Below are 113,801 nucleotides of genomic sequence, written 5' to 3' on the forward strand. Positions count from 1 at the left end.
TTCAAAGGCTTTTCGAGGTTATCGACGAGGTTGTTTGCGTTGCCGCTTGCCCTGTCGATGGAGGCGCATTATAGGGAACAGATTCTTTCTGGCAAGGCTAAATTGCATGTTTTTTTGATAAAACCGCACAACCGTTCAAACAACAAACAAAAAGAAGAAAGTTCGAGCTAAATCACACATTCTGGAGGCAGATGACAGGCAAGCCCCCTTCAACTCATATAAGCCATTTCGGATTGTTGACGTGCTAGCCAAAGCTCCTCCATCTCCAACAAGGTCTGATAGATTTTCTCCGCCTGCTCCGGTCGGCTGAACAGATAGCCCTGTCCATACAAGTGGATATCGGTCAGGGATCGCAGCACATCCAACTGAGCCTGTGTCTCAATCCCTTCACACACCAGACTCTTGCCCAGCATCGACCCCATCCGACAAATATTGGCGACCAGTTCGGATGCCTCCATTGAGGTGTCAATACCCTGTATAAATGAACGATCGATCTTCACTTTGCTGACCGGTAACTTTTGCAGATAACTCAAAGATGAATAACCGGTACCAAAATCATCTAATGCCAGCAGTACCCCCTGTTGATTGAGATCCTGCATCAGTTGCAGCGAGTTCTTCACTTCCCGCATGGTGGTATCTTCCGTGACCTCCAAGACCAGGCTACGGGCAGGCAGGTGGTGCTCCATCAATGCCTTGGCCACCAGTTTGAGCAAATTACGCTGGTACATGCCTGGAGATATATTCACACACATTTGCAGATCAACCATACCAAGCTGGTGCCACTGATAGAGCTGCTCGCAAGCGGTGTTCAGCACCCAGCTGCCAACCCGTTCGGCAAGCTGGAACTCCTCAGCCACCATGATCACTTCGTTTGGCGGAATGAAACCGAGCTCAGGATGCCGCCAACGCAGCAGAGCCTCGACAGCTTCACAGCGGCCACTCTCGAGATTGACGATGGGCTGGTAATAGAGTTCCAACGCATTGTGTTCCAGCGCCATGATCATGTCCGACGCCAGATGTTTGCGCCGCGCCGTCTCGTTGAGCAGGGAGTTATCGTAAATCACATAGGGGACATGGGTCTTGCGACTATGGAACAGTGCCTGTTCCGCCCGACTCAACAACTCCTGAGTCTTGTCGCTGTCCATCGGATAGAAGGCAATTCCGATCCCGACTTCGAGCCGGAAGGGATAGTTGTCATAGACGATATCTTGCTTCAGAGCATGCAGCAATCGCGCTACCAGCTCCCTGACCTGACGCAGATCGCTGCTGCCACGCTGAATAATGGCAAATTGATCCCCCCCAAGACGTCCGCTCCACTCGCCCTCTTCACAGAGCACTCGGATCCGGGTGGCAAACTCACAAAGCAAATAATCACCGGTGTCATAGCCAAACTTACTGTTGATATCTCTGAAGTCGTTGATGTCGACCAGCACCAGCCCAAACGGCACTTCCTGTGTGGCGTACAGCTCCATCCGCTCCAGTAGGGCAACCCGATTGGACAACCCGGTCAGGGGATCCCGTCTGGCCACTCTGAAATGACGACGCCCTTCATATATAAGCAGCATGCTGAGTAGCAGCACTGACATGACCAGACCGGAGACCATCAGCAACAAGGCATTGCGCAATTGGCCAAAATGGCGATCGTTCTCGGAATAGACGTTAATGTTCTTCTGCATCACAGAAGCGAGGGAGTAGGAGAGCGGCTCTTGCAGCGGGGCAAGGCGTATCATGATCTGCTGATAGTCAGATGCCCCGCTTTGCAACTTGGTGATGTCGGGCTCTATTTGGCGAATATTGGTTTCAATCAGCTGCACCAGACGCAAGGTTTTCTGCTTGTCCTGCATGCTCTTGCGCAGCTGGCCGCTCAACAGGATGGGCGTTCTGCTCCAGAGAATGTCATAACGCAACATCAAGGTGTCATGATCAATCCCGCCATAGTGATAGACCTCTACCGCATTGAGGAAACGCCCGAGCTCCAGCTGCAACTGCATCAGCGCCCAGGAGACATCATAGGTGTATTTCTCCATCGCTCTGGTCGCATTCTGGATCTGCATCAGGCAATAGAGGGTGCTCCCGGTAAACAACAGGATGGATACATACAGAATGACGAGCAGTGGCCACGCCCTGGTCTTTCCTTTCACCCCATGCTCCCGTGCTGTTTTTATCAGTGCTGAATGTCTATCAAATCCAGCTGCCAGATCATCATGTCGGTATATTCGGATCGCTTCAATTCCGGATATTGATCAAGAGGCAGCATAAACCAGACCGGCCCCTTGTCACGCACCCGCATGACAGCACCATTGTCTTCCCATGCGAGAATGGGCTCGTATTTGGCAACCTTGTCCCATTCAATGCGGATCTGGAAACTGTTCAGTGCAGTCAACGTAATGGTCTTGCCATCCGCACCGACTGCAGCCAATACATCGGCCAGTTTTGGGCCTCTGTAGGTGTGCGGCTTATCCACCCACGGGTTGCCGGTCACTATCTCATGTTGCGGCAGAGCCTGTAGTTTTGCCAGATCAAACAACACCTTGCCATCAACTTCGTCTGCCGACCTGATGTTACCACCGACTTTCAGGATCACCGGCCCAGTCAGCGCCTCAGCAGCCATCACCGGCATGATGACCAATGAACACAGTAGTGCCAGCCAACCAAACATTTTCATATCGCCCCCAGATTTGCTGTCTCAACAGACTCAGTTTAGCCAGATATAAAAAAACGGCTCGCCTTGAGCGAGCCGTTTGTCAAACAGAGCAAGGGGGGATGATTACATCATGCCCATGCCACCCATGCCGCCCATGTCAGGCATGGCAGGGGTATCTTTCTTCGGCAGTTCGGTGACCATGCACTCGGTGGTGATCATCAGACCGGCGATGGAAGAGGCAAACTGCAGGGCGGAACGGGTTACCTTGGTCGGATCCAGGATGCCCATGGCCAGCATGTCGCCATACTGTTCGCTGTAAGCGTTGTAACCGAAGTTGCCTTCGCCGTTCTTCACTGCGTTGGCAATGACGGAGGCTTCTTCACCGGCGTTGATGACGATTTGACGCAGCGGGGCTTCCATGGCGCGCAGGGCAACCTTGATACCGACGTTCTGATCTTCGTTGTCACCGCGCAGACCAGCAAGTTTGGCTGCAACGCGAACCAGCGCAACACCACCACCTGCAACCACGCCTTCTTCAACAGCGGCGCGGGTAGCGTGCAGGGCATCTTCAACGCGGGCTTTCTTCTCTTTCATCTCGACTTCGGTGGCTGCGCCAACCTTGATCACGGCAACACCGCCAGCCAGCTTGGCTACGCGCTCTTGCAGCTTCTCACGATCGTAGTCGGAAGAGGTCTCTTCGATCTGCTGACGGATCTGGGCAACACGGCCTTCGATCACACCGGCATCACCCACGCCATCGATGATGGTGGTGTTCTCTTTGGTGATGACGATGCGCTTGGCACGACCCAGATCTTCCAGAGTCGCTTTTTCCAGCTCCATGCCAACTTCTTCGGAGATGACAGTACCGCCAGTCAGTACAGCGATATCCTGCAGCATGGCCTTGCGACGGTCACCGAAGCCAGGCGCCTTGACGGCAGCCACTTTCACGATACCGCGCATGGTGTTAACCACCAGAGTCGCCAGGGCTTCGCCTTCTACGTCTTCAGCAACAATCAGCAGCGGCTTGCCAGCTTTGGCAACGCCTTCCAGCACCGGCAGCATTTCGCGGATGTTGGAGACTTTCTTGTCAACCAGCAGGATGAACGGGTCGTCCAGTTCAACGGAACCGGTCTCTTGTTTGTTGATGAAGTAGGGGGACAGGTAGCCGCGGTCGAACTGCATGCCTTCAACAACTGCCAGCTCATCTTCCAGACCCTGACCATCTTCAACAGTGATGACGCCATCGCGACCCACTTTGTCCATTGCTTCAGCAATCAGCTTGCCCACTTTCTCGTCGGAGTTGGCGGAGATGGTGCCCACCTGAGCAATGGCATTGCTGTCAGCGCACGGCTGGGACAGCGCCTGCAGCTCGGCAACAGCAGCCACAACGGCCTTGTCGATACCGCGCTTCAGATCCATCGGGTTCATACCGGCGGCAACGGCTTTCAGACCTTCGTTGACGATGGCCTGAGCCAGAACGGTTGCAGTAGTGGTACCGTCACCGGCGGCATCGTTCGCCTTGGAAGCCACTTCCTTGACCATCTGGGCGCCCATGTTCTGGAACTTGTCTTCCAGCTCGATTTCGCGCGCAACAGACACACCATCTTTAGTAATGGTCGGGGCGCCGAAGGACTTGTCCAGCACCACGTTGCGGCCTTTCGGGCCCAGAGTCACCTTGACGGCATCAGCCAGGATGTTTACGCCTTCCAGCATCTTGATGCGGGCTTCGTTACCAAACTTAACGTCTTTAGCTGCCATTTTTCTTCAATCCTTAAATCAATTCGGGGAAAAGGAGGATGGATTACTCTTCGACAATCGCCAGGATGTCGGTTTCGGAGAGGATCAGGACGTCCTGACCATCCAGCTTCTCGGTCTTCACACCGTAGCCTTCGTTGAAGATAACCTTGTCACCAACCTTCACGGCCAGCGCTTTGACTTCGCCATTATCCAGGATGCGACCAGTCCCCACGGCAAGCACTTCACCACGGGTGGACTTCTGGGCCGCAGTACCAGTCAAGACGATACCGCCGGCAGATTTGGCTTCAGCTTCGATGCGCTTGATGATGACGCGGTCGTGCAGTGGACGAATTTTCATCGATAACTCTCCCAAAATGAGTCTCATTGTTGCTTTGAGGAATGGCCGTTCCAGGCCAAATTAGATATGTCCCTGATGTGGGGCAGAGTTGCTAACCCTTCAAGGGCAAATACAAAAAAAATTTTTTCACGTACTATAAACATCTTCGATGGTTCAGCCATGTCTGCACCTTGGTGCAAGGTCGGTTCCAGCCGCCTGTTTTCGATGCCAGAACCTTCAAAGCCAGCTGTAGAGACGAGCCCTTGACCCGCACCAACCCCATGCTGACAGCCCCTATTCCGGTCGTACTGCGCCAGATGACGGGCCCCATGATCTTCGGCATCATCGCCATTCTGGCCTTCAATCTGGTCGATACCTTTTTTATCGGTATGCTGGGCACCGAAGCTCTGGCCGCCATCAGTTTTACCTTTCCTGTCACTTTTGTGGTTACCTCGCTGGCGATGGGATTGGGCGCCGGATTGTCAGCGGTGATCGGTCATACCCTGGGGCAGGGCAAACACGATGAGGCGGCCCATCTCGCCACCGACAGCCTGTTTCTGGCGGTGATCATGGTAGCCCTGCTCTCCGCGGGGGGGGCTCTCACCATCAAACCCCTGTTTACTCTGCTGGGGGCCAGTGCCGAGCTTATCTCCCTCATCCATGACTACATGCTGATCTGGTATCTCACCGTCCCCATGCTGGTGCTGCCCATGGTGGGCAATGCCGCCATCCGGGCGACCGGCGATACCAAAACCCCCAGTCTGGTGATGGCAGTAGCCGGGCTGGTCAACGGGGTACTGGATCCTCTGTTGATCTTCGGCATCGGCCCCTTTCCCGAGTGGGGGATCCGCGGGGCCGCCATCGCGACTTCTATCTCCTGGTTGATGGCGATGCTGGTCAGCCTCTATATCCTGCGTCATCGGGAGGGCTTGCTGCTGTGGCGCCTCTCGCCGCGGGCTCGGTTGCTGACCCACTGGCGGGCCTTGCTCCATGTCGCCGTCCCCGCCTCTTTTACCAATATGCTCAACCCCTTGGCCAATGCGGTGCTGATGACGATCTTTGCGGGTCTGGGTACCGAGGTGGTAGCCGCTTACGGCGCCGCGTCGCGGGTCGAGGCGCTGTTGCTAATTGTGATGATGGCCCTCGCCTCCGTACTGGCCCCTTTCATCTCGCAAAACTGCGGCGCCGGCAATCCGGCCCGCGCCAAAGCTGCACTGCAGAGCTGCATGAGTTTTGCGTTGCTTTTCCAGCTCGCCATCTATGGCCTGACCTGGCTACTGGCGCCACTCATCGCCAACCTGTTCAGCGATCATCCACAGGTCATCCGCCTGATTATTCTCTATCTGCATCTAGTGCCGATCGGTTACGGATTTCAGGGCATGGTGATGCTGCTGGCCTCGGCACTCAATGGCGTGAGGGCATCCAGTATTTCGTTCTTGTTCAATGGATTGCGACTGTTTGGTTTTCTGTTGCCAGGAGCCTGGCTGGGGGCAAAGCTGGGAGGAGAACAGGGGATATATCTGGGGATACTGCTGGCAAATCTGGCGGCGGGCACCCTCGCGTGGTGGTATGCCCGACACCGCTTCGAGGCCTTGTGCCATCAGGGCAAACCCTGATTCAGTCACTCGCCTCGGGTTTTCGTCTCGTCGATTACTCTTTGCGCTCAAATTCGCCTTCGATGGTGGTGCCGCCCTGCTTGGCGTTCCCCAGATGATCATCGGACGGTGCGTTGCCAAACGGCGATTGAGTACGCTGGAAGCCACCCATCGGCATCCGGAACTGGCTGCTGCCGATCAGCTTGTCAGCTAGTTTGTTGCGCAGCCAGGGTTGCAGCAACAGCACACCGAAAATGTCGGTCACGAAACCCGGGATAATCAGCAGCAAACCGGCCAACGCCAGCATCATGCCCCCCATCACCTCGCGGCCCGGCATCTCGCCCATCTGCATCTTTTGCTGGGCGCTGAACAGGGTTTTGATCCCTTCACTGCGCACCAGCGAGGAGCCCAATACCGCAGTCAGGATGAGCAAGCCGACAGTCGGCAGCGCCCCGATTACCGAGCCGACCTCGATCATCACGGTGAGTTCCAGTACAACCAGACCCACCAACAACAAAAACAACTTGCCCATATCCACTCCAGCACCGGTAAATTGAGAAAAAGTGGCGCCCATCCAACGATGGTCAGAGGCGATTTTGCCGCCCCGTCATCACCACTTTCTGCCCTGAATAAATGGGGGCAGCCCCCCTCTTTTCAAGTTGGTCAACTGACTCCTACGTCATCAGCAATCTAAAAAACCAGCAAAAAGTCACAAAAATTTATAAAAATCATCATGATAAAAACTTCATAACATATGTGTACTTTCCTCAAAGTAATTTGAAAATGTCGCAAATTTAGTGATCCACCTCTAATAACCGATACCTCAATTGGAGTAGTATATTGATTAGTTTTTCGGGAGGTCATTCTCCCAACCGCCCCACTCGATGTGTGGTGCTTCAGGATGAGCTGTGCGCAAGGAACTCGCGACCACTCGGTGAGGATTTTTCCATTTATCTGATTTCTGAGGCATTACAATGAGCGACATCAAGAACGTCCGCATTGAAGAAGACCTGCTGGGCACCAAAGAAGTTTCCAATGATCTCTACTACGGTGTGCACACCCTGCGCGCTGTCGAGAACTTCAAGATCAGCTCTCAGAAGATTTCTGACGTTCCGGAATTCGTCCGCGGTATGGTGCTGACCAAGAAGGCCGCTGCGCTGGCAAACGGTGAACTGGGTACCATCCGTCCTGAAATTGCTGACAAGATCGTAGAAGCCTGCGACCTGATGCTGAACACCGGCAAATGCTTCGACCAGTTCCCGGTCGACGTTTACCAGGGTGGTGCCGGCACCTCCGTCAACATGAACACCAACGAAGTACTGGCCAACATCGCCCTGGAAATCATGGGTCTGGAGAAAGGCCGTTACGACGTCATCAACCCGAACGACCACGTCAACAAGTGCCAGTCCACCAACGATGCCTACCCGACCGGTTTCCGCGTTGCTGTGGTCAACAGCACTGACGTGACTCTGCACGCGCTGGAGCACCTGATCGCGGCATTCGATGCCAAAGCGAAAGAGTTCAAAAACATCCTGAAGATGGGTCGTACCCAGCTGCAAGATGCGGTTCCGATGACCCTGGGTCAGGAGTTCCACGCATTCGCCGTGACCCTGCGTGAAGAGATCAAGTCCATCAAGCGTTGCCAGGAGCTGCTGCTGGAAGTGAACCTGGGCGCGACCGCCATCGGTACCGGTCTGAACACTCCGCCCGAGTACTCTGCACTGGCCATCAAGCGTCTGGCCGAGATCACCGGTCGTGCCTATGTGCCGGCAGAAGATCTGATCGAAGCGACCTCCGACTGTGGCGCCTACGTCATGCTGCACGGCGCCATCAAGCGTCTGGCCATGAAGCTGTCCAAGATCTGTAACGACCTGCGTCTGCTCTCCTCCGGCCCGCGCACTGCACTGAAAGAGATCAACCTGCCGGAAATGCAGGCGGGTTCCTCCATCATGCCGGCCAAGGTCAACCCGGTTATCCCGGAAGTGGTCAACCAATCCTGCTTCAAGGTATTCGGTAACGACATCACCATCACCTTCGCCGCCGAAGCCGGTCAGCTGCAGCTGAACGTCATGGAGCCGGTGATTGGTCAGGCGATGTTCGAATCCCTGAGCCTGATGGAAAAAGCCTGTATTTCCCTGCGCGAGAAGTGCGTGGAAGGTATCACCGCCAACCCGGAAATCTGCATGAATCACGTGCTGAACTCCATCGGTATCGTGACCTACCTGAACCCCTTCATCGGCCACCACGAAGGGGATATCGTCGGCAAGATCTGTGCCCAGACCGGCAAGAACGTCCGCGAAGTCGTTCTTGAGCGCGGCCTGCTGAGCGCCGAGCAGCTGGACGAAATTCTCTCCATCGAGAACCTGATGAACCCGCAATACAAAGCCAAGCGTTTCACCCGCGAAGCTGCCGTATAAGCGAGTGTGGGCCGGGATCTTCCCGGCCCATAAAGTCAGTTCCCGATTGGTCTTTATCCCCAGCCCGATCGGGAATTGGCTTTTTGCCAAATAAAAACCAAAAACTAAAAAATGGAGTTATCGCTATGATTGGAATCGAGTTACTTGTCGTGCTCGCCGCTATCTATCTGGGGGCCCGGATAGGCAGCATCGGCATCGGCTTTGCCGGTGGTCTGGGGGTACTGGTATTGACGTGGGGTCTGGGCATGCCCATCCCGAGCGATCAACTGGTCAGCTACATCCCTTGGGATGTGATCATGATCATCGCGTCCGTCATCTGCGCCATCGCCTGTATGCAACTGGCTGGCGGGATGGACTATCTGGTCTTCCTGGCAGAAAAAGCGCTGCGCAAGAACCCCAAATACATCACCTTCGCCGCCCCGGTGGTCACCTACCTGATGACCATGCTGGCCGGTACCGGTCATACCGCCTTCTCCACCCTGCCGGTGATCGCTGAAGTGGCCAAAGAGCAAGGGATCCGCCCATCCCGTCCGCTCTCCATCGCGGTGGTCGCCTCCCAGATCGCCATCACAGCGTCCCCGATCTCTGCCGCTGTGGTTGCCTTCTCCGGCATGCTCGAGCCATTTGGTGTTGACTACCTGACCCTGCTGGCCATCTGTATCCCCTCTACCTTCCTGGCCTGTATCCTGGGCGCCTTCATTGCCAACATGATGGGCAAACCGCTGGATCAGGACGAAGTCTATCTGGAGCGCAAAGCCAAGGGCCTGATCAAACTGCGTGGTACTACCAAGCTCGAGATCAAACCGTACGCCAAGCTGTCCGTCTGGATCTTCATCGCTGCCATCGTGGCCGTCATGGCCTATGCCACTGCCATCTCCGGTAAAGTGGGTCTGATCACCAACCCGCCGATCCCCCGTGACGGCGCCATCATGGGCATCATGCTGGCCGCAGCCACCATCATGACCCTGGTGTGCAAACTGGACGCCACCCAGGTGACCAACATGCCGACCTTCAAGTCCGGTATGTCCGCCTGTATCTGCGTACTGGGTGTGGCCTGGCTGGGTAACGTCTTCGTGAAAGGCAACATGGACACCATCCAGCTGATCGCTGGCGACCTGCTGAACCAGTACTCCTGGCTGCTGGCCGTGGTGCTGTTCTTCGCTGCCATGCTGCTCTATTCACAAGGCGCCACCACCAAAGCGTTGATGCCTGCCGCACTGGCACTGGGTGTCAGCCCGCTGACTGCGATTGCCTCCTTCGCAGCCGTGAGCGCCCTGTTCGTACTGCCAACCTACCCGACCCTGCTGGCCGCGGTAGAGATGGACGACACCGGCTCCACCCGTATCGGTAAGGCGGTCTTCAACCACCCCTTCTTCGTACCGGGCACCGCCACCATCGCCATCGCCGTGGCGCTGGGCTTCTTCTTCGGCGGCATCCTGCTGTAATCCTGTCGTCTGCCGATTACCAAACAAAAATCCCCGCCAGTTGGCGGGGATTTTTTTATCTCTTTACTCTGTACTTGGCTTGGCTGTCTGGCAGCGAGAGACCTGACGTATTATCCGGATGGCTCAACCACGGCGACAGCAGACACCACAACAGCGTGCCAGCGGCGCTATAACCACCGCTGCCGGATTGCCGGAGTAGTAGGCCACCATGGTACTCAGCACCACGCCAGAAGGCGGGATCCGTCGGATCAGACCGGATCCAGGGTATCCAGCGGCCAACGCGGCACGGCTTTGACCGCCAGCGGTTCGAACACGCCCGCTTTCAGGCGCTGCATACCGGCGTAAGCGATCATGGCGCCGTTATCGGTGCAATATTCAGTGCGCGGATAGAACACCTCGCCCTTGAGGCTCTCCATCAGCTCGGCCAGCTGGGTACGCAGATGACGGTTGGCACTAACGCCACCGGCGACCACCAGACGCGTGAGACCTGTCTCTTTCAAGGCACGACGGCACTTGATGGCCAAGGTATCGACCACCGCATCTTCAAACGCCCGAGCGATATCGGCACGGGTCTGCTCATCATCACCATTGGCAGCGATGGTGTTGGCGGTGAAGGTCTTCAGGCCGGAGAAGCTCATGTCGAGCCCGGGACGATCTGTCATCGGACGAGGGAAGTGGAAGCGCCCGGTAGTGCCCTTCTCGGCCAGACGGGAGAGCAGCGGACCACCTGGATAGTCCAGCCCCATCAGCTTGGCGGTCTTGTCGAACGCTTCGCCAGCAGCATCATCGATGGATTCGCCCAACAGCTGATAGCTGCCGATGCCGTCAACCCGCACCAGCATGGAGTGACCACCGGAGACCAGCAGCGCCACGAAGGGGAACTCGGGGGCCTTTTCTTCCAGCATGGGAGCCAGCAGGTGGCCTTCCATATGGTGGACGGCGATAGCAGGCTTGTTCCATGCCATCGCCAGCGAGCGGCCAATGGTCGCCCCCACCAGAATGGCGCCAACCAGACCCGGACCCGCGGTATACGCGATGCCGTCGATGTCATCTTTGCCCAGTCCCGCCTCTTGCAATGCGGCCTGGATCAACGGGATCGTCTTGCGAACATGATCCCGGCTGGCGAGTTCGGGGACGACGCCACCGTAGTCCGCATGCAGCTTGACCTGGCTGTATAACTGATGGGAAAGGATCCCTTTTTGATCGTCGAAGATCGCGATCCCGGTTTCGTCACAGGATGTCTCTATGCCCAATACACGCATTGCTAAAAAATTTCACTGCTAAAATGAGACGGCTATGGTAACCTTCGCGGGTTTTTTAAACCAGAGCGATCTCTGCGGGTTTACTTTCATTCCCTGTCCAGAGTATAATTTCGCACCATTTTAAGACATGCTGATCGATTGAAGGTCAGCTAACAATTTATCACTGAGGTGAAAGGCACATGCCAGTAATCAAAGTCCGTGAAAATGAGCCGTTTGACGTTGCTCTGCGTCGTTTCAAGCGTTCTTGCGAAAAAGCCGGTATCCTGTCCGAAGTTCGTAGCCGTGAGTTCTACGAGAAGCCGACTACCATTCGTAAGCGCGCCAAAGCGTCTGCCGTTAAGCGTCACGCCAAGAAGCTGTCTCGCGAAAACGCACGTCGTATCCGCCTGTACTAATCGGGAGATATTGCCGTGTCTCTGAAGGATCAACTCAAGGATCAGCAAAAGCTCGCCATGCTTGCCAAAAATAAGGCACGTCTGGGAGCGATCCGCTTGTTGATGGCAGAAATCAAGCAACGTGAAGTCGATACCCGTATCGAGCTGAATGATGAGGATATCCTCGCTGTCGTGACCAAAATGGTCAAACAGCGCCGCGATTCCATCAGCCAATTTGAAGCTGCCGGTCGCCAGGATCTCGCCGACAAAGAGTCCGCCGAGATCGTTGTGTTGCAGGAATTCCTGCCGCAACAGCTGACCGCAGATGAAATTGCCGCCCTGATCGAGCAAGCCATCACTGAAAGTGGTGCTGCCGTCATGGCTGATATGGGCAAGGTCATGGCTGTCTTGAAGCCGAAAATTCAGGGGCGTGCCGATGTCGGCGCCGTCAGTGCTCAGGTGAAAACCCGCTTGGCGTAACAGGCAACTCTCTTGTTTGGTCGAAGAAGCCGTGCTTCCCTTGGAATGCGCGGCTTTTTTTATTTTCTCCGCAATGAAACAGGACGGTTATGGCAGGCAGGATCCCCCAATCCTTTATCGACGATCTGCTCGTACGCACAGACATAGTCGAGCTGATCGACTCGCGAGTGCGGCTGAAAAAAGCCGGTAAGAACTACCAGGCTTGCTGCCCTTTTCATAACGAAAAAAGCCCCTCTTTTACCGTCAGCCAGGAGAAGCAGTTCTACCACTGTTTCGGTTGTGGCGCCCACGGTAACGCCATCGGCTTTGTCATGGAGTACGACGGTCTCGAATTTCCCGATGCCATCGAAGAGCTAGCCAGCATGCAAGGCATGCAGGTGCCTCGCGAGCAGAGCGTCGGCGGCTCGGCCAATAGCCAGCCCGCCGTCAGCAAGGATCTGTTCGAGCTGATGAACCAGATTGCCCGCTTCTACGAGAGCAATCTCAAGAGCGCTCCCCATGCGGTGGAGTACCTCAAAGGCCGCGGCCTGACCGGTGAAGTGGTCAAACGATTCAACATTGGCTATGCACCCAGCGATTGGGATCAGGTGCGCCGCCGCTTTGGTACCAGCCGGGATCACGAGCAGTTGCTTATCTCGGGCGGCATGCTGATCACCCGTGACAATGGCCCGGGGAGTTATGATCGTTTCCGCGATCGCATCATGTTCCCGATCCGTGACAAGCGTGGCCGGGTCATCGGTTTCGGTGGCCGGGTGCTGGGTGATGGCACCCCCAAATACCTGAACTCGCCGGAGACCCCCATCTTCCATAAAGGGCGGGAGCTGTTCGGTCTCTACGAGGTGAAGCAGGCACACAAGGATCCACGCCGGATCCTGGTGGTGGAAGGCTACATGGATGTGGTGGCACTCGGTCAGTACAACATCGACTATGCGGTGGCGGCGCTGGGTACTGCAACGACCAGCGACCATATCCACACCCTGTTTCGCACCACCGCCGAGGTAGTCTGCTGCTACGACGGTGACAACGCCGGTCGTGAAGCGGCCTGGCGCGCGCTGGATAATGCCCTCCCTCATCTGCAGGATGGCCGCGAGCTGAAGTTCGTGTTCCTGCCCGATGGCGAGGATCCCGACTCGTTGGTACGTCAGATCGGCAAGGAGGGCTTCGAAGCCCTGCTCGATGAAGCCCAGCCATTCGCCGACTTCATGTTCGAGCGTCTCGGGCGGGATGCAGCCCTCTCCGGTGAGGCAGGAAAGTTCGAAGTGGCCAACAAGGCCGCCGAGCTTATTCGTCGCGTTCCGGAAGGGTTTACCCGCGAAGGGCTGATCACTCGTCTCTCCAGCATGATGCGTTGGGGCGAGAACAAACAACGCATCGTCGAGCTCTTTGCCCGCAACAGTCAACCCAAGGCCGAGGTAAACAAACCCAAGGCAGCCAAGCTGACGCCACTGCGGCGTGCTCTGGCACTGATGGTGCAATATCCGGCAGTAACGGCTGAGCTTCCCCCCATGCCGGAATTGGCCGGACTACGCGTACAGGGCATCAAGTTCCTGCTGCAACTGCACCAGCAGATCCTGGCACAGCCCGGTATCACAACCGGTATCCTGCTGGAACACTGGCGTGGTACCAAGGAGGGAGAGATCCTTGCTCAACTGGCCATGCACGACCTGTTCGAGGAGATCAAACTCGATCAAGAGCCGGATATTCTGGGAGAATTGCAGGACACCTTCGTCGGCTTCATCAACCAGTTTCTGAAACAGCGGATCGAAGAATTGCAGGCCAAAGTGGCTCAGGAAGGACTAAGCTCCGAAGAAACCCAAGAGCTGATGATGCTGATAAGAGAGGTGCAAATTGAGAAAAGAAATGAGAGTGGGGCTTGATATTTGAGTGATTAGTCCCAATATGGATAGCGTTGCCCGAATCGACGGGATGAAAAGCAAAATTTTTATAACCGCCTGGCCCCGACAATACTGCGGGCAGGGGTTTCTCATGACCGACGCCGCAACCAGACATAGCATGTCTGGCGGTTTTCTATTAGAATTGGCTATTTGCGCAGCAGCGCACTGTACGCGCAACCTAGCAACACCAACCGGATGAGTTCTATGGAGCAAACCCCGCAGTCTCAGCTTAAACTCCTCGTTGCCAAAGGTAAAGAACAGGGCTACCTGACCTATGCCGAGGTGAACGATCACCTCCCGCAAGACATTGTCGATTCAGACCAGATCGAAGACATCATTCAGATGATCAACGATATGGGCATTCAAGTGGTTGAAAACGCTCCGGATGCCGATGACCTTATCATGGCTGAAGGTGGTACCGCCGATGAGGACGCTGCCGAAGCAGCGGCCCAGGCTCTGGCATCTGTTGAATCTGAGATTGGTCGCACGACCGATCCCGTCCGCATGTACATGCGGGAAATGGGTACCGTCGAACTGCTGACCCGCGAAGGCGAAATCGACATCGCCAAGCGGATCGAAGACGGTATCAACCAAGTACAAAGCTCCGTAGCCGAGTACCCTGAAGCAATTACTTACCTGCTCGAACAGTACGACAAGTACGAAGCCGAGCAGCTGCGTCTCTCTGACATCATCTCTGGCTTTATTGACCCGAACGAAACTGAAGACATGGCGCCTACCGCCACGCATATCGGTTCCGAGCTCGGCGAAGACGATCTGGCCGACGAAGATGAAGAAGACGAAGAAGACGAAGACGAAGATGGCGACAGCTCTGACGACGACGGTGACGGTGGTCCGGATCCGGAAGTCGCTCGTGAAAAGTTCGGCGAACTGCGTGCCCAGTATGAAGTGACTCGCCTCTCCATTCAGAAGAATGGTCGCGCGCACGAAGATACCCAGGCCGCCATCGCACAGCTGGCCGATGTATTCCGTCAATTCCGCCTGATGCCCAAGCAGTTCGATCGCCTGGTCAACAACATGCGTGAAATGATGGAGCGCGTCCGCGTGCAGGAACGCATCATCATGAAGCTCTGCGTTGAGCAGGCCAAGATGCCGAAGAAAACCTTCGTCGCGGCTTTCACCAACAATGAGTGTGAAACTGCCTGGTTCGAATACCAGAAGCAGGCTGGCAAAGCCTGGTCTCCCCGTCTGGTTGAAATGGACGAGGATATTCAGCGCGCCATCGGCAAGCTGCAGCAGATTGAAGAAGAGACCGGTCTGTCGATTGCCCAGATCAAGGATATCAACCGTCGTATGAGCATCGGTGAGGCCAAAGCCCGCCGTGCGAAGAAAGAGATGGTTGAGGCCAACTTGCGTCTGGTTATCTCTATCGCCAAGAAGTACACCAACCGCGGTCTGCAGTTCCTGGATCTGATCCAGGAGGGCAACATCGGTCTGATGAAGGCAGTAGACAAGTTTGAATACCGTCGTGGCTACAAGTTCTCGACCTATGCAACTTGGTGGATCCGTCAGGCCATTACCCGCTCCATCGCGGATCAGGCCCGTACCATCCGTATCCCGGTACACATGATCGAGACCATCAACAAGCTCAACCGAATCTCCCGTCAGATGCTGCAGGAGATGGGTCGTGAACCGAACCCGGAAGAGCTGGCCATGCGCATGGGCATGCCGGAAGACAAGATCCGCAAGGTACTGAAAATCGCCAAAGAGCCTATCTCCATGGAGACGCCCATCGGTGATGATGAAGATTCCCACTTGGGCGACTTTATCGAAGATACCACCCTGGCTCTGCCAGCGGATGCGGCGACCAGCGAAAGCCTGCGCAACGCCACCCGCGAAGTGCTGGCTGGCCTGACCGCCCGTGAAGCCAAGGTACTGCGGATGCGTTTCGGTATCGACATGAACACTGACCACACCCTAGAGGAAGTGGGCAAACAGTTCGACGTCACCCGTGAGCGTATTCGTCAAATTGAAGCCAAGGCACTGCGTAAACTGCGCCACCCGAGCCGCTCGGAAGTGCTGCGCAGCTTCCTGGACGAATAGTCCTGACCCTGTGTCAAACTGCTCTGCCAAAGCCCCGCCATGCGGGGCTTTGTTTTGTCTGGCATTTACCCTTGCGACCCGCTTTGCACCCTCTATCGACCTGGACAATTAGTCGCCAAGTGGTTGATATGCCTATAGACTGCCCTTTGCTCTTCCCCTATAATCCACGCCGCTAAACGCACAATTTGGCCCCTTAGCTCAGTTGGTCAGAGCAGTCGACTCATAATCGATTGGTCGTGGGTTCAAGTCCCCCAGGGGCCACCATATACAACAAGGCGTAGCAGGTTAGTAGCTGCTACGCCTTTTGCTTACCTGGCGTTTTTGGGTGCTTTAATGGGTGCTTTTAAGGAAAGGCCAGGCCGTTTCTAGTTAACCTGCCATGGGGATACAATGGGATCCACTGATGGCGGCAAAGTGACTGCTGACGAAGTTGGCGCGCACCGCCATGTCTTCACCTCGATAGCAAAAACGTTCGGCAATTTGTGCTTCAATGCCTTCTTGTCTTTTTATATGACTCCTTTGTCAATAGATGTATTGCTCCTTTATCGACCTTTGTAATCAGCATCCACAAAACGAAGCATTTGGCCTTAGCTTAGGGGTCTCCTGCCACTTCCTCCAACTGCTTAAACAGGTCAAACTAGCGCTCCGCCTTTTACTGTGCCTTGTGCTCATTGTAGTGGTCAACTAAATCCGGACACTTGGTTAGGCCGTTCTTCGGCTTTTGCAGGCGGTATCCCGTCATTGTGTTGATGTGGACGCCGCCAGTTGTAGTAATCCATCAGGTAATAACTGATATCCCGCTTTGTCTCCCGCACGCTCATGTATCCCGTTGCCGAAATGCCCGGCTGCCATATTGGCTGACCTGGTCAGAGTGAAACAGCACGCCTGACGGACAACCCCGCTGCTGATACGCCATCTCCAGTTCTTTGATGGCCAGCTCGGCATCTGGTTTATCTGACATCGCCCAGCCCACGACCCGCCGGGTGTGCAGGTCAAGCACCGCTGCCAGGTAATGCCAGCGTCCACCTGCCCAGACGTAGGTGATATCGCCACACCACACCTGATTGGGTTGCTGGACATCAAATTCGCGAGCCAGCAGATTGGGGATATCCGGTCGCTCAGACTGGGCGACCTGATAACGATGAGCGCCCGGCGGTTTGGATACCAGCCCGGCTTCCTTCATCAGGTTGCGTACTTTGAATCGGCCAATCTGATACCCCAACTCCCGCATCATCGACATCAAGGCGCGGCTGCCTGCCGAGCTCCGGCTTTCTTTGAACAACCTGCGCAACTCGGAGCGCTGTTGCATGCGCTCACGGTTAATCGCCCGCCTGCGGGCCAGATAATCGTAAAAACAGGAAGTGAGCACATCGAAAGCGCAACAGACCAAGGTGATGGGGGCTTGCTCCCTTAATCGGTCTATTAGCGCGTACGTGTGAACTCGTCCGCCATCAAGAGAGCGGTAGCCTAATGGGATGGCCTGCTCCATCCACCCCGCTATGCTGGAGCCAGCATCAAGGAGGCTCATCATGACTCAAGCGCAGATTTACATTTACGGGATCGATTTAGGCAAAAATAGGTTTCACCTGGTGGCGATCGCATGGAGTATGTATTGACCAAGCAAAAGCTCACGCGTTCACAACTGAAACAGTTCATCAGTACGACTCCACCCTGTCGGGTTGCCTTCGAGGCATGTCCTGGTTCGCAATACTGGGAACACCTGTTTCAACAGGCGGGGTTCGAGCCCAAGATTATTCCCGCTCAATTTGTTAAGCCCTACCTCAAATCGAACAAGAATGACTTCAACGATGCCACCGCCATTGCCGAGGCTGGTAGCAGAGGCACTATGCGCTGTGTCCCGTTGAAATCTCATGAACAGTTGGCATTGCAGGCGACTCATCGCGTCCGTCAGCGTTTCATCGTCGAACGAACAGCCACTGTCAATCAGATGCGAGCGTTGCTGCTGGAATATGGGCTCACCGTGCCAGTCGCCAGAAAAGTCTTCGAGCGCTCTCTGCCGACGATCCTTGAAGATGCCGAGAATGGCTTGCCTGACTTTATCCGCGCCCTGGTATTACGCCTGAGAGAACGGTGGCAACAGCTGGATATTCAGATTGATGATATGAGCCTCATGCTCGGACAAGCCTCAAGCGCATCAGGTTTGTGCCAAAAAATCAGTACCGTCCCCGGCATTGGACCGATTGTCTCAACCGCGTTGATTGCCGCGATTGGCAATGGCTCACAATTCAAGAAAGCCCGCGACCTGCCAGCCTGGTTGGTGCTTGTCCCCAGGCAATATTCAACGGGCGGCAAATCTTCGCTCGGCGGGATCAGTAAGCGTGGCAATAGCTATTTAAGGCAAATGGTTATTCAGGGCGCCAAAGCGCTGAAAATTCACATGAAGCGTGACAAATCATCGTTAGGCGAATGGGTCGCCAGGCTAGAGGTCGGCCATCACCACCATGTGGTCCTTATCGCCCTGGCCAACAAGATAATGCGAATTTGCTGGAAAGTGCTGACATCCGGCAGGGATTACCAACCGTATCCCAACACAAGTTCAGCCGTTTAACTGATAGAACTCATACCCGGTTTTGCGAGCCAAAAACAGATGACAGAAGCGTTCACCCCACGACGTTGCAGCCTGGCTAAAAAAGCAGTCTCTCATGACTGGTAGCTTTATTAGGACGATGACGTGCGGATCCCATCAAGGCGCCAGAGCCGGAAAACAGCTCACAGACAGGCCGGATACATTGACGCAAACGACTTCAGGAAATCAGTTCAAGCTTGCAGATAAGGAGCAGACCATACATTTTTAGAATGTCCTTTTCACGTTCGAGCTGGTTGATACGGGCTTCCAGCTCCTGAATTTTTTGCTGCTCCGGAGTCAGTGCTTTGCCGATTGGGGTTGTGCCAGTTCGTTCGGATTGCAGTTGCTGAACCCAGCGACGAAGCACGGTTTCACCGACATCCAGTGAACGGCTTGCTTCGGGGACTGAATATCCCTGGTCGAGCACCAGGGATGCGGCTTCGAGTTTGAATTCGGCAGTAAATGAGCGACGTAATCTTGTCATTGAACACCTCAGGTCATGGTGGCGACTGTACCACCTAAAATGGTGTCCGGGATAATTAGACCACTACACCACGTCCCGTTGCACGACTACACCACTCACACCATTGCGGCCTAAACACCGCCAGCCAATCCTGCAACCGCCACATTTACCAACCTATTAACCAAACACCTCGCCTCCCTTGTCGCGCCTAACGCGCCGGTGATGGGTGATGGGTGATGGGTGATGGGTGATGGGTGATGGGTGATGGCATATGTAGCACCATCATGCAGCATTACAAGCTTATTGGCGGGGTGCTCCCCGGCACCAATCTGATCACGGATTTGGTTAACGAAGAGGATCTGTTGAGCATCGCCAACCAAATTGCCTATCAGAAACGAGCAAAGGAAAATTTACGTTTAGGACCGATGCCAAGCCCCGCCTTATTGAATACCACGCATGAAATCGAAATCAAAAAACCAAAACCGTAAAAACACCATGAAAACTTAGAATTACGTTCCATATTAACACCGAAACAACACTGACCCCCTCCCCCAAAAAAAATACAAAAAAAACACAAGAAAATCAAAAGCAAAAAGATTAAAGGCAAAGGAGGCAAGTAATCATCAACGTCCAGCCAAAAATGAATAGAAGTTGTTTTGTGATATACCACACAAACTTTGATAATTACGGTGGATAAGCATTGCTTTGGAAATCGATTTCAAGAAAATGGGCGCAGTGTGATTTGCCTTGGCATCGATTGCATGATGGCAGTTTGAGTCTCGACAATTCATCGTGATGGACATTTTCCCATTGATTGGAGTGGTCAGTATGAATGCAACAAAAAAAGGACTTTTAGCAACATTGATCGCCGCAGCCTTGCTCGGTGGATGTGGCGGTGAAGAGAACATTTCTTCTAGCAACGGCAGTGAAACCCATCCGGGTGAAACGCTTCCTGGTGAAACACCTCCAGGCGGTGAAGATGGCGTATTGTTGCTGTTTGGTGTTGGAGCGAACGCAAAAGTCACCCCCAATATTCAGTCGGAGAAGGATAACTGGAACCTGCAGCCAGTCACGTCTACTCCTGTCGCCATGACCAGCATCAGTGCTGTGCTCATCAACAATGCTGGTACCGATGACACAGCCGATGTGCAGGTAGCCGGTGACGGAGATGGCACCTTTATGCTCAAATCCGCCACCCCTCTGAACCTGAACAAATACGCTTCCGGTTTCATCGAGTTCCAGCTGCGAACCAAGAGCAAGGTGCCGGAAGTGCTCAATGCCTCCATCGACAACGAGTATCCCAACCGCAGCAGCCTGCCCATTGCAAGCGCCCTGACCGGTTCCGGCAACTGGGAAACGCTCACTCTGCCCATCAACTGCATGAAGCCCTTCCCCGGTGCCAAGGCCGTCAACCTCGCCACTGTGGGCACACCGTTCCACCTGGCCACCAAGGAAGCCTTCAACTACGAAATCACCAACATCAAGTACCTGCTCACCACCTCAGCCAAGCCCGTTGTCGACCCGGTCACCTGTGAAGCGCCTGGCGGCGCTACCGACCCTGGAACCGATCCTGACACCAATCCAGACACAGGCTCCGGCGTCAACAATGCCCCCGCGCTGGTGGCCACCGATGCCGCACTCTACTACTCCGGTGACAAGAGCCTGGCCCAAGACCGCAGCGCTGATTACCCGGCAGCCAGCTTCGGCGGCACCCTGACCGATGAAAACCAGGTCATCACCATGGACCTGCCAGGCAATGGCGCCGCCTTCCTCGGGACCGACAGCGCCAATGGGGATCTCTCCGCCTATCAGGACGGCGTCATGCTGCTCGACCTGAAAGTCTCCAGTTACGGTGACTCCCCCAACATCCAGATCCGCATGGACGGTACCGCAGGCCCAGACTTTGGCACCTTCTTTACCATGGACAGCAACATCGTGCCCGATGACGACACCTGGTACCGCTGCATCCTGCCGGTTGCATCTCTCATTCCGGCGGCCAACACAGGCTCAGTACAAAAGGCGCTCTACCTGAGCGGGGCCTGGGACTCCATGGCCGGTCTGCGCTTCGCCTTCACCAACGTAGCCCTGAAAACAGCCATCCCGGCAGACTTTGACAGCAATCAGCCCTGCCAGCAGATCAAGTGATAAGGCATTGAATCTTCGAGAAATCGATTGAAAATAATTTTCTACGGATTGGAGCAATAAGATGAAATTGAAGTCACTCGCCTTGTTTGTCGGGGCATGTTACGGGCTAGCAGTGCCCGCCGTATCGAATGCCGCCGAGAGTTTTGGCTTCCACGGTTATATTCGTGCTGGTTCAATGTTTGACGCCAAGGACAACTTCGCCAAGGCGGGGTACGAATATGAGATGGACAAGACTATGGGGCGCCTGGGCTCCGAGCTGGACAACAGCTGGGAAGCGGGTCTGAACAAGTTGTGGGATCTGGGCAACAACAAGTCGGTCAACATTCACTTCAAGGTGGAGTCCGATGCCGATGGCCTGCAAACCCGTGCAGCACCTCGCGAAAGCGGTGTGTCAGAAACCTATGTGGAGCTGGGTGGCATCACCCCGACCGGGACCATGTGGGGTGGTCTGCGCTATTACGACCGCGAGAACTACATCTGGACAACCGACTATTTCTACACGGACTACTCGGGGACCGGCGTCGGCATCAAAGCCATGGAGATGGCGGGTGGCAAGTGGGACTTTGCCTATATCAACAGCAACGACACCAGCCACTCCGACCGCGCCAATGGCACTGAAGCCACCATGCACACCCTCCACACCAGCGCCCTCTACGGCGCCTGGGACATGGAGATCGCACTCAAGCAGATGCCCAGCAACGAATTCACCGGCGACAACAAGCAATATGCGACCAAGGGGGCAGAAGGAACCGTCATTTATTCCCGCGACGACTTCTTCTTCATGCCGGGCGGCTTCTCCAAGTTCATCGCCCAGGCAGGACGTGGACTGGGTTCAGGCGACTTGCTGGGGGCCAACCTGACCAATACCGCCATGTATCGCAAGGGCTCCCTGTATCAGAAGACACTGCAGGACAAGGCGGATGGCTATAAACCCTACCAGTCCAAGGTGATGGAAGGCGATCAATCCTATCGCGTCTTCCTCTGGGGTGGCTGGTATGGCGCCAATATTCATCTGCTGCCGACCCTCTCCTACCAGTACAACGACTACGAGCTGGGTGGCCATGACTCCTGGTATGCCGCATCTCTGCGCCCGGTATTCCCGATCAATGAGTTCTTCTCCATCCAGACGGAAGTCGGATATGTGAAAAACAACCTGCTCATCGATAACGTCGAACGGGGTGGCACCTCTCACAAGGTCAGCATAGTGCCGACCTTCACTGTCAATACCGGCATGGGGCCCTCACCGGAGATCCGCATTCTGACGACCTATGTCGATCACAACAACGAGACCCCCTGGCAGGAAGACCGGGAAGATTTCCTAGTCGGTGTGCAGGCGGACATGTGGTGGTAGGTTAGGTCGCGATACTTATTTGCACTATAATCTCGGGTCCCTTGGGGGACCCGCATTGCATACGAGGAAACACGATGAAGGGAACGAAACAGTGTCTGCCTTTCCTGGTCAGTCTGTTGATGGCCGGGTGCGTCAGTAAAGGCCCGGAGCATCCGCCAAGATCGGCAGCCTCCGACTTGCAGCAGCAGCTTCAACATGACCGAGAACAATTGTCGGGCAAAATGGCGATCGAGGCATTCAAGGATCTTCGCTTCCAGCCCTTCGGGCAAGAAAGCCGTTGGGTAAATGTGGGCACTGACAGCCCGGTTTACGCATTCGATTCGGGCAAAAGCTATGTGATGGCCTTCTCATTGCCCGCTTTCCCCCAAGCTGCCCGCGTCAAAGTAACCATCCCGATCGACTATACCATTTTTCTGCCCAGCATCCTGTTACTGGACGAGAATCACAACGCCATTCAAACCATTCCCAGCTCCACTTTCAGTTATAACGGCCGTTCATTAATTTCAGGACAGAACATCCAGGGAGAATTTACAATTCCGGCCCCCATCGGCAGCGTCCGAGCTGCCTATATGGTGATCTATTCTACTACGCTGGATATGCAAGGCAGCACCAGGCTCAATCCCGACGATCTCCAGCGCGCAATGCAATATGATCGCTCCACGGATGTCGCCCGTCTCATCAATGTGGAAGTGCCCCATTCGACCACCGGACGATTATATTTGGCACTGGACGCAGAGGCTGCTGTAAATGCGACACCGAACGCAAAAACCATATCGCCCGTGATGATCACCGCAGATAAAGCGCTAGGTGAACTGGATTATTATCAACATATTCGCACTGCGGTTGTGAGCAAAAACTACGAGCAGGCTCTCGCCTGGGTCAAGGCCGCCGAACAGGCCGGTTTTACCAAAGCAAGAGAGGTTTTTTTTGCCGCCCAGCAGTAGTGGACCACTCAATCTGAGGCAAAGCATCATTGCTTGTCACCACCAAGGGAAAGGGTTATCCTAAGCCTCTGATTTATTGAGAATATATTCTTGTAACATTGGTTATAGCCAAGGGTTTTCACAGTCGAGTACGGAGGGCGGATGTCGAAGTCAGCTCAGGAGAAAAAAGCCACTGTCTATGATATCGCCAGACGAGCCGGTGTCTCGGCAAGCACTGTATCCCGGATATTAAACGGCTCGGCCAAAGTGGCCGCAGATAAACGCCAAGCGGTTGAAGATGCAATTCAGGAATTGAATTTTCGTCCCAACCTTATGGCACAATATCTGAAAACGGGTCAATCCATGACCCTTGGGGTATTGACTCAACATGTAGAGAGTCCATTTTCCAACGAAATGTTGCGTGGTGTTGAACATACCCTTCAGGGCATGGAGTATGTGCCGCTGATTGTCAGCGGTCACTGGAATGCGGAAGAAGAAGTCGAACGGTTGCGCCTGCTGGTAGCTCGTCGGGTCGATGGTCTTATTATTTTGACCGGCCACGTAAATCAACAAACGCTGCTCGAGTTTTCACAACAAATACCCATTGTTGCCACTGGCCACAATATCATGACCGAGCGGGTACATTCCTTCAGCATCAATAATCGGCTGGGTGGCTACATGGCAACTCGCTATTTATTGGATCTGGGTCATCATGACATAGCCCACATTGTCGGCTTACCGGATCAAAACGATGCCATCGAACGTCATCATGGTTATCGTCAGGCCTTAGTCAGCGCGGGAATCGAATATGATCCATCCTTGGTCATCCAAGGGGATTTCGCCGAGGCTGGTGGCCTGAATGCAGTGAAGAAACTGGTGCAGAGTGGCCGGAAATTCTCAGCCATATTCTGCGCCAACGATCAGACCTGCTACGGGGCTATTTTGGGGCTCAAGCAGTGCGGCTTAAGGGTACCAGAGGATGTTTCACTCATTGGTTTTGATGACCTGCCATTCTCTACCTATTCCAACCCGCCATTGACCACGGTACGCCAGCCCATCTACGAGATGGGGGTCAAAATGGTCAAGACTCTGTTGGGTTTGATCGAGGGCACGGAGCCAAACTCGGACGAACTGCCCGAATTGAGCATTGTGGTGCGTGATACTACTCTGCCGTACAAAGGATGAATGTCGACTGGGGGTTGTTCCCTGCGCAGCATCCGCTCAAAGCGGCCTTCGGGCCGTTTTTCTTTTGTCAGCCGCCTGTCCAGCGAGCGACTTGTCCTTGTCGCATCTTCCACCTTGTCTCTCTGACGTAGCACAGACTCCACACACAACCCGGCGCACCTCTTCTACCGGCCCCTCAATCCGGCTGGCTCCATAAAACCAGCCAGAGCCTGGCAATGACAACCCGATGACATCTGCCTACAAACCGGCCCTGATGGAAAAAGGCGCCTGAAGGCGCCTGAAGGCGCCTTGAAGAGTCTGCTGATCGCTGCGGGGGATTGCCCTGTGGGCGTGTCCACCGTCAAGGCGCAGCGAAGGGAGACTCCGTCCCGATAGCTGTGCTGGTTGCCAGCGTGGGAAGATGCTCGTCCGCCTCACAGAGACGGGCTCTTTTTGCCGTCTTCTGGGGGAGATACCAGCTTGCCAACCCCTGCTGGATGCGCGCGGCGGCCGCTTCCGGCGTCATGGTGCCAAGCACCACGGATTGCGATACCTCTGCGAGTTCGGTGGTGAACGATGGCTCCCCCCTAGTGAGAAACTGAGCCCCCAGACGCAGGGTAGAGTCACAGGTATCACGCCAGCCCATCATGGTGCTAGCCACCGGATCCTTGAGCTCGAAGAAGTGATTGGAAAGGGAAAAGAAACCCGGTACCGAGTTGGAGAAGCTCTCGGCAAAGTCCGCACTCGCCATCCACTCCACCAGTTTCAGGGCAGCCTCCTTGTTGGGGCTGGCTGCATTGATGCCGATCCCCATGTCAGTGTGATCGGTGAAGTAGCAGGTGTCACCTTCCTGCGCGACGGGGGGCGGGAAGGCACCAAAATTGACCTTGCCGGTAAACTGGGCCAAGGACCAGGAACCCGCCACTATCATGGCGGCCTTACCGGAGGCAAAGGCATCCACCGCCTGAGCCTCGGTTGTATCGGCCGGATGGTCCCCTATGTAAGGCCGCCAGCTCGCCAGCTCACGAAACGTCGCCATATAAGGGGCATCGGTCACTCGCGCCTGGCCGTTGATCAACGCTAGGCGTCCATCTTCCCCATGCCAGTAGTTGGGGCCGATATTCTGGTAGCCAAGCTCGGAGACCACCCAACTGTCGTGGGCCGCCAGCGCAAGCGGCAGATAGCGGCCATCCTGCTTAACCTTCTCCAGCACGGCGAAGAAGTCAGCACGGGTTCGGGGTGTCCTCAGCCCCAGGGTTTTAAAGATGTCGACATTGAAGTAGAACCCCTGGATCACGGAGGCGATGGGCAGGCAGAAGGTCTGGGCCCCGGAGTCGGTCTGCCAAGCGGCCTTGGCAAAGCTCGGAAAGTTCTCCATCCCGGGCAAGTCCGTCAGATCCAGCAAATACCCCTGCTGGAACAGTCGCAGGGACTGATCGTAGGGACGGCAAGTGATGAGATCCCCCGCCTTTCCCGCCACCAGCCGCTCGGCAAGTACCTGATCGTAATCGGCCGAACGCTGCGGTTGCAGCTTAAGGGTGATCTCGGGATGGAGCGCCTGAAAACGGGGCAGAAAATGCTCCTTCCAGAGCACCTCGTCATCCACGCGCCAGGTTTCCAGCACCAGCTCCTGGGATACCGCCGCCGTACTCAACCCCCAGACCAGCAGGGCACTCACAGATTTCCACATCGCCTCTCTCCTACACCTTGAAACGGGCCACCAGACTCTGCTGCTGGCTGGCCAGCCCCGACAACACCTCACCACTGCTCGCCGACACCCGGGACGCCTGCTCGGTCTCGTGAGCCACGTCTGCGATGGCCGCCACGTGCTGGGCCACTCCCTGACTCACCGAAATCTGCTCCGCTGCGGCATAAGCCATGTGATCCGCAATCTCCTTGATGGCCTCCATGCGCGAGGCGATCCCCGCCAGGGCACTCTCGACATCCCGGGTCTGCTGCACACTCTGCTGGGTCTGCTCATGGCTCTGGGCCATCACGCTCGCCACATCGCGGGCGCATCCCTGCAGGTTGTCGATCATCACCTGGATCTCCTGGGTCGCCCCTTGTGAACGGGTAGCCAGCGCCCGCACCTCCTCGGCCACCACGGCAAAGCCCCGCCCGGCCTCCCCGGCACGGGCCGCTTCGATGGCCGCATTGAGGGCCAGCAGGTTGGTCTGTTCAGCCATGCCACGGATCACCTCGAGAATGTTGCCAATGTTGCTGCTGTAGCCTTCGAGCTTGCGGGTGATCGCCATGGCCCCGGCGATGTCGGTCGCCAGTTGCTCGACGCCATCCCGATTGGCCTGCATCAGATGACGTCCGCGCCGGCTCTCGTCATTGGCCTCCCCCACCTCCCGACGAACATGATCGCTCGAGCGCGCCACTTCGGTCGCACTGGTCTCCAGCTCGAAGATGGCGGCCGCCACCTGATCGGTCTGGGCCTTCTGCGCCTGTACCTGCGACATCACCTGCTCGCCGATCTCCGCGGTCTTGCGCGTCTCGCTCACTAGGTACTCAGAGCCGGTCTGGACCTCCATCATAAGCGTCTTGGTGCGGTGGGCCAGCTGGTCGATGGAGTTCGCGACCTCACCAAGCTCGTTCCTGGCGGGGTAGCGAACCCGCAGCGTCATGTCCCCTTGTGCCATCAGACCGAGAACCCGATTGATCCGCACCAGCGGCACCTGGATGCTGCGGGCCGTACTCCAGGCAACTATGAGGGCGATGAGCACGGAACACAGGGCCACCATCACGATCCAGGTGCGGGCGCTGTCAACCGCGACGTCGGCACTCAGCCTGTCCTCCTGCATGCTCTGGTTGCTGATGGCGATAAGCCTGTCCAGGACCTCCCCCAGTTGCTGGCTCTGCGCCTCCTGCTGTTCACGCAAGCCATGGAGTTGCTGGCTGATTTGCTGACGGCGCACCAGGGTGGCAATCAGCCCCTTGTCGCCAAATACCAGCTGGGGAATGCGCGCCACATGGCGGGTGAACCTGGCCTTGACGTCATCGGGGACAACAATCCGCTCCAGACGCTGGTTCGCAATGTCGATGTCTTTGGCCAGCACCCCCTGTAGCGCCACCAGATCCGTGTTGCCGTCGGCACGCAGGATCAGCTTGAGATCCCGTGCAATACCGCTGGTGATGAGCTCCGCCTTGTTCTGCAAAGAGCGCCGCCCCGCCGTGTAACGCACCAGCAAGTCCGCCGCCGAACGGTAGTTGTCGTCCAGGTGCAGCAGCTCGCTCCGCATTCGTGCGAGCACCCGCTCCAGCTCGACCGACTCTTCGTGCAGGCTCATCAACTGCTCAGAGATGGTAAACAGCCGGGGGGCCTGGTCGGTGACCCGGGCGAGTTGCCGCTCACTCTCGGTATCGAGTGTCAGGGCCGCGAATGCCTTGATGTGCTGCTCATAGCGGACCTTGTCATGGGCAACACGCTGACGGGACTCGGGGAACGCCGACGTCTCCCGGATGGCGAGATGCGCCAGGCTGTCCCTGTCAGCCATCAGCAATGCGGCGCGCAGCCGGCTGGCGGTCAGGGCCTGAGGCGTCGCCTCCTCGGTTACCTGCTGGAAACGACCGTGAATGGAGGTCGTCTTCAGGTAACTGATGGCCCCGAGCAATAGCAACAGGACCAGCAGCAGCGTAAAGCCCAATCTGATCCGCTGTACGATCGACATCCTTCTCTCCCACCTCTCCCTCCGCATCGGGGCGGAGCCGGTTATCAAGGCACCAGGAGCCCGACAGGCATCCTGGTGCATCTGGCTGACGGCTTATCGACTCAACCTGCCCTGGCAATCGAGCCTGACCACTTCCCCTGAGGCCCCCAGCAGAGAAGCCGGTACCCAGCGTACGGTCGCCATGTCGATGCGTGCCTGTCCACTGGTGCCCAGGATGAAGGGGGTATTGACCTTCGCGAAGTCCATGCCCTCTTCGAGGCAGCGCAGGGGCAGACTCAGGGTCACCCACTTCTGCGGGGGCAACTGGCGCAAGGCCGGAGCAATCTCGATGGACTTGCCGCAGGGCCAGCCACACTGCAGTCCCAGCGTCATGTCCCCCGCTGGCGCCTGCTGCACCCGCAGCGTCACCTGCAGCTCGCTCTCGCCCTTCAGGTAGGTGCGACGATCCGCCCCCTTGACCTGGGTGGTCTGCAACTGGATCGTGGCCCCGGAGTCGATACCCGGCTTGTCCGCCCCGAGGAAGGTGACCGCTCGCGCATCCTGCTGGCGCAGGTAGTCGATGGGCTGAACCTTGATGAAGGTCATCTCGGTCACGCTGTTGCCGGAGACTTCAGTCCCCGTCCAGTTGCTGGCGTCCCCCATGCGCAGACGGTGTTCTTCACCCGCCTTTGGCCCGAACAGCTCGAGCACCTTGTCAGCGGCGCTCAGTTTGGCGGGGTCGCTCTCGTTGCAGCCGAAGGTACGTTTATCCAGGGTCAGGGTATTGAGGTTGCTGACCCGGGCCGCCACAGGGGAAGGCTTGCCGTAGCTGAGCCCGTAGCCATAGGGGAAGAGCGGTGCGTACTCACCCGCAGGATCCTGCTCGAAGGCTGGGCGCTGCCAGCCCGGGATATGGGTGGGCGTGCGATTGATGGTGGTGGCGCACTTGCTAAAGGGCCACGAGAAGGAGAGGCGTCCCTGGAAGTCATGGGCCACCTTGCCCTTGGCATCCCTGAACAGCAGATCGGTGATCCCCTCCCCCTCGGTGCCCGGCAGCCAGGCGGCGACAAAGGCGGAAGAGAGATTGAGCTCCTCATTGACGTAGAGCGGACGTCCGGAGAAAAGCACGGTCACCACGGGGATGCCGGCCGCCTTCAGCCGCTTGAGGGTCAACAGATCCTCGTGATAGCTGCTCTTGAGATCCCCATAGGCAAGGGTCTTGTTGTCAGGAATGTCGCCGAACCACTCGGCATAGGGATCCTCCCCCATGACCAGGATGGCGACATCGGGCTTGGCTCCCGTAAGCTCACCGGATCCCGTGCTCACCTGCACATGATCCGCACCGACGGTGGCGGTCACCGCATCCAGCACGCTCTGGGCACCGGGGAAATCACCGCGCCCGTTCTCGCTGCCTTGCCAGGTCAGGCTCCAGCCCCCCACCTGCTTGCCCAGATCGTTGGCGGCGCTCCCAGCCACCAGCACCCGGCTCTGCCGGCTCAGGGGCAGGATCCTGCCCTCGTTCTTGAGCAGCACCAGCGACTTGCGTACCGCCTCCCGGGCCAGCGCCTTGTGCGTCACGGCACCAAGTTCACCCTGCTTGCCCGCCAGCTCACGGGCCGACGGCATGGGTTTCTCCCACAGCCCGGCCCGCATCTTGACCCGCAGGATACGCGTCACGGCATCGTCGATCCGGCTTATCGGGATCTGCCGGCTCGCCACGCCATCGAGCAGGCTCTGGCGAAACTCCATCCAGTCCTTGCGCGCCGTGACCATGAAGATGTCGACCCCGGCCAGCACCGCAGGCAGGCAGCTCCCCATGGTACAACCGGCGATCTCGCTGTGACCGTTCCAATCAGAGACGACAAGGCCATCAAAGCCCATCTTGCCCTTGAGCACGTCGGTCAGCAGATAGCGGCTGCCGTGCAGCTTGCCATTGTACTCAACCCCGTCTTCTGGCAGCACGTCGCGGTTGAGCTCGTTGTGCCAGCTGTTGAACGAAGCCATGACCACCTGGGCACCGGCATCCAGCCCCGAGAAGTAGCCCACCGCGTGCAGGTTGCGCAGATCCTCTTCCGAATAGAAGTTCTGACCCCGGTCGACCCCGTTCAGGGTACCACCGTCCCCCACGAAGTGTTTCACGTTCGAGATGACATGGCGCTGGCCGCGTAGATCCGTCGCGGAACCTTGCAGGCCACGCACCATCTCGCCAGCATAGTGATAAACGATGGCGGGATCTTCGGAATAGCCCTCATAGGTCCGGCCCCAGCGATCATCTCTGGGCACCGCCACCGTCGGGGCGAAGGTCCAGTCCAGCCCGGTGGCGGCCACTTCCCGCGCCGTCACCTGGCCGATACGGTAGATGAGCCCCGGATCCCGCGCAGCACCAAGGCCGATGTTGTGCGGGAACAGGGTCGCCGCAAAGACGTTGTTGTGGCCGTGCACCGCATCGGTCGCCCACATGAATGGAATGCGATAGCCCCTGCCCTCAAAGCCCGCTTCCGCCGCTTGCCAGTAAGTGTCGGCCTGGCGTGCCCAGTCCGCTGCTGAGGCGTGTTTGTTGTTGCCTGGCCAACCGCCACCCCCGTTGAGGACGGAACCAATCTTGTAGCGAGTGACCTCCTCTGGGGTCACTTCACGAAAGTCGGGCTGGATCATCTGGCCGACCTTCTCCTCCAGGGTCATCCGGGAGAGCAGGGACTGGATCTGGCGCTCCATCCCCTCGTCCTTGGCAATGGCGCTATGGATCTGCGGCCAAGTGACAAAATAGGGCATGGTCGACAGCTCATCCGCCATCCCGGCACTCCAGATGCCGCACCCCACGAATAGGCAGGTCATAGACCTGGTGAGACCTGTAGTTTTACGCATTTTCCTTATGACTCTCCGGATATTCTCATTCATCGCCTGACGCATCGATCATGGGGGTCCGCCTTGAAAAACAGCCCAAACATGAAATCGATTGCAAGAATATTTAATGGTAAACAGAAATCTCCTCACCCTTCCAGCAGTATCTTTACCCTGCCACGGTAAAAATCCCACCGAGAGAGTAAATAGTGATGTAGCTCACAAAGATCAGACTGTTTCTCGCCAGCAAAATATCCAGGAGGGGATGGAGCACACGGAAAAGCACCATGACAGAAAAAGCAATAAAATTATAAACATATAGTGTATTCTTCATCTCATGCCACTGCATATTTTACCGAGAATGGCACCCATTTGGTTAAACTGGCGGGAAATAAAGAGAGGATGATAAGGATTCAATAGAATTCAAATCTCGTAGATCTACATATCAATAAACGAAAATTTGTAGCCCACATCACAGTTCATAAAGGCAAACTTGATTTGCCACAAACTTTACTATTACCTAATTCGTGAAATCGATTTCCACTCAAGAGTTGTATGTAAGTCTTGACAGTGAAATGCGGGTAGCAGGATGACTCGGTCATTTTCAGCGCGAGTGCGAAAATCGACGCCATTATTTCCGTCTGTGATCAAAGGGGTAACAATGAAAATATCTCGGCTTAGTGCCCTGACGCTTGCCATGTCTTGCGTCATTGGCTTGCATGGCTGTTCCCTGCCCAGCGCAGGGGCATCAGGCTCCGGTGCCTCCTCGGCATCTGCCGGACCTGTGGGTGAATTGCTAACCAACGGGGGCTTCCAAGGAACCGATGGCTGGTGGACGGCTGGGGGTACCCTGAACGCCGAGAACCAGATGGGCTGTATCACCTTCACCGAGTCGGGATCCAATCCTTGGGATGTCATCTTGGGACAGTCCAACCTCGGCCTGGTTCAGGGGCAAACCTACAAGCTCCATTTCACTGCCATGGCCAAGAGCGACATCAACGTCAAGGCCCTGATCCAGCATGATGGCGCCCCCTACACCAACCATATGGTGCAGGACCTCGCCCTCAGCAGCACACCCAAACCTTTCGACATCCAGTTCATGCCCTCCTCCACGGACGAGAAGACCCAGTTTCAACTCCAGATGGGCACCCAGACACCGACCACCGTCTGCATCGGTGAAGCAACGCTCTCGGGTCCATCCCTGGTCAAGAAATCTGATCTGGCCAGCGTGCGCGTCAACCAAGTCGGCTACCTGAGCAAGGCATTGAAACGTGCGACCATCGCCACCGACAGTAAGGACTCGCTCCCCTGGACCCTGCGCAATGCCCAGGGTGAGGCCATCGCCGAAGGCAAGACCACCCCCTTTGGCCTGAATGCCGCATCCGGCGAGAACGTACAGATTGCCGACTTCAGTCAGGTCACCACCCCGGGCACCGGCCTGGTACTGGAGGTCGCCGGCCAGAAAAGTCATCCGTTCAGCATCGGCGATGACATCTATCACACCATGAAATTCGATGCCCTCTCCTTCTTCTATCAGCAGCGTAGCGGCATCGACATCGAGGCCAAATATGTCCAGCGCCCCGATCTCGCTCGCCCGGCAGGACACAAGCCCGAGAAAGTGACCTGCTTCAACAAACAGGATGCCAAGGGCAACCAGTGGCCAGGTTGTGACTTCACGCTGGATGTGACCGGCGGCTGGTACGACGCTGGCGATCAGGGCAAGTACGTGGTCAACGGCGGCATTTCGGTATGGACCTTGATGAACCTCTATGAGCGAGAGCAACTGGCGAAAGAGGGTGACAAGAGCGCCTTTGCCGACGGCAAGGCTAAAATCCCGGAGCAGCACAACGGCCACAACGATCTGCTGGACGAATCCCGCTGGATGATGGAGTTCTTCCTCGCCATGCAGGTACCCGAAGGCAAGAAGGCCTGGGTACCGGTAGGAGATCAATCCAAGCAGCTCGACAGCCTGAAACTGACCGAGATCGATGCCTCAGGCATGGTCTTCCACAAGGTCGCCGATGAAGCCTGGACCGGGATGCCGCTCCCGCCCCACAAGGATCCACAGCCCCGTTTCCTGAGCCACCCCAGCACGGCTGCGACCCTGAACCTGGCTGCCACCGCCGCCCAGTCTGCTCGCGTATGGAAAGATCTGGATCCGGCCTTCGCACAGCGCAGCCTGCAGGCAGCCGAACGAGCCTGGAAGGCGGCCAACCGCCATCCGGACATCTATGCTTATGACAACTTTGTGGGATCCGGTCCCTATGATGACACCAACCTGAAGGACGAATTCTACTGGGCTGCCGCCGAGCTATTTGCCACCACCGGCAAAGCCGAGTACAAGCAGGCCGTCCAGCAGTCCCCTCTCTATCTGGCCGCCCCCAAGGGGGATCGCAGCGCAAGCGGTGATCTCTACTGGCAGGATCTCAGCAGCGCAGGGACCATCACGCTGGCCATGGCGCCTAACAAACTGGGCAAACAGGAAGTGGAGAAGGCGCGCGCCGCTATCATCGCCGCAGCTGACGGCTACCAAAAGAGCGTGGCGACAGAGGGTTACCTTATCCCCTATCAGGCTACCGAATACCCCTGGGGCTCCAACTCCAACCTGATGAACCGCAGCATCTTCCTCGGGTTGGCCCATGACTTCACGGGGGAGCGCAAATACCTGCAGGCCATGTCCGATGCCATGGACTATGTGCTGGGCCGCAACCCCCTCGACCAGTCCTATGTCTCCGGCTACGGCAGTCGCCCTCTGAAAAATCCGCACCACAGGTTCTGGGCACATCCAGTCGATCCCGTGTCTCCCCTGGTTCCCCCTGGAGTGATGTCTGGAGGCCCCAACTCCATCAACTTCAGCGATCCCGTTGCATCCACTATGAAAGGGAAGTGCACCGGCCAGACCTGCTGGAAAGACGAGATAGGAGCCTGGACCCTGAACGAAGTTACCATCAACTGGAATGCTCCCTTCTTCTGGGCTGTCAGCGTGCTGGATGAAGGCGGATTAACCCGTTAAGTGCGCTCCCGATGCTCCGTCACCATGGCGGAGCATTTTCCCCTCCCGACCTTGTCCTTATGCAGATATCGGGCCTGTGTCTATCTTTTTCCCAATTTCCCATCAATGCAAACGCCACAGGGCGAATAGATAAGTGGCCCCGCAAACTCTTGCGTCCCTCCCTTATCCACCACACAGCCTTTACGACAAAGTTATGCCTCCTGAGTGCCTCTCATCCACCTTTGGGCGCAGCTGATTTTCTACCGTTATACCGTGCCATTAGGCCTGCTGACGCAATACGGCAGCCGCTCAGAGCAATCTCTCCTGCGATGCAATACAGTGCTACATACCGGTAGATGAGCCCGTGCCAGAACCTGAAGTCGATACTGTCATCATCCCTTCGGGCTTACGGCAAGGTTAGGTCAACGCCTCCATCGGAGCAGGGCTTTGCCCTAGGTCTGCGAGCTTCTGCAATGAAATCTTGCAACCATCCCACATCTGAAGGTCCCCTATCCCCAACATGCTCCAGAAAAGGCCCCTAGGCCATGACGGGACCTGCCATCAGGGCGGAGTAACAATCAGCAGAGCGCGGTAAAGCACAGGACATCATGGAGGCGGGTATCTGTTGGGGCTTTCAACATCAATGCACCGCGGGAAGAGTACGCTCTGCATCTTGTGGGGCCTGCCCAGCAGGTGTTGGGTTGGCATAAAACACCAACAGACATGAAATCGATATTTCAAAGACAAAACCCAACAACAACCAGATTAAACCAATAACCACACAAACAAAAAACACTTTATTTTCAAAGGATTGATAATCAAAAATGCGCACAAGCACAACCCAGCAAGTGATCAGCATCACAATTACAAAACCCCAAACGTGAAATCGATTTCCCAAATTATTTGGTCGATCTATAGTGAGTTCAATTTAATAACTGAGGAATCATCATGAAAAAAATTATGCTGTGCTGCTCTGCCGGGATGTCCACCAGTCTGCTGGTGAAGAAGATGGTGATCGAAGCCGATAAACGCGGCTTGGCTGCCGAGATCAAGGCTTTTGGCGCATCAGAGTTCGATGATCAGATGCCGCTCTACCAGGTGGTCTTGCTAGGGCCACAGATCAAGTACATGCAACCTGAATTACAAGCCAAGGCAGCCGTTCATGGTGTCAAGGTACAACCCATCGACATGATGGATTACGGCATGCAGCGCGGTGACAAGGTGCTGGACTACGCCCTGTCCCTGATTGGTTAAGCGTGCTCACAAGGAAGGACACACACAATGAGTTCACTCTATGGGATGCTGGTCAAGTTGATCGAACAACGGATCGGCCCATTGGCAGGAAAACTGGGCCAGCAACGCTATGTTCTGGCCATCCGTGACGGCTTCATTGCCGCGCTGCCGTTCATGATCGTTGGCAGCTTTATGCTGGTCTTCATCTTCCCCCCCATCTCCAGCGAAACCACCTGGGGCTTTGCCAGAGCTTGGCTCGATTTTTCCACCACCTATCGTGCCGAACTCATGTTGCCCTTCAACATGAGCATGGGACTGATGACGGTCTTCATCTCGGTGGGAGTCGCATCAAGCCTGGCCAAGCAATACTCCCTGGACCCCATCACCACGGGCTTGCTCTCCCTGATGTCGTTCATGCTGGTGGCGGCACAATATAAAGACGGCACCATCTCCACCCAGTATTTCTCCGGTCAGGGCATCTTTACAGCTCTCATTTGTGCCATCTATTCGACCGAGGTCTACGCCTGGCTCAAGCGCAACAACATCACCATCCGTCTGCCCGAGCAGGTCCCGATGGGGGTAGCGCGCTCCTTCGAGGTGCTGATCCCGGTCCTAGCGATCATCCTGACCTTACACCCCTTCAACATGCTGCTGCAGGAAACCACAGGCATGATCCTGCCCGAGGCGATCATGGCCATGCTCAAACCGCTAGTGGCGGCTTCCGACAGCCTGCCTGCCGTCTTGCTGGCGGTGCTGTTGTGCCAGATCCTATGGTTTGCTGGCATCCACGGCACCATGATCGTCACCGGCATCATGAACCCCTTCTGGATGGCAAACCTAGCCAGCAACCAGGCCGCACTAGCCGCAGGTCAGGCCATTCCTCACACCTTCCTGCCCGGTTTCTGGGATCACTTCCTGTTCATCGGCGGCGTGGGATCCACCTTGCCACTGGCATTCCTGCTAATGCGCAGCCGTGCCGTACACCTGCGCACCATAGGACGAATGGGCGTGGTCCCCGGGTTCTTCAACATCAACGAACCGATCCTGTTTGGTGCCCCCATCATCATGAACCCGGTCTTCTTCCTGCCCTTCATCCTGGTGCCGGTGATCAACGCCATCCTGGCCTGGTTTGCCGTGGATCTGGGTCTGGTTGAGAAGGTCGTGATGCTGACCGCATGGACCACTCCGGCCCCCATCGGCGCCTCCTGGGCGACCAACTGGGCCTTCAGTCCGGTCATCATGTGCTTCATCTGCATGGGGATCTCCGCCCTGATGTATTACCCCTTCGTGCGGGCTTACGAACGCACCCTGCTCAAGCAGGAAGCCGAGACGGCTGAAGCGGAAGAAGCCGCCAGATCAGAAAAAGCAGACACAATCACACCGATTCAGAGTCAGGCGTAAGCACCCGGCGTGCGGGCGCCACGCCGCCTGCACGCCGGTCATCAAGAGGAAACTGCAATGCAATATACATTCCCCGAAGGCTTCTGGTGGGGTAGCGCCTCGTCGGCCGCACAATCGGAAGGGGCTGCCAACGTGGGCGGCAAGGCACCGACCATCTGGGATCACTGGTTCGAGACGGAGCCACATCGTTTCCACGGTCAGGTAGGCCCAGCCAACACCTCCACCTTCTACGATCGTTATCGTGAAGACATCGCATTGATGGAACAGATTGGCCACAACAGCTTCCGCACATCCATCTCCTGGGCCCGGTTGCTGCCGGATGGCCACACCGTCAACCAGGAGGCCGTCGACTTCTACAACAAGGTTATCGATGAGCTGCTGGCCAAGGGGATCAAACCCTTCATCGGCCTGTTCCACTTCGACATGCCGATGTACTGGCAGGAGCAGGGGGGCTGGGAGAGCCGCGAAACCGTGGCGGCTTATGCCGAGTACGCAGAGCTCTGCTTCAAACTGTTCGGTGATCGCGTCGCCTGCTGGATGACCTTCAATGAACCAGTGGTGGTGGTGGAAGGTGGTTATCTGTATGACTTCCATTACCCGAACCAGATGGACTTCAGACGGGCAGCCCAGGTGGCTTATCACATGATGCTGGCCCACAGCCTGGCGGTGAAGCGTTATCGAACACTATCCCTGCCCGGCCAGATCGGCATTGTCCTGAACCTGACCCCCTCATATCCGCGCTCTTCAAACCCGGCGGACTTGAAGGCCTCGTTCATTGCTGACCTGTTCTTCAACCGCGCCTTCCTCGATCCTGCGGTGAAGGGAGTTTATCCCCAGGAGCTGATCGATATCCTGCGCGAACACGATCAGATGCCCGTGGTGCAAAGCGGCGACTGCGAACTGCTGGCCGCCGGCAAGATCGATCTGCTCGGCATCAACTATTACCAGCCGCGGCGAGTGAAGGCACGCATGACGGCCATCAACCCGGACTCCCCTTTCCTGCCTGACTGGTTCTTCGAGAATTACGAGATGCCAGGCCGCAAAATGAACCCTTATCGTGGCTGGGAAATATATGAGCGCGGTATTTATGACATATTGATCAACCTGCGCGACAACTATGGAAATATTCCAAGCTATATCTCCGAAAATGGCATGGGTGTCGAAGGGGAACACAGATTCATTGGTGAAGATGGTCAGGTAAAAGACGACTATCGTATCGACTTCATTCGTGGCCACCTCCAGTGGATTCATACCGCCATTGCTGAAGGAAGTAATTGCCGTGGTTATCACCTGTGGACCTTTATTGACAACTGGTCCTGGATGAATGCCTACAAGAACCGCTATGGATTCATCAGCCTTGATTTGGAAAGCCAGCAGCGCACCGTCAAGAAAAGTGGTGAATGGTTCGCCAACGTCTCTCGTAATAATGGATTTTAAGGAGTCATAAATGATGGATCTTGAAGAAGCAGTCATGGGCATCATCGTCAATGCCGGTCAGTCTCGCAGTCTCTGTTTCGAAGCCCTGCGTCAGGCTCGTGCTGGCCAGTTCAGCGAAGCGGATGCCTTGCTGCTCCAAGCCACCGACGCAGGGAAGGCTGCCCATGCCGTACAAACCAAACTGATTGAAGCCGATGAGGGCGAAGGCAAGACCAAGATGACACTGGTCATGGTACATGCTCAGGATCACCTGATGACCTCCATTCTGTGCCGCGAACTGGCCACCGAACTGGTCGAGATCTATCGCCGCCAAGCCAGCTGATTTTAACTCATCGGATCGGGAGTCCGTGCTTTTGCCACCGTTATATACGGTGGCTTTTTTTATTCTGCTTATACCAACCAGTCGTCATGTATTTCATACCTTTTCAGGCAATTTCAAAAATATGAAACTGTCATGACGCGATACCAGTATAAGTTTCAATATATGTTAATGGCTATTCTTATGCTGCTTGTAGTCATCAATAAAACACTCATTAATAAACACACAGGAATTTGGATAATATGCGTAAACTTGGACTGATGTCAGTATTGCTGATGGCGGGAGGATTATATTCCACTCAGGCATCGGCATGGTGGTGGAGCAATCAGGATTGGCAGGTCTCTGATGGTTGGCGTAATGGAGGGTCAGAATTCGACTGCACCTGGCGCGCCGCCAACGTCTGGATGGAGTCCGGCATGGCCATCCTCCATGCGAAATCCGACAAAGGAAACAAGAGCTGCGCTGAGCTGCGAACCTACAACTACACCCGCAAGGGTCGTTATGAGGTGCAGATGCAGGCAGGATCGGTGCCCGGCACCATCAGCTCCTTCTTTACCTATACCGGAGATGCAGGCACCAGCTCTCACTATGAAGTCGACATCGAGCTGATGGGGGGCACCAACCTGCTCCATACCAACGTCTGGATCCAGGGGCGTCAGTATCCTCAAGACATCGATTTAGGCAAGTACGGCATGTCAATCTGGAATATGGAGCGCTACGCCTTTAATATCGATGCAGCGGGTGTCACTTGGCAGGTGTTCAGCCGCACCCAGAACAAATGGGTGAGCGTGCGCCGAGAGAGCCGCCCCGTCACCAGTTGGATGCAGGTTTTTGTGAACAACTGGATCAGCGCCAATCCCAGCTTCCCACCAAGTACCTACAACAGCCAACCTGTCTACGCCAAATACAAGTACGTCAACGTTACTCCATGGGAATGATAGTAGGCTACGTAGTGGCCTAATCATCCCGGACACCATTTTAGGTGGTACAGTCGCCACCATGACCTGAGGTGTTCAATGACAAGATTACGTCGCTCATTTACTGCCGAATTCAAACTCGAAGCCGCATCCCTGGTGCTCGACCAGGGATATTCAGTCCCCGAAGCAAGCCGTTCACTGGATGTCGGTGAAACCGTACTTCGCCGCTGAGTTCAGCAACTGCTTGAACCGATACATCGCCGCCTCTGCCAGCGAGCGCCGATTATATCCCGACATCTTCTTCCAGTGCGCCAGCCCTTCCTTGCGCATCTCCAGCACCGCCTCATTTCTCGGATGTCCCTTTTCCCATAACCCCGCGTTCTTGCGAGGCGGGATACAGGCTGTCGCCCCTTTGCGCGCGATAAGCTGATGGCTGGCTTTGCTATCATAGGCGCCATCCGCATAAACACGTCCCAGCTTGCGCCGCAGTGGGTTGAGCAAGGTCGGCAGCACCTCGGCATCATGGACATTTTCCAGCGAGACTTCCGCCGCCACGATATCGTGGGTCACCGGGTCTACCGCCAGGTGTAACTTGCGCCAGACCCGCCGCTTCTCAGCGCCGTGTTTTCTGACCTTCCACTCGCCTTCACCAAACACCTTCAGCCCGGTTGAGTCGATAACCAAGTCGGTAATGCGCCCCTTTGGGGGCTGTCGATAAGCGACCGTCACTGTGCGTGCTCGCTTGCTGACACAACTGTAATCGGGGGCACAAAGCGGTACGTTCATCAACTCGAACAGGGAGTCGAGTAGTCCTTGGGTGGCCCGCAGAGTGAGGTTGAAAATCCCCTTGAGCATAAGGAAAAGGAAGGTACAGATGATCTGGTCAGTGTAAAGCTGGCTGTGGCCCCGGCCCCCATGATGGCCGTGGTGAAACCAGTTGTTCATGGCCTCGGCATCAACCCAGAAGGTGAGTGAACCACGGTTAACCAATGATTTGTTGTATTGAGGCCAGTTGGTGATGGGGAGAAGCGACGTACCCATGATGCAGACTTGAAGAGGATGGTGGTGATCAGGTCACCGAGTCCTCAGTTAGTTCCATTCAAGCTGCATCGATTTGGGCAACAACGCCGGTGGCGACTGTAACACCTAAAATGGTGTCCGGGATGATTAGACCACTACACGCCGGGATGGAAGAAAAGAGGATGGAAACTGAAAAGTGGTAAGCAAGTGGCTAATAGATTGTTGGTCGAAGAAGTATATTCAGCATTCGCACGCATAAAAAACAAGGTTTCAATTGAGCGCGATTTTGGCCGTGCAGGAATTGAAGGTAATGAGATAGCGGACAAACTAGCAAACTTGGCGATCACTACCAACGAAGTGGAGCTCGCCAGACTCAATGATGATCTGTAACAATCTCACGTCACGACAGTGTCTAAAGAAGCCGGGGCGATTCAGTGAAAATAATCCAACTCATTGAAATTTAAAAATTAAAGTGTCAATTCTTGGCATAAGGCATTCTTTCTTTGAACCCTCATATAGCACACAATTATAACACCGTGTAAAAATCTTTATTTTTTCACTGTTCCCACTTTTTTCAAACAGGCGCTAAAATTTTTCTGGCGGATATGAAATGTGATGGACATCACGTTCCGCAATGTATCAATTAAGGATAACGGTGCTGCCGAATTAGGCAATACCGCATCGGAAAAGGAGCAAGCCTATGTCCTGGTTTCGTGATTTTGTAGAAGCAACGGTTGCCACCGCGGTAGTGATTGTCTCTCTGCCTGTGCTGGGCCCTGTGGGTGCCATCTCCTCAGCCGGGGTAGCTGTTGCGGTGGCGGTGGGTGCTGGCACCGCAACCGACAAGTACATGGATGAGAAGGGATAGTTACAAGCTAGCATACATCGTCTGAGCGACCGTCACTGGCACTCAGGCGTTGTTAGCGGCGGGCATGAGCTTGATATGTGAGAGGGAAAGAGCATGTTTACCAAGATGATGTGCAATGGATATTGCCTGTAGTGCCTTCACTGCTCCCGATACGCCTTCGTCAGCGAACCAAGTCTCAACCTTGTGAGTCTGCCCAATACTGTGACGCTGAGCTCCAATACTCTGTTCGTCCGTGCTTACTCTGAGATACCCAATCAACGCCACGATAGTCTCGACAGTGAGTACGACCGCCAAGACCCAGAAGAGGAGCAGCGCAGAGAAGTATATCGCCGCGAACATGGTTGCGGCTTTATGAATGAGCGCTGGAACCCATACTAGTTCCGATCAACATATGGTGACGTCGCCAATGACTGGCAAGCATATTTGAGTGATCTTGATATCTAAAGCAAGTCACTCCAGACCCCATCGGACTCGATCAACCTAACAAGAGCTTGCGCACTGAATCCGTCGGCATACAGAGTCTCTACCTCATTCCCAGCCTCAGCCTCATCCATCTCTTCAAACTCCCGCAGATAATGCGGTTCATCGCGCAAAGCGATCTCCATGATCTCGCGGGAGACGACGTGGAACCCATCGACAACCTCACCATCAAATTCAATCGACGTATCCACAACCCAGGCATGCAGGGCTGGCAGAGGATTAACATCACTCAGCAATAGAGCTGAACGCAACCCTTGGTCATTTTGCAGTGCTTGAAGCACAACCGGTTGCTTGCGCTTTAACTGCCTCGCCGCCTTGCGCAGGGTATTGGTTCGATGCAGCCAGACTTCATGGCGAGTTGAACGAATGAAGCCAGACTTGACCTCCAGCAGCAACGCAACCCCATCCAAGTGACAGATCAGGTCCACTTCGCCAGCATCGCGCTCATCACTCAGTGGCGGTTGGTAGCCCACCACGACGTGGAATCCCCTCTGCCTTAGCGCTTCGGCAAGGGTATGTTCAATACGCTCCGTTTCGCTGCGCAAAGCTGGCCTGCGTTGTTCAACACGACGCAGGTTATTCACCGCAGCGGTCAGATTGTTCTGTTGACCGGCAACCCAGGGGAACTGAAAACTGTAGCGGCCAATCTTGTAGAACGGCCGCTCGTACAGTCGTGGTGACGGTATGTTTGGCGCTTGCCTTATCTGCGCGGATAGAGCCTGCAGATCACTGGTCCAGAACTTCAGGATGGCTTCGGCCGCCTCGGGGTCGCCCTTGGGATGCTCAGGGCTGACGGTCCAACCACAAATACGACGGATCTTATCTTTCGGTTCCGACCAGGTGATGGGAAAGCGGTTCTCACCATGCACAAGTCCTTCAAAAGCCAATTGACCCAGAGCCTTCACTGCTACACCTGAGTCATCCATATAGCGCAGAAAAGGCTGGAGAAATGCCTGCTCGAAGAACACGGTTGTCAGCTCACTGGCTAATATCGCGTGGTGCAGGGCTACCTCAGCTCCATCGTTCAGTCTGACCCGCTCACCCAACCCGAAAATGGTCTGCAGGTAGAGCTGACTGCGAATGGCTTTTATGTAAGCTAGCTGATTCGCTTCGTGGTTTTCCGGCCTCCCTATGATTGCGCCAGCCATATCGGACGCTGCGAATTGCTCAATCGCGCGGTACATCCAGTAGTGCCAAAGCAACCTGCTTTTTCTCTCAGTACGCTGCCAGCGCTGTGAGCCCAAATCAGTTTTATTGAAGATGACCGGTTGTCCCGGCTTGAGCTGGTAACCGCAATCGCTGTCAAAACAGAACCAATTGATGGAATTCTCGTAATCGATTCGCTCGCGCATAGCGGCAATAAGCAGGGCAACCGATTCGAGGTTGGCAACACACTCTCGCCCCACACCTGACGGTGGAAAAAGGAGTGGCGACAAATGACGCTTGAGAGATCGGCCGAGAACCTCCTCTGTCAGTTGAAAATCACGCTCGGAACAATTCAACAGTTTGCGCGCGATAATCCGATCATAGACATCCCAATCTTCCGCACTGCTGTCTCTATCCTTAGCGGCACCAAGTTGCCCATAAGCTGTCACGCTCAAATAGGAAAGTAGCTCTAATAGCGTAAGCGACTTCAGGTGGGACTCAGCCAGTTCGATGGCTTTATCGAATGGTTCGAGTTGCTCAAGCAAGCGATCACAGACGCCGAAAAATTCGCACCAATCCTTGCTGACGAGATTGTCCCGAAGATGCTGCCAGAGCGGTGAATCGCTGCGTGTAAACAGCTTCGAGTAACGAATCGCCCAACGCAATACATCTGGATGACGAGCGGCCAGATGATCCAGCAGCGCAGTGCTAATAGCATCCTCAAAATGCAAAATACGTCCCAGTGCCAAGCTTGCCAGTTGAGCACCTTCAAGATTGACTGGCTCCCACCAAAAGGATGCGGCAGCCAGTCCGGCAGCACGATTGCGAGTTGTGTATTTGCCGCTCGGACGTTGATCCAGAAAGTCGTGAAGGCACTCATCAAGTGCGGCGAATGGGGCAAGCTGCTGTGCATATCCAGCAAAACGAGTCTGGTAAAACTCCTGGCATTGCCGTTCCTGGCCTTGCATATCTGGTGATCCTTTTCCTGCCGTCGAACCTTGATAATCAAAGAGATTGAAATCAGCCGCTCATTTGAGGCCCGCAACGAGTCGGGCAATCTGTATGGAAGGAAATAGTTAGCACGTTTCCCTGAAAGGGGAAACTGCTGATGAGGAGCCAAGAACTGGCAATTACAGATGTGGTAAGCAGGGCGGCAAATCAAAATGCCCCACAAATGCCCCACAGAACTGGGGGACCGGAAAAGCACAAGGGCCTAGCCGAAGCTAAGCCCTTGTTAGATTTGGTCGGTGTGAGAGGATTCGAACCTCCGACCCCTTCGTCCCGAACGAGATTGCCACGATGGCTTTGGGGCTTTCATTCGATCTCGCAAAATCAGTCATCCTAATCAACCTCGCTATCTTCGTCCCAGTTGGGTGGATGCACAAACGTTACTGTCGATTTCACCTGCATGCTCCCGTGGCTAAGGCCCGAATTTTCTCGCGCCCCCCCATCGCCGTACTTCTTGGGAGCCAACTTCGAGGCCAGCCATTTACGAGCATCGATCTGCAGGCGGGCACGAGCAATCACATCATGGTTAACTTTTACGTTCCCGTTGGCGTCGAGAAAGGTGTCATTACTGCTGTCATCGGCAATCTGGAGGATCTCGTCGGCCAGTTTGTCGGCCAGCTCCTCGCGCGCGCACGCGTACTGGTCCCTAAATTCTATGTAGCGTTCATCAGCCAACCAGCGCATCACCATAGATTTGGACGGCATGCCTGGACGCGCAAGCACTGCGCGTAGACTCACTCCATCAGCAATGGCGCTGCATATAGCCTCACCCAACTCGTTTGTGAATGTACTCCGACGACCTCTTGTTACCGTCTTGGGATTCGACGTATTGGTTTCCACAGTGGAAACCTGAGGAGTAAAAACTGGGATCATAACTTGAGTTGTAGAATCCACGTGTTCAGAGCCCCTGATAGGGGCCGTAGGCATACCTGAAGATGAGGTAGCGTTAACGGGTGTTATAACTCTTGACCATTTGTGCGTCTTGGCCCGCTTGTTAATGGCGGTATGTGAAATGCCGTGCTCTATCGCTATTTGGCGTACACTTTGGCGGCCAGCACAGTACGCGAGTTCGATACTGTGCCAGTCTGGGGAATCCGTTGTATGCATAGAGGAATAGGTCATAGGCGACCAGTATTTACGAAGGCGCAGGTTGATATCCAGCCCTACAGGGGGGAGGATGATAATCGTTGCCCGGATGTGCGGTAATAAATCAGTCTACCTTCCTTAGATGGAGTAGTAGATTACGCATCCGGCGCGAGGCTCCTCAGGGCAAGGCATTGCAGCCAGCAGCAGGAAATCGGTGTGTAAATGCCCCCTGCGCTCCACTTAGGCATATGATGTCCATCAGTAAAAACTACATCACCTTCCCAAGTTATTTATAGTTAATATTTAATTTCAATTACTTAATCACTCCATCCCCCTTTGTGTACCTTACCCTTGGCCGACGCCACCGCTACCTGAACCACCCGATCTACCTCCTCAGCACTGATGTTTGAAATCACCCCTTCCTGGAATCGACAGTATGCAGTCCCCGTATTACCGCTCCGGTTCAGACGCACACTCAGTTCTAAGAGCCCTTGGCGAGGAGAGTTCTCGTCATACACCTCGTCCCGGTACAAGCCAATCCAAATGTCGCAGTCTTGCTCGATCTGGCCAGTGTCACGGCTGTCGCTCGGCATGGGCCGCTTGTTGTCCCGAGATTCAAGACCACGATTGAGCTGAGTCAGCAGCACTACCGGGCAACCCATCTCCTTGGCCAGTTCCTTGAGTCCCTTGGTGATCGCCCCATACGCCAAGTCATTGCGTTCAGCCTTATCCGCCTTCATCAAGGTCAGATAGTCCACCGCAATCAATCCCAGTTGACCCAACTTACGGCGCAGACGACGACACTCCCTAACAATCTGGGACAGGCTCATACCCGACTGATCGGCAAGGTGAAGCTTGGAGTAGCCCAACTCGGCCGCTACAGAATAGGCCTTGTCGATCGATTGCTGGTCTTTCGCATGACTCAGCTCCTGCCGATTTATTCCGACAGCCTGCGCGATCATCACCTCGAACAGCTCAACACTGGTCATTTCCAGACTGAAACCAACAACCGGCAGCTTTTTCACCAAAGCAGTGTGGTTGCACAAGCTGGCCATCACCGTCGATTTACCCATTTTGGGGCGTGCCCCAATGCACACCAGCGCGGTCTTGTTGATCCCGGACGGGTAGAGCAACTTGTCGAGACTGTCGATCCCTGTCGCGTAACCGATCATCTCGTTAGGGTTGAGGTTAGAGCGGCGCTCCATCTCGTCACACCACTGGCGGACTATGTCTGAGGCTGGCGACGCTAGGGCCGACACACCATCAGAGCGCTTGCTGTCGATTTCCCCCAGCAGGCCATCCATGGTGGCGAACCGCTCTTCGGTCGAGCTGAATCCAGGATCCATCATCGCCCCAATACAATCCTGCAGCCTAGCAACAGCAAAGCGACGATCTGCATTTTGGCGCACGATGGCACCATAGGTAGTGATGTTGGCCGCACTCGGCGTGTTTTTGATGACTTCTATCAAGTAGGCCAAACCGCCAGCCTCCTCAATCAGCCCACTCTCATCCAAACGGTGGCTGACCGTATTGAGGTCAACAGGTTGGCGCGTAGCCACCAACTGTGAGATGGCGTCAAAAATGATCTGGTGCGGCCGGCTGTAAAAATCCCGCTCAGACAGAGAGAGCTCGTGGAAAGCTTCGGCGCGGATCATCAGCCCACCCAGCGTCGATTGTTCAGCTTCAAAGTTGTGCGGAGGGACCAATCCCAGAATGCTACTCGTCATCGAACCGCCCCTCCATTACGCCCAATATGCAGCGCTCGGTGATCAGAAAATCCAGATTCTTCCGTTTCCAGCTCGACCTGCCATCCTGCCGTGGTCGACTCTCACACATCCAGCGGCAGTTCTCGGCGATATATTCCAGGTACTTACGCCAGCGTTCTTCGGTAAACTTGAACTTGTGCCAGAAGTTACGAATTTTGGTCTTGCGTGCGTCGGTAAGCTCCCGTATTGCAGCCATCTCAGGCAGTACCTCGTGGTAGATATCCACGATGGCTTGAAAGGGTGTGTGTTTGCTCTGCTTGACCTGTTGTTGTTCGACTGTGGGGGCGTCAGCACCAGCTGATGCTCCATCAGTATTTTTCTTTTTTGTCTTTTTAGTAGTGTCTTTTGTGTGTCCGGGTTTCTCTGACAAGACTGTCATGGTTTCCGTGACACCATTTGTCATGGTTTCTCTGACAATGTCAGACTTCCTATGACACTCAGTAACTTCCCACTCACTCAGGCAATTGTTGGGACCGATTTTGCCCACCTCACGCACCAAAACCTTCATACGTAACAACGTGTTTTTGGCAAGACTGACCGCCTGGCGCGACATCCCTGTGCGCCGGGCAATCTGGCCGTCAGAAATGCGATCCACCTTCTTGTTAAACCCGAAGGTGCAGCGGGTAATGGCATGTATCACCTTCTGCTCATTCTTGGTGAAATCAGCCAAAATGATGGCGTCATAGAGCTCATTGGCAATCCTGGTAAAACCGTCAGCCAGTTGAGCCACACGGACAGCCGGTGGCTGAACTGGCGCGTGCTTGTCCGGAAACATATAAATATCAGCCATATTACACACCGTGTTTATCAACCAGTGCACGTACACGCAGCTCGATTTCTTTGTGAGTCAGCTCTTTCTCACGTTCAAGCAACAATGCCTTTTCCCTCGAGTACAAAACCCAAGACTCCTGAGGTGTGACGTCCTTGGTATCCGGCCTTACTACATCACCCATGTCTCACCTCCAATCACAGCAAGGAAACCATCAGCAGAGAGTAGGTAGTTCTTCTCCATGGTGAAGGGCATGTAGAGCAGCAAAATGAATTTCTTGAATGGGGAGGCCATTACGTAATCTCCCCTTCGCTCAATTTGGCAATGAATGCCTCAACAGCGGCAAGGTCGTAACGAATAGCCCGCGGTCCGATATGGACAGCCTTGGGGAAATTCGGATTATTTTTACGCCAGCGGTAGATGGTAGCCCGCGAGATTTCCAGTTTTTTACGCAAGCTTGCTTCGGAAATCAGCATCGTATTAGGTTGATTCATAAGATTGCTCCTTGGTTTTTTGCATTCGAGAGCAGTCTGAAGGAATGTCAACCTATGAGGCCAGCCCTACAGGGGTGAAAGCTTAATTGAGCCTGATCGCCCCCCTTTGGGGGCGTCTATGTCAACTCAACAATTTAGTGATTTATCTCGACAAGCAATTAATTAACGACATTATCAACCAGATAGAGCAGTGCTTGAGTGATGAGTCTCTAAAGAGTACTCTGCGAGATCTAACCAACCTGCGCGAGTCCTACAGGTGAGGGGATTCAGTGGATGGGACGTACAGGCATTCTATGGGGTTTGCGTTACGGGCTAGACAGAGAGCAATGTGACGTTCGAGGATGGGGCTCAAGAGTAGGATGAGCCAGACAGAAATGCCGCCTGACCCTAAACACCAGATTGGTCAACGACAGCTTTCCAAACTGCGACGTATACGAACATTCGCCGCGAAGCTACCCATCATTTACTCCCCAAGGTTTGCAGAGACACCAGGATCCATTTCAGTCTGCAGCAAGCGTCGTTCCCATAATTCCAAGGCATGACGCTTTTCTGGAAGATATTCATAACGATCATAGTGTTTGCTGGATACGTCATTCCGGGCGTGATTCTGGAGGCGGTCGCGCAGATCTTTGGCAATACCAAGCTCACCCATCAGGGTTTTACAGGTACGCCGGAAGTCACGGGGGATAAAATGCTCCATCTGGGTTCGTTTTCTGTAACGGTCGATAGCTTGGCTCAGTGATGCCATCGGCATAGGCTTATCCGACTGCAGGGCATGAGGAAAGATAAAAGGGCTATCACCAGCTAGCTCTTGTTGGAACCGAAGGACAAACAAGGCGCTATCAGTGAGTGGAACAATGTGGATACGCTTATTTTTTGAAATGTCGGCGGTAATGGTCAGAGTTTTGGCTTGCCAATCAATATTGGCCCAACGGGATTCAGCCAGTTCATTGGGCCTCTGACCTCCGGTGAAGAAACACAACCGGATCAGGTTGCGTAGGGTCGGGCCAAGGCTCGTTGGCTGCTCCATATCATCGAGTAGTTGACGGGTTTCGCTCCATGATAGGAATCGTTCTCCGACGCGCTCCGCAGCTTTCTGTTTGGGTATCGCGTCCACTGGGTTCATCACAAGGCCAAACTTAGCATCATCTATGAAGTTGGCAGGATCGTTGTCGTGCTTGAGGCCGTAATTGAAGGCTGCCATCAGGTAACTACGTACCCGGTTTGATTGGGTGCTTGCTCCCCGGCGTATCATGTGGGCCAAAATGATCTTGATATCATGAGCGGTCACATCCTTTGCTTTGGTCGTCTTGCTCAGATGCGGGTATGTCTCTTTTTCCAACGCCAACATCACAGCCGCATGGGTACGTTTACCGTCTTTCTTCATCTGTTGGGTATAGCTTTGGAATAACTGCCCTATGGTGCCTTGTTGCTCATGCTCTCGCTTGGCCTGCTCACGCTCTTTTGATTGTCGTTCTTGCTCATCTTTGGGGTCTAAACCATCTCGGATTGTCTGGCTCAAGGCCCGGGCTTTGTTGCGGGCATCGGCAAGGCACAGCGTGGGAAAACTGCCAAGTTGGATGAAGGCCCGCTTTCCTTTGCGCATGTAGCGGAAGACAAACATCTTGCCACCACTTGGAAGAACTTTGACCCCGAGCCCACCAGCCCCACGAGTACGGGTATCATCCATCCTGTAATAGGCATTGGTTTTCGCTGGTAGTGCAGCGATATCATTGGGCGTTAATGGCATAGTCGACAGGTCTCGCTAAAAGCACCCATGCTCAAATCATGGTGCTTTAATGGGTGCTTTTAAGATGAAGCTATCTGATATTTTACGAGATCTTATGAGACAAGCAAGTTTGCTATATGTATGTGTTTACTATGATTTTTGTATGCTTTCTGAAACGCAATGAGACATTGTGAGAATGTAAATTCTACGACTCATAATCGATTGGTCGTGGGTTCAAGTCCCCCAGGGGCCACCAAATTGAAAAAGGCCGCTCATAATGAGCGGCCTTTTTGCATCTACGTATCGGGCAATGCCCTGTGATGAGCTGGATGAGGTCATAGAAAAGACCCGCCATGGGCGGGTCTGGGCAGGGTCCGGATCAGGCGCCTCACTCAGAGACAAGGAGCCTAATGCTGAGCCTCAGGTTTGCTCGTTGCTGCTGCTCTGGATGGATGAGCGACGCCCGATGGCAGGCAGCATCCGGGTAACCAGATTGCTGCGCTGGCGCCAAGAGGTGAAGACGATGGCCAGCAGATGCAGACCAATCAGTCCCTGCAGCGCCACCACGCACCACTCATGCCACTCGTCAGCCCCCAGTTCAAATCCCGTCTCGGTATTTTGAAACCAGCCGCTGCCAGCAGTGGCCAGCACAACCAGCCAGAGCGCCCACACGGCCAGCTTGCCGCTACCGTGATGACCCGGAGCCGGAGGCTGCCGCTCACGCATCTCGCGCGCTTGCTGGCGAAAATCCTCACCGCTGGGGATGAGGGCACCAAGGCGAGCGTAGCCACGGGCGAAAGTGAGCCCCCAGAGCAGACGCAAGGAGATCAGCCCAATGGCGCCGTAACCCAGCCACTCATGCCACTCCTCCCCCGCTTCGTTAACCCAGAGGTTGCCGATGCAGACCGCCGCCAAGCCCCAGTGGGTCAGGCGAACCAGCGGATCCCAGCGAAAGGGCTCACCCTTTTTGCTTGGCATATTTGTGGTACTCCTTCTTCAGGTCGTTGACCTTGGCCAGATGTTCGCGCGCCTTGGCCTCATCACCCGCCTTGAGTGCGGCCAGGCTGGCGTCCAGCTCGGTCTGTACCTCGTTCATTCCTTCAAGGAATTTCTCTTTCTTGGCGGCCGGCATGTTCTTCTGCTTGGCCACATCCAGCTGGGCCTTCATCTCGTTGATGTGCTTCTCCATGGTGGCTGCATCATCAGCCTTGACGGCCTGCTTGTAGTTGAAGCCAATCTTCTTCATCGGCTGTTCCAGATCACCCGCCACGGCAGGCAGGGTCATCAGGCCAAACATCAGGGGCAGCAGCAGGGGGCGGACGGTTTTCAACATGGGATTTCCTTATATAACGACATGCTCGAATTGTTAGGGGTACTTATGAATCCAAACAAGAATTCATCACCAGCATGATGCCATGACTCATGGTGAAACGTTTGTGAAAAATGCTGTTTTTTGTGGCAAATAGTGACAGATATGCCGCGCTTGTTTGCGCTTGGTAACTGATTGAACACCGGTAACACGCGACAAAGAGAAGATTGAAAGCGGTAAACAGGGACAAAAAACCCCGCCGTAGCGGGGTCTGAATCAGCTGGCCATTTGCTGGCGTCAGTTACTCCTGTTCGCGAGCAATGGCGCGCCAGCCGATATCCTTGCGGTAGAAGACGCCATCCCACTTGATGCGGCCAGCGAGCTGATAGGCACGCTGCTGGGCTTCTACCACAGTATGGCCGAGGGCGGTTGCGCACAACACGCGGCCGCCAGCGGTCAGGCTGGTATCGCCCTCCAGGCGGGTACCGGCATGGAACACCTTCTCACCCGCCACTTCATCCACCGGCAAGCCGCTGATGGGGTGGTTGGTGCTGTAATCGCCGGGATAGCCTCCCGCCGCCAACACCACGCCGATAGCCGCGCGGGGATCATAAATGGCCTCTTTCTGATCCAGCTTGCCTGCGCAAGCGGCCAGGCAGAGCTCCACCAGATCGGATTGCATCCGCAGCATGATGGGCTGGGTCTCGGGATCACCAAAGCGGCAGTTGAACTCGATCACCTTGGGATTGCCTGCACCGTCGATCATCAGACCGGCGTAGAGGAAACCGGTGTAGACGTTGCCCTCGGCCGCCATTCCTCGCACGGTCGGCATGATCACCTGCTCCATCACGCGTCGATGTACCTCGGCGGTCACTACCGGCGCCGGGGAGTAAGCCCCCATGCCGCCGGTGTTGAGGCCGGTATCACCGTCGCCAACCCGCTTGTGATCCTGACTGGTGGCCATCGGCAGCACGTGCTCGCCATCGACCATGACGATGAAGCTCGCCTCTTCACCCTCCAGAAACTCCTCAATCACCACCCGGGAGCCCGCTTCGCCAAAGGCATTGCCGGAGAGCATGTCGCGCACCGCGTCTTCCGCCTCCGGCAAGGTCATGGCGACAATCACCCCCTTGCCCGCCGCCAGACCATCGGCCTTGATGACGATGGGGGCGCCCTTCTCGCGCAGATAAGCGAGCGCAGGCTCCACTTCGGTGAAGTTCTGGTACTCGGCGGTCGGGATGGCGTGACGGGCCAGGAAATCCTTGGTGAAAGCCTTGGAGCCTTCCAGCTGGGCAGCGGCAGCGGTCGGGCCAAAGATGGGCTGACCGGCGGCGCGGAAGGCATCCACCACCCCTTTCACCAGCGGCGCTTCCGGCCCGACGATGGTGAGGCCGACCTGCTTCTCTTTGACAAAGGCCAGCAACCCTTCGATATCGGTCGCCTCGATGGCGACGTTCTCGACACCCGGCTCAAGCTGGGTGCCTGCGTTGCCCGGCGCCACAAAAACGTGACGTACCAGTGGGGAGTGTTTGGCCTTCCAGGCCAGAGCGTGTTCGCGGCCACCGTTGCCAATGATCAGTACTTTCATCGTATCGCTCGCTTCTATTTGTGGTCACTGGACGGCCACCCAGGCCGTCAGTCAGTGGAAATAGTCAGTTGAAAAGAGACAACAAAAGGGCCGCCATCGGCAGCCCCTGACCCATCAATGACGGAAATGGCGCATGTTGGTGAACACCATGCACATGCCGTGTTCGTCGGCGGCGTCGATTACCTCCTGATCGCGCATCGAGCCACCCGGCTGGATCACGCAGGAGATACCGGCCTGCGCGGCAGCATCGATACCGTCGCGGAACGGGAAGAAGGCATCGGAGGCCATCACGGAGCCCGCCACGGTCAGCCCTTCATCCGCCGCCTTGATACCGGCGATTTTGGCCGAATAAACACGGCTCATCTGGCCTGCACCGACGCCGATGGTCTGGCCATCTTTGGCGTAGACGATGGCGTTGGATTTGACGAACTTGGCCACTTTCCAGCAGAACAGCAGATCTTGCAGCTCTGCCTCGGTCGGCTGGCGCTTGCTGACCACGGTCAGATCACCCAGCGTCACCATGCCGAGATCCCGCTCCTGTACCAGCAGGCCGCCGTTGACGCGCTTGAGGTCAAAGCCTTGCGCCGGTGCCGTCCACTGACCGCATTCGAGCAGACGCACGTTCTGCTTGGCAGCGACCGCATCGCGGGCCTCCTGGCTGACGGTGGGGGCGATGATCACTTCGACAAACTGGCGGGCAACGATGGCAGCGGCAGTGGCGCCATCCAGCTCGCGGTTGAAGGCGATGATGCCGCCAAAGGCGGAGGTGGGGTCGGTCTGGTAAGCGCGATCGTAGGCACTCAGCAGGTCGTTACCGATGGCCACACCGCAGGGGTTGGCATGCTTGACGATGACGCAGGCCGGCTCGTCGAACTCCTTGACACACTCCAGCGCCGCATCGGTATCGGCGATGTTGTTGTAGGAGAGCGCCTTGCCCTGCAGCTGGATAGCGCTGGAGACAGAACCCGGAGCAGCATGCTCCTCGGCATAGAAAGCGGCAGCCTGATGGCTGTTCTCACCGTAGCGCATGTCCTGCTTCTTGATGAACTGGCTGTTGAAGGTGCGCGGGAAGCGGGACTCCTCGTCACCCTCCTTGTTGTCACCGTAGGAAGGAACCATGGTGCCGAAGTAGTTGGCGATCATGCCGTCGTAAGCAGCAGTGTGCTCGAAGGCGGCGATGGCCAGATCGAAACGGGTCGCCAGTTTCAGGCTGTTGCCGTTGGCATCCATCTCACGAATAACCCGATCATAGTCAGCAGCTTTGACGACGATAGCGACATCTTTATGGTTTTTGGCGGCAGAGCGCACCATGGTCGGGCCGCCAATATCGATGTTCTCGACCGCATCGGCCAGAGTGCAACCCGCTTTGGCTACGGTGGCAGCAAAGGGGTAGAGGTTGACGACAACCATGTCGATGGGGGAGATAGCGTGCTGGGCCATGATGGCGTCATCCTGATCCCGACGACCGAGGATGCCGCCATGAACCTTGGGATGCAGGGTCTTGACCCGGCCATCCATCATTTCAGGGAAACCCGTGTAGTCAGAGACCTCGGTCACCGGCAGACCCGCCTCGCCAAGCAGCTTGGCGGTACCGCCCGTGGAGAGCAGGGCAACACCACGCTCGTTGAGTGCCTTGGCAAATTCCAGAATGCCGGTTTTGTCAGACACACTCAGCAGTGCACGGCGAATGGGTCGAGCTTGTTCCATCACACTATCGTCCTCAACATAACGGGGACCGTTCCATGGGAGGCGAGGCTCAACACAGAGAGTCCCCAAATAAATGGAAGTGGGGGATTTCGCAAACCACTCTCGCCCCGGCATCCGGCAAAAGCGTTTTAGGAAATGCCCGCTTGGTGCGGCGCTCTGTTATGGGCGCGTATTCTACACAAAAAATGTGACCTGTGGTGGATTTTTTGAAACAGCAAAGCCTTATTTGGCGCGGCGTTAAACGTTTTCCACTTGATTTTCTCGAAACGTTTGCACTTTCAGTGTTTTATGGGAAAAAGGGTCGCCAGGAGATGTTTATCTGCCCCTTTTATGCCCTTGGCTGGCAATCCATGGGCAAAGGGGTGATAGTGGATTCCGGTTTTTGTGGCGGCATACATTCAAGGGGAGAGAGAGCATGTATCGGATCGGTGAACTGGCCAAGGCGTGCGGGGTCAAGGCAGATACCCTGCGTTTTTACGAGAAGAACGGGCTTATCTCACCGGGGATCCGCAACGAATCCGGCTACCGCCTCTACAGTGAACAGGACAAGCGGCGGCTGGAGTTTATTATCCGCGCCAAGTCGGTGGGATTCTCGCTGGCCGATATCGGCGAGCTGCTCGACCTCGATACCAACAAGGCCAAAGTCACCTGCCAGGAGGTGAAAGCAGTGGCCGACACCAAGCTGGCCCAGGTGGAGCAGAAGATCATCGAACTGACCCGCTTTCGCGACAACCTGCGCGAGCTCTCCAATATCTGCTGCGGCGGGCCGCGCTCGGCGGAGCACTGCGCCATCCTCGAGACGCTGGAATCTGGCGCCCCTGCCCATCACGAGCACCACAGCCACGACCAGCATGACCCGGTTCACGGCTGACGTGGTATGCCTGACTGAGCGTGCCTAGCTCAGTGTGACTGACTCGGCGCGCCCGACGCATTGCTCCGGCGGCGATTTGGTGACAAAATCGCCGAGTTTTTAACCGGTGCAAGTGCATCCGGTTGCCGGGCGCTAGCCTGCACAGGCACCCGCAGCGAAAACCACCATCCAGACACAAGAGTCAACACACCAAGAGAAAAGAAGAGGAGCCATCATGGCCAAGATTCGGGTCGACCAACCCACCCTCCCCCGTGAGGAGCATGCGCAAGGGGGCAACTATGCCCACCAGCGCGGCGAGATAAAGGATAACCATCTGCACGCCCTGCTCTGTGATCCCCTGTTTCGCAACCGGGTCGAGCGCAACAAGAAGGGCAAGGGGAGTTACCAGCGCAAGGCCAAATTTGGCAAGCGGTGGGAGCCCGGCCAACAGCTGATGATCCGCGTCTGCTGCTGAGCGGGTTTCTACCGACCATAAACAGTCAGGGCGCCATTGGCGCCCTGATTGTTATCTCGAAACACGGTTCGCCAAAACTGCCTCACGACCTGTTGCGAGAAGCTGTCAGCGAGGTGAAGAGCAGCGCAGGAACCGGAGCGTATAAATATACGTGAGGCTTCCGAGCAGCGCATGAACCTTGATCACGGCTTCGCAGCCAGCTCGTGAGCCAGTTTTCACTCATCCATAAACAGTTCGAGCAGCACGTTGAGATAGCGATGACCGAGGGAGGTAAGCTGCCAGCTATCTCCCAGATCCTCGATAAGCTCCTTGCTCTGTGCGATGGCGAGCACCGTCTCCACCCGTTCCAGCGGCAAGCCAGTGTAGGCCTCGAACTCCGCCTTGGGGGCCGGTTCAAACAGTCGGAAGCGGTTCATAAAGTATTCGAGCGGCAGATCGTCTGCCGTCACCTGCCACAGCTCGTCCAGATAGGGACGGCTCTTGTCCAGATACCCTTTCGGATGCTTCACCTTGGCTGTGCGCAGGATCTGCTGATCCGCAAGATCAGTCACCTTGCCATGGGCGCCACAGCCAATCCCCAGATAGTCACCAAAGCGCCAGTAGTTGAGGTTGTGATGGCACTGATAGCCCTCTTTGGCGTAAGCCGAGATCTCGTACTGGCGATAACCGCTGGCGGTGAGCATGGCGTGGCCCTGCTCATAGATGTCCCACAGGGTGTCATCTTCCGGCAGTTTGGGCGGTTTGGAGGCAAACGCCGTGTTCGGCTCTATGGTGAGCTGATACCAGGAGAGGTGCGGCGGGGCGCAGTCGATAGCCTGCTGCAGGTCGTAAAGGGCGTCATCCAGACTCTGATCCGGCAGACCGTGCATCAGATCCAGATTGAAGGTGGGCAACTTGATGGCGTGGGCCAGTGCCGCCGCCTTGCGCGCCTCTTCCGGGCCGTGAATGCGGCCTAGGCGGGTCAGCTTCTCCTGCTGGAAGCTCTGCACCCCGATGGAGATGCGGTTGATGCCGGCGCGCTGGAAACCGGCGAACTTGTCCGCCTCCACCGTGCCCGGGTTGGCCTCCATGGTGATCTCGCAATCTGCGGTGAGCGGAATGCGGGCCCGAACCCCGTCCAGCAAGGCTTGCATCGCCTCCACCGTCAGCAGGCTGGGGGTGCCGCCGCCGATAAAGATCGAGGAGAGCGGCCGCCCCTGTGCCCACTTCAGATCCTGATCCAGATCCTCCAGCAGGGCGGCGACATATTCGAGGTGAGGCAACTCCCCCTTCTGGGCATGGGAGTTGAAGTCACAGTAAGGGCACTTCTGGACGCACCAGGGCACATGAATATAGAGAGAGAGCGGCGGCAGTTGCAGCATGGGGCTTCCAATAAAACGGGGGCTCAAGGCCCCCATTGTAGATGACTATGTGTAATTGACCGTGTGTAACCGACAAGGTGGCTAAGTGACTCAGTGCGCCGCAGCCAGCGCCGCTTTGAGCTTGGCCAGCGCCTGACCACGATGGCTCAGCTGGTTTTTCAGCTCGGCTGGCATCTGGGCGGCGGTGCAGTCGTGATCCGGCACGAAGAATACCGGGTCATAGCCAAAGCCATGTTGACCGCGCGGCTCGTCGATGATCATCCCTTCCCAGCTCGCCTGACAGATGATGGGGGTGGGATCGTCGGCGTGGCGCATATAGACCAGCACACACCAGAAGCGGGCGCTCTTCAGGTACTCGGGGGCACCTTGCAGCTCACCGTGCAGCTTCTCGATATTGGCCTTGTCGCCGGCACCCACACCGGCAAAGCGGGCGGAGTAAACGCCGGGGCGCCCTTGCAGCAGATCGACTTCCAGACCGGAGTCATCGGCCACGGCGGGCAGACCGGTAATGCGGGCGGCGTGGCGGGCCTTGATGATGGCATTCTCGACGAAGGTGGTGCCGGTCTCATCGGCATCGGAGACCGCAAACTCGCTCTGTGGGATCACCTGGATCTTCATATCGGCCAGCATGGCGGCCAATTCCTTCACCTTTTTCTGGTTACCTGTTGCCAGGACAAGCTTGTTCATCGAGCACCTCCGCAAAAATAATCTGCGCATTCTATGCGGCGCAAGCGTTTAGTAAAAGCGTCAATTACACCCGCTGTGATGGGGTTACGGGGGATTTGTCGCCATCGAATAACCAGCTTTTTAATACATGTTTCCATAATGGAATAACCAAAGTGATTAAATACCATTTCTATTCATTACTGTGAGTCAGTAGACTCGCGCCCCAATTCATTAACCTGGCTGACTAAAGAGGTGACAGATGCCATTGATACTTTTACTCGTACTACTGGTGCTGTTCAGTCCGCTGGCTATCGACATCTACCTGCCCGCCATTCCGCAGATGGCCGAGCAACTGGGCGCCGAAGTAACTCTGATGCAGGGCACCATCACCTGGTTCCTGTTCAGCATGGGGCTGGGGCAACTGCTTGTTGGCCCGCTGGCCGATCGCTACGGTCGCAAGCCCATCGCGCTGGGCGGCGTGCTGCTCTATGGCCTGAGCGCGCTGGGGGCCGGTTTTGCCGCCAGCCTCGGCGAACTGATGCTGGCGCGAGTGCTGCAGGGCTTCGGCGCCTGCGCTACCTCGGTCGCCGCCTTCTCGGTGGTACGTGACAGCTATGGCCCGAAAAAGAGCGGCCAGATGATCTCCTATCTCAATGGCGCCATCTGCTTTATTCCTGCGCTGGCCCCCCTGCTCGGTGGCTGGCTCACCGCCAAGGCGGGCTGGTCTGCCAACTTCTGGTTTATGGCCGGTTATGCGCTCATCGTCGGCAGCTGGCTGATGTGGCGGATGCCGGAGACCCGCCCGGAGGAGACCCGTAGCGAAGGCGCCCTCATCAGCTGGTTTCGCTACAGCCCGGTACTGCGCTCCCCCAGCTTCCTGTTCAACGCGGCGCTGTGCATGCTGGCGATGGCGGTGATCCTCGCTTATGTCACCGCCGCACCGGTGCAGCTGATGGTGAAACTGGGGCTGGATATGAGCGGCTTTAGCTACTGGTTTACCGCCAACGCTGCGCTTAACATTCTGGCCTGTTTCATGGCCCCGCGCTTTATTGCCAAGGTAGGGCCAAGACGCACCCTGCGTATCGGCCTGCTGGTACTGATGCTCTCGGCCATCACCCTGACCCTCGCGATGCACATCGAACATCCGCTGGCGATGATGGGGCCGGTATTCCTCTCCAGCATCGGCTTTGCCATGATCCTGGGCTCGGCCGCCGGGATGGCGCTGGCACCGTTCGGCCACTGCGCCGGTACCGCCGCCGCCCTGCTCGGCCTGTTCCAGATGAGCGGCTCCGGCGCCCTGGTTGGTCTGACCGGCGCCCTGATGCACGACCCGCTCAGCCAGCTGGCACTGCATATGTGGCTACTGCTGCCGCCTCTGGTGATGCTGATGACCCGCCGCGGCCGCCGCTTGTGTTTGCAATAAATCCTGTGCTCTGATGGGCATACTCAGGGGGCCATCGGCCCCCTTCTCGTTTGTATCGCCTTTACAGCATATGGCCATCCGGCAGAGAGCCGGCGATGGCAACCCCACTCACTCGATGTCAGCGGAGAACTCCCGATGAGCCACACTCTCAACGCAGCCCTGGTGGGCTATGGCTTTGCAGGCAAGACCTTCCACGCCCCCTTCCTCTCCACCACGCCGGGCTTGTCCCTGAGCTGGATAGTCAGCAGCGATGCTGCCAAGGTGCAGGCCGATCTGCCCGGTTGCCGGGTCGGTTCACTGGAGGAGGTACTGAGCGATGAGACCGTCGATCTGGTGGTGATCGCCACCCCCAACGACACCCACGCTCCCCTCGCCCGCCAGGCGCTACTGGCAGGCAAACATGTGGTGATCGACAAGCCCTTTGCACTGGATCTGGCCGAAGCGCAAGCGCTGGTCGAACTGGCCGAAAAGCAGCAGCGGCTGCTCAGTATCTTCCACAACCGCCGTTGGGACGGGGATTTCCTTACCGTGTGCCGTTTGATTGCCGAAGGGACGCTGGGGCAGATCGTCCAGTTCGAATCCCATTTCGATCGCTATCGCCCCGAAGTGCGCCAGCGCTGGCGCGAAGCAGGTGGCCCGGGTTCCGGCCTCTGGTTCGATCTCGGCCCCCATGTACTGGATCAGGCGCTGCAGCTGTTCGGCCAGCCGGACTGGCTGCAGGCCGATCTGGCCGAGCAACGCCCCGGCGCACTGGCGGACGACTACTTCCATGTGGTGCTGGGTTACGGTGCTCTGCGGGTTATTCTGCATGGCAGCTGTCTGGTCTCGGCCACCATGCCGCGCTTTGTCATTCACGGCAGCCAGGGATCGTTCGTGAAATTCGGTATGGATGTGCAGGAAGATCAGCTCAAGCAGGGCTTGCGGCCACCAGCAGCTGATTGGGGCATGGATAGCGAACCCGGTCAGCTCAGCCGCATTGTCGATGGTCAGTTACAGCAGCAGAGCGTGGTGGGTGAGGCGGGGGATTATGGCGCCTACTATCGCGGTGTCTGCGCCGCCATCAAGGGCGAGGAAAGCAACCCGGTGCCAGCAAGTGAAGCGCTGGCGGTGATGGCGCTGCTGGATCTGGCCCGTCAGAGCCACCTTGAGGGAAAACGGCTGCCCTGTCAGAAGCTGTCTGACTAAGGTGTGGGCCATCGGCCGCGCTTGAGCAGCCTTGACCTTGTTAAACCGCCACAAGATGGCAGCAAAGCGGTGTTTTATTGTGCTATTAGTGCCATTTAACGGCATCTTGTATTGATATCAGTCGTTGCAGTGGAGCTTTTTATCCACGGCACGAAAAAATGTCATTGTGATATCCGTTTTCATCGGTAACTAATGGGGCTATATTGCGCCCGCCTGCTGCCTCCCGGCTTCTTGTTTCAATACCGGGCAACGGTGGGCGCTGTGATGGTTGCACAGACCATCTCTCCATATTTATTTGAGGGAATGCACATGAACAAAGTACTGGTAGCCGGTATCCTGGGTCTGATGTTGACTGCTTGCGGTCAGAAAGAAGAAAAAGCTGCCGCTCCTGCTGCTGCTCCGGCCGCCGAAGTTGCTGCCACTGTAGAAAAAGCCGCTAGCGAAGCCACCTCTACCGTAGAGAAGGCCACCTCCGAAGCGACTGCAACCGTAGAAAAAGCTGCTACCGAAGCCGCTACCAAGGTTGAAGCTGCAGTGAGCGATGCCAAGGCCAACTAAGCCTGCACCTCATTCGAAGACGGGTCCGAAGGCAACTTCGGGCCCGTTTTTTTATCTGACAATCAGGGAGCCGGATTAATCAGCGAGGTGAGGATGTGATCCTCCCAGCGACCATTGATCATCAGATACGCCCGCGCGAATCCCTCCCGCTCGAAGCCAAGCCGCTCCAACAAGGCGCCGCTGCGCTGATTGGCAGGCATGTAGCAAGCCATGATGCGATGCAGATCGTGCTCCCGAAACAGGTAGTCGATGGCGGCTGACAGCACCTCTCCCATCACCCCCTGCCCCTGATGCTGCTGGTCGATGGCATAGCCCAGATGACACGCCTTGAAGACCCCCATCAGGATATTGCTGAAGTTGCAGGTGGCGATCACCCGCTCGCCAGCCGGATCAAGGGCCACCAGATTGACGCCGGTGCCGTTGAAGAACTGGCTGTAGCTGTCCTGCAGCCGGGCATGCCAGTAAGAGAGGGTGTAAAAGTGCTCGTCCCGAAGCGGCTCCCAGGGGGTGAGATGGTCACGGTTGCGCCGGTAGAAGTCGAGCATCATGGGGGCCCGATCCGGCGACAGTATAGTCAGGTGGGTGCGGGCCGTCTTGATATGTGGCAGCGACATCAGGACTCCCTCTGTCTTAGCCACTCATCGCGCAGCAAGCTGTAGTGGGCATGGTCCACAATCCGGTTGCCCAGTCGCTCTGCGCGCCGGGTCACCCCCTCCAGCTGCATCCCGAGCCGTTCACAAACAGCCCTGCTGGGCTCGTTATCGGTGGCGGCGCTGATCTCCACCTTCTCCATCCCCATCTCCTCGAAGGCGTGGTGGATCAGGGCCTGACAGGCCCGGGTGATGATGCCGTTACCCTGCCAGCGCTCCGCCAGCCAGTAACCGATGACCACCTTGCCAAGGTCGTGATCGATGCTGTTGTAACCTATGACCCCCACCACCTCCCCCTGATACTCGATGGTGGTGGTGAGCCCCTCGCCCCGGGCGAACTTCTCGATGGCACTGCGAATGAAGAGGGCGCTGTCGACGGGGCGCTGGATCAGTGGCGGCCAAGGTAGCCACTGGGAGAGGTACTCCCGGTTGTCATTGCAGAGGGCAAACAGTTCGCTCGCCATATCGGGCTGCAAGAAGAGCAGCGCAAGCTCGTCGTCCAACTGCCATGAAAACATGGGATTCTCCTTTCAAATCAGTGATCAAATCGCGAACCAGCACCCAATGTAGCCAATCGCCACTGGCCGCGCCAGCCACTTTTACGGCCCTCCTCCGGCAGGCTTAGCAGAGAGTAACAGCGCACGATCTCTCCTCCCTCAAAAGAGGAGGGTGGGTGTCTGAAACCGGATAATGCTCTCCACATGGCGCCGACGAATACCCCCAAACGGCACTTTGGCAGATCCTGCTACCCCTTTGTGCTGCGCTGTCACTTTTGACAGGGGGCACTTTCCCCCACCGGCACTAGCTTCAAAACGCCCGACCTTCGGTCGGTTTATCAACCTCATCGATTTAAGGAAAGAAGAGATGAATAAAATTTATCTGGCCGTTGCGCTGGCCTGCTGGGGAAGCGCCGCACTGGCGGCGCAAGAGGTAGAGATCAACGTAACGGCAAACGGCATCCGGGCCATGACAGGCCTCAGTGCCGCGAGTGGTACATTGCAGCTGGAAGATGGCGAGTTTCGTCAGGTGCGGGTGGTCAAGCTGCCCAACGGCCAGCAGCGGATCCGCTACGAGCAGATCTGGAACGGCATCCCGGTAATGGGTCAGGTCGTCGTGGCTGACAAGAGCCTGAACGGCCAGCTGCAACAGGCCAGCGGGCGCATGCTGCGCCAGATCGATCAGGATGTGGCAAGTCCGGTCGCCACCCTCTCGCCACAGGATGCCGCCAGCAAGGCCAAGGCGGGCAGCAAGGGGAGCAACGAGCAGGTCAAACTCTACGTGATGCAGGATGAGAACGGGCTGGCCCGGCTGGTTTATCAGGTCTCCTTCATCGCCGAAGGTGACAAGCCAAGCCGCCCCTTCGTCGTTCTTGATGCCCAGAGCGGTGAGGAGCTCAAACGCTGGGAGGGGATCAACCACAAGGATGCCACCGGCCCGGGGGGCAACATCAAGACCGGCAAATACGTCTACGGCACCGACTTTGGTCCGCTCATCGTGGATGACAACTGCCGGATGACCAGCCCCAACGTCGATACCATCAACCTCAACCACGCCACCTCTGGCGGCGCCATCCACCAGTTCACCTGCCCGGAGAACCGGGTCAAGGAGATCAACGGCGCCTACTCGCCCCTCAACGACGCCCACTACTTCGGCAACGTGGTGTTCGACATGTACCGCAACTGGTACAACACGGCGCCCCTCACCTTCAAACTGAAGATGCGGGTTCACTACAGCAAGAATTACGAAAATGCCTTCTGGGATGGCAGCCAGATGACCTTCGGTGACGGCGCCACCACCTTCCACCCGCTGGTGAGCCTCGATGTGGCGGCCCACGAGGTGAGCCACGGCTTTACCGAGCAGAACTCCGGGCTGATCTATTCAGGACAATCCGGCGGCATCAACGAGGCCTTCTCCGATATGGCGGGGGAAGCGGCCGAGTTCTACATGAAGGGGAGCAACGACTGGCTGGTCGGCGCCCAGATCTTCAAGGGCAACGGCTCCCTGCGCTACTTCGAGGATCCGACCCGGGATGGCAGATCCATCGGCCATGCCGCGGATTATCAGGAGGGGATGGACGTACATCACAGCTCCGGGGTCTACAACCGCGCCTTCTACCTGCTCGCCACCAGCAGCGGCTGGAACACCCGCAAGGCATTTGAAGTATTCTTGCTGGCCAACCGCCTCTACTGGGGCGCCAACACCAACTACCAACAAGGGGCCTGCGGCGTCAGCCGGGCGACCGCCGACCTGGGTTACCGTCAGGCGGATGTGGCACGGGCCTTCCAGACCGTCGGGGTCGATGCCAGCTGCGGCACCACGCCGCCACCAAGCGACAACGTGCTGCAAAACGGCGTGCCGGTGAGCAACCTCGCCGCCAGCAAGGGTGGCAAGCTCAACTACACCCTGAACGTACCGGCGGGCACCAGGTCGCTGCAGATCAGCAGCAGTGGCGGCACCGGAGATGCCGACCTCTACGTCCGCTTTGGCAGCGCCCCTACCAGCAGCAGTTACGACTGCCGCCCCTACAAGGGCGGTAACAACGAAAGCTGCTCGTTCACCAATCCCAAGGCTGGCACCTGGCATGTGCAGCTGTCAGGGTTTTCCGCGTTCAGTGGCGTGACCCTCAAGGCCAGCTACTGATCCACCCGATGCGGGCCTTGTCCCGCATCGCTCTACTCATTGCGCCACCGTTTCGCCAGCGTGCGGGCGGTGGCCAACACGGTTTCCCGGGCCGGGTTAGGCCGCTTGCCACCTCGCCACGCCATCATCACATCCCAATGCTCCTGCGGCAGATTGCGCACATCGAGCCTGACCAGCCGCCCCACCTCCAGATCCCGCTTGATGGCCAGCTCCGGCATCAGGGTGATGAACCCGTGTTCCAGCGCCAGATCCCGCGCCGCACTGGCGGGCTGCACCGCATGCAGGGGGCTGGCGGCCCGCCGCAGCCGCCGCAACTGCTGGATAAAGACGTCACACCCCGGCCCCCATACCTGAGGCGCCAGCCGCTGGTCGGCAATATCCTCCAGGGTGAGGCCGTGACAACCGGCCAGCGGATGCAATGGCGAGGCGATAGCGATAATGGGGGAGCAGCAGAGCAGCTCCATCTGCAGGCCCGCAACCGGCGGACGCTTGAGTACAAAGCCGATATCGGCCTCCCCGGTCAGCAGCGACTGCATGATCTCGCCGGAGTGATCCGTGGTGCAGCGGATCTCGAACGGCTCGTCCACCAGCTCCATCAATAACGAGCCAAACACCACCGAAGTGAGGGATGGCAGGCTGGAGAGACGGATACAAGGCAGCGCAGGCGCCCCCTGCAGTGCCAGCCGCCCTTCGCTCAGGATCGCCAGCGCAGAGCGAGCTGATGGCAGAAACTCCTCGCAGGCACGGGTCGGCGTCACCCCGCGCCGATGACGCTGAAACAGCGGCGCCCCGAGACTCTCCTCCAGCTGGGCAATCCGCTGGCTCACCAGCGGCTGTGACCAGCCACGAATGGCTGCCGCCTGACTGAAGCTGCCCAGCTCGGCCACATCCAGCAGCAGTTGCAGATCGTCCAGATCCATAGACATAAATAATCCTGATATGAAATATAGGTAGTTGTCGTCTACCACTATATCTAAACCCTCTCCAGAATGAAGGTATCTGTGAATGAGAGGGCGTTATGGTCGATAGGGCGAGGTTTTGGGGACGCTGGTTTCTGGCGCTGGATACCACACTGGTGATCCTGGGTTTCTTTGTGGTGATGCCGATGATCAGCCTGCGCTTCGTCGATCAACTCGGCTGGGCGGCCGGTCTGGTGGGGCTGGCCCTCGGCCTGCGCCAGCTGACCCAACAGGGGCTGGGGATCTTTGGCGGCTCCCTCGCTGACCGTTTCGGCGCCCGCCCGCTCATCGTCACCGGCATGTTGTTACGGGCGGTGGGTTTCGCCACCCTGGCCTGGGCCGACAGTGGCGCCATGCTGATCTTCTCCTGCTTCCTCTCCGGACTGGGCGGTTGCCTGTTCGACCCGCCCCGGGCGGCACTGGTGATCAAATTTACCCGTCCCCATGAGCGGGGCCGCTTTATCTCCCTGCTGATGATGCTGGAGAGCGCAGGGGCCGTCACCGGTGCCCTGCTCGGCAGCTGGCTGCTGCGCTTTGACTTCACCTACGTCTGTCTGCTGGGCGCCGGGCTCTTCACCCTGGCGGCCCTGTGCAACTGGACCCTGCTGCCCGCCTACCGCCTCTCGGTCAAACCCACTCCGATGCGGGAAGGGTTGGGACAGGTGCTGGCGGATCGCGCCTTCTGCCGACTGGTACTGATCCTGAGCGGCTACTACATGCTGTGGGTACAGGTGATGCTGATTTTCCCCATTCTGGTCAAGCAGCTCTCCGGCACCACCACGGCAGTGGGCTGGATGTACAGCCTTGAAACGGCGCTGTCACTGGCGCTGCTCTACCCTATCGCCCGTTTCAGCGAACGGCGCTATCGGCTGGAGAGCCGACTGATGGCAGGTATCCTGCTGATGACGGTGGGGATCGGGCTGGTCGCCTTTGTCAGCACTCTCTCCGGCATCTTCGTACTGCTGGCCTGCTTCTATCTGGGGATCATCATCTGTGAACCGGCCCGGGAGACCCTGATGACCCGGCTGGCCAACCCCACAGCCCGCGGCAGCTACATGGGCTTCAGCCGCCTCGGACTGGCGCTGGGGGGCATGACCGGCTATGTGGGCGGCGGCTCCCTCTATGACTTCTCGCTGCAACAGGGACAACCGGCCCTCCCCTGGCTGGTGCTGGGCACCATAGGCGTCGCCACCATGCTGCTGCTCGCCCGCTGCTTCTCCCGCCGCCCGGAGCTGGCTATCAGAGCCGCCGCCTGACGACCGTCCCACCTGCGGCAGCCCAATCAACGGGGCTGCCGCTCACCCCATATTCTGCAAGTCATCACAGCAAAAGGTTGCGAATTACAACTTTTACGCTATTTTAGTTGTCATGCACAACTAAAAAGGAAACCACGATATGGATTCCCGTCCCCTGCGCGCCCTGTCGCGCGATCTGGTTCGCGAACTCGGCATGCTCTCCCAGCAGTGCGGCAATCTGGCCCTCACCCCCATCGAGGCTCACCTGCTGATCGAGCTGGAAAACGCCCCGGCCACCAACCAGCAGCTGGCAGAAAAGCTGCACATCGACAAATCCAACGCCAGCCGTCCGCTGGCACGCCTCGCCGAGCGGGAGCTCATCAGCTGGCACCCGCACCCCTCCGACGGCCGCAGCAAGGAGGCCCGCCTCACCGTCAACGGTCAAGGGATGCTGCTGGAGTTGCACCGGGAGATGGACGGGGCGATGGAAGAGATGCTGGCGCAGTTGAGCCTGCCCGAGCGGGAGCAGCTGTGGCAAGGGCTGCGGCTCTATCGCAGCGCCCTCTCCCGCGCCCGTCGCCAGCGGGGTTACCAGATCCGCCCCATCACGGCGGCGGACAATGCCCAGATCGCCTTGGTGATCCGTGCCGTATCGGCCGAATATGGCCTCACCGCCGACAAGGGCTATGGGGTATCCGATCCCAATCTCGACACCCTCTCCCAGAGTTATCAGGGGGAGAAGAGTCGCTACTGGGTCATCGAAGGGCCGGACGGTTCCATCCTCGGCGGTGGCGGTATCGCGCCATTGGCGGGAGAAGAGGGAGTCTGCGAGCTGCAGAAGATGTACTTTATGCCCACCCTGCGCGGACTGGGTCTTGGCAAGCGGCTGGTGTTGCAGGCGCTGGACGAGGCGCGCACCCTTGGCTATCGACGCTGCTATCTGGAGACCACCGAAGTACTGCGCGAGGCCACCAGCCTCTACGAATCACTGGGCTTTGAACACCTGCCCGGCCCCCTTGGCTGCACCGGCCACGGGGATTGCGAGATCTGTATGGTGTTAGACTTGGCGATCTAAAGTGATAGCGGCAAGCAGAAGTATCCCCTGCTTGCCGCTTTGTTTACTATGGCAGCGCCACTACCCGGAATCGCTCCAGCACCAGCGTGGCGTGCTCATCAAATTCTCTCCCTTCCGCCTTCATCTCGCGTTCGAAGAAGGCCTTGTGCGCCTCGTGCCACCAAGCCAGAGAGCCATCTCCCTCCCCTTCCTCGGCGGCAAACGCAGCATCAATCTCATCGAATGGACACAAGGTGACTGACACCAGTTCAACCAGAGCCTTGGGCAGACCACTCCAGTCGGTTACCACCAGTAAGTCCCCCTGTTCCGGCATCCGCTCGCCCTTCTCCAGATACCAGTAAGCGAGGCTACAGGTTGCTCGCTTGCGGCCTGCTACTACCAGCGCGGCACAGAGGTTGGCATTGTGTGCATCAGCACAGAAGTAGTCCGCTGAGACATGACGAGCCCGTGCTGCCACCGGCAGGGATAACAGATAACTCTCAGCCAGAGCCGAGCAGGCAGGATTCATCGATTCAACCATCACCTCTCCTTGATGCATAAAAAAATCCCGCCATCTGGCGGGATTTGGTAAGCAGTATCAGTGCTCGCGAGTCTGGCGGAACTCAACGTCCGGGTGGCGCTCCTGAGCCAGGCGCAGGTTGACCATGGTCGGTGCGATATAGGTGAGGTTGTCACCGCCATCGAGGGCCAGGTTGACCTCGTTCTTGCGCTTGAACTCTTCGAACTTCTTGACGTCGGTCCCTTCCACCCAGCGGGCGGTGGAGACGTTGACCGCCTCGTAGATGGCCTCGACGTTGTATTCGCTCTTGAGGCGCGAGACCACCACGTCAAACTGCAGCACACCGACCGCACCGACGATGAGATCGTTGCTTATAAGCGGACGGAATACCTGTACCGCGCCCTCTTCGGAGAGCTGGACCAGCCCCTTGAGCAGCTGCTTCTGCTTGAGCGGATCGCGCAGGCGGATGCGGCGGAACAGTTCCGGTGCAAAGTTCGGGATACCGGTGAACTTGAGATCTTCCCCCTGGGTGAAGGTGTCACCGATCTGGATGGTACCGTGGTTGTGCAGACCGATAATGTCACCGGCGAAGGCGTCCTCCGCCTGCTCACGGTCACCAGCCATAAAGGTCACGGCGTCGGAGATGTTCACATCCTTGCCGATACGCACATGGCGCATCTTCATGCCCTTGCTGTAAGTACCTGACACGATACGCATAAACGCGATACGGTCACGGTGCTTCGGATCCATGTTTGCCTGGATCTTGAACACGAAGCCGGAGAACTTCTCCTCGGTCGCCACCACTTCGCGGCTCTCGGCCTTGCGCGGCATGGGAGACGGCGCCCAGTCAGTCAGGCCATCCAGCATGTGGTCAACACCGAAGTTACCCAGTGCAGTACCGAAGAAGACCGGGGTCATCTCGCCAGCGATAAAGGCATCGTGATCGAACTCGGGGGAGGCGCCCTGCACCAGCTCCAGCTCGTCACGCAGCTGCCGGGCCAGATCTTCGCCGACGGCGGCATCCAGATCCGGGTTGTTCAGCCCCTTGACTACACGCTTCTCCTGAATGGTGTGGCCCTGACCGCTCTGGTAGAGATAGGTCTCATCCTTGTAGAGGTGATAGACACCCTTGAAGGATTTGCCACAGCCGATTGGCCAGGTGATCGGGGCGCACATGATCTTCAGCTCGCGCTCCACCTCGTCCATCACTTCCATCGGATCGCGCACTTCGCGGTCCAGCTTGTTCATGAAGGTGAGGATAGGGGTATCACGCAGACGGGTCACTTCCATCAGCTTGCGGGTCCGGTCTTCAACACCCTTGGCGGCATCGATGACCATCAGGCAGCAGTCGACCGCGGTCAGGGTACGGTAGGTATCTTCAGAGAAGTCCTCGTGACCCGGGGTATCGAGCAGGTTGACCAGACAATCGGCATAGGGGAACTGCATCACCGAGGTGGTGATGGAGATACCACGCTGCTTCTCCATCTCCATCCAGTCGGATTTGGCGTGCTGGCCCGAGCCACGGCCCTTGACGGTACCGGCGCGCTGAATGGCCTGTCCGAACAACAGGACTTTCTCGGTGATGGTGGTTTTACCCGCATCCGGGTGCGAAATGATCGCAAAAGTGCGTCTCTTGGAGACTTCACTCAGAAATTCAGCTGACATAATTCAACGTTCTTCTATTGAGCGGTGGCATCAGCCACCGTGGGAATAAATCCGGAATGCCGCTCACGGCACATGTATACGCAACGAAAGCCACGCCAGCTGGCGTCTTGCCAACCTGGTGGAGAGAGGGAGGAGGGTTGCGTTACATGGGTCTTCTCGCCTGAGTCAAAGCAAAATTGCGCGACATTATACCCGCGCGAGTGAAAAATACCCAGCCTGACAAGAGATGATAATTTGGCCGCTCCTCCGTTCCACGGGTTCCAACTGAACAGAAAATCAAACACTCCGAATCGGATGGCAGCATCCGGACCACGTGGAGTTGGTCCCCTCCCCATGCCAGCAACAACCACTCTTGATAAATTTTCATACTTGGACTTTCCCTATCCAGCTACAAATATGTAAATCGTATCTACATAATGGAGAGGTCATTACATGAAACATTCCACCCTGCACAATCAACAGATCGTCATTATCGGTGGTACCTCGGGTCTTGGCCTGGCCACCGCCCAGCAAGCAATCGAGCAAGGCGCCAAGGTCATTATCGGCGGTTCCAGCCGTGAGCAGCTTGCCACTGCACTGGCTGAATTGGGCCCAAATGCCAGTGGCCATCAACTGGATATTCTCGACGTCGACTCCGTCAATCACTTTTTCAACCAGCTGACATCACTGGATCATCTCGTCATCACCGCCGCCGTCATGCGACCAGGCAGCTTTCTCACCGCAGCCATCGAGGATTTGAAAATCAACATGGACAGCCGCTTCTGGGGAAGTGTTCATGCGATCCGCGCCGCAGCACCCAAACTGACCGAACGCGGCTCCATCGTGCTCACGTCCGGGATGGTGACGCGCCGCCCACAACTAGGTAAGGCACTCCCTGCCGTTGCAGCTGGCGCGGTTGAAACGCTGGCTCACAGTCTGGTTACCGAGCTGACCCCCCGTCGGATCAACGTCATCAACCCGGGCCCCATGCGCACTCCCATGCTGCTTAAAGCACTGGGCAATGACCCACAAAAAGTGGCAGCCGTGGCGCAAAGCCTGCCGTTGAAACGCTTGGGTGAGGGAGAGGATTATGCGCAGGCCGCACTGTTCCTGATGAGCAATAACAACATGAATGGTGAGGTGCTTCACCTCAATGGCGGCAGCGCCTGGGCATAACGCCCTTCTGACGGTCTTCTGCGCTCGCGCTTGCCAATCTGTCATCGCAGGCAAGAACGAGCGCAGGGGACGAGCATCATCGCCGTATCAGTGTGCTCCCCAATAGCGATGACACCCTGGTGAGTGACAATACCCAGCCCGTCACTCGTCTGTTTCCACCCGGTTGCGCCCCGCCTCTTTCGCACGATACAGCGCATTGTCGGCACGCTGGATCAAGGCCGCCAGATCCTGATCATCGTCTCGCAGAGAGGCACACCCGATACTGATAGTTACCGGGTACGACATGCCGGGCAGCGCCCGGTTGGCGACCGTGTGACGGATCCGCTCAGCCACCCGGCACGCCTCTTCAAGGCTGGTATCCGGCAGCAGGATCAAGAACTCCTCTCCGCCGGTACGCCCCAACTGATCCTGGTGCCGCAGCTGACGATCTGCCGCCCGAGAGACCCATTGCAGCACCCTGTCTCCTTGATGATGTCCTAGGGTATCGTTGATCCGCTTGAAGTGATCGATATCGAACACCAGCAGACAAAATGGCGTGCCCTGCCTGCGAGCCAGCGCCAGCATATCGCTGCCCTGCCGCAGCACCCGACGGCGGTTGTTGATGCCGGTCAGCTCATCGGTAAAGGCCAGACGACGCATCCGACGGTTGCGATCAAGCAGCCACCCCATCGTCAGCAGTGCCAGTACCCCGCAGAGCACCATCACCACCAGCAGCCAGAAGCGACGCTCCTTGACCTGCTCCAGCTCCTGCTGCTGCAACTGCTGCTCGACTCGCAGTCGCTCGTTCTCCCCCTCCTGACGGGCCAGTTCGAACTCGCCGCGCACCCAGGCCGTGCTCTGTTCCCGTAACAGCTGATCGAGCCGCTGCTCCTGCACCAGATGCTCCCGCAATGCGGCCAGCGCCGCCGGATAATCGCCTTGCAACTCGAGCGCCCGACTGCGCACCCAGTAGAGCTCGAGCAAAAAGCGCACGTGCCCTTCCACCTTCAAAATCGGCTCAATCTTCTCAAGCGCACGCAAGGCTGGCACAGGTTCCTGCTCTTCGACTCTCAACCTCGCCCGCACCAGCTCGAGATGCGCGTGGAGGATGGGGTCAACGTCGGGAGAGAGCACCTCCGCCGCTTGTGCCAGCAAGCGTCCCGCATCAGCGGGGCGATCCAGCCCGAGCAGAGCCTCGGCCTGCATCACCATGCGTTCGGCATGCTCAATCAGATATTGAGGCTGATTATAAAAGGCCGCACTGCGTTCAAGCTCGCTCAGCGCATCCTGATAACGCCCGGTCTGCAGATAGACCATCGCCAGTTGATCACTTAGCCTTGCCGAGCCAAATCCATCGTGACTTCTGGCAAAATGCTCGCTCAACCGATTGAGGGTGGCGAGTGCTTCGGCGTAGAGGCCCATACGACGAAATGTGGCTGCAATCTCGAGCTGTGCCTGGTGATACCAGGTGGGCAACCCCAGCTGCTCATAGATATTGTGCGCCTTGGTGAGATCCATCAGTCCCTGGCCTGAGACCCCCTGAAACGACAGCATGGCCCCCCGGCGGGCCAGCGCCAGCGCCTCCAGCTTCGGCACGGCGGCCTCCCTTGCCAGCCGCAGCCCCTCATCGTAATCGTGACGAGCCTTCGCTACCTCGCCGAGCAGCTGATTGAACCAGCCGCGGCAAATCGTCAGCTCCGCCACGGCGACGTCATCGCCCTGCTCGCGCGCAATAGCCAGCATCCGCTCCGCATTGGCGATGGCGGTTCGGGACTCCTGCATGTCATCGGCCGATTGGGCCCAGCAAGCCAGACGACTGATCCGCATCTGCTGCGACGGCGGATAAGCGTTGCCGTCCCGCTGCAAACGGGCAACACGCTCGCGCAACAACTCGATCGGCTGATAGACCCGCTCCATCCCTCCCAGTTCATTTTCCAACTGCTCGGGGGACAAGGGTTTGGCTGCCAGCCCGAACACCGCCAGCAACAGCAGCAAGGCAAGTCGGCTCATACACACTCCGGATCAATGGGAAAGATCATCGGGCAAGCCGATGCCGGAAAATCACCATCTTTCCCCTGTAACAATGGTTGTAAAGGCTATCACCCGGACAGAGAGCCCGAATGGCAGGCTAGTCACATTTTACTGCGATATCATCGCGTTGGAATGAAAGCGGGGACGCACAGCGAAAAAGAGGGCGCGGGATAACAACCCCAGAGGGGTTGCCCCCTCCCGGTCACTAGTGATGCTGCCAGCGCCGCAGCAGCCGGCCGCGCAGGCCGCAATCGAGCAGCCAGCTGTTGTCAAATACCCGCAGCAGCGCCTGCTTGGCGTGGCGGGACATGGCGACGGCGTGAAAACGGGTCTGGCGCTGGCGATAGCGGTTCATCTGATCGAGCAGGGGATGAGGCAGGCTCTGGGCGATAAAGTCGGAGATGACCAGCACATCCGCCTTGGCAAAGGCGGGATCATCGAGCTTGGCCAGCGCTTTTTCCAGGCAGGGCACCAGATCGGTACCGCCGTGAAAACTCATGGAGAGGAAGCGCTCCGCCTTGTCCAGCCCGGTATCTGCAGTGATCTCGAGGGTCGCCACCTCGGTGGAGAAGAGCATCAGGTAGCAGCCGCGCTTTTCATCCATCGCCACCTTGAGCAACGCCAGAAACAGCGCCTTGGCACACTCCTCGGGATATCCCCCCATAGAGCCGGAGGTATCGACGCAGACGATAAAGGGGCCTCGTTGCTGCAACTGCTGCCCCCCCTGCTCCGGAGTGCGCAGCATGATGCGCTGACGCGGCAAGGTGCCACGTGACTGGTAGCTGAGCAGGCGCCGCTCCAGATAGCGGCGATAGAACTCCAGCTCCAGCTCCGGCAGCCCCAGCATCACCGCCTCGCTTGGCAGCAGCCGCATCAGATCGTTCGCCTGATGGATGCCCACCAGATCGTCCGGCACATCGTCGCTGGGTGCTGGCTCCAACTCCAGCACCTGAACCGGCGGCACCGGTTGCTCCTGCGCCCGCCGATCCCGCTCGCTGCGCCCGAGCAGGCCGGCAATCTCCGCCAGCAAAGGCTCGCGCTGCAACATGCGGGCATACTGCTTGACCAGCACCAGACTGCGCTTGTGCCAGTGCCCCTGCGCCAGATCCCACAGGCCACCAGCCGAAATCTGGTTGGGGTCGAGGGCATCGGCCAGGGTGCGGCTCGCCAGCAGCTGATCTTCAATCTCCTGACGCTGTTTCTCCCGCTCCGCCTCGGCGATCTGCTGCTGCAGTTGCAACAGGCTTCCCACCAGACTGGCGCGCCACTTGTCGATAAAGAGCTGGCGCAGCCCCTCGGTGGGGTGGGCCGTCAGCTGACGCACCAAGGATCTGGCCTCACCGGCGAAGGGGCTGTACTGCTCCAGCGACTCCAGCAGGCCGGGCAGGCGACCAATCAGCTCGGTCATCGGCAGTTGCCGATGCGCCTGATAGAGCAGGTACTCCTGCTCCAGCGCCACCGGTACCGGCTTGTGACGGATCTCCTCACCAAGCTGCTCGCCCCAACTCTGCAGGCGCTTTTTCAGCAGCTTGCCCTGTAGCGGGGAGCGTTTGATAAATTCGGAAATCTTGGGCGAGGCCGCTAGCAGGAGCGCCACCTCACCCGCAAGCTCCCCTTCGCCAATCAGGAGCCCCAGATCCAGCATGCCGATCTCAAGCATGAGCGCTCCTTACTCGTCCAGCCTTGGCAACCGCTCGCGCCACTGGGTCAGCTCGCTGCGCAGCAGTTCGAGATCCCGGTTCAGCACGAAGAAGCTGTCTTCCACCTGCTGCAACCAGCGTGAGTCGATAAAGAGGTGTTGTTGATGACGCTCGAACAGGCTGCGCTGCTGCTTGAGCATCTGCATCACCTTGCTGACCTGAACCAGCTGCTCATCGAGCGACTGCAACCAGGGCGCCAGCACCACCTCAGGGATGGCGTTGCGCTCCATCAATACCAACGGGATCTGCTGGCGCTGGATATCGAGCACCTGCAGCCGTAGCTCATCGTCCAGCACCAGCTCGTAATGGCCCTCTTTCGGGTTGCCAAACTCATAACCCACCAGCGCCTCACCGGTGGGGCGCCAGTGGGAGAGCAGGGTGCGATCGAACACCAGGGTCCGGGTAAGACGTTCGGGATCGCTGCCATCCAGCGGCGCCGGGGTGAGCAGATGGAAGTGCACCTGCTTGCCAAAGGGTCTGGCATTGGCAAGCGGGATCTCGATACCCCGGGCCCGCCGGCCAAACCACTGCTTACGTTGCCGGGCCTTTGTGCAAAGGCGCTGGGCCACGCTCTGTTTGAGCTGTTTGAACTGATCCCGTAACGCCAGCAGCTGACGGGTCATCGCCAGTTGCTGATAGCCGTAGAGACGGGAGAATTCGGTCATCATCTCCAGCAGAGCGGTGCGGGACTCCTCGTCATGCCAGAGACAATCCTTGAACAGCAGCAGATCTACCGGTGCGACCTCATCGCGGCCATTGAAGAAGGCGCTCGCCTTGATAAGCCGTACCGCCTTCTTCCAGCGACGATCCGACACATAGCAGCGATGGGCCAGCTGGCTGTCGAGCTGCTGGCGCAGCTGATAGATAAGCTCGAAACAGGCATCCGGCAGGCGCACCTGTTCAATCTGGCTCTGCCACAGCTCATACTCATCCCCCCGGATCTGCAGGGATTCCGGCAAGTTCTGGTGGGCGTGGCCATCGCTGGCCAGCATGGATTGAAAGTTGGCTTTCTCCTGCACCCGATCCATCCAGATCCGCACCAGCATCCGGTCGTAGAGCGCCTCCAGCCCGCTGTCCGGTGCCGGCAGCTCGTTGGAGGCAGTCACCAGCAATCGCATCGGGATGGGGTGCTGGCTGTCTCCGTTGCGAAACTGCCGCTCGTTGATGGCGGTGAGCAGGGTGTTGAGGATGGCGGGACCGGCCTTCCAGATCTCGTCGAGGAACACCACCTCAGCCTCCGGCAGATAACCTGTGGTGAGGCGCAGGTATTTGCCATCCTCTTTCAGCGCCTGAATGGAGAGGGGGCCGAACACCTCCTCCGGCGTACTGAAACGGGTCATCAGGTATTCAAAGTGGCGGGCGTCGTGAAAGGCCAGCTTGAGGCGGCGGGCAATCAGGCTCTTGGCAATACCGGGTGGCCCCAGCAAGAAGACACTCTCGCCACTGAGGGCCGCCAGTAAACCGAGACGCAGGGCATCCTGCCGTTCGTAGAGTCCCTCACCGAGGGCGGCCAGCAGCCGGGGCAAGCGCTCCTGGATGGGAATAAGACGCGCAGGATTCTGGGCTTGAGCTAAAGACGACATAGAGAGTGTTCCGAAGCTGGGATGATGTTAGCCCCAAGGCGCGATATCCATTTGCTCGACCTTGGGTTTTGTCTTGTTATGATGTTTATTCTGGTATCTCTTGCCGCACAATACCCGCCTCTGGCAGGAAAAAACGCAAAGGCAGTGCGATACCGTATCGGCAGCGTGCTGCGCCCATGCATAGCCAGTGTCGTGATGAGTACCATGCCCGCATGCGCCAGATGATGCGTTGCAAAGGGTGCAGCAAAAGCGGTTCGAGTGTACTCTGCGCAACACAATTTTCCCCAATGCAGATCAAGAGTGAGTCGCCTCAAATGCAAGATCCCGTTCGTCAGAGCATGTTGGCCCGCATGGGCATTCAAAGCTGGCAACTGCGTCGTCCGGCATTGCTGGGCGCAGCACCCGCTCCCGAGCTTGAGCAAAACGCCACACAGCCGGGCCAGACGGCACCGGCCACCCGCGCTCCGCTGCCCAGCGGCAAACTCTGGTTGCTGGCGCCTCAGCTGCCTGCCACCACGCTGCTGGCGGATATCTGCCAGTTGCTCGGCATGACCCCCGACGAGGTCTCACTGCTCAGCGAGCTGCCGCCTGCCGACCTGCACGCGGCGGACGCCTCCCCCCTGCTCTGGCTGACGGAGGCCAACCCCGAGCGGCCAAATGCGCTGATCTGCCCGCTCACCCCCAGCGCCGCGCAAAAGCGCGCCCTGTGGCAACAGCTGCGCCAACACCTTGCGGCCAGCGCGGCGTGATCCTGCATCATGCCGCCAAGACCCACTGTGATGCTGCTCTTTTTACCTGATTTTACAAATGCCGCCTCTGCCAACCCCAGTGCCTAACACCTTGCCATCCGGAGCCCCCATGCCTGAGTTTCGTCCCCTGCTCGAGAGCGATTTCGACCTTGTCTACCCCATCGAGCAAGCCGCTCACAAGGAGCCGTGGAGTGAGGCCAACCTGCTCTCCTGCTTCGGCCCTCGCTATCTCAACGGCTTGATGCTGGTCGATGGTCGCCCGGCGGGCTTCTATATCTCGGATCTGGTGGCCGGTGACAGCTCGCTGATGAACATCTGCGTGCATCCGGCGTTTCAGAGCAAGGGGTTGGGACGAGCGCTGTTGCAGACCTATCTGGCGCGCAGCAAGCAAGCCGGGGCAGAGGCCTGGTTTCTCGAGGTACGGGCCGGTAACCAGACCGCCATCAACCTCTACGAGAGCGCCGGTTTTGCCGAGTATTGCCGCCGTGCCGACTACTACGGCACCGGCAACGACAGGGAAGATGCGGTGCTGATGTCGCGACTATTCGATTTCGGCTGATCCAGCCTGTTCGTCGCGCCCATGCCTTTTGTCCCCCTCAATCGAGGGGGGCATTGTCCAGTGCGGGATCCTGCAAGGCCAGGGTGGTATGCACCACCGCCTCGAATCCGGCCCCGGAGAGCGGCATATAGAAGCCCCGCAGCCAGGTTTTTCCCGGCATCCAGATCTGGTCGATATCCACCACTATCTTGATGGGTCTGAGGGGCTGGCCCGGCTGCTGGATATAGATGCCGGGCGGCGTGGCAACCTTGGGAAAGCGGCGCAGGATCTGCTCGCTGCCATCCCCCTTGCCCGGGTTGAGCCGCACCTTCACCAGCCGGGCAAGCGGGCCAGCCATCTCCTTGCTCTGCCAGAATTTCTTCTCCAGATCGCCGCAGCGGCGGCACTTGGGGGTCTCCAGCACATAGAGCAGCGGATAGCCCAACGCCAGCGCCTGTTGCTGCGCCTGCTGATACCCCTCGGCCCCCTGATACCAGGGATTGGCGGGCCCCTGTGATGACGTTCCGGTAAAGAACCAAAACGCAGCGCCCCCCACCACCATCAGCCCGACCGCGGCCAACGCCCCTTTCACCCACAGATTCATATCGTTAACCCTCTCTCTGCCTCCTAGCAGTATCGGCCAGTCTGCGCAAAGGGAGAGCTATTTGCGCTCTTTGTGATCCAAGACAAACAGCGAACACTTGTAAGCCGTAATATTGGAGTTTAAACTCTAGCCCGATTTTTAGTGCCCTCGCGGGCGTACAACTGTAATTAAAGGATGTTTAACTGATGCCGAAGCTTCATCTGGTTCGACTGATGCGTGAACGTATTGCCCAGCTTGGCAACAAGGCTGCCCTGCGGGTTCAGCAAGATGGCCAGTGGCGCGCCATCGGCTGGCGTACTCTGGGTCAGGCCATGGACTACTGCGCACAGGCGCTGATCCGTGCCGGCCACCAGCCAACCGAAATGGTCGGTATCTATGCCCGCAACATGCCGGAGTGGACCCAGGCCGATCTCGGCATCCTTGCCGCCCGCGGTGTCAGCGTCCCTATCTACCCCACCAGCACCCTCGATCAGCTGCGCTACATCGTCAAAGATGCCGGCATCAAGGTGCTGTTCGTTGGCGAACAACCTCAGTTCGATCAGGCGCTGCAACTGATTGAAAGCGGCGAGATCCGCCAGCTCATCGCCCTCGACGGCAACGTCAATCTGCGCGGCTGCGAGCAGGCGAGCCACTTCCAGACATTTCTGGTCTCCGGCAACCATCAGCCCAGCGAGCAGGAACTGCGAGTACGGGAAACCCAGTACCGGATGGATGATCTGCTGACCCTGATCTACACCTCCGGCACCACAGGCGAGCCCAAGGGGGTCATGCTCGACTTCAGCAACATCGCTGCCTGTTTCGAGATGCACAACAGCCGCCTCGACCTCAATCAGCAGGATGTGTCGCTCTGCATGCTGCCGCTCAGCCACGTGTTCGAGCGAGCCTGGAGCTACTACGTGCTCTATTGCGGCGCCGAGAACGTCTATATCCGCGATCCACAGAAGGTGATGGATGTGATTGGCGAGGTGCAGCCGACCGTGATGTGCGCCGTGCCGCGCCTCTACGAGAAGGCCTACGCCATGATCCAGGCCAAAGTCGCTCAGGCTCCTGCTCTGCGTCGCGCTCTGTTTGGCTGGGCGACCCGGGTCGGCAAGCAGATGGTTGCCACCCGTCAGGCGGGCAAGTCCGCCTCCCCTCTGCTCTACGGCCAGCTCTGGCTCGCCGAGCGGCTGGTGTTTCGCAAGCTGCGCGCCCGCTTTGGCGGCCGCACCCGCTTCCTGCCGGTGGCAGGCGCCCGTCTGGCTGACGATGTGAACCTCTTCTTCCAGGCGATGGGACTCAACCTCAAGTACGGCTACGGCATGACCGAAACCACCGCCACCGTCTGCTGCTACGAAGACAGCCAGTTCAAGCTCGGCTCCATCGGCACTGCACTGAACGGCATCGAAGTGAAGCTGGGTGAGAACAACGAGCTGCTGGTGCGCTCCCCCACCGTGATGCGCGGCTACTACAACAAGCCGGACGCCACCGCAGAAGTGATGACCGAGGATGGCTTCCTGCGTACCGGCGATGCCGGTGAGCTCGACAGCCAGGGCAATATCTACTTCACCGAGCGCCTCAAGGAGCTGATGAAGACCTCCAACGGCAAGTACGTGGCTCCGCAACTGGTGGAAGGAACCATCGGCAAGGATCGCTTTATCGAGCAGATCGCCATCGTCGCCGATGCCCGTCACTTCGTCTCGGCGCTGATCGTCCCCTGCTTCGAGTCGCTGGAGGAGTACGCCCGCTCCATCAACCTGCAGTATCAGTGCAAGACCGAGCTGCTGCGCCACTCCCGGGTAATGGAGTTCTTCGAGGCCCGCATCGCTGATCTGCAAAAAGAGCTGGCCAAGTTCGAACAGGTGAAGAAGTTCACCCTGCTGCCGAGCGCCTTCTCCATGGAGCTGGGTGAGCTGACCCCCACCATGAAGCTGCGCCGCAAGATCATCGAAGCCAAGTACCAGAGCGAAATCGAGGCCATGTATAACCACGTCTGATATCGCTCAGGTTCAGAGGAATAAAAAAGCCGCTCACTCGAGCGGCTTTTTGTTGGCACTTTGGTTGGTACGAACACGCCTTCAGGCCGGGGTCTTACTGGTCCCGAAGTAGTCGGCCAGGAAGTCATCGAACGACAGGCTGTCACTGCGCTCGCGTTCGCGCTGCTTGGCCAGCGAATCCTTCGCCTCACCGGCAAAGTAGGCCTCATCCCAGTACTGCAGCTCCCCTGCCAGCAGCTCCTCGCGATAGCGGGTCGCCAGCTTGTCGCCATAGCAGCCGTTGTCCTTGCCGCTCTCCAGCAGCTCCTTAAGCATGCGGGCGGAGTAGGTGAGCTCGGGGTTGAGCAGCTTCTCGCGGTGCATCGCCAGCGTCTCGCGATAGCGGTTGCGGCCGCAGCAGCGATCCAGCAGATCGGCCACCTGAGCCAGCTCGTCGAACAGTTTGAGGCCGTACTCTTTGAGGCCAATGGCATTGCCCTGCTCATCTTCCAGCGTCAGGCCGGGACGACGCCCTTCCAGCACCACCTTGTTCTGGTTGCGGCGGTTGCGGGCAATCTCCTCGTCACTCAGCACCGGAGAGGGGCGCAGCAGGCACCAGACCAGGAACAGGTCGAAGAAGCGGATCTGGTCGGCATCGATGCCGAGAGGGGTGAAGGGGTTGACGTCTACGGTGCGCAGCTCGATGTATTCGATGCCGCGCTGATCCAGCGCATCCGAGGGCTTCTCGCCGCTGCGCGGGGTACGCTTGGGGCGGATCGGGGCGTAGAGCTCATTCTCCAGCTGCAACACGTTGTCGTTGAGCTGACGATACTCCCCATCCACCTTGACCCCGATCTTGGCAAAGTCGGGATTGTGGGTGTTGATGGCGCGGCGCAGACTGCTGACATAGGCAGGCAGATTGTCGTGGCTGATCTTGAGCCCCGCCTGGGCGCTGTTGGTGTAACCGAGATCGGAGAGACGCAGCGCGGTGGCGTAAGGCAGATAGAGGGTGCCCTTGCCGGTCTTCTCGAACGGCAGGTTGCTCTTGCGCCCTTTGAGGAAGGATTCGCAGATGGCCGGAGAGGCGCCGAACAGATAGGGTACCAGCCAGCCGAAGCGGTAGACGTTGCGAATAAGCCCCATGTACTTGTCGGAGATAAAGCGCTGGCTGCAGCACCCTTCGCACACCAGATCCTGCCACTCGCTCCAGAAGCTGTCTGGCATGGAGAAGTTGAAGTGCACCCCGGCGATCACCTGCATCAGGCTGCCGTAGCGGTTCTTCAAGCCCTGACGGTAGAGAGTCTTCATTTTGCCGATGTTGGAGCTGCCGTACTGGGCCAGCCGGATGCTCTCTTCCCCACCGACGAAGCAGGGCATGGAGAGCGGCCAAATCCGCTCGTCACCCAGATGCTGAATCACATGGTGATGGATGTCGCCGAGCTGCTCCATCAGGCTGTCGATGGAGTCGGTGGCCGGGGTGATGAACTCCAGCAGACTCTCCGAGTAGTCGGTGGTGATATTGGGATGGGTCAGGGCCGAGCCCAGCGCCCGGGGATGGTCACTCTGGGCGAGTCGGCCATCCGGCGTGATGCGCAGGCATTCACGTTCGATCCCGCGCCGGATCCCCTTGAGCGCGGTGAGGCGCTCCGGTGATCCCAACGCATTCAGCAACTCGGTGAGCGACAAGCTTGTTGTAGTCATATTCACGGCTCATGTGAGGCCGCCCCATCCGGGGCGGCTCTTGATTTTTATAAAGCGTCAGTTACGGCAACTGCAGCGGATAAATGGGAAGATGAAGCTCCTTCAGGGGTTTTTCAAGCTTTTGCTTGTCTCCCACCACCACGATCACCATGTCGGCCGGATTGAGCCAACGGGCCGCACTGGCCTTCAGCGCCTCGGGCGACACCGTTTTGATCAGGTTGTTCTGGGCCTGCACATAGTCCGGCTTCAGGTCATACATCACCATCTGCAGCAGGAAGCCCGCCTTCTGGCCGAGGGTCTCGTAGGAGAGGGCATCCTGCTGGGAGACGGCGCTGCGCATATAGGCCAGCTCCACCGGGGTCGGGCCGCTCTTGCGGTAGTTGTCCATCTCCTTGAGGAACTGGCGGATGGCATCGACGGTTGCATCAGCCCGCACATTGGCGCCGGTGGCGAAGGTGCCCACCTCGCGGTTGGCGGAGAAACCCGAGCTGGCCCCGTAGGTGTAGCCCTTGTCTTCCCGCAGGTTGAGGTTGATGCGGCTGTTGAAGTTACCACCCAGGTTGAAGTTCATCAGCCCGGCGGTGAAGTAATCCCCCGTGGTATCGAACGGCATGGCGCGACGGCCGATACGGATCACCGACTGGGGCGCTCCCGGCTTGTCGACCAGATAGATGCCCGGCTTGGCCTGCTCACCCTTGAGCTTGAGATCCCCCAGAGTCGGCGTGGCCCCCTTCCACTCGGTCAGGAAGCCAAGTTGCTCCTCGATCTGCTTCTGATCCACATCACCGACCACCACCACTTTGGCGTTGGTGGGGTTGTAGTAGGCCTGATAGAAGTGCTTCACGTCCGCCAGGGTCAGCTTGGCCACATCGGCCGCAACCCCGTCGGTAGGTTGACCGAGGCGGTTTTGCTTGCCGTAGACCAGCTCGCGGAACGCCTGCCCGGCCAGCCACTCGGGCTGCTGCTGGGCCTGTTGCATCCCTTGCAGCAGCTGCGCCTTGACCCGCTCGAAGTCCGCCTCCCGCATGCCCGGACGCTCCAGTACCTCGCGCACCAGCGCCAGGGTCTGGGGCAACTTGTCCGCCAGCGAGCTGACGGTGATGAGGTTGTTGTACTGGGCGCTGGAGACATCAATGCTTGAGCCCAGCTTTTGCAGCTCGTCGCTCAGCTGAGCCTCGGTCAGGCGCACCGTGCCCTGCCCCATCATGGCGGCAGTCAGATTGGCCAGCCCAAGTTGCCCCTTATCTTCGGCACGAATGCCGCCCGGCAGGGCAATCATGATGGAGACGGCGGGGATCTCGTCACTCTTGGTACCGATGATCTCGATGTTCTTGTCGAGCTTGCCGTGCCAGATGGCGGGCACCTTGACGCTCACCGCCTCGCTCGCCTTGGGCTGCACGCTGCGATCGAAATTGTCTTTTACCGGTCGTTCGGCCAGCGCTTCGTCATGCTTGCTGTAATCCGGCAGCTCGCGCTTGGCGGGGGTAAAGTTCGGGGTGGCAACCTGCCACTCGGTCTTGCCCTTGGGCACCACGCTCAGCACCACCGCCGGCTTGCCGGCGATGAACTTGTCGTAGGCGGCCTTCACCTGCTCCGGTGTCACCTTGCCGATGGCATCCAGCGTCTTGAACACATAGTTGGGATCCTGGGCAAACACCTGACCCATGGCGAGCTGGCTCACCTTGCCGGAGACGCTGTCCAGACCCCAGATGGCGGAAGCGCGGTACTTGGCGATCGCCTTCTCCAGATCTTCCGGCTTGAGGCCGCGCTGGGCGAACTCGCCGATCACCTTGTCCACCTCCCCCTTGAGGGTCTTGAGGCTGCCATCCTGCGACGGATTGGGGTAGGCGTAGACGGTCAGGGTACAGGCTAGCTCTTCACAGTAGTGGGATGCCCCCACATCGATCGCCTTGCCAGTTTTCACCAGCGACTGGTAGAGCATGGAGCTGGCAGAACCGCCGAGCACGTCAGCAAACATGTCGAGTGCCGGCTCCTGCGGATCACCAAGGGAGACAGTGGGGTAGCTGATATAGAGCAGCGGCAGGTGCACTTTGTCCTGCAGCGTCACGTAACGGGTCTCGGGCAGGGTCACCGGTTTGGGAGCAGGCTCAGCCACGTCCGGGCCGCGCGGGATGGCGCCAAAATACTGCTCAATCCAGCCGAGGGCCTGCTTGCTGTCAAAGTCGCCGCCCAGAGTCAGGGTGGCGTTGTTGGGGCCATACCAGCGCAGGAAGAACTGCTTGAGATCGTTCACATCGACCCGGTCGAGATCTTCCACGTAACCGATAGGCTGCCAGGAGTAGGGGTGAGTACGCGGATAGAGCGCCTCCCCCACCTTCTCGCTCACCAGCCCGTATGGCTGGTTATCAACCCGCTGGGCCCGCTCGTTCTTGACGGTGGCGCGCTGGATCTCGAACTTCTTCTGGCTCACCGCATCGAGCAGGAAGCCCATCCGATCCGCCTCCAGCCAGAGCACCTTCTCCAGCTGGTTGGCCGGCACAGTCTCGTAGTAGTTGGTGCGGTCCTTGTTGGTGGTGCCGTTCATGTCACCACCAGCCTCGTTGATGATCCGCATATGCTCCTGATCACCGACGTGTTTCGAGCCCTGGAACATCATATGCTCGAAGAAGTGGGCGAAACCGGACTTGCCGACCGTCTCGCGGGATGAACCGACGTGATAGGTCACATCGAGGTGCACCAGCGGATCGGAGCGATCAGGGGCCAGGATCACGGTCAGGCCGTTGTCCAGCTTGTACATCTGGTAGGGGATGGCGAGCTTGCCCTCCTCCTTGCCCTGTTCGGAGATCAGGGTCGGTGCCGCCAGCACCGGTAGGGTAAAGCCCAGCAGAATCGTTAAAGGTATGACTTTGTTCACGGTAACCTCGTGAGTGACAAAAACAGGCTAGAAAATGTGACTGGCCAGCAGAAAAACCAGGGCATAACGGAACAATTTGCCGAGCCCGATCAGGATGAGAGAGCGCCAGAAGGAGAGGCGCAGCCAACCGGCCAGCAGACAGAGACCATCACCGACCACCGGCGTCCAGGCAAGCAGCAGACACCAGTGACCATGTTGTTTGAGCCAGCCTAAGGCTTTTTGTTCCCCACGGCCTTGAAAATCTTCCGGTTTTTTCTTGAAAGTAGCGAGCCAGCCGAGCCACCAGGTGGTCATGGAGCCGAGGGTATTACCGAGAGTGGCCCACAGCAACAGGCTCGCCATGCTCCACTCCCCTTTGGCCGCCATGGCCCCCAGCAGCACTTCGGAGCTGCCGGGCAGCAGGGTGGCGGAGGTGAAGGCGCTCAGAAACAACCAGCCGAGCCCCATCTCCATCATCTCGCTCATGCAGGATAACCGTCGGCGGCGGGCATGCGCAGCAGCAGCTTGCCGCGCACATGGCCCCCTTCGATGGTCTGGTGGGCCAGCGCCCCCTCAGCCAGGGGGAACTCACCGGCGAGGGTGACCTTCACCTCCCCCTGACGCAGCAGCATCAACATCTGACCCAGCTGCTGCTGGTCGGGATGCACCAGCATGCCGACCACCTCGATACCCGCCGCGGCACCCGCATCCTTGATCAGCTGGGCAGTGATGGTGGGCACCGTCACCAGACGGCCGCCCGGCTTGACACAGGCCAGCGCAGTCTTGCCGCTCTCGCCACCCACCAGATCCAGCACCAGATCGACCTGACCGGCCTCTGCCACCACCCGTGCGGGCCAGTTCGCGTCGTGGTAATCCACCATCCAGCTCGCCCCCAGAGCATGCAGGAAGCCATGGTTGTCGGGGCTGGCGGTAGCCACCACCTCGGCGCCATAGGCGCTGGCAAACTGCACCGCCAGATGGCCGACCCCACCGGCACCGGCGAGGATCAATACCCGCTGACCGCTCTGGAGGCCGCCGTGCTCAAGCAGCCCCTGCCAGGCGGTGAGACCGGCCAGCGGCAGCGCAGCCCCCTGCAGCAGGCTCACCCCGTCGAGCTTGACCAGCTCGCTCTCGCTTGCCACCACAGACTCCCCGTAGCCACCTGCGGTAAGGGGAAAACCGACCATGCCGCACACCCGATCCCCCTCGACCAGTGAGGTCACGCCGGGGCCCACCTTCTCTACCACGCCGGAGATGTCATAACCCGGTGTCCAGGGCAGCTTGTCCTTGTTCTGGGCCGCCGCCCAGCCAAGACCAGCGCGGGTTTTGGCATCAATGGGGTTCACCCCCGCAAAGCAGATGCGTACCCGCACTTCGCCATCGGCTGGCACCTTATCGAGGGAAGGGTTGAGCTTGAGTACCGAGGGGTCACCGAATGCGGTAATCTGTAGTTGCGTCATTGCACAATCCATCCTGTTGATTGATCAAGGGTCAACAGAATAACAGCGAGGACACCATGGCTCGAATGTTTCTTATTCCTCTGTTGCTGGCACTGGGGTGGTGGGCGTTTCTGCTCTACTTCCGCATCCCGTTCAAACAGGGGGCCAAGGGGTTTTACTGGATCATCGGCATCGGTGGCGGACTGGCCGCCTTCCTCAGCCTGATGATGGTGCTGACTCACTGAGTGCCACAGCCACTCGATAACGAAAAAGGCCACCGCGTTCCGGTGGCCTTCTCACTATCCGGGTTGCTGCTCCAGCGCCGGATTGAGGTAGTAGTGGCGATTGCTCCCCTGCCCCAGCACCCCTTGCGACAGCAGATGGTGGAACACCCGGTCCACCTCCTCCAGCGAGAGTGACAAAGCCTGTGCCACCGAGCGCTTGCTGCACTTGAGCTCACCGCTCACCAGCGCACCGCGCACCTGCGCCAGCACTTCGGGGGCCGGCTCTGGGGGCATGATGGGCTCGGGCTGCGCCGCCAGCGCCAACGCCTCCTGCGCCTCTCTGCGAGCTTGCTCTTGCTGCCAGCGCCACATCCGGCGAAAGCGGTTCTCCTCGCCGATCAGGCTGACGAAGAAGGCACCGAACACGTCGAGCAGCACCGAGAGGAAGCAGACCAGCAGGAACTGCACCTGACTGATGCTCATCCCCACCCCGTCCGCCAGACTGCTCATCAGCCCCAGCATGGAGGATTGTTCGTTGACCGGCTTGGCATCGCGCTGCTGACGCAGCTCATCCTGCTGCAAGCGCAGCTTGGTGTTGGCGTGCTGCAACGAGGAGACGCCACTGGAAATGCGCTCCAGCTCGATGTATTTGCGGGCCGCCTCTTCGTTGAGCTGGATCTGCCGCTCGATGCTGGCGATCTGCTCGTCGAAACGGGCAAGCTCCCGTTCGTGGCGCGCCTGCTGGCTCAGTACCGTGTTGGTGGCGCTGTTGATGCCACCGATACTGCCGCCGATGGAGATGGCCGCCAGCACGCTGTAAAACAGCAGCGACCAAAAAGCGCCACTCAAATCCCGCCGCGCCTTGCGCTCGCCGTACTCGTACCAGACGTAAAACTTGCCCAGCTCGAAGATGATGGCCAAGCCGCCGAACAGCCACTTCATCAGCGGGTTGTCATCGATGGAGAGGAACAGCAGCAGGGAGAAGATAATGGAGGCCAGAATGGCCAACCCGGTGAAACTGTATACCGTCGTCAGAGCAAACCACCCCTTGGGGTAGCGCAATGTAGAGGAGTCCTGTGTGGTCATGATGAAGGGGTGTGCTGTGCAGGAAAAGTTGGCTGCCGATTATAGTCGCCAGACTCGCCCAGAGAAGGGCAAATGACTGAATTCCTTCAGATTGGCAACCAGCTGCCCAGAGTGCGACCAAAACGGACAAATCGGCAGCAGAAAAGCGATACAATCCCTCCCTGACTTGATCATGTAGTGAGATGGGGAACAGTTCCGCCCGGGTTCAGCTCCGGTCTGTACACTCATCCACCGTTGCAATTATCCGAGGCCATCATGAACAGTAAGACCACTTTGCTACTCTCCCTTCTTCTGGTTACCGGCAGCGCCGCAGCGACCCAGCAATATCAAGAGAGCAGTGGCACCGAATTTTCCGTCGATGAGCTTAAATTCAATCTGGACTGGGATGACAAACAGTTCGGCTGGACCCAGAACGACTGCCTCACTCTGGATATCGGGGAGACCTCCTCCGTCGACTGCAAGGCGGTCAAATTCAATCTGGAAGATGAAGAGAATCGCAACCAGCCACCGCAAACCAACCAGGTCCCTGCCAACTCGCAGAGCGACCAGTAACAACAGGAGTACCCTTGCGATGACCCAAGCTAAACACAACCCCGTTATCCGGCGCGGCGCCCTGCTGCTTTCCCTGCTGATGGCGCACGGCATCGCGGTTGCGGCACCGCCAAGCAAAAATAGCGATGGCATCAAGATCTCCGGTGATGACATCAAGATCAATCTCGACTGGGATGACAAGGAGTACGACTGGTGGCAGGACAACTGTCTGGATCTTGGCATTGGCGACAGCCGGATCAAACTCAACTGCGACAAGATGGATGGCAAGTACCGGGATCACTACAACCGCAGCATCCACAGCGGCAATAACCCGGGACAGGGTCACGACAAACAGAAAGATAAAAACAAGGGCAACGGCAAGAAGAACTGAACGCCCTCTCCTGATGCAGCAGGGGCCTGGCGCCCCTGTGCTGATTGTTTACCAATAATTCTCCGCACTGATATTGCCCGGCGCCCGCCGCAGGTTCTTGGCCAACCCCAGCGCCAGCAAGGTCTGCTGGGTCTCTTTCACCATCTCCGGATTGCCGCAGATCAGCACCTGACTCAGCTCGGGTGAGAACTCCAACCCCACTCGATCCTGCAACTGACCATTGGCAATCGCCGCCGGGATCCGCCCTGCCATTGCATCGGGCCAGGGCTCGCGGCTGACAAAGGGGACATAGCGAAAGCGCTCGCCATATTGCTCGGCAAAGCTGGCGATCAAATCCTGATAGCTCAGCTCCTCGCCTTTACGTACCCCATGCACCAGCACCAAATTCTCGAAACGGTTGAAGGCTTCCCCATCGGCCAGAATGGAGAGAAAGGGGCCGATGGCAGTGCCGGTCGAGAGCAGCCAGAGATCGCGCCCGGCGGGCACCTCATCCAGCGTCAGAAAGCCGGTAGCCTGGGATTGCACCAGCAGGGTATCGCCTGCTTGCAGCGAGCCGAGCGAGGGAGTCAGCTCACCGCTCGGGATCTCGACCAGATAGAACTCGTGATATGGCGCAGAGGGGGGATTGACGAAGGAGTAGGCGCGCTGAATGCGGCGATCGCCCTGCTCGAGGGCCAGCTTGGTGAATTGGCCTGCCTTGTAGGGCGCCAGCTCGGCCGCTACCCGCAGGGAGAACAGAGTGGGTGTCCATTCGATGCGTTCGATGACGCGGCCTTCTACCCAAGCCATAGGGATCTCCTCCAGTGGAACAGAGCTTCACTCTACCCCCGGGCCGGAAAATAAAAAACCCGCGCAAAAGCGCGGGTTTTTTCTGCAAAAGCGAATCGCTATTACAGGGCAACAACCTGGATCTGTACGGTTGCTTTAACGTCAGCGTGCAGCTGAACAGCAACTTCGTAGTCACCGGTGTTACGCAGAACGTTGCCCATGCGGACTTCGCTCTTGGCAACGGCTACGCCGGCAGCAGTGATGGCTTCAGCCACGTCACGGGTACCGATGGAACCGAACAGCTTGCCTTCGTCGCCAGACTTGGAAGCGATAACCACGGTAGCCAGTTCGGCCAGCTTGGCAGCACGCTCTTCAGCAGCAGCTTTGTTGGCAGCCAGTTTGGCTTCCAGCTCAGCGCGACGAGCACCGAAAGCTTCGATGTTGGCCTTGGTGGCCATAACAGCTTTGCCTTGCGGGATCAGGTAGTTACGGGCATAACCAGATTTCACGGAAACTTGGTCACCCAGACCGCCCAGTTTGGCGATTTTGTCGAGCAGGATAACTTGCATTACCTTTCCTCTATAAATTTCGTTGAGTTAGGCTTAAGTGCCGGGCCGATTCTTACTTGTTGTGCAGATCGGTGTACGGCAGCAGAGCCAGGTAACGAGCACGCTTGATGGCGCGTGCCAGCTGACGCTGATACTTGGCGCGGGTACCGGTGATACGGCTCGGTACGATCTTGCCAGATTCAGTGATGTAGTTTTTCAGAGTAACGATATCTTTGTAGTCGATCTCGGTAACGTTCTCGGCGGTGAAGCGGCAGAACTTACGACGACGGAAATAACGTGCCATGGCCTTTATCCTCTAGTCAGTGATCCAGAATTACTCTTCGGAAGCAGCTTCAGTAGCTTCTTCGCGGCGCTCGTCGTCACGACGGGTGAAGCGCTCTTCTTTGGCCTTGGCCATCGGAGAAACTTCAGTCACGGCGTGCTTGGTGCGCATGATCATGTTGCGGATAACGGCATCGTTGAAGCGGAAGTTGGTTTCCAGCTCATCGATAACGGCTTGCTCTGCTTCTACGTTCATCAGAACGTAGTGGGCTTTGTGCAGTTTGTCGATCGGGTAAGCCAGCTGACGACGGCCCCAATCTTCCAGGCGATGAATGGTACCACCGGAGGTGGTGATGGCGCCGGTGTAACGCTCGATCATGCCGGGAACTTGCTCGCTCTGGTCCGGATGAACCATGAAGACGATTTCGTAATGACGCATTTTAGCTCCTTACGGATTAATTCAGCCTCCGCCCAGGTGCAGCCAGACCTCGGAGGCAAGGAACATAAAGGTGTTTAGTCGCTGCTTTTCTAGGGCGGCGTATTGTACGAAATCACATCCCTCACTGCAACTGACCGCCTTAAATGTTTTTCCCGATGGAAATCATCAGAAACAACAATTGATAATGATTATCACTTAGATCTATTCTCTCTCCATATCCTTATGGAGGGTGATGCCATGCAACCCGCACTGACGACTACGATTCCAGCCCGCAAATTCAAACTGACCCTGCTCGGGCCTGCCTTTATCGCCGCCATCGGCTATATCGACCCGGGCAACTTCGCCACCAATATTCAGGCGGGCTCTACCTTTGGTTACCAGTTGCTCTGGGTAGTGGTATGGGCCAACCTGATGGCCATGGTGGTGCAAACCCTCTCGGCCAAACTCGGTATCGTCACCGGCAAGAATCTGGCGGAGCACATCCGCGACCGACTGCCGAAACCGGCGGTCTGGGCCTACTGGGTGCAGGCAGAGATCATCGCCATGGCCACCGATCTCGCCGAATTTATCGGCGCCGCTGTCGGCTTCAAGCTGTTGCTTGGCGTCACCCTGCTGGAGGGAGCCTGTATCACCGCCGTAGTGACCTGGGGGATCCTGATGTTGCAATCCCGTGGCCAGAAACCGCTGGAGTTCGTGGTCGGCGGCCTGCTGTTGTTTGTCGCGGCGGCCTACATCGTCGAGCTGATCTTCTCCCGCCCCCATCTGCCCAGCCTGCTGGAGGGCGCCCTCTTCCCCGGTCTGCCCAATAGCGATGCCGTCTATCTGGCCGCCGGTGTGCTCGGTGCCACCGTGATGCCCCACGTTATCTATCTGCACTCGGCACTGACCCAGCACACGCAGGATCAGGGCTCGGTCAGCCAGCGGCTGCACACCACCCGGGTCGATGTGGCGATTGCCATGACTATCGCCGGCTTCGTCAATCTGGCGATGATGGCGATGGCGGCCGCTGCGTTCCACAGCTCGGGCCACCAGCAGGTGGCGGAGCTGGAATCCGCCTATCAGACCCTCACTCCACTGCTGGGTCAGGCTGCTGCCACCCTGTTTGGCCTCTCGCTGGTCGCCTCCGGTATCAGCTCTACCGTGGTGGGCACCCTGGCCGGGCAAGTGGTGATGCAGGGCTTTGTCCGCTTTACCATCCCGCTCTGGCTGCGTCGCGCCATCACCATGGCTCCCGCCTTCGTGGTGATCGCCATGGGACTCAACACCACCGAAATTCTGGTGTTGAGTCAGGTGATCCTGAGCTTTGGCATAGCGCTGGCCCTGATCCCGCTGTTGATGCTGACCGGCGATCGGGCGCTGATGGGACAACATCGCAACCATCCGGTCACACAAGCCATCGGCCGCCTTATCGTTGCGCTGGTGATTGGCCTCAACGCCTATCTGCTGGTCGCCATGATCTAGCGAACCGTAAAACCGAGAAGAGAGGCTCATTAACTCTGGTTAATGAGCCTCTTCGCACTTTGGCGTATGCTGCCGCTTTCTCTTCTCATTTATCGTTGCGGGAGCCTTGCCATGGAACACACCCGAGCCAGCTTCGTACTGGGCCATCATCAGGAGCAGGCCAGCGTGGTCTGCTGCCAGCACGGTGATACCACACTGCTGGTCACCGACCTCACCCCCTTTCATCCCCAGAGCCACCTCTGGCCCGATCAGCCGGGGGACGTGGGCCATGCTCGCTGGGAAGGGGGCGAAGCCACCATTGACCCTTGCCGGATGGGGGCCATCAGCCCGGATGGCGAGCTGTTCGTCGATACTGCCATTCCGGTAAAACGGGGCGCAGAGGGGTGGAGTTTCGTGGTGGTCCATCCAATGACCGGTGACCACGCGCTGGCCGTTGGCAGCCAGGTCGAATTGCAAGTAGATAGCGCTGCCCGCCACGCCCTGAGTCTGGGCCATAGCGGCTGCCATCTGGCCGCGATGGTCCTCAACCGGGTACTCATCCCCTACTGGCGCAAGGAGGTAAGCGAGCGCGATGCACTGGGCCAGCCCGACTTCGATCGTCTTGCTATTCAAAGCTCGCGGGTCGAGCCTTGCGGATCACGGGAGCAGTACCGCATCGGCAAGAGCCTGCGCAAGAAGGGGGTCAACAGCGAGGCACTGCTGGCAGATCTGGCGCTGATTGAAGAGAAGGTAAACCAGCAGCTGGCCGACTGGATCGCAACCGGGAGCGAGATCCGCCGCAGCCGCGCTGGCGAGGCAATCATCGATTCCCGTTACTGGCACTGCATGCTGGAAGGCCAGGAGGTGACCATTCCCTGTGGTGGCACCCATGTTGCCTCGCTCGCCGAGTTGGGAGAGGTCAAGGTAGAGCTCACTCAAGTGGAAGAGGGCTTTGCCATGCTGACCCGGGTCACGCCAACCGGCGCCTGAGTCGCAGACTTGACCACTCAGGGCTTACGCCCAAGTAGGCAATAGAGAAGTATCGCAAAGAGGGGGCATCATCATGCCCCTCAACGCCAGTCATGACGGGCCGATGCTTATCTTTTAACCACTCCCTGATTAGAATGCGCCTCCCACAGGAGGCACATCACCCATGAGCAGTACCCAACTACGCACTACCCCTGATCGACTTCGTTATCTGGTTCTCTACGAAGGCATAGGGCTGGCACTGGTCGCACCGCTGATCAGCCAGCTGTTCGGTCAGGGCGTCGCCGAGGTCGGTTCACTGGCCATCTTCTTCTCCATCGTCGCCACCGCCTGGACCTATGGCTGGAACCTGTTGTTCGACAAGGGGTTGCTCAAACTTTGCGGGCGCACCAACAAGCGACCACTGGACCGCTTCCTGCATGCGTTTGGCTATGAGGCGAGCTTTATGATGCTCTCCCTCCCTTGCGTCATGTTCTGGCTCGATTTGGGAGTGTGGGACGCCCTGATGCTGGATCTCGGCTTCGTCGCCTTCTATCTCGTCTACATCATGGTCTTTACCTGGACCTATGAGCGGATCTGGCCGCTGCCATCCGGCCCCCAGACGGCATAAGGCCTCAGCCGCAACGAGGCTGACAGAAGGAAAAGTCAGGAAGGACTAATAGGAAGGATGGGAGAATCCCATAAAAACAATGCCAGTCAGCGAGCTGACTGGCATTGGACAAAACAGACTTTCGGACTTACTTGACGGCGTCTTTCAGAGCCTTGCCAGCCACGAATGAAGGCACGTTGGCAGCAGCAATCTGGATCTCTTTACCAGTTTGCGGGTTACGACCGGTGCGGCCTGCGCGGTGGGTGACCTTGAAGGTGCCAAAACCGACCAGTTGCACAGCATCGCCTTCTTTCAAGCTCTGGGTAATACCATTGATGATCTCTTCCAGAGCCACTTTGGCCTGAGCTTTGCTCAGATCTGCTTTGGCGGCAATCGCATCGACAAGTTGAGCTTTGTTCATAACATTTCCTTTATGATCGGGCATTTAGCGCTGGGTCACTCTATGCAAAAAAAAACGCACAGGCAAAGCCTTTATCGAGCCGAACGCGTCAAACGCTGGGGTTTTCATCAAGATCTGCGGAAATAGTCACATTCCACACGCGAAAAACCGTGAGCAGGCCTGAAACCTGCTAGCACGCAGACACAATCCACTGACTATTTCTTCGCCACTTAACATTATCCCCCCATGGCTATTGACGCTTGCCCAGATTTTCCCTAGTTATAGGTTGTGTCACTGCTCAAACGGCTCGGAATACCGAACAATCGGCCAGCCTTTGCCCCACGGAGGGATAGGGATTATGTTGACGAAACTGGAACAGACCAAGCAGGCGCTGGCAGGCAAGCATAAGGCTATCGACGACTGGCTGGATGCAAGGCAAGCGTTGCTGGTTGGATACATGCAGCTGGCAGGCCTCACTCCGGCGCGGACCAAGCAACGCAGCCTGCCCAAAACAGAAGAGCTGCATCAGTTTTGCGACCGCCTGGTCGACTATGTCAGTGCAGGCCATTTCGAGATCTACCACCACGTCGTCACCGCCTTCGAGCAAGCCAGCGGCGAAACACTAGAGCTGGCCAAGCGCATCTATCCCCATATTCGTAACAGCACTGAATTCGCCCTCGAGTTCAACGACAAATACAGTGATGCCGACGAGGCCCAATTGCTGCTACTGGATGATGATCTCAACGAGTTGGGTCCGGTTCTGGAAGAGCGGTTCAAACAGGAAGACCGCCTGGTCAAGGCGCTTCATGTAGTGGAATCCTTGAGTACCCAGCAAGCCTGAATGCCATTTTCGGAGCAAGTTCAAGATACTGGCAACCAAGGTGGATTACACTCAGAGCAATGACCCTAGCGTCCACACTTATTGCATACAGGAGATGAGCATGTCTGAGCGCCGCCGTTTTGCACGGATCCTCTACTTGACCATGGCAGAACTCACCCAGGGGGAACAGAAGTGGCAGACCCAGCTTGTCGACGTCTCCTTGCAGGGAGCCCTGCTGATCCGCCCCGACGACTGGGAGAGTCGTGACAACAAGGAGTACCAGCTCAGCTTTATCCTGAGCGGTAGCGATATCGAGATCAAAATGCAGGTCGAGCTGACCCACGAAGCCAGCAAGAAGCTGGGTTTCTACTGCCACCACATCGATATCGACAGTGCCACCCATCTCAAGCGGATGATCGAGCTTAACGTCGGCGACGAAGAGCTGCTCCACCGCGAACTGGAACAACTGCTGAGCGAGCATCTGGAACATAGCCAGCCCTGATGGCAGGTTACGCCCCGTAAAAAAGAGCACAGGGGCGCTCTTTTTTGTTGTTCTGCTCTCTCGATTGCAATGCGGGACGATTACAGCGCCTCGAGTGCCTCGGACAGCTTCTTGACCGGCACCACTTCCATCCCTTCGATGGGATGCTTGGGGGCATTGGCGTGCGGCACAATAGCACGGCGGAAACCGTGCTTGGCCGCCTCCTGCAACCGCTCCTGGCCGGACGGCACAGGGCGAATTTCACCAGAAAGACCCACTTCGCCGAACACCACCAGATCCTTGGGCAGCGCCTGATCCCGGAAACTGGAGACCATCGCCAGCAGCAGCGCCAGATCCGCGCTGGTCTCCTCGACCTTGACCCCGCCGACCACGTTGATGAAGACATCCTGATCCGCCATCTGCAACCCGCCGTGACGGTGCAGCACCGCCAGCAACATGGCGAGCCTGTTGTGATCCATCCCCACCGCCACCCTGCGCGGGTTGGAGAGCTGGGAGTAGTCCACCAGCGCCTGCAACTCCACCAGCAGCGGTCGGGTGCCCTCCCAGATCACCATGACGATGGAACCGGGCGCCTGCTCCTGCCCTCGGCTGAGGAAGATGGCGGAGGGGTTGCTCACCTCGCGCATTCCCTGTTCGGTCATGGCAAAGACCCCCAGCTCGTTGACCGCACCGAAGCGGTTCTTGTGAGAGCGCAGAGTCCGAAAACGGGAGTCATGACCGCCATCGAGCAGCACAGAGCAGTCGATGCAGTGCTCCAGCACCTTGGGACCCGCCAGACTGCCATCCTTGGTCACATGACCCACCATAAAGATGGCTACATGATTCTGTTTGGCGTAGCGGGTCAGCAGCGCCGCCGCTTCACGCACCTGAGAGACAGAACCGGGGGACGATTGCACATCCGCCACATGCATCACCTGAATGGAGTCAATCACCATGATCTGCGGCTGCTCCTGCTGGGCAATCAGGCAGATCTGCTCGACGCTGGTCTCGGAGAGCATCCGCAGCTTGTCGGTGGGCAGCCCAAGGCGGTTGGCCCGCATCGCCACCTGCTGCAGCGACTCCTCGCCGGTGACATAGAGGGTTTTCATCCGCTCTGCGAGACCACACATGGTCTGCAGCAGCAAGGTCGACTTGCCCGCCCCCGGGTTGCCGCCAATCAGAATGGCCGAGCCTGGCACCACACCGCCACCAAGCACCCGATCCAGCTCCTTGAAACCTGAGGTAAAACGGGGAATTTCGGTGGTGGCGATCTCTGCCAGTGTCTGTACCTGACTGCCGACCGCGCCGGCATAACCGGTGTAACGGGCACTCTTGCCAGCGGGGCTCACCGAGCCGAGGCGCACCTCGGTGATGGTATTCCACTCCTTGCACTCGCTGCATTGACCTTGCCAGCGTGTGAAGTCGGCACCACATTCGGAACAAACATAAGCAGTTTTATTTTTGGCCATTGATAACTCGGGGACAGGATGAATTCCTGCTTGATATACTTGTTTGCGACCGACAGATCAAACCCAGAATCGGAAAAGTGACTTTCCGTGGCAGGAACAAATGGATTCAGAACACCAGCAACATCTGATTGAACAACTCGTCCCCTTGCTGCGGGAGAAAGATTTCGAGGAGATCTTCAACCGCATGACACAAGAGGAAAACAGCAACAGCCGTTTTCTGATCAAGATGGAGCTCAAGCGCAAGTGCTCCCCCTGCCGCAGGGTCATCGACATGCGCGATGAGCTGGAGGATGAGTGCCTGGTGCATGAGTTTGACGGCATCACTCACTTCATGCCCGCCGATGCGATAGCCCTGTTCCAGTCCCAGTGCTATCTCTACCGCGATATTTATACCCTCGGTGTCTACGAGGCGTTGCAACAGTGGCAAAAACAGCACCACAACGCCCGCGTGGATGGTCAGCTGTCGCCGCCGGCCAGCCCCTTCCGGCAATATGATGTAAACACCATCGCCTTTGCCAGCTACTATGGCCGCCGCCAGGAGCGGATGCACTTCAGCTCGCCGGTGCTGATCAAGTTTCAGGACGGGGAGAAGCTGTTCGCCAAGAGTTCCGATCTCTCGCTGGGTGGCATGCGGGTCTCGGTTCCCTATCTGCCGAACTATCACACCGGCGCCCAGGTGGAGGTCTTCTTTACCGGACTGGAGCGGGATACCCCCAATCCGGTGCTGCACCAGCCGGTCGGCTATCAGATCCTCGGCGAAGAGAGCAAAGAGGGAAAATACTGGCTGCGGCTGGTGCGCTCCGGCGAACAGCCAGCCTTCGATGCCTTCCTCAGCGACTTTATCGATGCCAACAAGATCCGCTATCGGGTCAGCGTCGACTATCTGCTCTCCGCCGCCATAATCAAAGGGTATGAGCAGTTCTACCTGCCGCGGATGACCGGCATGCCGCTCTTCTTCGGCACCGGCGACAGCCCCAACCTCGAGATCGCCCTGCGTACGGAAAACAACCAGCACCTGCTGGAGTATTGGCGCGATGAGAAAAACCGCGATGCCCTCGCGGGGCTTTTCAGCGCAGAGCGGATGAAACGGCTTTGCCCAGCCCCCGGCACCACCACCGAGACTATCATCTACTGCTTTACCCACACGGTGCGCAGCCACATCTACTTCTTCTCCGCCACCGCCGAGGAGCTGCGTCAGAGTGGCCTCACCGCCCTCTTCTTCCAGGTGGGCTCACGCCGGCCCAGCTGGCGTGTCTACAAGTTCACGCTGGAGGCATGCGATCTCGTCGAGGCGGATGTGGGGCAACTGCAGGGGCAGGACAACCCGCAGTTGCAAGATATCCTGCTGCTCGAGCGGCTCAAACAGATCGGCTATTGCGGCCTGCTGCAGGAGATCGGGCTGGAATCCCAGCGGGAAGAGTTCCATCAGGAAGGGGTCAGCAACAACGCCAACGAGCTGCAACGCTTTGGTCACGAGCAGGGGGTTGCCCCGTTCGAGATCGAGACCCTGCACTATGTTCAGTTGCGCAAGGAGTCGCGCTACATCCACAAGACCGCGGTCGCCATCCATCACAACGGCAAATCCTGGATCGGCTGGACCCGCGACATCTCGACTCACGGCCTGCAAATCGAGCTGGAAGATGCCTTTATCGGCGAGAAAAACGATGTGGTGACCATCGCCCTGCCCCGCTTGCAGGAGCTCTCCAAGAGCATGGATCTGCAGCGCCTCTCCTACCGGCTGGTCAGCCTCAACATGACCCGCACCGTGCTGCACCTCTGCATCGAAGGGGATTCGGATCGCCATACCGGCCGCCAGTTCTTCAGTCTGCTGATCGAGAGCAACCAGAACAAGCTCAAGGCGGCGCAGGAGCAGCGCCGCTATCGTGGGCTGGCGCGGGCACTGCGCAACATCTACACCCACCACTTGTTCAACTCGCCGGTCTACGTCAACAAGCTGAAAGGCGCACCCAAACCTGCCTCCATCGGCAAGTCTCTACAACCGCGCAGTCTGCAGCGGCTGCTGCAAGCCTGTGCCGAGCTGCCGGAGCAGGAGAACCTCTATCCGCTGTTTCAGGGGGAGCTGCTCAAGGAGCTGTTGATGAACCCGCTGCGCGCCATCGAGCGGGAGGACAAACCGAGAGAAGACGAGGTCTATATCGCCAGCATCCAGACCAAGGCCGGCCTGCCCATCTTCAGCAGCCGGCTGGCCAGCAGCTTTGCCAACCTCAAAGAGAAGCGTCAGTTCATCGAGCTGGCGCAGCAACAGGGGGAGTTCTACTCGGTGCTGGTCGGCATCTCCCGTACCGGACGGCCCGACACCAACTTCATCGCCAACGAGCTGGACTACATCGCCAAGTTCGCCATCCACAAGGCGCGCAAGCTGGAAGAGGAGCTGTGGAGCGTGGTGGGGGTGGGCGAACTGACCGATACCACCCAGGCCACCCTGTTCCGCTTTGGCATCACGCCGCCGCTGAACTGATGATCCGGAAACAGACAAAAATGAAACAGGGCGCTCGAGGCGCCCTGTTTTTTGTCATACCGCCTGCGGGTTAAGCAACCAGTCGAGGATCTGGGGAAAGTGATCCTCCTGGGCCTGCGGGGCGGTCAGCATATTGATGTGGTCATAATCGAGGCGGTTGCCGTTGTCCCGCCCCAATCGGGTGTGACGTGTGGCCGAACCCATCTCGTCGCTGAAGCGGCGCACATCGGTCGGGTGACCCAGCACCTTGTCCGCTTTGGCCGAAATCATCCAGAGCGGTGGCCAGTTGACCCGTGCCGCCGCCTCGTCATAGGCAAAACCGTCGTGAGGATCCTGCCAGGGGCCGCACTTGACCCAGGGGATGGTCTCCTGCAGATAGCGCAGCGGCTCGTCGTCAGCACCGATCTTCAGAGTACGAGCCGCCAGAAAACCACGGCGGCGAGCCAGCCAGGGGGCCAGCCGATTCCAGATCAGATCCACCTTCAGCCAGCGCTCGGGATTGTGCACCGACACACCGCGCTTGGTGCCAAAAAACAGCAGGCTGGCCACCTGATCCGCCAGCTCGGGGAATCGCACCAGGGTCGAGGCCATGATGACACCGCCCCAGGAGTGGGCCACCCAATGCACCTTGAAGCCATGATGGCGCTCGGCAATCCAGCGCTGCAGGGCGGGCAGATCCTCGGTGATCAGCTCATGCTGACCGTGCTCTGCCTGCTCGGCGATGGCAGGAGTGCTGAGCCCCCGCCCCCGCAAATCAGCCACATAGACCTGATAGCCGTTACGGGCCAGAAAGCAGGCCAGCCCCTTGCCCGATTCGGTATAGAAGATCCGCCCATTCTCGATGGCGCCATGCACCATCAGGATCGGCTCGCCATGCACGGCGACCCGGGGTTTGATGTGGCGCACATGCAATTGATGGCCACCACAGGGGATAAACAGAGACTGCTGCAACAATTCCATTTTTATTGGTTTCCTCCTTGAAACACTGTCAGCGCTTGTCCCAGCGTTGCTCGCTACAGGCCCGCGCCGCCAGCAGGCAGATCACCCCCTCCAGATCGTGATGATTGAGGGTGGCCGCCGCCTGCGCCCGCACCAGCGGCTTGGCGTGAATGGCGATGCCAAGACCCGCGACCCCCATCATTTTGAGATCGTTGGCACCATCGCCGATGGCCACAGTCTGGTCGGCAGCAATGCCGTACTCCTGAGCAAGCTGCTGCAACACCTCGGCCTTGACGCTGGCATCGACGATGCGCCCACTCACCTTGCCGGTCAGCTGGCCCCCCTCCACCGCCAGCTCGTTGGCGAAGATGGCATCGAGCCCCAGCTCGCGCTGCAACTGGCCAGCAAAACGGGTAAAACCACCGGAGGCGATGGCCACCTTCCAACCCGCCCCTTTGAGGGTATCGACCATCAGCTGCAAGCCCGGCATCCAGGGCATCCATGCCGCCACCTCGTCGAGCATGGCGACCGGCGCCCCCTCAAGCAGCGCGACCCGATTACGCAGACTGTCGGCAAACTCCAGCTTGCCCTGCATCGCCGCGGCCGTCACTGCCGCTACCTGCTCGCCAACCCCGGCAAGCCGGGCAATCTCGTCGATGCACTCGATGCGGATCGCGGTGGAGTCCATGTCCATCACCAGCAGGCCGGGCTCGTTCAGGGTCGGTAGCGCGGGCAGATGGCAGAGATCGATCTCCCACTCACCGCTCTTGAGCTCGGCCACCAACTCGGAAGAGAAGCGATCGCAGCCAAGCAGCAGCAACGGCACGCCCGCCACCTCGGTGGGAGGATAGAGGGTGGCCGCCAACCCCTGTGCAGCCAACAAAGGTGACAGACACGCCAGATGGGAGGCGCCCAGCCCCTTGCCAAATAGCACCAACCAGCCGCCCGTCTGCGGAGTCTCTGTCGGTTGCAACGCATCTGCGCTGAGCTGCCAACAGGGTGAGCCGGACAACAACGCGGGCCAATCGGATAACAGAGGGGGGAGCCGGGACAACAACATAAGGGATACGCCTTCCTTGGTGATCAGGGGGTTAACAATGCTGGCCCAGAGTAGCGTATTGCTTTTTGTACAGGCAAGCGCCAAGATCCCGCCACTCCTTGTTACCATGAGGTCTCACGCTTGCAGCGTCATCTTCCCATCAAACGTGTTCTCAGCCTGGGTGCCGGTATCCTGCTCGGATGCTGGGTGCTCGGTGTGCTTATTCATATGCAGGGTGAAAGCCAGGCCTCGCTGCACAGCGAAGCGCGCAACCGGGCGCAGGCGCTGGTCGCCTATGCCGCCCGAGACATGAAACGCTGGATCAAGGAGGAGAAGAGCAGCGAGCTGGAGCGGCTGGCGCGGGATCTGGCAGCCGAGCCGGAGATCCTCGATGCCACCCTCTACGACGGACGCGGCATTCCCCTCGCCCAGTCTGAGCAGGCGGTGCCGCTGGAAAGCCTGCTGCCCATCGGGAGCGATAACAAGTCGCTGCCGGAGCAGGGCAAAGGACGGATCCAGTTCGTGCAAGAGATCCGGGATGGCGAGCAGACCATCGGCTTCCTGCGCATAACCCTGGAAGAGCAGCAGATGCTGGCAGACAAGGATACCCGGCTCAAGGTGGTGCAGGAGAAACAACGCCTGATGCTGCTGGTCGCCCTGCTGGCCGGGGTGCTCATCTCCTACGGCGTGCGCCGTAACTACATGCGGGTACGCAAGCACAAGAAAAAGAGTACGCCCCCCTCGCCACCTCCGGAAAACTGATGGCGCAACCAGAGAGCAGATACAAAAACGGCGGCCAGAAGGCCGCCGTTTCTTATTCGCGAAGGAATTACTTGTCGCCCAGCAGGACGGAATCCAGTGCGATTTCGATCATGTCGTTGAAGGTCAGCTGACGCTCTTCAGAGGTGGTCTGCTCACCGGTACGGATATGGTCGGAGACGGTGCAGATGGTCAGCGCCTTGGCACCGTACTCTGCGGCCACGCCGTAGATACCGGCGGCTTCCATCTCGACACCCAGGATGCCGTATTTTTCCATGACGTCGAACATGGAGGGGTCCGGAGTGTAGAACAGGTCGGCGGAGAAGATGTTACCGACGCGCACGGCAACGCCCTTGTTCTTGGCGGCCTGCACGGCATTGGCAACCAGGTCGAAGTCGGCGATGGCAGCGAAGTCGTGATCCTTGAAGCGCAGACGGTTTACTTTGGAGTCGGTGCAAGCCCCCATACCGATCACCACGTCACGCAGTTTCACGTCTTCACGCACGGCGCCACAGGAGCCCACACGGATCAGGGTCTTCACACCGTAATCGGTGATCAGCTCTTTGGCGTAGATGGAGCAGGAGGGGATACCCATGCCGTGACCCATGACGGAGATACGACGGCCCTTGTAGGTACCGGTAAAGCCGAACATGTTGCGCACGTCGCAGATCTGCTCGACGTTCTCCAGGAAAGTTTCAGCGATGTACTTGGCGCGCAGGGGGTCGCCCGGCATCAGCACGGTATCAGCAAAGGCGCCATCTTTCGCATTGATATGAGGAGTTGCCATTCTCTTGATTCCTTCACACAGGTTGAGTTTTATTGTTTTATAAATTGCCCGCCGCCGAAGTGGCGGGCGGGTAAATTACAGGAAGCTGGTACCGTATGCCAGTTTCGGCAGACCGTGGTAAGCCGCGATGCTCTGGCCGATATCGGCAAAGGTCTCGCGACGACCAACGGAGCCGGCCTTGACCGGCTTGCCGAAGAACAGCACCGGAATGTATTCGCGGGTGTGGTCGGTACCACCCCAGGTCGGGTCGCAGCCGTGGTCGGCAGTCAGCACCACCACGTCGCCATCTTGCAGCAGCTCAAACAGCTCCGGCAGGCGGGAATCGAAATACTCCAGCGCACCGGCATAACCGGCAACGTCACGGCGGTGGCCGTAGGAGGAGTCGAAGTCGACGAAGTTGGTGAAGACGATGGTGTTGTCACCGGCCGCTTTCACCTCTTCCAGCGTGCGATCCCACAACTCGGTCAGACCGGTCCCTTTCACCTGCTTGGTGATGCCCTGTTGGGCATAGATGTCGGCAATCTTGCCGATGGAGACCACCTGACCGCCCGCATCTTTCATGTAATCCAGCACGGTCGGCGCCGGCGGCAGCACTGAGTAGTCGTGACGGTTGCCGGTACGCTTGAAGTTGCCCTTGCCAGTACCCACGAACGGACGCGCAATCACGCGGCCGATATTGTAGGGCTCCAGCAACTCGCGCACGATGTGGCACAGCTCATAGAGCTTCTCGAGGCCATAGGTCTCTTCGTGGCAGGCAATCTGGAATACGGAGTCGGCAGAGGTGTAGAGGATCGGCTTGCCGGTCCGCATATGCTCTTCGCCCAGATCGTCCAGCACTTGGGTACCGGGGGCGTGGCAGTTGCCCAGATAGCCAGGCAGACCAGCCTTCTCGACGATGGCGTCCAGCAGCTCCTGCGGGAAGCTGTTGTGGTGATCCTTGAAGTAGCCCCACTCGAACAGCACGGGCACACCAGCGATCTCCCAGTGACCGGACGGGGTGTCCTTGCCGGAGGAGAGCTCCTGCGCAAAGCCGTAGGCACCGACCACCTCGATATCTTTCTTCAGCCCTTCCGGGAAGTAGCCGGAAGCCTGCTCGCAGGCGTGGCCCAGGCCCAGCTTGTTGAGGTTGGGCAGATTGAGGGCGCCACGGCCTTCAATTTCACCTGCCGCACACGCCTTGGCGATATGGCCAAGGGTGTTGGCGCCCACATCTCCGAACTTGTCGGCGTCGGCAGCAGCGCCAATACCGAAAGAGTCCATCATCAGAATAAAGGTACGTTTCATGGGTCTTCCCCTTGTTACAAATCGGCCAGGGTGATACGGCGGTACACTTCAGGCAGTGCCTCCGGCCGCTCGCCACCAATCCGGACAGCCGCCTGCACCATGCTGGCAGCCTGAGCATATTGCTCTTCAGTCTGAGCGTGGATCATCGCGATCGGCTTGTCAGCATCAACGCTTTGACCCAGGCGGATAAAGTCGGTCAGACCGACCGCATAATCAAGTTTGTCACCGGCAGCGCGGCGACCACCGCCCATCGCCACCACAGCCAGACCCAGCTCGCGTGTATCCATGGCGGTCACGAAACCGCTGTTGGCCGCGAAGACCGGGCGCACGATGGCAGCCTTGGGCAGGTAAGCGTCATAACGCTCCATAAAATCGGCCGGGCCACCGAGACCAGTCACCATGCGACCGAAGATCTCGGCTGCCTTGCCGTTATCCAGCACCGCCTGCAGCTTGGTGCGGGCATCGCGCTCGTCGCTGGCAAGACCGGCGGAGATCAGCATCTCGGCACACAACGCCATGGTCACTTCGTGGATCCGCGGGTTGCGGTATTCACCGGTCAGGTAACGCACCGCTTCACGTACTTCCACCGCGTTACCGGCGCTGGAGGCCAGCACCTGGTTCATATCGGTCAAGAGCGCAGAGGTGCGGCAACCGGCACCGTTGGCCACGGCCACAATGCTCTTGGCCAGCTCTTCAGACGCTTCGAAGGTCGGCATAAAGGCGCCGGAGCCCACTTTCACATCCATCACCAGCGCTTCCAGCCCGGAGGCGAGCTTCTTGGAGAGGATGGAGCCGGTGATCATGGCGATGGATTCGACGGTTGCAGTAATGTCACGTACTGCATAGATACGCTTGTCAGCGGGGGCAAGATCGCCGGTCTGGCCGATGATGGCCACGCCCGCCTCTTTCACCACTTTCAGGAAACGATCGTTGTCGACCGAGGTCTGGTAGCCGGGAATGGCATCCAGCTTGTCGAGGGTACCGCCGGTGTGGCCCAGACCACGGCCGGAGATCATCGGCACGAAACCGCCGCAGGCAGCGACCATCGGGCCAAGCATCAGGGAGACAACATCCCCCACCCCGCCGGTGGAGTGTTTGTCAACAATCGGGCCACCCAGATTGAGGTGATCCCAAGTCAATACCATGCCGGAGTCGCGCATGGCGCAGGTCAGGGCAACCCGCTCATCCATGGTCATGTCTTTGAAGTAGACCGCCATCGCCAGCGCGGCAATCTGCCCTTCGCCGATGGTGTTGTTGGTAATGCCCTGAACGAAGAATTGAATTTCTTGGGTACTGAGCGCTTCACCGTTGCGCTTCTTGCGAATAATTTCTTGAGGCAAAAACATCTTTCATTCCCTCCGCCATTGCTGGCGTTACACAAGCCTGAATCCTTGCCCGCACACCGCATGGTGGGGGCTAACAGGGCGGACAGCCGTCCGCCCTCTCATCAACCTATTAGTAACCGCTGGTGTTGGCTGGCTTGTCGCCATGCCCCAGAGTGGCCAGCAGACTGGCCAGCAGGCTGGATGCACCAAAGCGGAAGGTTCGGGCGGATACCCAGTCGTTGCCGAGGATCTCTTCGGCCATGGCCAGGTACTGACCGGCAACGGCGGCATCTTTCACGCCACCAGCAGGCTTGAAGCCGACTTTCGGATTCTTGGCCTTGATCACTTCCATCATGATGCGGGCCGCTTCTGGGGTTGCATTGACCGGCACCTTGCCGGTGGAGGTCTTGATGAAGTCGGCACCGGCATCGATACAGATTTCGGAAGCGCGACGGATCAGCGCCTCTTCTTTCAGCTCGCCGGTTTCGATGATCACTTTCAGCAGCACGTTGGCACCGCAGGCCTCTTTACAGGCTTTGACCAGATCAAAACCGATCTGTTCATTGCCAGCCATGAAGGCGCGATACGGGAACACCACGTCCACTTCGTCAGCACCGTAGGCGACAGCGGCACGGGTCTCGGCCACGGCGATCTCGATGTCGTCGTTGCCGTGCGGGAAGTTGGTCACGGTCGCAATGCGTACGTCGGCTGCGCCGATCTCACGCAGGGTCTTGCGAGCGATAGGGATAAAACGGGGGTAGATGCAGACGGCGGCGGTCAGGCCAGCCGGTGACTTGGCCTTATGGCACAGGTCGATCACCTTCTGATCGGTGTCGTCATCGTTCAGGGTGGTCAGGTCCATCAGGTTCAGGGCGCGCTGAGCGGCCACTTTCAGATCAGTCATTCTGTTCTCCAAAGTCTCGATTTAATCCAGATAACCGGGCACCACCATACCATCCAGCGATGGATGCACAGGCAGTAATCCCCAGCTATACGGGAATGGAATTACAGTGCGAAGGCACCGGCACTATCGGGATGCTATTCAAAACACCCTGCAGGCACTGCGACTGTAAATAAGGCAAGAGCCCTGTCACTTTCTTACAAAAGTGCGGACTTGGTTCCATGAAGACTTGAGAAAGGCCGACAACATCTGACCCGACTTCCCAATCAATTCCATTTGACCGCCAACACCCGATTTCATCGAGTATTAGTCATTGCCAGCACCCTGCTGGCAACGCCTATTTCAGCCGAGATACCCCCTGTTTGCAAGCCGGATTTGCCAATTTCAGAGGTACCTCACATCTGGCAAATCCAGGTCTAAAAAAGCCTTACGAAAAGAAACGAGTCAGGATCCAGGAGTAGGCCAATCCCCCCAAATAGACCCCAACGATCCCCATTACCCCGGACAAAACGGGAGGCGCAGGGATCGGCAATTTGAGGAAAGAAAACAACAAACCAACTATAAAGCCGGCCACCATCGCCAGTAGCACTTCATTCATATAACCTCCGATTTGACTCATTTTATTATTAGTTTAGATAGGAAAACGGTTGTCACCGCTCCATACGCGAACGCCACGGCAGATGCCGTGGCGTTCGTGTTTATACCCTGTCAGTCAGGCAGCGATTACATGCCGGACAGTGCCAGGAAGAAGCCTGCGATAGTGGCAGACATCAGGTTGGACAGAGAGCCAGCCAGTACGGCTTTCAGACCAAAGCGTGCAATGGTACCGCGGCGGTTCGGCGCCATGGACCCCAGACCACCCAGCAGGATGGCAACAGAGGAGAGGTTGGCAAAACCACACAGCGCGAAGGAGATGATCGCCTTGGTGTGATCGGACATGGCCACACCGTTGATCAGCACTTCGTCTTTCAGGTACGGAGCGAAGTTCAGGTAAGCCACGAACTCGTTCACTACCAACTTCTGACCGATGAAGGAACCAGCAACCACTGCTTCATTCCAAGGCACACCTATCAGGAAGGCCAGCGGGGAGAAGATCCAGCCCAACAGCAGTTCCAGAGAGAGTTGCGGATAACCGAACCAGCCACCCACACCGGAGAAGATACCGTTGATCATGGCGATCAGACCGATGAAGGCCAGCAGCATCGCGCCGACGTTCAGGGCCAGTTGCATACCGGCAGAGGCGCCAGCAGCAGCAGCGTCAATGACGTTGGCAGGCTTGTCATCCAGCTCGGCATCGGCAGAGCTTTCGTCATAGTTCGGGGTCTCGGTCTCGGGAACCAGCAGCTTGGCGAACAGAAGACCACCCGGTGCAGCCATGAAGGAGGCAGCAATCAGGTACTCCATCTTCACGCCCATGGAGGCGTAACCGGCCAGTACGGAACCGGCAACGGAAGCCAGACCACCACACATGACGGCGAACAGCTCGGAGTCAGTCATCTTGGCGATGTAAGGACGAACCACCAGCGGCGCTTCGGTCTGACCGACGAAGATGTTGGCGGTTGCAGAGAGGGATTCGGTGCGGGAAGTACCCAGTACTTTCTGCAGGCCGCCGCCCAGCAACTTGATGACCATCTGCATGATGCCCAGGTAATAGAGCACTGCAATCAGGGAAGAGAAGAAGATGATGACCGGCAGAACACGGAAGGCAAAGACAAAGCCGCCGCCACCGAACACTTCAAACATCTTGTTGCTGACCAGACCGCCAAACAGGAAGTCGATCCCGTTCTGGCCGTAGCTGATCACGCTGGATACCGCGTCGGACACGCCGACCAGGATATCGCGACCAACCGGAACATAGAGAACAAACGCCCCCAGACCGGCTTGAATTGCGAACGCACCGACAACGGTACGGACGTTGATTGCCTTGCGATTGCTGGAGAACAGCACCGCGATAAGGACGAGCGTCGCCATCCCTACCAGACCCATGAACAAATTCATTATTATCTTCCTCTAGTAGCACCTGGCTTGTTAGCGAGTTGTTATTAAACCCAACTAATCAAGGGGAGCGCATTATACTAATTAAAGTCCGATAAAATAGAATGCTGGTCACATTTTATCGTTATCAAAATGTCCAAGTGTCACAAAATTAGACAGCAAACGATTTTTACGCTCATTTTTTTTCCTGACAACTAAATCAGGTGTTGCGAATTTGTTTCATGGCTATTGGTCGTGATGGAAAATATGCCGGGCAGTTTCAAATAACACCTTGGCAACATCTGCCGATGATTCATCCCGCAATGTCATCAATATTTCCGCTATTTTCGGCAGCGCTTCCGGGGTATTCCGGGTGCCTTGCTCACCTTGTAAGGGCATATCGGGCGAATCGGTTTCCAGCACCAGAGCCTCGAGCGGCATAGCCCGAAATACCTCTCGCGTCTTGTTCGCCCGCTCAAAACTGATTACCCCGCCCACCCCGAGTCGAAAGCCCAGTTGCCAGAAGGCCTCCGCCTGCTGCAACGAACCGCTGAAAGCATGGATCACCCCGCCACGTGGCGGCTTGAAGCGGCGCAACAGCTTGGCCACAGTGTCATTGGCGCGCACCGAGTGGATCATCAGGGGGAGCCCGGCATCGGCAGCCAGCCGGATCTGAGCCTCAAACAGCGCAAGCTGTCCCTCCTGCGGCACTTGTGAACGGAGGTCCAGCCCGCACTCGCCAATGGCCACCAGGCTGGCAGGTTGGCTCATCACCAGCGTTCGCAGCCGCTCCATCACCCCCTCACGCTGCTCACCGGTATACCAGGGATGAATGCCCAAACCATAAAAGAGGCCGTCATGCTGATCTGCCAGTGCCATCACACGAGTCCAGTTATCCTCTGCGATGGCAGGAATGATATACTCCGTCACCCCTAATGCCCGACAACGGGCCAGCAGCGCCTCCCTGTCCTGGTCGAATACCGGAAAGTCGAGATGGCAATGGGTATCTATCAGCTGCATATCACTCACACCTGTTTGCGGTATTTAATGGGTCATTGAACATGATGAACAACAAAAACAACGGCTTTACCCTGATTGAACTGGTGCTGGTGATCATAGTGCTGGGGATCCTGGCCGTCACCGCCCTGCCCCGCTTTATCAATATCAAGGATGATGCCCTGAAAAGCACGGTCTCGGCGACCGCAGGCAGCTTTGCCAGTGCGGTACAGCTTGCTCATGCTGGCTGGGCGGTGAAGGCGAAGGGGGAGCCGCTGGCACTCTATAACTTTAGCGGCATGGGCAAGCAGGATCTCGACATCAACAGCTACGGCTGGCCGGTGGGCACCAAGGAGGATCAGAATGGTCAAGGGCCTGATGTCATATTTCCCGGTGGCGACAGCGATAAGATCTCCGTCAACAGCCGGGATGACTGCGAGAGCCTGTTCGGCGCCCTGCTCGACACCGATCTGACGGCGGTCGATGAACTCCATACCGATTCAAAGAGTGATTACATCTCCCGACTCATCCAGGCAAACGGGCAGGCTGATGGCACGCTTCGCCACGATAACTGCCGCTATATCCTGCGCGACTCAATCAACCGCTTCCAGATCAACTCGGATTATCTAAACGGCCTCGGCTTCGAGTACAACAGCGTTACCGGCGCCGTGACCCGCAATTTTGATTGAGCTCAGCCTCTTCTGCGCAAGCTCGCTCTTTGCTTGAATCATCATCATAACGAACCGGCGTGCAGCAGCGCCGGTTCTCCTGGGTGAGCCCCCACTCCTCGCACCACGCGTCATAACGGGCCAGCCAACGCAGCAATATCCCCTTCATCGTCACACCGCCTCCATCAGGTTCAGGTCAAAAACCATCCTAATCAGAGTCGGCAAGGGGAGCAAGTCATCCCCATAACCGCGATCGGGCGGAATAAAAAAGAGCCGGTCAGCATGGCTGACCGGCTCTTTTAACATTCCCTGAAGAGGTTATCCGATGAGCAACAGATCATCCGCCTCACAGGCTCTTCAGTTTTTCTTCCGGCAGTGCCAGCTCGTCGTTGTGGTTAACACCGATACCGCGCTCCAGCACATGACGGGCGATGGCGTGCGCCTCTTCCAGCGAGTGCATGCTGTAGGTGCCGCACTGATACTCGTTCAGCTCGGGGATCTTGGCCTGATCCTGCACGGTCAGCACGTCGCTCATGGCCGCCTGCCAAGCTGCACCAACACGGGCTTCGTCCGGCGCGCCGATCAGGCTCATGTAGAAGCCGGTACGGCAACCCATGGGGGAGATGTCGATGATCTCCACACCATTGCCGTTCAGATGATCACGCATAAAACCGGCGAACAGGTGCTCCAGCGTATGGATACCGCGCTCGGAGAGGATCTCCTGGTTCGGCACACAGAAACGCAGGTCGAACACGGTAATGGTGTCCTTGTTCGGGGTCTGCATGGTCTTGGCCACACGCACCGCTGGCGCTTCCATACGGGTGTGGTCAACGGTAAAACTGTCCAATAACGGCATTTCTGACTCCTGATTTGGTTACCAGAACCAGCCCCCACGGGAGAGCTGGTCCTTGCATTGACGGTACTGGGCGCCGTAGCGCTGGGCGCGAGCTTCCACTTTGCGAGAGGTCTTCATCAACCACCCCTTGCTGCGATAGCTGCCACGCCGGTAGCCACCCCACCCTTCGTGATAGTTGAGGTACTGACCATAGGCATCCCACTTGGAGGTGCCATTTAGCCGCTGGGCCTTGTTAGTGTACCAACCCATAAAATCGATGGCGTCGGCAAAGTCATCGCGGTCACTCCAGCTGTTGCCGGTTTCCCGCTGGTAATCAGCCCAGGTTTCATCTTTGACCTGAGCATAACCATAAGCCGAACTTGCCCGCCCGGTTGGGATGAAGAGGAAATACTGCATCGGCGGCTGGGCATCATGTACGTAAGAGGACTCCTGATACATCATGGCCATCACCACATGGATCGGCGTCCCCCACTTCTCGTTCATCTTGAGCGCGGCCTTGTGCCACTCAGGCTTCTCGCGAAAGATCTGGCACAGATTCTCCGGCTGGGCCGGTGGACGGGTACTGCAAGCAGTCAGGCCCGCCAACAGGCTTGCGACCACCACGAAGCGCATCCACCCCATCAAATGAGGCCACACTTCACGCCTCTGGTCAGGTAAAGAGATAGCCAAGGTCAGATCGCGTCTTCGTTCTCTTCGCCGGTACGGATACGAATGACACGCTCCACCTCGCAGACGAAGATCTTGCCATCACCAATCTTGCCGGTACGGGCGGTGTTCTGGATCGCTTCCAGGCAGGCATCGAGATCCTCGTCCTGCACCACCAGCTCCACCTTCACTTTCGGCAGGAAGTCGACCATATATTCGGCGCCGCGATAGAGCTCGGTATGGCCCTTCTGGCGACCGAAGCCTTTGACTTCGGATACGGTCATGCCGTTGATGCCGATCTCGGCCAGGGCCTCGCGCACATCGTCCAGCTTGAACGGTTTGATGATGGCTTCAATCTTCTTCATGGTGACTCCTTACCAGTTCTGTTTGCCGAACCCGGATGTAATAGGGTAACGGCGATCCTTACCAAAGTTGCGAGCCGTAATGCGGGGCCCGACTGCCGCCTGACGGCGCTTGTATTCGTTGAGATCCACCAGGCGGATCACCTTGCGCACCACCGCTTCCTCGAACCCTTCTGCCACCATGTCGGCGACCGAGGCATCCTCTTCCACGTAACGCTTGAGGATGGCATCCAAGATGTCGTATGGCGGCAGACTGTCCTGATCCACCTGATCCGGCGCCAGCTCCGCTGAAGGGGGGCGATCGATAACCCGCTGCGGGATCACGTAGTCAACCGAGTTGCGATATTCGCACAGCTTGAAGACCAGCGTCTTGGGCACATCTTTCAGCACGTCGAAACCGCCCGCCATGTCACCGTACAGCGTGGCATAACCCACCGCCATCTCGCTCTTGTTGCCGGTGGTCAGCACGATACGACGACGTTTGTTGGAGAGCGCCATCAGCAACACACCGCGGCAGCGGGCCTGCAGGTTCTCTTCTGTGGTATCGCGGGCGGTACCTTCAAACAACGGCGCCAGCTGGGTCATAAATCCTTCGAACATTGGCTCGATGGAGATGATGTTGAACTCAACCCCCATCCGCTCGGCCTGCTCCTTGGCATCTTCCACACTCATCTGGGCGGTATAGCGGAACGGCATCATCACCGCCTGCACCTTGTCGGCCCCGATGGCATCGGCCGCGATGGCCAACGTCAGCGCCGAGTCGATCCCACCGGAGAGACCCAGCACAGCGCCGTGGAAACCGTTCTTGGTAACGTAGTCGCGCACTGCCAGCACCAGCGCCTGATAGGTCTCGGCCAACGGCTCCAGCGGCGCAGCGGGTTCCCGCTCCTTCACCGGCTGGCCATCGGCAAAACGTACCAGCGCCAGCTCTTCGGCAAACGGGGCCAGTTTGTGGCTCAGCTCGCCCTGGCTGTTGAACACCTTGGAGCAGCCGTCGAAAATCAGCTCGTCCTGACCGCACACCTGATTGAGGTAGACCAGCGGCAGACCGGTCTGATCGCAGCGTTCGGCCATCAGCTCGCGGCGGATCCAGGGTTTCTCCTGATCATAGGGCGAGGCGTTGATGGTGAGCAGCAGTTCGGCCCCCGCTGCCTTGGCGGCCAGCGCCGGGCCCGGTTGCCAGAGGTCTTCGCAGATGAGCAGCCCCAGCTGGTGACCACGGAACGGCACCACGCAGGTCTCGGTTGCCGCGGTGAAGTAGCGCTTCTCATCAAACACGCCGTAGTTGGGCAAGTCCTGCTTGAAGTAACGGGCAATCAGCTTGCCCTGCTCATAGAGTGACGCCGCGTTGTAGAGCGCCTCCCCTTCACGCCAGGGATGCCCCACCAAAATGGCACAGTTGCCCTGCCATTCGGCAACACGAGCCAGCGCGGCCTCAACCCGGATCATCAGATCGGCACGCAGCAGCAGATCTTCCGGTGGATAGCCGGTCAGGGCCAGCTCGGAACAGACCAGCAGATCAGCGCCTTGCTGTTCGGCCTGAGCCGCCGCAGCGAGCACTTTGTCAGTGTTATCTTCGATGGCGCCTACCGTCAGATTCAACTGGGCAAGCATCAGAGAGAGGGCTTTTGCCATGGCGATGCATCTTGAATTCGAAAATGATGGGGAATGATAAAGAAAAGGGGGGCAATCTGCCAGTTCAAGACAGGCGTAACCGTGTGACAGCAACCAGTGGGAAGGATAAGCTGTAGATAGTCACGGAACGACAGGCCTTCGCAGATATGAAAAACGCCGGATTTACCCTGATGGAGTTGATGATAGCCATTGCACTGGGCGTCATTCTGTTGGGGATTGGTATTCCTTCCCTCTCTAACCTGCTTGGCAGCAATAATTTGGCGACCCAGGAAAAAAGCCTTCTCAACCACTTAAACTATGCCAGACAACAGGCTATCTCCAACCAGCAGACCGTCACGCTTTGCCTGACTACCGTGACACTGAGTAATAACATTGCAGTAGAAGGTTGCATCCCAGCCAATCAGCGTGGAACTAACCGGCTACTCGCCTTTATCGATAGTAATGGCGACCTGAAGCTTAATGGTAACGAAGCAACTATTGCTGCCAGTCCAGAGTTTCCTGCAGAAATGGCCATTTCTGCAGATG

General features: G+C 57.7%; 103 protein-coding genes, 1 tRNA gene and 5 pseudogenes (1 of these 109 running past the window's edge). 47 read left to right on the forward strand and 62 right to left on the reverse strand.

All coding sequences use genetic code 11. The features are described 5' to 3' along the window. Window positions 1-209: 209 nt before the first annotated feature. The 4 genes from AB5Z02_RS16270 to AB5Z02_RS16285 form a co-directional block, all read right to left on the reverse strand. Window positions 210-2,141: a bifunctional diguanylate cyclase/phosphodiesterase gene (locus tag AB5Z02_RS16270; RefSeq protein ID WP_231720181.1), complete on the reverse strand. Its 1,932-nt coding sequence runs from the start codon at window positions 2,139-2,141 to the stop codon at window positions 210-212. 23 nt (window positions 2,142-2,164) lie between these two features. Continuing rightward, window positions 2,165-2,665 (reverse strand): molybdopterin-binding oxidoreductase, encoded by a 501-nt coding sequence (locus AB5Z02_RS16275; protein ID WP_231720182.1) that lies wholly within the window; start codon window positions 2,663-2,665, stop codon window positions 2,165-2,167. Window positions 2,666-2,767: 102 nt separating this feature from the next. Continuing rightward, window positions 2,768-4,402 (reverse strand): chaperonin GroEL, encoded by a 1,635-nt coding sequence (gene groL / locus AB5Z02_RS16280; protein ID WP_005340575.1) that lies wholly within the window; start codon window positions 4,400-4,402, stop codon window positions 2,768-2,770. Window positions 4,403-4,445: 43 nt separating this feature from the next. Further along, window positions 4,446-4,739, reverse strand: coding sequence for a co-chaperone GroES (locus tag AB5Z02_RS16285; protein ID WP_005340573.1), 294 nt, complete (start codon window positions 4,737-4,739; stop codon window positions 4,446-4,448). 260 nt (window positions 4,740-4,999) lie between these two features. On the opposite strand from AB5Z02_RS16285, the gene AB5Z02_RS16290 reads away from it, so the two are divergent. Continuing rightward, on the forward strand, window positions 5,000-6,334 hold the full coding sequence (locus tag AB5Z02_RS16290) for an MATE family efflux transporter (RefSeq protein ID WP_231720294.1): 1,335 nt from the start codon (window positions 5,000-5,002) through the stop codon (window positions 6,332-6,334). Window positions 6,335-6,368: 34 nt separating this feature from the next. On the opposite strand, the gene AB5Z02_RS16295 is transcribed toward AB5Z02_RS16290, so the two are convergent. Further along, window positions 6,369-6,845: an FxsA family protein gene (locus tag AB5Z02_RS16295; RefSeq protein WP_368216480.1), complete on the reverse strand. Its 477-nt coding sequence runs from the start codon at window positions 6,843-6,845 to the stop codon at window positions 6,369-6,371. A gap of 442 nt (window positions 6,846-7,287) precedes the next feature. Between AB5Z02_RS16295 and aspA the strand changes: the two genes are divergently transcribed. Together aspA and AB5Z02_RS16305 are read left to right on the forward strand one after the other, a co-directional pair. Further along, window positions 7,288-8,730, forward strand: coding sequence for an aspartate ammonia-lyase (gene aspA, locus AB5Z02_RS16300; RefSeq protein ID WP_005340569.1), 1,443 nt, complete (start codon window positions 7,288-7,290; stop codon window positions 8,728-8,730). Between the two features lie 125 nt (window positions 8,731-8,855). After that, entirely contained in the window at window positions 8,856-10,175 is a 1,320-nt protein-coding gene (locus AB5Z02_RS16305) for an anaerobic C4-dicarboxylate transporter (RefSeq protein ID WP_042052808.1), read from the forward strand. A 248-nt stretch (window positions 10,176-10,423) separates the two neighbouring features. On the opposite strand, the gene tsaD is transcribed toward AB5Z02_RS16305, so the two are convergent. Further along, window positions 10,424-11,437 carry a tRNA (adenosine(37)-N6)-threonylcarbamoyltransferase complex transferase subunit TsaD gene (tsaD, locus tag AB5Z02_RS16310; protein WP_368216481.1) on the reverse strand — a complete coding sequence of 338 codons (1,014 nt, stop codon included), beginning with the start codon at window positions 11,435-11,437 and terminating at the stop codon, window positions 10,424-10,426. Window positions 11,438-11,616: 179 nt separating this feature from the next. Between tsaD and rpsU the strand changes: the two genes are divergently transcribed. The 5 genes from rpsU (at window position 11,617) to AB5Z02_RS16335 (ending at window position 16,511) form a co-directional block, all read left to right on the forward strand. Next, the gene (gene rpsU, locus AB5Z02_RS16315; protein WP_005309452.1) at window positions 11,617-11,832 is read left to right on the forward strand and encodes a 30S ribosomal protein S21; all 216 of its coding nucleotides are present in this window, start codon (window positions 11,617-11,619) and stop codon (window positions 11,830-11,832) included. Window positions 11,833-11,847: 15 nt separating this feature from the next. Beyond that, complete coding sequence (locus tag AB5Z02_RS16320; protein ID WP_362786372.1) at window positions 11,848-12,291, forward strand: GatB/YqeY domain-containing protein; 444 nt, start codon at window positions 11,848-11,850, stop codon at window positions 12,289-12,291. An 89-nt stretch (window positions 12,292-12,380) separates the two neighbouring features. Beyond that, complete coding sequence (gene dnaG, locus AB5Z02_RS16325) at window positions 12,381-14,168, forward strand: DNA primase (protein ID WP_368216482.1); 1,788 nt, start codon at window positions 12,381-12,383, stop codon at window positions 14,166-14,168. Between the two features lie 183 nt (window positions 14,169-14,351). After that, entirely contained in the window at window positions 14,352-16,247 is a 1,896-nt protein-coding gene (gene rpoD / locus AB5Z02_RS16330) for an RNA polymerase sigma factor RpoD (RefSeq protein WP_263718854.1), read from the forward strand. 187 nt (window positions 16,248-16,434) lie between these two features. Next, window positions 16,435-16,511: transfer RNA gene (locus AB5Z02_RS16335), tRNA-Ile, on the forward strand. Between the two features lie 416 nt (window positions 16,512-16,927). On the opposite strand, the pseudogene AB5Z02_RS16340 reads toward AB5Z02_RS16335, so the two are convergent. Next, window positions 16,928-17,715: pseudogene (locus AB5Z02_RS16340) on the reverse strand (IS3 family transposase); the annotation flags it as partial. Between the two features lie 132 nt (window positions 17,716-17,847). Between AB5Z02_RS16340 and AB5Z02_RS16345 the strand changes: the two are divergent. Further along, complete coding sequence (locus AB5Z02_RS16345; protein WP_368216483.1) at window positions 17,848-18,816, forward strand: IS110 family transposase; 969 nt, start codon at window positions 17,848-17,850, stop codon at window positions 18,814-18,816. Between the two features lie 241 nt (window positions 18,817-19,057). Here the strand turns inward: AB5Z02_RS16345 and AB5Z02_RS16350 are convergent. Beyond that, window positions 19,058-19,318: pseudogene (locus AB5Z02_RS16350) on the reverse strand (transposase); the annotation flags it as partial. A 236-nt stretch (window positions 19,319-19,554) separates the two neighbouring features. Between AB5Z02_RS16350 and AB5Z02_RS16355 the strand changes: the two are divergent. Then, a complete protein-coding gene (locus tag AB5Z02_RS16355; RefSeq protein WP_100654517.1) occupies window positions 19,555-19,785 on the forward strand; it encodes a hypothetical protein in 231 nt (76 codons plus the stop codon). A gap of 135 nt (window positions 19,786-19,920) precedes the next feature. On the opposite strand, the gene AB5Z02_RS16360 is transcribed toward AB5Z02_RS16355, so the two are convergent. Beyond that, window positions 19,921-20,322: a hypothetical protein gene (locus AB5Z02_RS16360; RefSeq protein WP_158651142.1), complete on the reverse strand. Its 402-nt coding sequence runs from the start codon at window positions 20,320-20,322 to the stop codon at window positions 19,921-19,923. Between AB5Z02_RS16360 and AB5Z02_RS16365 the strand changes: the two genes are divergently transcribed. The 4 genes from AB5Z02_RS16365 (at window position 20,288) to AB5Z02_RS16380 (ending at window position 24,901) form a co-directional block, all read left to right on the forward strand. Beyond that, a complete protein-coding gene (locus tag AB5Z02_RS16365; protein ID WP_368216553.1) occupies window positions 20,288-21,442 on the forward strand; it encodes a putative glycoside hydrolase in 1,155 nt (384 codons plus the stop codon). The two genes, AB5Z02_RS16360 and AB5Z02_RS16365, sit on opposite strands and share 35 nt — an antisense overlap. Window positions 21,443-21,503: 61 nt before the next feature. Then, entirely contained in the window at window positions 21,504-22,793 is a 1,290-nt protein-coding gene (locus tag AB5Z02_RS16370; RefSeq protein WP_235634698.1) for a carbohydrate porin, read from the forward strand. Window positions 22,794-22,867: 74 nt separating this feature from the next. Next, window positions 22,868-23,737: a MalM family protein gene (locus AB5Z02_RS16375; RefSeq protein ID WP_100654520.1), complete on the forward strand. Its 870-nt coding sequence runs from the start codon at window positions 22,868-22,870 to the stop codon at window positions 23,735-23,737. A 141-nt stretch (window positions 23,738-23,878) separates the two neighbouring features. Further along, complete coding sequence (locus tag AB5Z02_RS16380; RefSeq protein ID WP_042084009.1) at window positions 23,879-24,901, forward strand: LacI family DNA-binding transcriptional regulator; 1,023 nt, start codon at window positions 23,879-23,881, stop codon at window positions 24,899-24,901. Window positions 24,902-25,241: 340 nt separating this feature from the next. Here the strand turns inward: AB5Z02_RS16380 and AB5Z02_RS16385 are convergent, their stop codons facing one another. The 3 genes from AB5Z02_RS16385 to AB5Z02_RS16395 all read right to left on the reverse strand — a co-directional run bounded on the left by AB5Z02_RS16385 (window position 25,242) and on the right by AB5Z02_RS16395 (window position 31,368). Then, complete coding sequence (locus AB5Z02_RS16385; RefSeq protein ID WP_270803844.1) at window positions 25,242-26,570, reverse strand: ABC transporter substrate-binding protein; 1,329 nt, start codon at window positions 26,568-26,570, stop codon at window positions 25,242-25,244. A gap of 10 nt (window positions 26,571-26,580) precedes the next feature. Further along, the gene (locus AB5Z02_RS16390) at window positions 26,581-28,554 is read right to left on the reverse strand and encodes a methyl-accepting chemotaxis protein (protein WP_158651143.1); all 1,974 of its coding nucleotides are present in this window, start codon (window positions 28,552-28,554) and stop codon (window positions 26,581-26,583) included. Between the two features lie 93 nt (window positions 28,555-28,647). Beyond that, window positions 28,648-31,368 (reverse strand): glycoside hydrolase family 3 protein, encoded by a 2,721-nt coding sequence (locus AB5Z02_RS16395; protein WP_235634699.1) that lies wholly within the window; start codon window positions 31,366-31,368, stop codon window positions 28,648-28,650. Window positions 31,369-32,035: 667 nt separating this feature from the next. Here AB5Z02_RS16395 and AB5Z02_RS16400 point away from each other — a divergent pair. Next, window positions 32,036-34,387 (forward strand): glycoside hydrolase family 9 protein, encoded by a 2,352-nt coding sequence (locus AB5Z02_RS16400; RefSeq protein ID WP_235634701.1) that lies wholly within the window; start codon window positions 32,036-32,038, stop codon window positions 34,385-34,387. 619 nt (window positions 34,388-35,006) lie between these two features. Here the strand turns inward: AB5Z02_RS16400 and AB5Z02_RS16405 are convergent. Beyond that, window positions 35,007-35,228 carry a hypothetical protein gene (locus AB5Z02_RS16405; RefSeq protein WP_368216484.1) on the reverse strand — a complete coding sequence of 74 codons (222 nt, stop codon included), beginning with the start codon at window positions 35,226-35,228 and terminating at the stop codon, window positions 35,007-35,009. Between the two features lie 86 nt (window positions 35,229-35,314). Here AB5Z02_RS16405 and AB5Z02_RS16410 point away from each other — a divergent pair, with 86 nt between their 5' ends. The 6 genes and pseudogenes from AB5Z02_RS16410 to AB5Z02_RS16435 form a co-directional block, all read left to right on the forward strand. Further along, entirely contained in the window at window positions 35,315-35,620 is a 306-nt protein-coding gene (locus AB5Z02_RS16410) for a PTS sugar transporter subunit IIB (RefSeq protein WP_064341853.1), read from the forward strand. A gap of 27 nt (window positions 35,621-35,647) precedes the next feature. Beyond that, window positions 35,648-37,000 (forward strand): PTS sugar transporter subunit IIC, encoded by a 1,353-nt coding sequence (locus AB5Z02_RS16415; protein WP_064341852.1) that lies wholly within the window; start codon window positions 35,648-35,650, stop codon window positions 36,998-37,000. Window positions 37,001-37,057: 57 nt separating this feature from the next. After that, window positions 37,058-38,437 (forward strand): glycoside hydrolase family 1 protein, encoded by a 1,380-nt coding sequence (locus tag AB5Z02_RS16420; protein ID WP_100654524.1) that lies wholly within the window; start codon window positions 37,058-37,060, stop codon window positions 38,435-38,437. Window positions 38,438-38,447: 10 nt separating this feature from the next. Next, the gene (locus AB5Z02_RS16425; protein ID WP_010673336.1) at window positions 38,448-38,759 is read left to right on the forward strand and encodes a PTS lactose/cellobiose transporter subunit IIA; all 312 of its coding nucleotides are present in this window, start codon (window positions 38,448-38,450) and stop codon (window positions 38,757-38,759) included. Between the two features lie 239 nt (window positions 38,760-38,998). After that, window positions 38,999-39,694 (forward strand): family 16 glycosylhydrolase, encoded by a 696-nt coding sequence (locus tag AB5Z02_RS16430; RefSeq protein WP_100654525.1) that lies wholly within the window; start codon window positions 38,999-39,001, stop codon window positions 39,692-39,694. 78 nt (window positions 39,695-39,772) lie between these two features. Further along, window positions 39,773-39,901: pseudogene (locus AB5Z02_RS16435) on the forward strand (transposase); the annotation flags it as partial. 6 nt (window positions 39,902-39,907) lie between these two features. Here the strand turns inward: AB5Z02_RS16435 and AB5Z02_RS16440 are convergent. Beyond that, window positions 39,908-40,714: pseudogene (locus AB5Z02_RS16440) on the reverse strand (IS5 family transposase); the annotation flags it as partial. A gap of 147 nt (window positions 40,715-40,861) precedes the next feature. Between AB5Z02_RS16440 and AB5Z02_RS16445 the strand changes: the two are divergent. Further along, window positions 40,862-41,083 (forward strand): annotated as a pseudogene (locus tag AB5Z02_RS16445) (hypothetical protein); the annotation flags it as partial. A 310-nt stretch (window positions 41,084-41,393) separates the two neighbouring features. After that, window positions 41,394-41,561 (forward strand): hypothetical protein, encoded by a 168-nt coding sequence (locus AB5Z02_RS16450; protein WP_168176960.1) that lies wholly within the window; start codon window positions 41,394-41,396, stop codon window positions 41,559-41,561. Window positions 41,562-41,603: 42 nt separating this feature from the next. Here AB5Z02_RS16450 and AB5Z02_RS16455 read toward each other — a convergent pair whose 3' ends face one another. The 12 genes from AB5Z02_RS16455 to purH form a co-directional block, all read right to left on the reverse strand. After that, window positions 41,604-41,900, reverse strand: a complete 297-nt coding sequence (locus AB5Z02_RS16455) for a recombinase family protein (RefSeq protein WP_235634705.1) — start codon at window positions 41,898-41,900, stop codon at window positions 41,604-41,606. Between the two features lie 101 nt (window positions 41,901-42,001). Beyond that, the gene (locus tag AB5Z02_RS16460) at window positions 42,002-44,155 is read right to left on the reverse strand and encodes a nuclease-related domain-containing protein (protein ID WP_368216485.1); all 2,154 of its coding nucleotides are present in this window, start codon (window positions 44,153-44,155) and stop codon (window positions 42,002-42,004) included. 373 nt (window positions 44,156-44,528) lie between these two features. Next, complete coding sequence (locus AB5Z02_RS16465; protein ID WP_368216486.1) at window positions 44,529-45,317, reverse strand: hypothetical protein; 789 nt, start codon at window positions 45,315-45,317, stop codon at window positions 44,529-44,531. A gap of 281 nt (window positions 45,318-45,598) precedes the next feature. Continuing rightward, complete coding sequence (locus AB5Z02_RS16470; protein WP_100654528.1) at window positions 45,599-47,008, reverse strand: DnaB-like helicase C-terminal domain-containing protein; 1,410 nt, start codon at window positions 47,006-47,008, stop codon at window positions 45,599-45,601. Further along, window positions 46,998-47,837 (reverse strand): replication protein, encoded by an 840-nt coding sequence (locus AB5Z02_RS16475; protein ID WP_100654529.1) that lies wholly within the window; start codon window positions 47,835-47,837, stop codon window positions 46,998-47,000. Before AB5Z02_RS16475 ends, AB5Z02_RS16470 begins: the two co-directional genes overlap by 11 nt. A 1-nt stretch (window position 47,838) precedes the next feature. After that, window positions 47,839-48,000 (reverse strand): hypothetical protein, encoded by a 162-nt coding sequence (locus tag AB5Z02_RS16480; RefSeq protein WP_158651145.1) that lies wholly within the window; start codon window positions 47,998-48,000, stop codon window positions 47,839-47,841. 109 nt (window positions 48,001-48,109) lie between these two features. Continuing rightward, window positions 48,110-48,310, reverse strand: a complete 201-nt coding sequence (locus AB5Z02_RS16485) for an AlpA family transcriptional regulator (protein ID WP_100646754.1) — start codon at window positions 48,308-48,310, stop codon at window positions 48,110-48,112. A 463-nt stretch (window positions 48,311-48,773) separates the two neighbouring features. After that, a complete protein-coding gene (locus AB5Z02_RS16490) occupies window positions 48,774-50,060 on the reverse strand; it encodes a site-specific integrase (protein WP_100654530.1) in 1,287 nt (428 codons plus the stop codon). Window positions 50,061-50,459: 399 nt separating this feature from the next. Then, window positions 50,460-51,017 carry a cytochrome b/b6 domain-containing protein gene (locus AB5Z02_RS16495; protein WP_231720199.1) on the reverse strand — a complete coding sequence of 186 codons (558 nt, stop codon included), beginning with the start codon at window positions 51,015-51,017 and terminating at the stop codon, window positions 50,460-50,462. Further along, window positions 50,998-51,372: a cytochrome b562 gene (locus AB5Z02_RS16500; RefSeq protein WP_005349056.1), complete on the reverse strand. Its 375-nt coding sequence runs from the start codon at window positions 51,370-51,372 to the stop codon at window positions 50,998-51,000. Before AB5Z02_RS16500 ends, AB5Z02_RS16495 begins: the two co-directional genes overlap by 20 nt. 277 nt (window positions 51,373-51,649) lie before the next feature. Further along, the gene (purD, locus tag AB5Z02_RS16505) at window positions 51,650-52,936 is read right to left on the reverse strand and encodes a phosphoribosylamine--glycine ligase (protein ID WP_368216487.1); all 1,287 of its coding nucleotides are present in this window, start codon (window positions 52,934-52,936) and stop codon (window positions 51,650-51,652) included. A gap of 114 nt (window positions 52,937-53,050) precedes the next feature. Further along, window positions 53,051-54,643 carry a bifunctional phosphoribosylaminoimidazolecarboxamide formyltransferase/IMP cyclohydrolase gene (gene purH, locus AB5Z02_RS16510; RefSeq protein WP_042084461.1) on the reverse strand — a complete coding sequence of 531 codons (1,593 nt, stop codon included), beginning with the start codon at window positions 54,641-54,643 and terminating at the stop codon, window positions 53,051-53,053. 415 nt (window positions 54,644-55,058) lie between these two features. Between purH and zntR the strand changes: the two genes are divergently transcribed. After that, a complete protein-coding gene (zntR, locus tag AB5Z02_RS16515) occupies window positions 55,059-55,514 on the forward strand; it encodes a Zn(2+)-responsive transcriptional regulator (protein WP_005341244.1) in 456 nt (151 codons plus the stop codon). A 214-nt stretch (window positions 55,515-55,728) separates the two neighbouring features. Beyond that, on the forward strand, window positions 55,729-55,968 hold the full coding sequence (locus tag AB5Z02_RS16520) for an alternative ribosome-rescue factor A (RefSeq protein ID WP_368216488.1): 240 nt from the start codon (window positions 55,729-55,731) through the stop codon (window positions 55,966-55,968). 215 nt (window positions 55,969-56,183) lie between these two features. Here the strand turns inward: AB5Z02_RS16520 and hemW are convergent, their stop codons facing one another. Both hemW and rdgB read right to left on the reverse strand, forming a co-directional pair. Further along, complete coding sequence (gene hemW / locus AB5Z02_RS16525; protein ID WP_368216489.1) at window positions 56,184-57,329, reverse strand: radical SAM family heme chaperone HemW; 1,146 nt, start codon at window positions 57,327-57,329, stop codon at window positions 56,184-56,186. Between the two features lie 90 nt (window positions 57,330-57,419). After that, complete coding sequence (rdgB, locus tag AB5Z02_RS16530; protein WP_368216490.1) at window positions 57,420-58,016, reverse strand: RdgB/HAM1 family non-canonical purine NTP pyrophosphatase; 597 nt, start codon at window positions 58,014-58,016, stop codon at window positions 57,420-57,422. A gap of 238 nt (window positions 58,017-58,254) precedes the next feature. On the opposite strand from rdgB, the gene AB5Z02_RS16535 reads away from it, so the two are divergent. The 3 genes from AB5Z02_RS16535 (at window position 58,255) to AB5Z02_RS16545 (ending at window position 61,161) form a co-directional block, all read left to right on the forward strand. Beyond that, a complete protein-coding gene (locus tag AB5Z02_RS16535) occupies window positions 58,255-59,418 on the forward strand; it encodes a multidrug effflux MFS transporter (protein WP_368216491.1) in 1,164 nt (387 codons plus the stop codon). Window positions 59,419-59,553: 135 nt separating this feature from the next. Next, window positions 59,554-60,603: an oxidoreductase gene (locus tag AB5Z02_RS16540; protein ID WP_368216492.1), complete on the forward strand. Its 1,050-nt coding sequence runs from the start codon at window positions 59,554-59,556 to the stop codon at window positions 60,601-60,603. A gap of 309 nt (window positions 60,604-60,912) precedes the next feature. Beyond that, window positions 60,913-61,161 carry a hypothetical protein gene (locus tag AB5Z02_RS16545; RefSeq protein WP_005340533.1) on the forward strand — a complete coding sequence of 83 codons (249 nt, stop codon included), beginning with the start codon at window positions 60,913-60,915 and terminating at the stop codon, window positions 61,159-61,161. 62 nt (window positions 61,162-61,223) lie between these two features. Here AB5Z02_RS16545 and rimJ read toward each other — a convergent pair whose 3' ends face one another. Then, complete coding sequence (gene rimJ / locus AB5Z02_RS16550) at window positions 61,224-61,775, reverse strand: ribosomal protein S5-alanine N-acetyltransferase (protein WP_252656070.1); 552 nt, start codon at window positions 61,773-61,775, stop codon at window positions 61,224-61,226. Then, window positions 61,775-62,329 carry a GNAT family N-acetyltransferase gene (locus tag AB5Z02_RS16555; protein WP_270820643.1) on the reverse strand — a complete coding sequence of 185 codons (555 nt, stop codon included), beginning with the start codon at window positions 62,327-62,329 and terminating at the stop codon, window positions 61,775-61,777. Before AB5Z02_RS16555 ends, rimJ begins: the two co-directional genes overlap by 1 nt. A 346-nt stretch (window positions 62,330-62,675) precedes the next feature. On the opposite strand from AB5Z02_RS16555, the gene AB5Z02_RS16560 reads away from it, so the two are divergent. After that, window positions 62,676-64,451 carry a M4 family metallopeptidase gene (locus tag AB5Z02_RS16560; RefSeq protein ID WP_368216493.1) on the forward strand — a complete coding sequence of 592 codons (1,776 nt, stop codon included), beginning with the start codon at window positions 62,676-62,678 and terminating at the stop codon, window positions 64,449-64,451. A 32-nt stretch (window positions 64,452-64,483) separates the two neighbouring features. On the opposite strand, the gene AB5Z02_RS16565 is transcribed toward AB5Z02_RS16560, so the two are convergent. After that, window positions 64,484-65,377, reverse strand: coding sequence for a LysR family transcriptional regulator (locus AB5Z02_RS16565; RefSeq protein WP_005349020.1), 894 nt, complete (start codon window positions 65,375-65,377; stop codon window positions 64,484-64,486). Window positions 65,378-65,469: 92 nt separating this feature from the next. Between AB5Z02_RS16565 and mdtH the strand changes: the two genes are divergently transcribed. Further along, window positions 65,470-66,666, forward strand: a complete 1,197-nt coding sequence (gene mdtH / locus AB5Z02_RS16570) for a multidrug efflux MFS transporter MdtH (RefSeq protein WP_005340523.1) — start codon at window positions 65,470-65,472, stop codon at window positions 66,664-66,666. A 139-nt stretch (window positions 66,667-66,805) separates the two neighbouring features. After that, window positions 66,806-67,720 carry a GNAT family N-acetyltransferase gene (locus AB5Z02_RS16575; RefSeq protein ID WP_368216494.1) on the forward strand — a complete coding sequence of 305 codons (915 nt, stop codon included), beginning with the start codon at window positions 66,806-66,808 and terminating at the stop codon, window positions 67,718-67,720. A gap of 46 nt (window positions 67,721-67,766) precedes the next feature. Here AB5Z02_RS16575 and AB5Z02_RS16580 read toward each other — a convergent pair whose 3' ends face one another. Both AB5Z02_RS16580 and prfC read right to left on the reverse strand, forming a co-directional pair. Beyond that, the gene (locus AB5Z02_RS16580) at window positions 67,767-68,240 is read right to left on the reverse strand and encodes an ASCH domain-containing protein (protein ID WP_088870136.1); all 474 of its coding nucleotides are present in this window, start codon (window positions 68,238-68,240) and stop codon (window positions 67,767-67,769) included. Window positions 68,241-68,297: 57 nt separating this feature from the next. Then, window positions 68,298-69,887: a peptide chain release factor 3 gene (gene prfC / locus AB5Z02_RS16585; RefSeq protein WP_085942070.1), complete on the reverse strand. Its 1,590-nt coding sequence runs from the start codon at window positions 69,885-69,887 to the stop codon at window positions 68,298-68,300. 429 nt (window positions 69,888-70,316) lie between these two features. On the opposite strand from prfC, the gene AB5Z02_RS16590 reads away from it, so the two are divergent. Continuing rightward, window positions 70,317-71,039, forward strand: a complete 723-nt coding sequence (locus AB5Z02_RS16590; RefSeq protein WP_368216495.1) for an SDR family oxidoreductase — start codon at window positions 70,317-70,319, stop codon at window positions 71,037-71,039. Between the two features lie 141 nt (window positions 71,040-71,180). On the opposite strand, the gene AB5Z02_RS16595 is transcribed toward AB5Z02_RS16590, so the two are convergent. The 3 genes from AB5Z02_RS16595 to AB5Z02_RS16605 all read right to left on the reverse strand — a co-directional run bounded on the left by AB5Z02_RS16595 (window position 71,181) and on the right by AB5Z02_RS16605 (window position 76,332). Further along, window positions 71,181-73,028, reverse strand: coding sequence for a diguanylate cyclase (locus tag AB5Z02_RS16595; protein ID WP_368216496.1), 1,848 nt, complete (start codon window positions 73,026-73,028; stop codon window positions 71,181-71,183). 226 nt (window positions 73,029-73,254) lie between these two features. Further along, window positions 73,255-74,709, reverse strand: a complete 1,455-nt coding sequence (gene viaA / locus AB5Z02_RS16600; protein WP_100646767.1) for an ATPase RavA stimulator ViaA — start codon at window positions 74,707-74,709, stop codon at window positions 73,255-73,257. Between the two features lie 9 nt (window positions 74,710-74,718). Further along, window positions 74,719-76,332, reverse strand: coding sequence for an ATPase RavA domain-containing protein (locus AB5Z02_RS16605; protein WP_368216497.1), 1,614 nt, complete (start codon window positions 76,330-76,332; stop codon window positions 74,719-74,721). A gap of 314 nt (window positions 76,333-76,646) precedes the next feature. Between AB5Z02_RS16605 and AB5Z02_RS16610 the strand changes: the two genes are divergently transcribed. Further along, window positions 76,647-77,081 carry a DNA polymerase III subunit psi gene (locus tag AB5Z02_RS16610; RefSeq protein WP_231720214.1) on the forward strand — a complete coding sequence of 145 codons (435 nt, stop codon included), beginning with the start codon at window positions 76,647-76,649 and terminating at the stop codon, window positions 77,079-77,081. A 109-nt stretch (window positions 77,082-77,190) separates the two neighbouring features. Beyond that, window positions 77,191-77,640 carry a ribosomal protein S18-alanine N-acetyltransferase gene (gene rimI, locus AB5Z02_RS16615; RefSeq protein ID WP_368216498.1) on the forward strand — a complete coding sequence of 150 codons (450 nt, stop codon included), beginning with the start codon at window positions 77,191-77,193 and terminating at the stop codon, window positions 77,638-77,640. 37 nt (window positions 77,641-77,677) lie between these two features. Here rimI and AB5Z02_RS16620 read toward each other — a convergent pair whose 3' ends face one another. Then, window positions 77,678-78,223, reverse strand: coding sequence for a hypothetical protein (locus tag AB5Z02_RS16620; RefSeq protein WP_058056763.1), 546 nt, complete (start codon window positions 78,221-78,223; stop codon window positions 77,678-77,680). Between the two features lie 185 nt (window positions 78,224-78,408). On the opposite strand from AB5Z02_RS16620, the gene AB5Z02_RS16625 reads away from it, so the two are divergent. After that, on the forward strand, window positions 78,409-80,199 hold the full coding sequence (locus AB5Z02_RS16625) for a long-chain fatty acid--CoA ligase (RefSeq protein ID WP_101531120.1): 1,791 nt from the start codon (window positions 78,409-78,411) through the stop codon (window positions 80,197-80,199). 81 nt (window positions 80,200-80,280) lie between these two features. Here AB5Z02_RS16625 and gshA read toward each other — a convergent pair whose 3' ends face one another. The 4 genes from gshA to AB5Z02_RS16645 form a co-directional block, all read right to left on the reverse strand. Then, window positions 80,281-81,879 (reverse strand): glutamate--cysteine ligase, encoded by a 1,599-nt coding sequence (gene gshA / locus AB5Z02_RS16630; protein WP_064338786.1) that lies wholly within the window; start codon window positions 81,877-81,879, stop codon window positions 80,281-80,283. Window positions 81,880-81,940: 61 nt separating this feature from the next. Beyond that, window positions 81,941-84,754, reverse strand: coding sequence for a M16 family metallopeptidase (locus tag AB5Z02_RS16635; RefSeq protein WP_368216499.1), 2,814 nt, complete (start codon window positions 84,752-84,754; stop codon window positions 81,941-81,943). A gap of 27 nt (window positions 84,755-84,781) precedes the next feature. Beyond that, entirely contained in the window at window positions 84,782-85,219 is a 438-nt protein-coding gene (locus AB5Z02_RS16640; RefSeq protein WP_005348990.1) for a YqaA family protein, read from the reverse strand. Next, window positions 85,216-86,193: an NADP-dependent oxidoreductase gene (locus AB5Z02_RS16645; RefSeq protein ID WP_368216500.1), complete on the reverse strand. Its 978-nt coding sequence runs from the start codon at window positions 86,191-86,193 to the stop codon at window positions 85,216-85,218. The genes AB5Z02_RS16640 and AB5Z02_RS16645 overlap by 4 nt, the downstream gene beginning before the upstream one ends. 56 nt (window positions 86,194-86,249) lie before the next feature. Here AB5Z02_RS16645 and AB5Z02_RS16650 point away from each other — a divergent pair, with 56 nt between their 5' ends. Continuing rightward, the gene (locus AB5Z02_RS16650; protein WP_368216554.1) at window positions 86,250-86,417 is read left to right on the forward strand and encodes a hypothetical protein; all 168 of its coding nucleotides are present in this window, start codon (window positions 86,250-86,252) and stop codon (window positions 86,415-86,417) included. 54 nt (window positions 86,418-86,471) lie between these two features. Here the strand turns inward: AB5Z02_RS16650 and AB5Z02_RS16655 are convergent, their stop codons facing one another. Continuing rightward, a complete protein-coding gene (locus AB5Z02_RS16655) occupies window positions 86,472-87,482 on the reverse strand; it encodes a Preprotein translocase subunit SecY (protein ID WP_181223565.1) in 1,011 nt (336 codons plus the stop codon). 255 nt (window positions 87,483-87,737) lie between these two features. Here AB5Z02_RS16655 and AB5Z02_RS16660 point away from each other — a divergent pair, with 255 nt between their 5' ends. Further along, the gene (locus tag AB5Z02_RS16660) at window positions 87,738-88,034 is read left to right on the forward strand and encodes a hypothetical protein (protein WP_368216501.1); all 297 of its coding nucleotides are present in this window, start codon (window positions 87,738-87,740) and stop codon (window positions 88,032-88,034) included. A gap of 19 nt (window positions 88,035-88,053) precedes the next feature. Next, window positions 88,054-88,404, forward strand: a complete 351-nt coding sequence (locus AB5Z02_RS16665) for a hypothetical protein (RefSeq protein ID WP_042053367.1) — start codon at window positions 88,054-88,056, stop codon at window positions 88,402-88,404. 48 nt (window positions 88,405-88,452) lie between these two features. Here the strand turns inward: AB5Z02_RS16665 and AB5Z02_RS16670 are convergent, their stop codons facing one another. From AB5Z02_RS16670 to rpsF, 4 genes are all read right to left on the reverse strand, one after another. After that, the gene (locus AB5Z02_RS16670) at window positions 88,453-89,193 is read right to left on the reverse strand and encodes a ferredoxin--NADP reductase (RefSeq protein ID WP_368216502.1); all 741 of its coding nucleotides are present in this window, start codon (window positions 89,191-89,193) and stop codon (window positions 88,453-88,455) included. Window positions 89,194-89,294: 101 nt separating this feature from the next. Beyond that, the gene (gene rplI / locus AB5Z02_RS16675; RefSeq protein WP_005340490.1) at window positions 89,295-89,741 is read right to left on the reverse strand and encodes a 50S ribosomal protein L9; all 447 of its coding nucleotides are present in this window, start codon (window positions 89,739-89,741) and stop codon (window positions 89,295-89,297) included. A gap of 52 nt (window positions 89,742-89,793) precedes the next feature. Next, entirely contained in the window at window positions 89,794-90,024 is a 231-nt protein-coding gene (rpsR, locus tag AB5Z02_RS16680; protein ID WP_005308890.1) for a 30S ribosomal protein S18, read from the reverse strand. Between the two features lie 30 nt (window positions 90,025-90,054). After that, entirely contained in the window at window positions 90,055-90,441 is a 387-nt protein-coding gene (rpsF, locus tag AB5Z02_RS16685) for a 30S ribosomal protein S6 (RefSeq protein WP_005308887.1), read from the reverse strand. Window positions 90,442-90,678: 237 nt separating this feature from the next. On the opposite strand from rpsF, the gene AB5Z02_RS16690 reads away from it, so the two are divergent. The 3 genes from AB5Z02_RS16690 (at window position 90,679) to AB5Z02_RS16700 (ending at window position 93,478) form a co-directional block, all read left to right on the forward strand. Then, on the forward strand, window positions 90,679-91,902 hold the full coding sequence (locus AB5Z02_RS16690) for an Nramp family divalent metal transporter (RefSeq protein WP_162511762.1): 1,224 nt from the start codon (window positions 90,679-90,681) through the stop codon (window positions 91,900-91,902). A 111-nt stretch (window positions 91,903-92,013) separates the two neighbouring features. Further along, complete coding sequence (locus AB5Z02_RS16695) at window positions 92,014-92,871, forward strand: hypothetical protein (protein WP_368216503.1); 858 nt, start codon at window positions 92,014-92,016, stop codon at window positions 92,869-92,871. A 163-nt stretch (window positions 92,872-93,034) separates the two neighbouring features. Continuing rightward, entirely contained in the window at window positions 93,035-93,478 is a 444-nt protein-coding gene (locus AB5Z02_RS16700; RefSeq protein WP_368216504.1) for a PACE efflux transporter, read from the forward strand. Between the two features lie 127 nt (window positions 93,479-93,605). Here the strand turns inward: AB5Z02_RS16700 and hupA are convergent, their stop codons facing one another. Then, window positions 93,606-93,878, reverse strand: a complete 273-nt coding sequence (hupA, locus tag AB5Z02_RS16705) for a nucleoid-associated protein HU-alpha (RefSeq protein WP_005340484.1) — start codon at window positions 93,876-93,878, stop codon at window positions 93,606-93,608. A 337-nt stretch (window positions 93,879-94,215) separates the two neighbouring features. On the opposite strand from hupA, the gene AB5Z02_RS16710 reads away from it, so the two are divergent. Together AB5Z02_RS16710 and AB5Z02_RS16715 are read left to right on the forward strand one after the other, a co-directional pair. Next, window positions 94,216-94,698, forward strand: coding sequence for an Rsd/AlgQ family anti-sigma factor (locus AB5Z02_RS16710; protein ID WP_005348975.1), 483 nt, complete (start codon window positions 94,216-94,218; stop codon window positions 94,696-94,698). Window positions 94,699-94,798: 100 nt separating this feature from the next. Beyond that, window positions 94,799-95,179: a PilZ domain-containing protein gene (locus AB5Z02_RS16715; protein WP_005340482.1), complete on the forward strand. Its 381-nt coding sequence runs from the start codon at window positions 94,799-94,801 to the stop codon at window positions 95,177-95,179. Between the two features lie 80 nt (window positions 95,180-95,259). Here the strand turns inward: AB5Z02_RS16715 and radA are convergent, their stop codons facing one another. After that, a complete protein-coding gene (radA, locus tag AB5Z02_RS16720) occupies window positions 95,260-96,627 on the reverse strand; it encodes a DNA repair protein RadA (RefSeq protein ID WP_005340481.1) in 1,368 nt (455 codons plus the stop codon). A gap of 100 nt (window positions 96,628-96,727) precedes the next feature. Here radA and AB5Z02_RS16725 point away from each other — a divergent pair, with 100 nt between their 5' ends. After that, window positions 96,728-99,106: a PilZ domain-containing protein gene (locus AB5Z02_RS16725; RefSeq protein ID WP_088870151.1), complete on the forward strand. Its 2,379-nt coding sequence runs from the start codon at window positions 96,728-96,730 to the stop codon at window positions 99,104-99,106. Window positions 99,107-99,160: 54 nt separating this feature from the next. Here AB5Z02_RS16725 and AB5Z02_RS16730 read toward each other — a convergent pair whose 3' ends face one another. Both AB5Z02_RS16730 and serB read right to left on the reverse strand, forming a co-directional pair. Continuing rightward, window positions 99,161-100,066, reverse strand: coding sequence for an alpha/beta fold hydrolase (locus AB5Z02_RS16730; RefSeq protein ID WP_368216505.1), 906 nt, complete (start codon window positions 100,064-100,066; stop codon window positions 99,161-99,163). 28 nt (window positions 100,067-100,094) lie between these two features. After that, a complete protein-coding gene (serB, locus tag AB5Z02_RS16735; RefSeq protein ID WP_368216506.1) occupies window positions 100,095-101,105 on the reverse strand; it encodes a phosphoserine phosphatase SerB in 1,011 nt (336 codons plus the stop codon). 120 nt (window positions 101,106-101,225) lie between these two features. Between serB and AB5Z02_RS16740 the strand changes: the two genes are divergently transcribed. Then, window positions 101,226-101,846 carry an AhpA/YtjB family protein gene (locus AB5Z02_RS16740; protein ID WP_005340472.1) on the forward strand — a complete coding sequence of 207 codons (621 nt, stop codon included), beginning with the start codon at window positions 101,226-101,228 and terminating at the stop codon, window positions 101,844-101,846. Between the two features lie 67 nt (window positions 101,847-101,913). On the opposite strand, the gene deoD is transcribed toward AB5Z02_RS16740, so the two are convergent. The 7 genes from deoD to AB5Z02_RS16775 all read right to left on the reverse strand — a co-directional run bounded on the left by deoD (window position 101,914) and on the right by AB5Z02_RS16775 (window position 109,134). Continuing rightward, window positions 101,914-102,630 (reverse strand): purine-nucleoside phosphorylase, encoded by a 717-nt coding sequence (gene deoD, locus AB5Z02_RS16745; protein ID WP_005340471.1) that lies wholly within the window; start codon window positions 102,628-102,630, stop codon window positions 101,914-101,916. A 75-nt stretch (window positions 102,631-102,705) separates the two neighbouring features. Next, window positions 102,706-103,914 (reverse strand): phosphopentomutase, encoded by a 1,209-nt coding sequence (locus AB5Z02_RS16750; RefSeq protein ID WP_368216507.1) that lies wholly within the window; start codon window positions 103,912-103,914, stop codon window positions 102,706-102,708. Window positions 103,915-103,928: 14 nt separating this feature from the next. Further along, entirely contained in the window at window positions 103,929-105,260 is a 1,332-nt protein-coding gene (gene deoA, locus AB5Z02_RS16755) for a thymidine phosphorylase (RefSeq protein ID WP_005358033.1), read from the reverse strand. A gap of 109 nt (window positions 105,261-105,369) precedes the next feature. After that, complete coding sequence (gene deoC, locus AB5Z02_RS16760) at window positions 105,370-106,143, reverse strand: deoxyribose-phosphate aldolase (protein ID WP_005340468.1); 774 nt, start codon at window positions 106,141-106,143, stop codon at window positions 105,370-105,372. Window positions 106,144-106,567: 424 nt separating this feature from the next. Beyond that, complete coding sequence (locus AB5Z02_RS16765; RefSeq protein WP_005340467.1) at window positions 106,568-106,738, reverse strand: XapX domain-containing protein; 171 nt, start codon at window positions 106,736-106,738, stop codon at window positions 106,568-106,570. A 125-nt stretch (window positions 106,739-106,863) separates the two neighbouring features. Next, a complete protein-coding gene (locus AB5Z02_RS16770) occupies window positions 106,864-108,138 on the reverse strand; it encodes a NupC/NupG family nucleoside CNT transporter (protein ID WP_005340466.1) in 1,275 nt (424 codons plus the stop codon). A gap of 222 nt (window positions 108,139-108,360) precedes the next feature. After that, window positions 108,361-109,134 carry a TatD family hydrolase gene (locus AB5Z02_RS16775; protein WP_064338798.1) on the reverse strand — a complete coding sequence of 258 codons (774 nt, stop codon included), beginning with the start codon at window positions 109,132-109,134 and terminating at the stop codon, window positions 108,361-108,363. A 41-nt stretch (window positions 109,135-109,175) separates the two neighbouring features. On the opposite strand from AB5Z02_RS16775, the gene tppF reads away from it, so the two are divergent. Next, window positions 109,176-109,799, forward strand: coding sequence for a type IVa pilus pseudopilin TppF (tppF, locus tag AB5Z02_RS16780; RefSeq protein WP_272936820.1), 624 nt, complete (start codon window positions 109,176-109,178; stop codon window positions 109,797-109,799). Here tppF and AB5Z02_RS16785 read toward each other — a convergent pair. The 5 genes from AB5Z02_RS16785 to AB5Z02_RS16805 form a co-directional block, all read right to left on the reverse strand. After that, on the reverse strand, window positions 109,768-109,947 hold the full coding sequence (locus tag AB5Z02_RS16785) for a DUF5363 family protein (RefSeq protein WP_081250401.1): 180 nt from the start codon (window positions 109,945-109,947) through the stop codon (window positions 109,768-109,770). The genes tppF and AB5Z02_RS16785 overlap by 32 nt on opposite strands. Window positions 109,948-110,124: 177 nt before the next feature. Then, the gene (gene luxS / locus AB5Z02_RS16790) at window positions 110,125-110,634 is read right to left on the reverse strand and encodes an S-ribosylhomocysteine lyase (RefSeq protein WP_005340462.1); all 510 of its coding nucleotides are present in this window, start codon (window positions 110,632-110,634) and stop codon (window positions 110,125-110,127) included. 18 nt (window positions 110,635-110,652) lie between these two features. Continuing rightward, window positions 110,653-111,246, reverse strand: a complete 594-nt coding sequence (locus AB5Z02_RS16795; RefSeq protein WP_013724120.1) for a hypothetical protein — start codon at window positions 111,244-111,246, stop codon at window positions 110,653-110,655. 59 nt (window positions 111,247-111,305) lie between these two features. After that, window positions 111,306-111,644 (reverse strand): nitrogen regulatory protein P-II, encoded by a 339-nt coding sequence (glnB, locus tag AB5Z02_RS16800; protein ID WP_005308848.1) that lies wholly within the window; start codon window positions 111,642-111,644, stop codon window positions 111,306-111,308. Between the two features lie 9 nt (window positions 111,645-111,653). After that, entirely contained in the window at window positions 111,654-113,276 is a 1,623-nt protein-coding gene (locus tag AB5Z02_RS16805; RefSeq protein ID WP_139494921.1) for an NAD+ synthase, read from the reverse strand. A gap of 146 nt (window positions 113,277-113,422) precedes the next feature. Between AB5Z02_RS16805 and AB5Z02_RS16810 the strand changes: the two genes are divergently transcribed. Continuing rightward, window positions 113,423-113,801 carry the 5' portion of a GspH/FimT family pseudopilin gene (locus AB5Z02_RS16810; protein ID WP_179903958.1) on the forward strand. 152 nt of this gene lie beyond the right edge of the window, so only the first 379 of its 531 coding nucleotides appear in the window; the start codon lies at window positions 113,423-113,425; its stop codon lies beyond the right edge, outside the window.

It is taken from the genome of Aeromonas sp. R2-3 (assembly GCF_040908375.1).
GTDB classification, from domain to species: Bacteria; Pseudomonadota; Gammaproteobacteria; order Enterobacterales; family Aeromonadaceae; genus Aeromonas; species Aeromonas veronii.

Excerpts from the sequence above, each read along its gene's own strand:
- AB5Z02_RS16710 (WP_005348975.1), top strand. The coding sequence starts at position 94,216 with ATGTTGACGAAACTGGAACAGACCAAGCAGGCGCTGGCAGGCAAGCAT.
- AB5Z02_RS16420 (WP_100654524.1), top strand. The coding sequence starts at position 37,058 with ATGCAATATACATTCCCCGAAGGCTTCTGGTGGGGTAGCGCCTCGTCG.
- AB5Z02_RS16590 (WP_368216495.1), top strand. The coding sequence starts at position 70,317 with ATGAAACATTCCACCCTGCACAATCAACAGATCGTCATTATCGGTGGT.
- AB5Z02_RS16415 (WP_064341852.1), top strand. The coding sequence starts at position 35,648 with ATGAGTTCACTCTATGGGATGCTGGTCAAGTTGATCGAACAACGGATC.
- viaA (WP_100646767.1), bottom strand. The coding sequence starts at position 74,709 with ATGCTTGAGATCGGCATGCTGGATCTGGGGCTCCTGATTGGCGAAGGG.
- AB5Z02_RS16290 (WP_231720294.1), top strand. The coding sequence starts at position 5,000 with ATGCTGACAGCCCCTATTCCGGTCGTACTGCGCCAGATGACGGGCCCC.
- AB5Z02_RS16375 (WP_100654520.1), top strand. The coding sequence starts at position 22,868 with ATGAAGGGAACGAAACAGTGTCTGCCTTTCCTGGTCAGTCTGTTGATG.
- AB5Z02_RS16500 (WP_005349056.1), bottom strand. The coding sequence starts at position 51,372 with ATGTTGAAAACCGTCCGCCCCCTGCTGCTGCCCCTGATGTTTGGCCTG.
- AB5Z02_RS16605 (WP_368216497.1), bottom strand. The coding sequence starts at position 76,332 with ATGTCGTCTTTAGCTCAAGCCCAGAATCCTGCGCGTCTTATTCCCATC.
- AB5Z02_RS16565 (WP_005349020.1), bottom strand. The coding sequence starts at position 65,377 with ATGTCTATGGATCTGGACGATCTGCAACTGCTGCTGGATGTGGCCGAG.
- AB5Z02_RS16295 (WP_368216480.1), bottom strand. The coding sequence starts at position 6,845 with ATGGGCAAGTTGTTTTTGTTGTTGGTGGGTCTGGTTGTACTGGAACTC.
- AB5Z02_RS16425 (WP_010673336.1), top strand. The coding sequence starts at position 38,448 with ATGATGGATCTTGAAGAAGCAGTCATGGGCATCATCGTCAATGCCGGT.
- glnB (WP_005308848.1), bottom strand. The coding sequence starts at position 111,644 with ATGAAGAAGATTGAAGCCATCATCAAACCGTTCAAGCTGGACGATGTG.
- AB5Z02_RS16305 (WP_042052808.1), top strand. The coding sequence starts at position 8,856 with ATGATTGGAATCGAGTTACTTGTCGTGCTCGCCGCTATCTATCTGGGG.
- AB5Z02_RS16430 (WP_100654525.1), top strand. The coding sequence starts at position 38,999 with ATGCGTAAACTTGGACTGATGTCAGTATTGCTGATGGCGGGAGGATTA.
- AB5Z02_RS16625 (WP_101531120.1), top strand. The coding sequence starts at position 78,409 with ATGCCGAAGCTTCATCTGGTTCGACTGATGCGTGAACGTATTGCCCAG.
- AB5Z02_RS16640 (WP_005348990.1), bottom strand. The coding sequence starts at position 85,219 with ATGAGCGAGATGATGGAGATGGGGCTCGGCTGGTTGTTTCTGAGCGCC.
- AB5Z02_RS16465 (WP_368216486.1), bottom strand. The coding sequence starts at position 45,317 with ATGACCTATTCCTCTATGCATACAACGGATTCCCCAGACTGGCACAGT.
- AB5Z02_RS16695 (WP_368216503.1), top strand. The coding sequence starts at position 92,014 with ATGGAACACACCCGAGCCAGCTTCGTACTGGGCCATCATCAGGAGCAG.
- AB5Z02_RS16540 (WP_368216492.1), top strand. The coding sequence starts at position 59,554 with ATGAGCCACACTCTCAACGCAGCCCTGGTGGGCTATGGCTTTGCAGGC.
- purH (WP_042084461.1), bottom strand. The coding sequence starts at position 54,643 with ATGGAACAAGCTCGACCCATTCGCCGTGCACTGCTGAGTGTGTCTGAC.
- AB5Z02_RS16470 (WP_100654528.1), bottom strand. The coding sequence starts at position 47,008 with ATGACGAGTAGCATTCTGGGATTGGTCCCTCCGCACAACTTTGAAGCT.
- AB5Z02_RS16690 (WP_162511762.1), top strand. The coding sequence starts at position 90,679 with ATGCAACCCGCACTGACGACTACGATTCCAGCCCGCAAATTCAAACTG.
- AB5Z02_RS16620 (WP_058056763.1), bottom strand. The coding sequence starts at position 78,223 with ATGAATCTGTGGGTGAAAGGGGCGTTGGCCGCGGTCGGGCTGATGGTG.
- AB5Z02_RS16645 (WP_368216500.1), bottom strand. The coding sequence starts at position 86,193 with ATGACGCAACTACAGATTACCGCATTCGGTGACCCCTCGGTACTCAAG.
- AB5Z02_RS16650 (WP_368216554.1), top strand. The coding sequence starts at position 86,250 with ATGGCTCGAATGTTTCTTATTCCTCTGTTGCTGGCACTGGGGTGGTGG.
- AB5Z02_RS16725 (WP_088870151.1), top strand. The coding sequence starts at position 96,728 with ATGGATTCAGAACACCAGCAACATCTGATTGAACAACTCGTCCCCTTG.
- AB5Z02_RS16730 (WP_368216505.1), bottom strand. The coding sequence starts at position 100,066 with ATGGAATTGTTGCAGCAGTCTCTGTTTATCCCCTGTGGTGGCCATCAA.
- AB5Z02_RS16475 (WP_100654529.1), bottom strand. The coding sequence starts at position 47,837 with ATGGCTGATATTTATATGTTTCCGGACAAGCACGCGCCAGTTCAGCCA.
- AB5Z02_RS16575 (WP_368216494.1), top strand. The coding sequence starts at position 66,806 with ATGGATTCCCGTCCCCTGCGCGCCCTGTCGCGCGATCTGGTTCGCGAA.
- groL (WP_005340575.1), bottom strand. The coding sequence starts at position 4,402 with ATGGCAGCTAAAGACGTTAAGTTTGGTAACGAAGCCCGCATCAAGATG.
- AB5Z02_RS16275 (WP_231720182.1), bottom strand. The coding sequence starts at position 2,665 with ATGAAAATGTTTGGTTGGCTGGCACTACTGTGTTCATTGGTCATCATG.
- AB5Z02_RS16595 (WP_368216496.1), bottom strand. The coding sequence starts at position 73,028 with ATGAGCCGACTTGCCTTGCTGCTGTTGCTGGCGGTGTTCGGGCTGGCA.
- rpsF (WP_005308887.1), bottom strand. The coding sequence starts at position 90,441 with ATGCGTCATTACGAAATCGTCTTCATGGTTCATCCGGACCAGAGCGAG.
- AB5Z02_RS16775 (WP_064338798.1), bottom strand. The coding sequence starts at position 109,134 with ATGCAGCTGATAGATACCCATTGCCATCTCGACTTTCCGGTATTCGAC.
- AB5Z02_RS16660 (WP_368216501.1), top strand. The coding sequence starts at position 87,738 with ATGAACAGTAAGACCACTTTGCTACTCTCCCTTCTTCTGGTTACCGGC.
- AB5Z02_RS16410 (WP_064341853.1), top strand. The coding sequence starts at position 35,315 with ATGAAAAAAATTATGCTGTGCTGCTCTGCCGGGATGTCCACCAGTCTG.
- AB5Z02_RS16490 (WP_100654530.1), bottom strand. The coding sequence starts at position 50,060 with ATGCCATTAACGCCCAATGATATCGCTGCACTACCAGCGAAAACCAAT.
- deoD (WP_005340471.1), bottom strand. The coding sequence starts at position 102,630 with ATGGCAACTCCTCATATCAATGCGAAAGATGGCGCCTTTGCTGATACC.
- AB5Z02_RS16345 (WP_368216483.1), top strand. The coding sequence starts at position 17,848 with ATGGAGTATGTATTGACCAAGCAAAAGCTCACGCGTTCACAACTGAAA.
- rimI (WP_368216498.1), top strand. The coding sequence starts at position 77,191 with ATGCCTGAGTTTCGTCCCCTGCTCGAGAGCGATTTCGACCTTGTCTAC.
- AB5Z02_RS16370 (WP_235634698.1), top strand. The coding sequence starts at position 21,504 with ATGAAATTGAAGTCACTCGCCTTGTTTGTCGGGGCATGTTACGGGCTA.
- hemW (WP_368216489.1), bottom strand. The coding sequence starts at position 57,329 with ATGCTGCAACTGCCGCCGCTCTCTCTCTATATTCATGTGCCCTGGTGC.
- AB5Z02_RS16495 (WP_231720199.1), bottom strand. The coding sequence starts at position 51,017 with ATGCCAAGCAAAAAGGGTGAGCCCTTTCGCTGGGATCCGCTGGTTCGC.
- tsaD (WP_368216481.1), bottom strand. The coding sequence starts at position 11,437 with ATGCGTGTATTGGGCATAGAGACATCCTGTGACGAAACCGGGATCGCG.
- AB5Z02_RS16460 (WP_368216485.1), bottom strand. The coding sequence starts at position 44,155 with ATGCAAGGCCAGGAACGGCAATGCCAGGAGTTTTACCAGACTCGTTTT.
- AB5Z02_RS16665 (WP_042053367.1), top strand. The coding sequence starts at position 88,054 with ATGACCCAAGCTAAACACAACCCCGTTATCCGGCGCGGCGCCCTGCTG.
- purD (WP_368216487.1), bottom strand. The coding sequence starts at position 52,936 with ATGAAAGTACTGATCATTGGCAACGGTGGCCGCGAACACGCTCTGGCC.
- AB5Z02_RS16455 (WP_235634705.1), bottom strand. The coding sequence starts at position 41,900 with ATGTTCGCGGCGATATACTTCTCTGCGCTGCTCCTCTTCTGGGTCTTG.
- aspA (WP_005340569.1), top strand. The coding sequence starts at position 7,288 with ATGAGCGACATCAAGAACGTCCGCATTGAAGAAGACCTGCTGGGCACC.
- AB5Z02_RS16400 (WP_235634701.1), top strand. The coding sequence starts at position 32,036 with ATGAAAATATCTCGGCTTAGTGCCCTGACGCTTGCCATGTCTTGCGTC.
- AB5Z02_RS16700 (WP_368216504.1), top strand. The coding sequence starts at position 93,035 with ATGAGCAGTACCCAACTACGCACTACCCCTGATCGACTTCGTTATCTG.
- AB5Z02_RS16610 (WP_231720214.1), top strand. The coding sequence starts at position 76,647 with ATGCAAGATCCCGTTCGTCAGAGCATGTTGGCCCGCATGGGCATTCAA.
- AB5Z02_RS16545 (WP_005340533.1), top strand. The coding sequence starts at position 60,913 with ATGAACAAAGTACTGGTAGCCGGTATCCTGGGTCTGATGTTGACTGCT.
- rplI (WP_005340490.1), bottom strand. The coding sequence starts at position 89,741 with ATGCAAGTTATCCTGCTCGACAAAATCGCCAAACTGGGCGGTCTGGGT.
- AB5Z02_RS16655 (WP_181223565.1), bottom strand. The coding sequence starts at position 87,482 with ATGACCACACAGGACTCCTCTACATTGCGCTACCCCAAGGGGTGGTTT.
- AB5Z02_RS16765 (WP_005340467.1), bottom strand. The coding sequence starts at position 106,738 with ATGAATGAAGTGCTACTGGCGATGGTGGCCGGCTTTATAGTTGGTTTG.
- hupA (WP_005340484.1), bottom strand. The coding sequence starts at position 93,878 with ATGAACAAAGCTCAACTTGTCGATGCGATTGCCGCCAAAGCAGATCTG.
- radA (WP_005340481.1), bottom strand. The coding sequence starts at position 96,627 with ATGGCCAAAAATAAAACTGCTTATGTTTGTTCCGAATGTGGTGCCGAC.
- zntR (WP_005341244.1), top strand. The coding sequence starts at position 55,059 with ATGTATCGGATCGGTGAACTGGCCAAGGCGTGCGGGGTCAAGGCAGAT.
- AB5Z02_RS16715 (WP_005340482.1), top strand. The coding sequence starts at position 94,799 with ATGTCTGAGCGCCGCCGTTTTGCACGGATCCTCTACTTGACCATGGCA.
- AB5Z02_RS16555 (WP_270820643.1), bottom strand. The coding sequence starts at position 62,329 with ATGTTTTCATGGCAGTTGGACGACGAGCTTGCGCTGCTCTTCTTGCAG.
- AB5Z02_RS16395 (WP_235634699.1), bottom strand. The coding sequence starts at position 31,368 with ATGACCTGCCTATTCGTGGGGTGCGGCATCTGGAGTGCCGGGATGGCG.
- AB5Z02_RS16385 (WP_270803844.1), bottom strand. The coding sequence starts at position 26,570 with ATGTGGAAATCTGTGAGTGCCCTGCTGGTCTGGGGGTTGAGTACGGCG.
- mdtH (WP_005340523.1), top strand. The coding sequence starts at position 65,470 with ATGGTCGATAGGGCGAGGTTTTGGGGACGCTGGTTTCTGGCGCTGGAT.
- rpsR (WP_005308890.1), bottom strand. The coding sequence starts at position 90,024 with ATGGCACGTTATTTCCGTCGTCGTAAGTTCTGCCGCTTCACCGCCGAG.
- serB (WP_368216506.1), bottom strand. The coding sequence starts at position 101,105 with ATGTTGTTGTCCCGGCTCCCCCCTCTGTTATCCGATTGGCCCGCGTTG.
- AB5Z02_RS16520 (WP_368216488.1), top strand. The coding sequence starts at position 55,729 with ATGGCCAAGATTCGGGTCGACCAACCCACCCTCCCCCGTGAGGAGCAT.
- AB5Z02_RS16785 (WP_081250401.1), bottom strand. The coding sequence starts at position 109,947 with ATGAAGGGGATATTGCTGCGTTGGCTGGCCCGTTATGACGCGTGGTGC.
- dnaG (WP_368216482.1), top strand. The coding sequence starts at position 12,381 with ATGGCAGGCAGGATCCCCCAATCCTTTATCGACGATCTGCTCGTACGC.
- AB5Z02_RS16485 (WP_100646754.1), bottom strand. The coding sequence starts at position 48,310 with ATGAATCAACCTAATACGATGCTGATTTCCGAAGCAAGCTTGCGTAAA.
- AB5Z02_RS16580 (WP_088870136.1), bottom strand. The coding sequence starts at position 68,240 with ATGGTTGAATCGATGAATCCTGCCTGCTCGGCTCTGGCTGAGAGTTAT.
- AB5Z02_RS16770 (WP_005340466.1), bottom strand. The coding sequence starts at position 108,138 with ATGAATTTGTTCATGGGTCTGGTAGGGATGGCGACGCTCGTCCTTATC.
- gshA (WP_064338786.1), bottom strand. The coding sequence starts at position 81,879 with ATGACTACAACAAGCTTGTCGCTCACCGAGTTGCTGAATGCGTTGGGA.
- rdgB (WP_368216490.1), bottom strand. The coding sequence starts at position 58,016 with ATGAACAAGCTTGTCCTGGCAACAGGTAACCAGAAAAAGGTGAAGGAA.
- AB5Z02_RS16795 (WP_013724120.1), bottom strand. The coding sequence starts at position 111,246 with ATGCGCTTCGTGGTGGTCGCAAGCCTGTTGGCGGGCCTGACTGCTTGC.
- AB5Z02_RS16450 (WP_168176960.1), top strand. The coding sequence starts at position 41,394 with ATGTCCTGGTTTCGTGATTTTGTAGAAGCAACGGTTGCCACCGCGGTA.
- deoC (WP_005340468.1), bottom strand. The coding sequence starts at position 106,143 with ATGACTGATCTGAAAGTGGCCGCTCAGCGCGCCCTGAACCTGATGGAC.
- AB5Z02_RS16285 (WP_005340573.1), bottom strand. The coding sequence starts at position 4,739 with ATGAAAATTCGTCCACTGCACGACCGCGTCATCATCAAGCGCATCGAA.
- rimJ (WP_252656070.1), bottom strand. The coding sequence starts at position 61,775 with ATGTCGCTGCCACATATCAAGACGGCCCGCACCCACCTGACTATACTG.
- AB5Z02_RS16750 (WP_368216507.1), bottom strand. The coding sequence starts at position 103,914 with ATGAAACGTACCTTTATTCTGATGATGGACTCTTTCGGTATTGGCGCT.
- luxS (WP_005340462.1), bottom strand. The coding sequence starts at position 110,634 with ATGCCGTTATTGGACAGTTTTACCGTTGACCACACCCGTATGGAAGCG.
- rpsU (WP_005309452.1), top strand. The coding sequence starts at position 11,617 with ATGCCAGTAATCAAAGTCCGTGAAAATGAGCCGTTTGACGTTGCTCTG.
- tppF (WP_272936820.1), top strand. The coding sequence starts at position 109,176 with ATGATGAACAACAAAAACAACGGCTTTACCCTGATTGAACTGGTGCTG.
- AB5Z02_RS16805 (WP_139494921.1), bottom strand. The coding sequence starts at position 113,276 with ATGGCAAAAGCCCTCTCTCTGATGCTTGCCCAGTTGAATCTGACGGTA.
- AB5Z02_RS16380 (WP_042084009.1), top strand. The coding sequence starts at position 23,879 with ATGTCGAAGTCAGCTCAGGAGAAAAAAGCCACTGTCTATGATATCGCC.
- AB5Z02_RS16355 (WP_100654517.1), top strand. The coding sequence starts at position 19,555 with ATGGGTGATGGCATATGTAGCACCATCATGCAGCATTACAAGCTTATT.
- AB5Z02_RS16480 (WP_158651145.1), bottom strand. The coding sequence starts at position 48,000 with ATGGGTGATGTAGTAAGGCCGGATACCAAGGACGTCACACCTCAGGAG.
- deoA (WP_005358033.1), bottom strand. The coding sequence starts at position 105,260 with ATGTTTTTGCCTCAAGAAATTATTCGCAAGAAGCGCAACGGTGAAGCG.
- AB5Z02_RS16390 (WP_158651143.1), bottom strand. The coding sequence starts at position 28,554 with ATGTCGATCGTACAGCGGATCAGATTGGGCTTTACGCTGCTGCTGGTC.
- AB5Z02_RS16560 (WP_368216493.1), top strand. The coding sequence starts at position 62,676 with ATGAATAAAATTTATCTGGCCGTTGCGCTGGCCTGCTGGGGAAGCGCC.
- AB5Z02_RS16535 (WP_368216491.1), top strand. The coding sequence starts at position 58,255 with ATGCCATTGATACTTTTACTCGTACTACTGGTGCTGTTCAGTCCGCTG.
- AB5Z02_RS16670 (WP_368216502.1), bottom strand. The coding sequence starts at position 89,193 with ATGGCTTGGGTAGAAGGCCGCGTCATCGAACGCATCGAATGGACACCC.